This window comes from Streptomyces sp. NPDC012825 (genome assembly GCF_042900925.1).
GTDB lineage: Bacteria > Actinomycetota > Actinomycetes > Streptomycetales > Streptomycetaceae > Streptomyces.
Map to the genome: position 1 here is coordinate 553,586 of NZ_JBIBBZ010000001.1, position 109,622 is coordinate 663,207.

Sequence of the window (109,622 nt, forward strand, 5' to 3'; positions counted from 1 at the left end):
GATGAAGCAGTCCGCCAAGAAGCTCGGCGCCGTCGCCCTCGGTGCCGCCTTCGCCGCCGCCGCCGCCGGTACGGCCTCCGCCGCCCCGGCCCTGCCCGCCGCCCCCGACGCGCTCGGCCTGGTCACCCAGACCGTGCCGCTGGGCGACGGCCTCGGCGAGCTCCCCGCCGACGCCGCCGAGGGACTCGACGTCGGCCAGGGCGTCCTCGGCCAGGGCCTGGACCAGGCCACCACGACCCTTCCGGCCGCCGTCGGCCAGGGCACCCGGAACCTGCCGCTCGACGCCGCCACCGGCAGCCTCGGCGCCACCCCGCTCGGCGGGCTCCTCGGCGGCCTCCCCCTGAACGGCCTGCCGCTCGGCTGACCCGGCCCGCCGGGCCCCGTGCGGACGACCCCGTACGCGCCCACGCCGAAGGGGCGCGCACCCGGAACCTTCCCGGGCGCGCGCCCCTTCGGCGCGCGGGCCGACGCCTACCAGGCGCCCGCCGCCGCCTTCCGCTCCGACGGCAGCAGCAGCCACATCGCCAGGTACAGCAGGAACTGCGGGCCCGGCAGCAGACAGGACACCAGGAAGACCACGCGCATCGTCGTCGCGGAGGTGCCGAAGCGCCGGGCGAGCGCCGCGCACACCCCGCCGATCACGCGTCCGTCACGGGGGCGGATGAGTGCGGCCATGGTGGGCTCCTTCGGGGTCGGTCCGGGAGCCGCTCCGTCGGGCTCCCGATGACTCCATACTGCGGCCGGGGAGGGGGACGGAGCGTCGGTCTACCGGGCGATCGGAACCCTGGGAATCGTCGGGGTCGCACCCTGAGAACCCTCGCTCCGCGGCAGGGCGGAACCCCGGCCGCGACCGGTCCCCCCGGAGCCGCCCGCCCGGCCCGCCCGCGACCTGCGGCGCAGCCAGGCCCGCCCGGCCGGCACGAGCAGGAGGTGCGCAAGCACCACGCCCGCCGTGTTCAGGAACACCGAGTCCACGTCCACGACCTGCCCCGGCACCGCGGTCTGCAACAGCTCCACCGCGAGCGACACGAGGGCCCCGGCGGCGGCCGTCCGGACCAGGGAGGCCCAGCCGGGGACGTCGAGCCGCCCGTCGGCCATCGGGAGCAGCACCCCGAGCGGGGCGAGCAGCAGCAGGCCCTCGCCGATCAGCCGGACCGCCTCGGCGGAACCCAGCGCGAGATCGGCCCGGAGGCCGTCCAGGGGCACCGTGTTCGGCGCGGTCACCCAGGCCACGTCCCGTGGGCGCAGACTGATCCAGGCGACGAGCAGCAGATACGCGACGAGGAGGACGAACCCCGTCACGCGGACGACCACGGCGGCACTGCCGCCCGAACCTTGACGCTGCACGCCCCCCAAGACGCCCCCCGGAGCGGAATCGGTTCCGCCGCCCGGCGACTCAGCCGGTCGTGGCCCCGGGAGACGACCCCGGTACCGGCCCCGAGGCCGAGGCGGTCGGCGGCGGGGCCGTCGGCGGCGCGGACTCCGGACGCTCGCGCAGCTCCGCCGTACACCGGTAGCGCTTCGGCGCGTACGGACCGGGGCCGCCGAGCAGGACCGTGCGGTCGCCCGCCCCCGCCGCGCTCTCCGCGAAGGAGCAGACGAGCTGCGACAGCGCGACCGGCGTCAGGTCCTCCGGCTGCCGGCTCAGCCGCAGCGTGCCCGCCGGGTCGTCCCGGCGCCCGTCACCCACCGTCAGCGGACCGCGCACCGCGGTCGTGAAACCGGCCCGCCGCTCGCCCTCCGGGGGCGCGGCGAGGAGCTGCGCGAGCAGCAGCCGGGCCGTCCGCACCGGATCGGCGCCGGCCTTCCCCTCCGGCGGCGGCGACCGGCGGTCCACCGGCTCCAGCTGCGAGCCGCAGACCAGGAACACCCGGACCGGCACGCCCCCGGCCGAGGTCGCCGCCGTCCCGTCGTCGGCCGTGCTGCACGGCACCCGGGACGGGGCCGCACCCGCGTCCACCGGGACCGACGTCGTCCTGATCCCGCAGCCGGCGACCAGGGCGGCGAGCGCGACCGCGCCCGCCGCGCGCCCGAAGGTACGGCGCCTCACGCTTCCTCCACCTCGCCCCGCCCGCTGCGGGTCCTGACCTCACTGGTGATCCCGGAGGCGTCCAGGGGCAGCCGCAGCACGAACACCGCGCCGTCGGCCTTCCCGTCCTCGCCCACCGAGTTCGAGGCCGTGATCGAACCGCCGTGGATCAGGGCGTTCTCCATGGCGATCGACAGGCCGAGCCCGCTGCCGTCGGACCGCGGCCGGGACGCGCTGGCCTTGTAGAAGCGGTCGAAGACGTGCGGCAGCACCTCCTCGGGGATGCCGGGGCCGTGGTCGCGGACCGCGATGACCAGCTCCCCGTCCTCCGTGCGCACCGACACCCGCACCGGCGAACCGCCGTGCTTGAGCGCGTTCCCGATCAGGTTCGCCAGGATCACGTCGAGCCGGCGCGGATCGAGCGGCACCACGATCCCGCGCTCCGCGTCGAGTTCGACCGCGTCCAGCCACGCGCGCGCGTCGACGCACGCGGTGATCTGGTCGGCGATGTCCACCTCGTCGAGGACGAGCCGGGCGGTGCCCGCGTCGAAACGGGTCACCTCCATCAGGTTCTCCACCAGGTCGTTCAGACGCCGGGTCTCGCTCACCACGAGCGCCACCGCCGGCGCGATCATCGGGTCCAGGGAGTCCTGCTCGTCCTCCAGGACCTCCGTGACGGCCGTCAGGGCGGTCAGCGGGGTCCGCAGCTCGTGCGACATGTCGGCCACGAACCGCCGGCTGGACTCCTCCCGCGCGCTCATGTCCGCGACCTTCTTCTGCAACGACTCGGCCGCGCCGTTGAACGTCCGGGTGAGGTCGGCCAGTTCGTCGGCGCCGGTCACCCGCAGCCGGGTGTCCAGCTTCCCCTCGCCGAGCTGCCGGGCCGCCTCCCCGAGCCGGTGCACCGGACGCAGCACGGTCGTCGCCGCGACCTGCGCGAGCAGCACCGAACCGGCCACCGCGAGCGCGGTGGCGATCCCCAGCGACCAGGCCAGCGAGTTCAGGTCGGCCTTCTCCGCCGCCAGCGACTTGAACATGTAACCGGCGGGCCCGCCGCCGTCGATCCGCACCCCGCCCACCAGGTACGGCGTCCCGCCCCGCTCCGTGCGCTGCCAGAACAGGTGGTACGGGTACGGGTTGGCGTCCGTCACCGGCCGCTCGGTGTCCACGGCCTCCCGCAGCGTGCGCGGCACGTCGGCCAGGGTGAAGTCGTCCGGGTTCGAGGCGCCCACGATCGGCTTGCCCTCGTCCCGCTCGCCGAGCAGCAGCACCTGGTAGCCGGCGCTGCCGCTCGCCATCTGCTCGGCGGTCCGCCGCAGGTCGTCCTGACCGGGCCGCAGCGGCAGCGTCGCCACCCGGTTCTGCATCTCCTGCCGGAAGTCGTTGAGCGCCCCGTCCTGGGTACGGGTGAGGACCGCCTCGCGGTTGAGCCAGTACGCGATGCCGGAGGCGGCGACGGCCGCGGTGAGCGCGACCAGGGCGAAGACGACGACGAGCCGCAGGCGCAGGCTGGAGAGGCGCAGCCGCGCGAGGATCCCTCTGCTCACGCAGGGACGTCCAGCCGGTAGCCGACGCCGCGCACGGTGCGGATCAGGGTCGGCGAGGACGGCACGTCCTCCACCTTGGCGCGCAGCCGCTGCACACAGGCGTCCACGAGCCGCGAGTCGCCCAGGTAGTCGTGCTCCCACACCAGCCGCAGCAACTGCTGCCGGGACAGCGCCTGCCCGGGCCGCCGGCTCAGCTCCAGGAGCAGCCGCAGCTCGGTCGGGGTCAGCTGGAGGTCCGCGCCGTTCTTGGTGACCGTCATCGCCGACCGGTCGATGACGAGCGAGCCGTACGTCGCCGAGTCCGTCGACTCCCGCTCCCCGCGCCGCAGTACGGCCCGGATGCGGGCGTCCAGGACCCGGCCCTGCACGGGCTTGACGACGTAGTCGTCCGCCCCGGACTCCAGGCCCACGACCACGTCGATGTCGTCGCTGCGCGCCGTCAGCAGGATGATCGGCAGCTGATCGGTCCGGCGGATCCGCCGGCAGACCTCGAAGCCGTCGATGCCGGGCAGCATGACGTCGAGCACGACCAGGTCCGGCCGCTGCTCGCGCAACAGCTGGAGGCCGTCCTCGCCCGTGGCGGCGGTGGCCACCCGGTGACCCTGCCGGGACAGGGACAGTTCGAGGGCCGTGCGGATGGCGTCGTCGTCCTCGATCAGCAACAGAAAAGGCACGGCAGCATTCTGTCCCATGCGGCCGTCCGAGTTCGACCGCCAGGGACCACGCTTCCGCGACGGGCCCTGTGACACGCCTGTGACAGTCGGCGGACAACGCCATGAAGTCCCGGCGGCAAGCTTCTTGGCACACGGACCGAAACACACTCCAGCCGACGGGGGGCGCGAGATGAACGCACTGCACAGCACCAGCTCAAGCGCAGTTGTCACGCGTCTCCACGACGTCGTGCGGAGCACGGAGAAGTCCGGCGCGCAGAACGGGGGTGCCTCCCTGCCCGAGCGAAGCCGAGAGCTCGGCGGAGGACGGGGGTGCGTTCGCAGCGTCGGGCGTCAGCGCAAGGCGCCGTACATGGTGGCCGTCGCTGACGGGGGAGCGGTGTACGGGGAGGCCACGGGGGAACGCTCCGGCTGTTCGGAGGCCGAGTTCACGGCCTACGTCCAGGAGCGTCGGGCCTCCCTGTACGCCACCGCCTACCACCTCACCGGTGACCGTTTCGAGGCCGAGGACCTGCTCCAGAGCGCGCTGTTCTCCACGTACCGCGCCTGGGACCGGATCAGCGACAAGGCCGCGGTCGGCGGGTACCTCCGCCGGACCATGACCAATCTGCACATCAGCGCCTGGCGCCGGCGCAAGCTCAACGAGTACCCCACCGAGGAGCTGCCGGAGACGGTCGGCGAGACGGACGCGATGCGGGGCACCGAGCTGCGCGCGGTCCTGTGGCAGGCGCTGGCCCGGCTGCCCGAGCTCCAGCGCACGATGCTGGTGCTGCGGTACTACGAGGGCCGGACCGATCCGGAGATCGCGGAGATCCTGGACATCAGTGTCGGCACGGTGAAGTCGAGCATCTGGCGCTCGCTGCGGCGACTGCGCGAGGACGAGGTGCTGAGCTTCGGCCGTGACGAGGAGGAGTCCTTCGGCGAGCTGGTGGCCTGAAGGCTGGGGGGAACGGGGGAAGCGGGGGAAAGCAGGGGGGAAGGACCCCCGGGGGCCCACGGGGGAAACGGGGCCCGCGGGGGAGTACGGGGGAACACGGGGGGACCGTACGGGGGTACGGGGGAAAAGGAAGAAGCGGATCGTACGGGCCCGGGGGTCTCGTACGGTCCGCTTCTGCCGTGTCGGGGAACGCCTACGGCCGGGTGGCCGGGGTGCGGTGGCGGCCCGCCGCCGCGGCGGCCAGCCGGCCCAGGGCCTCCGGCTTGGCGCAGGGGTGCGCGCCCAGCTCCGCCTGGCGGGCCACGATCACGCGCTCGGCCCGCATCAGGCGCCAGCCGCGGCGCAGCAGGAACGGCACCGACTTGCGGCCCTCCCTGAGGTCGCGGGCGAGCCGGCGGCGGAACGTCGTCGAGGGGCGGCCGCGCAGACAGATCGCGTCGGCCAGCACGCCGAGGTCGCGGCAGCGGGCCACGATCTCGGCCGCGAAGATCCCCTCCGCCACGAACAGCGGGGTCCGCCCGATGTCGAGGCCCTCCCGGCCCGTCCGGGAGCTGGTGGCGATGTCGTACACGGGGACGTCGGTCCGCCCCGTACGGCACAGCTCGACGACGGCGGAGACGGCGGCGTCCGCGTCCCAGGACTGCGGCGAGTCCCAGTCGATGTCCGGACTGCCGTCGACGAGCGGGAGCGACGGGTCGTCGTGCTCCTTGTAGAAGTCGTCGAGGCGCAGGACCGGGAGGCCGGTGACGGCGGCGAGGGACGACTTGCCGGAGCCGGAGGGGCCCGTCAGCAGGACGACCCGGGTCGGGATCGGTTGGGAACTCACGGAACACCAGTGTGAGGCATTCCCCCGTGCAGGGGACCCTCAGGGAGGGGGTTGGTATCGGGCGTCACACCTCCACTACTGTCGGTGTCCGCCCGAACACCCCCTGGAAGGAACGCCATGGCGCGTCACGCAGCCCCCAGCAGCTCCCGTCGCAGCGCCCTGTTCAAGGCCGGACTCACCGTCACGGCGGCGGGCGCCGCGCTGGTCGGCGCGGGGGCCGGGGCCCAGGCCGCCGCCCCGGTGCCGCTGCCGCTCGACGGACTGACCAGGACGGACACGGGCGCGGCCGGCACGGGCGCGCTCGACGGGGTCGGCTACGCCCTGGGCCCGCTGACCCAGCTCAAGCTCAACCCGCTGGCCGGCACCGGAGTCGACCCCCTCGACAACGGACTCGGCACCCAGGTCGCCGACTTCAAGCCGGTCGGCACGAACCTGGTCACCGACCACCTCACGAAGGGCGGGGCCGTGGCGGACCTGCCGGTGGTCGGCCCGCTGTCGCAGGGGCTGCTCCCGTAACGCGGAGGCAGGTGCGCGAAGGGCCCCCGGGAATCGTCCCGGGGGCCCTTCCCGCGTGCCCTAGTACGAGGAGCCCGAGGCGCCCAGGCTGCCCGTCGGGTGCCAGACCGTCTTGGTCTCCAGGAAGGCCGTCATGCGGTCCGTGCCCGGGGACTCCGCGAAGTCCTCGGTGCGGCGGCGCAGGACGCGCTTGAGGTTGTCCGCCGCCGCGACCTCCAGGTCGCGGGCCAGGCCGGCGTCCGCGCCCGTGAGGTCGATCGCGTTGACGTCCTGGTGGGCCGCGAGGTGCGGGCCCATCTCGGAGGCCTTGCCGGAGAGGATGTTGACCACGCCGCCCGGCAGGTCGGAGGTGGCGAGCACCTCGCCCAGGGAGAGCGCGGGCAGCGGGTGCCTCTCGCTCGCGACCACCACGGCCGTGTTGCCCGTCGCGATCACCGGGGCGATCACCGAGACCAGGCCCAGGAAGGACGAGTCCTGCGGGGCCAGGACCGTGACGACACCGGTCGGTTCGGGGGTGGAGAGGTTGAAGTACGGGCCCGCGACCGGGTTGGCGCCGCCCGTGACCTGGGCGATCTTGTCGGTCCAGCCCGCGTACCAGACCCAGCGGTCGATCGCGGCCTCGACGAGCGCGGCCGCCTTGTTCTTGGACAGGCCCTCGGCGTCCGCGACCTCGTGCACGAACTGGCCCTTGCGGCCCTCCAGCATCTCGGCGACGCGGTAGAGGATCTGGCCGCGGTTGTACGCGGTCGCGCCCGCCCAGCCGCCGAAGGCCTTGCGGGCGGCGACGACCGCGTCACGGGCGTCCTTGCGGGAGGAGAGGGGCGCGTTCGCCAGCCACTTGCCCTTGGAGTCCGTCACCTCGTACACCCGGCCGCTCTCGGAACGCGGGAACTTGCCCCCGACGTACAGCTTGTAGGTCTTGAAGACGCTCAGACGGCTCTGATCAGACATCGAGGTAGGCCTCCAGACCGTGACGGCCGCCCTCGCGGCCGAAGCCCGACTCCTTGTAGCCGCCGAAGGGCGAGGTCGGGTCGAACTTGTTGAACGTGTTGGCCCAGACGACGCCGGCCCGGAGCTTGTTCGCCACCGCGAGGATGCGGGAGCCCTTCTCCGTCCAGATGCCCGCCGACAGGCCGTACTGGCTGTTGTTGGCCTTCGCCACGGCCTCGTCGGGCGTACGGAAGGAGAGCACCGACAGGACCGGGCCGAAGATCTCGTCGCGGGCGACGGTGTGCGCCTGCGTGACGTTCGTGAAGAGCGTCGGGGCGAACCAGTAGCCGGCGGACGGGATCTCGCAGGCGGCGGTCCAGCGCTCGGCACCCTCCGCCTCGCCCTGCTCGACCAGGGTGGTGATGCGGGCCAGCTGCTCCGAGGAGTTGATGGCGCCGATGTCGGTGTTCTTGTCCAGCGGGTCGCCGAGGCGGAGCGTGGACAGGCGTCGCTTGAGCGCGTCGAGCACCTCGTCCTGGACCGACTCCTGGACCAGGAGGCGCGAGCCCGCGCAGCAGACCTGGCCCTGGTTGAAGAAGATGCCGTTGACGATGCCCTCGACCGCCTGGTCGATCGGGGCGTCGTCGAAGACGATGTTGGCGCCCTTGCCGCCCAGCTCCAGGGTCAGCTTCTTGTCCGTGCCCGCGACCGAGCGCGCGATGGCCTTGCCGACGGCGGTCGAACCGGTGAAGGCGACCTTGTTCACGTCCGGGTGCTCGACGAGGGCGGCGCCGGCGTCCCCGTACCCGGGGAGGATGTTGACGACGCCCCTCGGCAGTCCGGCCTGGCGGCAGACGTCCGCGAAGAACAGGGCGGAGAGCGGGGTCGTCTCGGCCGGCTTCAGGACGACCGTGTTGCCGGTCGCGAGCGCCGGGGCGATCTTCCACGCCAGCATGAGCAGCGGGAAGTTCCACGGGATGACCTGGCCGGCCACGCCCAGCGGGCGCGGATCGGCTCCGTAGCCGGCGTGGTCGAGCTTGTCGGCCCAGCCCGCGTGGTAGAAGAAGTGCGCGGCGACCAGGGGGAGGTCCGCGTCGCGCGTCTCCCTGATCGGCTTGCCGTTGTCCAGGGTCTCCAGGACGGCCAGCTCGCGGCTGCGCTCCTGGATGATCCGGGCGATCCGGAAGAGGTACTTGGCGCGCTCGGAACCGGGCAGCGCGGACCACTTCTCGAAGGCCCTGCGGGCGGCCTTGACCGCCCGGTCGACGTCCTCGGCGCCCGCGCGGGCGACCTCGGACAGGACCTCCTCGGTGGAGGGGGAGACGGTCTTGAAGACCTTGCCCTCGGCCGCTTCGACGAACTCGCCGTCGATGAACAGGCCGTAGGAGGGGGCGATGTCGACGACGGACCGGGACTCGGGCGCCGGCGCGTACTCGAATGCAGATGCCATGTTGATCAGTCCACCGTCACGTAATCGGGGCCGGAGTAGCGGCCGGTCGCCAGCTTCTGGCGCTGCATCAACAGGTCGTTGAGCAGGCTGGAGGCGCCGAAGCGGAACCAGTGGTCGTCCAGCCAGTCCTCGCCCACGGTCTCGTTGACGAGCACCAGGAACTTGACCGCCTCCTTGGTGTTGCGGATGCCGCCGGCCGGCTTCACGCCCACCTGCACACCGGTCTGGGCGCGGAAGTCGCGCACGGCCTCCAGCATGAGGAGCGTGTTCGCCGGGGTGGCGTTGACCGCGACCTTGCCGGTCGAGGTCTTGATGAAGTCCGCGCCGGCCATCATGCCGAGCCAGGAGGCGCGGCGGATGTTGTCGTACGTGGACAGCTCGCCGGTCTCGAAGATCACCTTGAGGCGGGCGCGGTCGCCGCACTCCGCCCTGATCGCGGCGATCTGCTCGTACACCTCCAGGTAGCGGCCGGCGAGGAAGGCGCCACGGTCGATGACCATGTCGATCTCGTCGGCCCCGGCGGCGATGGCGTCGGCCGTGTCGGCGAGCTTCACGGGGAGCGCGGCGCGGCCGGCCGGGAAGGCGGTGGCGACCGAGGCGACCTTGACGTCCGAGCCCGCGAGGGCGGCCTTGGCGGTGGCCACCATGTCGGGGTAGACGCAGACGGCGGCGGTCGTCGGGGTCGTGCGGTCGGTCGGGTCGGGACGGACGGCCTTGGCGGCGAGCGCCCGGACCTTGCCCGGGGTGTCCGCGCCTTCGAGCGTCGTCAGGTCGATCATGGAAATGGCCAGGTCGATGGCGTACGCCTTGGCCGTGGTCTTGATCGAACGGGTGCCGAGGGACGCGGCGCGCGCCTCCAGGCCGACGGCGTCGACGCCGGGCAGCCCGTGGAGGAAGCGGCGCAGCGCACTGTCGGACGTGGTCACGTCGGCGAATGCGAGTGCTGCGGTGGCAGTGGTGGGCATGGTCACCAGTCGAGCATATCTACGCGCGTAGCGACCTGTACAGGGGAGAGGGCGGGAGAGCCCGAGGTCACAAAGGAGCGAAAGGCGGGGTGACTCCTGTCACGCGCCCGTGACACGGAGGGGACGGCTCCCGAATACATGATCATTAGATTTTTCCTTGCAGCCAGCCGGACCTCACCGGAACAGTCGGACCGAGAAAAAGCGGCATGCGACTCTCCCTACCGCCATCTGCCTGAAAGCAGGAGTCGTTGTGCGCACCGCCCTTCGCACCACCCTCGCCACCGCCCTCGTCGCGGGCGTCGCGATCACCACCCCGGCGTTCGTCGCCGGCGCCGCCTTCGCCGCCGACGGTCCGGCCGGCCCCGCCAAGAGCGCCGTGTCGGCCGCCGGGGCCGCCACCCCGGCCCCCGCCGCCACCCCGGCCCCGGTCACCACCCCGGCCCCGGCCGCCACGACCTCCGCACCGGCCCCGGTCGCGTCCGCCACCACTCCGGCCCCGGCCGCCACGACCTCCGCGCCGGCCGCCGCGCAGGCCGACCCCGCGAAGGGCACCCTCGTCCGCACCGAGACCCTGGTCACCGGCACCGTCGCCAAGATCTACGAGGTCAAGCCGCAGAACTACCGCGCGGAACTCTTCCGCCAGGGCCACCCGGTCGGCGTCCTGGAGGCGATCACCCGCTCCGCCGCCGCTCAGGACAACGGCGAGTTCTTCGTCCTGAACCCGGACGGCACCACGCACAACTGGATCGGGAACACCGCTCCCAACACCCCCGGCCGCTACCGGCTCGTCGACGGCACCGTCCTGGAACTGGGCAAGAAGGACGGCCGCTTCGGCCTCCAGCTGATCGAGAACGGCAAGGGCCGCGGCTACACGTACGTGAACGGCGTCCGCGCCGTCTGGACCTTCGGCAAGGCCGTCGTCGTCCTGGAGCAGGACGGCCAGTTCTCCGCCTACGTCCCCGGAGCGGCGCGGCAGGCGGCCCCGGAGCGCGTCACGGACGCGGCGAGCCCCGCACCCGGCACCGGCGGCGTCATCACCCACGGGAAGTGCACGGTCAGCAAGGTCGTCGGCATCGGCGCCGGCACCGAGGCCGAACTCTTCATGACCCGGCAGGGCCCCGTGGCCGAGTTCAGCGACGCCGGTGACGGCAAGGTCTTCGCCCTCGTCGACCGGGCGCACCCCTCGCTGCCGGCGAGCGTCGGTTTCGTCGGACGGATCATCAACCCGAACAGCGCCACGCCGTCGCTCTACACCAAGGTCGAGGGCGGGGGCGCCAAGGGCGCCACGAACTCCTTCCCGAAGCTGCCGAAGGGCTGCGAGCCGGAGACCGCCCCCGCGCCCTCCGCCACCACGGGCACCGGGGCCGTCCAGCAGGGCGGTCAGACCTCCGTCGTCCCGAAGGGCGGCGTCGCCGCCGGTGCCGAGCTCGGCACCGAGCGCGGCTCCAGCGCCCTGATGGCCACGGGTGCGGGCGCGGCCTCGCTCGCCGCCGCCGGTCTCGGCTTCGTCGTCCTGCGCCGCCGGGCCGCCGCCGCCCGCTTCTGATCCCGTACCGGCCCTCTCCGCCCTTCGACCCGAGCGGGAGCGACACCCCGCACACCGCACCCCACACCTCGCACCCCACTCCCCGCCCCTTGACCCGAGCGGGAGCACCCCACCCCAGGCCGGTCGCCGCGTCCCGCGCGGCGGCCGGCCGCGCCCGTCCGTCCGTCCGGAGCCCGCCGTGAACCGCACCCGCAGCCGTATCCACACCCGCATCCGTCCCCGTACCCCCGCCGTCGTCCTCCTGGCCGCCCTCGCCGCGCTCACCGGCTGTTCGGCCGGGGCCGGGGAAGGGGTCGCCACCCCGCCCGCCCGGGTCACCGAGACCGCCGCGCCGGACGCGGGCGCCGTCCCCGTCCGGCCCCTCGCGCGCTCCCTGCCCGCCCGGGTCGTGCTGCCCTCCGCCGGGGTCGACACCGGGCCCGTCCTGAAGCTGGGCCTCGCCGCCGACGGCACCGTCGAGGTGCCCTCCGTCGCGGACGCCGACCGCATCGGCTGGTACGACAAGGGCGTCACGCCCGGCGAGACCGGCCCCGCCGTCCTCATCGGGCACTTCGACACCGAGCGCGGCCCGGCCGTCCTCAAGGACGTCTCCCGCGTCCGGGCCGGCGACGAGATCACCGTCACCCGCGCCGACGGCAAGGCCGCCGTCTTCCGCGTCAGGGAACTGGAACAGGTCGACAAGGACGCCTTCCCGACCGCCAAGGTGTACGGGGACACCACCCGGCCCGAGCTGCGCCTGATCACCTGCGGCGGCGAGCTGGTCGACGGCCACCGCCCCGACAACATCATCCTGTACGCCGACCTCGTGGCCGTGCGGGCCGCCTGAGCCCCCGCCCGCCCGCTGAGGCAGAATCGGCCGCATGACGCCCCCCGAGCCGCCCTCCGAGCCGACCCCCGGGCCGCCCCCCGAGCCGAGCGCCGGGCCGCCCCCCGAGCAGTCCTACGCCGACCGGGTCTTCCGGTCGCCCCTCGGGATCGCGAGCGGGGTGTTCCTGCTCGTGCTCGCGGTCGTGTTCACCGGTGACGCGATGCTCCGCGGCGAGGGGAGGACCCCCTGGCTCGCGCTCGCGGGCCTCGTCCTCGCCGCGCCGCTGATCGTCGCCTTCACGATCCGGCCCGCCGTGTACGCCGACGACCGGCGGCTGCGGGTCCGCAACCCGTTCCGGTCGATCACGCTGCCCTGGGCCTCCGTCGCCGACGTCCGCGCCGGCTACTCCAGCGAGGTCTTCACCCAGGAGGGCGCCAAGTACCAGCTCTGGGCCGTGCCCGTCTCGCTGCGCCAGCGCAAGCGGGCCGCCCGCCGGGCCGTCCGCGCCTCCCAGGACGACCCGCACGGCCGCACCTCCGTCACCGCCGACGTGCGGCAGAGCGCCGCGCGCACCGCGCCCACCGACCAGACCGTCGCCGACCTGCGCGAACTCGCCGAGCGCCACGGCGGGAGCCCGGAGGCGCAAGGCGAGCCGCAGGTGCGCTGGGCGTACGAGCTCATCGCGCCCGCCGTCGCCGGACTGCTGCTCCTGGTGATCCTGGGCGCGACCGGCTGAGAGCCCGGACACGCGTCGGGGCCGGTACGGAATCCCCCTCCGTACCGGCCCCGACGCGCGTGCCGGTGGGCTACAGCCCCGCCGCCTCCGCCAGGTCCCGCTTGATCGCGGCGAGCAGTCCGGCGGCCGTGGCGCGGGCCTCCGGCAGACCGTCCGCGCCGGGGACCGGGACCACGACCTCCAGGTAGCACTTGAGCTTCGGCTCGGTGCCGCTGGGGCGCACGATCACGCGGGCCCTGTAGTCGCCCTCCAGGTGGTAGCGCAGCCCGTCCGTGGGCGGCAGCGCCTCCGTGCCCTTGGTCAGGTCCTCGGCCGAGACGACGGTCAGACCGGCGAGGGAGACCGGCGGGCGCTCGCGCAGCGCGGCCATCGCGTTCGCGATGATCCCCAGGTCCTCGACCCGCACCGACAGCTGGTCCGTGGCGTGCAGCCCGTGCTCCACGGCCAGGACGTCCAGGAGGTCGGTCAGGGTCCGGCCCTCCTCCTTGAGCACCGAGGCCAGCTCGGTGACGAGCAGCGCGGCCGTGATGCCGTCCTTGTCGCGGACGCCCTCCGGGTCGACGCAGTAGCCGAGCGCCTCCTCGTAGCCGTACCGCAGGCCCTCGACGCGGGCGATCCACTTGAAGCCGGTCAGCGTCTCCTCGTACCCGAGGCCCGCCGCCGCCGCGATCCGGCCGAGCAGCGAGGACGAGACGATCGACTCGGCGAAGACGCCGGTGACGCCCCTGCGCACCAGGTGCGCGGCGAGCAGCGCGCCCACCTCGTCGCCCCGGAGCATCCGCCAGCCGCCCTCGGCGTCCGGGTCCGGCACGGCCACCGCGCAGCGGTCGGCGTCCGGGTCGTTGGCGATCACCAGGTCCGGGGCCACGGCGCGGGCCGCCTCGAAGGCGAGGTCCATCGCCCCCGGCTCCTCCGGGTTCGGGAAGGCGACCGTCGGGAAGTCCGGGTCCGGGTCGGCCTGCTCGGCCACCAGGGCGGGCGGCGGGAAGCCGGCGCGCGCGAACGCGGCCGTCAGGACGTCCTTGCCGACGCCGTGCATGGCCGTGTAGACGGTCCGCGCGGTACGGGGCGAGCCGGGGGTCAGAACGGCGTCCGTGCGCTCCAGGTAGGCGTCGAGCACCTCGTCGCCGAGGACCTCCCAGCCGTCCTCCGGGCGCGGCACGTCGTGCAGCGAGCGGACGGCGGCGATCTCGGCGGCGATCTCCGCGTCGGCGGGCGGCACGATCTGCGAGCCGTCGCCCAGGTAGACCTTGTAGCCGTTGTCGCGCGGCGGGTTGTGGCTCGCGGTCACCTCGACGCCGGCGACGGCCCCCAGGTGCCTTATGGCGTACGCGAGGACGGGCGTCGGCAGCGGGCGGGGGAGCAGGGCGGCGCGCAGCCCGGCGCCGGTCATCACGGCGGCGGTGTCGCGGGCGAAGTCGGCGGACTTGTGGCGGGCGTCGTAGCCGATGACGACGAGCCCGCCCTCCTGCCCCTTGTCCTTCAGGTACGCGGCGAGGCCGGCGGCGGCCCGGATGACCACCGAGCGGTTCATCCGCATGGGCCCGGCGCCCAGCTCGCCCCGGAGCCCGGCCGTGCCGAACTGGAGCGTGCCGGCGAACCGGACGGCGAGCTCGTCCGTCGTACCGGCCGTACCGGCCTCGATGAGCCGCGCGAGCTCCTCGCGGGTCTCCTGGTCGGGGTCCTCGTCGAGCCAGGCCTTGGCCCGGGTGAGGAGGTCGTCCTGCGTCACGGTGTGCCTTTCGGAGGGGACGGGCTCTGTACTGGTGCGGGCGCTTTTCGCGGGTGGCGGCGGTGCGGGTGCGGGTGCCGGTGGGTGCGGGCCGCTGCGCGGAGCCTTTCCCCGCCCCGCCCCTTCCCGTAACCGGGGCTCCGCCCCGGACCCCGCGCCTCGAACGCCGGCGGGGCTGAAAGGTCAGCCCGTCCGGCGTTCGAGGACACGCCCGCAGGGCGTACGGGGGCCCGGGGCCCGCCCCGGTTCCGGGAAGGGGCGGGGTGGGGGACAAGCCCGCCGCAGGCGCCCCGGCCCGCACCCGACCACGCCCCGGAGCCCGTACACCCGTACCGGCCCCGGAGCGCGGAGAAGGGCTAGATCCGGTCGAGGACCCGCGTCAGCAGCTCGCCCATCCGCGCCGCCGAGTCCCGCCCCGCCTGGAGCACCTCCTCGTGGTTCAGAGGCTCGCCCGAGAGCCCCGCCGCCAGGTTGGTGACGAGCGAGATGCCCAGGACCTCGGCGCCGGCCTCGCGGGCCGCGATGGCCTCCAGGACGGTGGACATGCCGACGAGGTCGCCGCCCATGACGCGGACCATGTTGATCTCGGCCGGGGTCTCGTAGTGCGGGCCGGGGAACTGCACGTAGACGCCCTCTTCGAGGGTCTCGTCGACCTCCTTGCACAGCGCGCGCAGCCGCGGCGAGTACAGGTCGGTGAGGTCGACGAAGTTCGCGCCGACGATCGGGGAGGCGGCCGTCAGGTTGATGTGGTCGCTGATCAGGACCGGCTGCCCGGGGCGCATGCCCTCGCGCAGACCGCCGCAGCCGTTGGTCAGGACGACGGTCTTGCAGCCCGCGGCGACGGCGGTGCGGACGCCGTGGGCGACGGAGGCGACGCCCCGGCCCTCGTAGAAGTGGGTGCGGCCCAGGAACACCAGGGCGCGCTTCTCGCCGATCTTGTACGAGCGGACCTTGCCGCCGTGGCCCTCGACGACCGGCGGCGGGAAGCCGGGGAGCTCGGTCACCGGGAACTCGGCCTCGGGGGCTCCGAGGGCGTCGACGGCGGGCGCCCAGCCCGAGCCCATGACCAGGGCGACGTCGTGGCTCTCGGCTCCGGTCAGCTCGCGAAGGCGTGCGGCGGCGGCCTCGGCGGCCTCGTACGGGGTGGCAGTTGCGTTCACTGACTTCTCTCGCCTCGGGGAGGGAGTCCGAGGCGGGCCCCGGACGATTTGATACGCGAAGAAGCGTAGCCGGAGAATCCCTACGCGCGTAGATGACGGTGCTGACGGACATGCGATCGTTGTCTTGTCGTTTCCGACGAAAACCGGAGCGGACTCGTCCGGCGGTGGGCTGCCGACGCCCCCGCGACCGGCTCAGCAGGGCCGTTTGCGCAGCTCCATGACGTAGTCGTGCGGCGCGCCCGCCGACTCGGCCGCGTCCGCGACCTCGCCCAGGTAGCGGGCCGACGGCAGCCCGCCCTCGTATCCGTCGAGCACGTACGCCCAGGCGGGTTCCTCGCCGTCCAGGGTGTGCGCCCGCACCCGCGTGCGCCGGTAGACGCCGAGGCCCACGCCCTCCCAGCGGTCCAGGGAGTCCTCGTCCATCGGCGCGATGTCGTACAGCGCCACGAAGACCTGGGAGCCGGGGGCCTCCACGATGGTGGCGAGGGCTCCCTCCCACCCCATCTGCTCACCGCCGAAGGTGAGCCGCCAGCCGTTCAGCCAGCCCGTCCCGTGCAGCGGGGAGTGCGGTGCGCGGCGGCTCATCAGCCGCGCGTCCAGGTTGCCGGCGAAAGCGGCGTAGAGGGACATGGGACCGAGGGTACGGGAGGGGGCGGAGGGGCGCGCAGGTTCCCCGGAGCGCCGCCGGACCCCTTCGGAGCCCCCGCCGCGTGGCCGCGCCGGGCGTGCGGGACAATGGGGTACGCACTTGAAGCGTGCGGGACAATGGCGTACGCACTGCACCCCAGCGGGGGGACCCCCCGGCAGAACGAGAGCGCGAGGCGTAGATCCCTGTGACCCGGATCGTGATCATCGGCGGCGGACCCGGCGGATACGAGGCGGCCCTGGTGGGCGCCCAACTCGGCGCGGAGGTGACCGTCGTCGACACCGACGGCCTCGGCGGCGCGTCCGTCCTGACCGACTGCGTCCCCTCCAAGACCCTGATCGCCACGGCCGAGGTGATGACCACCTTCGACTCCTCGTACGAGGAGCTGGGCATCATCGTCGCGGACGACACCCCGCACCTCGAGCAGGCCGCCCGGGTCGTGGGCGTCGACCTCGGCAAGGTCAACCGGCGGGTGAAGCGCCTCGCGCTCGCCCAGTCGCACGACATCACCGCCTCCGTCACCCGGGCCGGCGCCCGCGTGCTGCGCGGTCGCGGCCGGCTCTCCGGCCGGCAGGCCGTGGACGGCTCGCGCCAGGTGGTCGTGACCGCCGCCGACGGCACCGAGGAGACGCTGACCGCGGATGCCGTGCTCATCGCGACCGGCGGCCACCCGCGCGAGGTGCCCGACGCCGAGCCGGACGGCGAGCGCATCCTGAACTGGACCCAGGTCTACGACCTCAAGGAGCTTCCCGAGGAGCTCATCGTGGTCGGCTCCGGCGTCACCGGCGCCGAGTTCGCCGGCGCCTACCAGGCGCTCGGCTCCCGGGTCACCCTGGTGTCCTCCCGCGACCGGGTCCTGCCCGGCGAGGACCCGGACGCCGCCGCCGTCCTGGAGGACGTCTTCCGGCGCCGCGGCATGAACGTCATGGCCCGCTCCCGCGCCGCGTCCGCCAAGCGGGTCGGCGACCGGGTCGAGGTCACCCTCGCCGACGGCCGGGTCATCTCCGGCACCCACTGCCTGATGGCGGTCGGTGCGATCCCGAACTCGGCCGGCATGGGCCTGGAGGAGGCGGGCGTCCGCCTCAAGGACTCCGGGCACATCTGGACCGACCGGGTCTCGCGCACCTCCGCCCCCGGCGTCTACGCGGCCGGCGACGTCACGGGCGTCTTCGCGCTCGCCTCGGTCGCCGCCATGCAGGGCCGGATCGCGATTTACCACTTCCTGGGCGACGCGGTGACGCCGCTCGACCTGAAGACGGTCTCGTCGAACGTCTTCACCGACCCCGAGATCGCCACCGTCGGCTACACCCAGGCCGACGTGGACGCGGGCAAGATCGAGGCCAAGGTCGTCAAGCTGCCGCTCCTTCGCAACCCGCGCGCGAAGATGCAGGGCATCCGGGACGGCTTCGTCAAGATCTTCTGCCGCCCGGGCACCGGCATCGTGGTCGGCGGCTGCGTCGTCGCCCCGCGCGCGAGCGAACTGATCCACCCGATCTCGATCGCGGTCGACAACAATCTGACCGTCGAACAGATCGCAAATGCTTTCACCGTGTACCCCTCCCTGTCGGGCTCGATCGCGGAAGTGGCACGGCAGTTGCAGACCCGAAAGTCGGCGGGCGACGCCTAGCCGCCGGGCCCGGCCCGGCTCCCGCCTGCGGGAACGGTTCGCCGACCCGGACAACCCCCGGCAAGCCGGGGCATAGAACGATCGATGACGGGGCCTCCCATACCACTTGGGGGCCCCGTCCGTGCGCAACTTCTGCAATTCGCCGCATACTGCTGAAAAGCATCGCGCGGCCACGTTACTGTCAGTTTCGTGTTCGCTGCAGAACGTCGCCAGTTGATCCTCGAAATGGTGCGCGCCAACGGAGCCGTGTCGCTCCGCGAGCTCGCCCGCGTCGTCCAGACCTCGGAGGTGACCGTACGGAGGGACGTACGGGCCCTGGAGGCAGAAGGACTCCTCGACCGCCGCCACGGCGGTGCGGTGTTGCCGGGCGGATTCACGCGAGAATCCGGCTTCCCGCAGAAATCCCATCTCGCGGCCGCGGAGAAGACGGCCATCGCCGACGTCGCGGCGAGCCTCGTCGAAGAGGGCGAGGCCATCGTCGTCGGCGCCGGGACGACCACGCAGGAGCTGGCCCGCCGGCTCGCCCGCGTGCCCGGCCTGACCGTGGTCACCAACTCCCTGCTCGTCGCCCAGGCCCTCGCCCACGCCAACCGGGTCGAGGTCGTCATGACCGGCGGCACCCTGCGCGGCTCCAACTACGCGCTCGTGGGCAGCGGGGCCGAGCAGTCGCTCCAGGGGCTGCGGGTCTCCCGGGCCTTCCTCTCCGGGAGCGGTCTGACCGCCGACCGCGGCCTGTCCACCTCCAACATGCTCTCCGCGAGCGTGGACCGGGCCCTGGTGCAGGCGGCGGCCGAGGTCGTGGTCCTCGCCGACCACACCAAGCTGGGCTCCGACACCATGTTCCAGACGGTGCCCACGGACGTGATCGCCCGCCTGGTCACCGACGAGCCCCCCGCCCACGACGAGCGGGCCGCCACCGAGCTCCAGGCCCTCGCGGACCAGGGCGTGCAGATCGCCGTCGCGGGCACCGGCGCCGGCTCCGGTCCCGCCGGGGGCGACCAGCTCCCCCCGGGGGGAGCCCGGCCCCGCCGTGACCTGCCGCTCCCGGGCCAGCGCGGCCGGATGGTGGCGGGGCAGTTCCGGGGCCCGGGCGGCGGCTTCCCCGCGGAGGCGCTGGAGCGCACGGCCCGGGTCGCGGACCTGCGCCGCCGCTGAGGGGCGGCGGCCGGACCGTCGCGCGCCGAGGGGCCCTCCCCCAGGGGTCCCGCGCCCCTTCCCCTCACGGACACGTGAGCACGTCCCCGGGCCCTCTCCGTACGTGCGCGTACCGGGCCCTTCTCCGCACGCGCACGCGTGCCTCAGGCCTCGATGCCCCGCAGCGTCAGCGCGAGCAGACGATCCGTCAACTCCGCGTCCTCCGGCGACTGTTCCGCCGCCAGCGCGATCGCGTTGGTGAGCTGCATCAGATCGCCGATCGACACGTCGGCCCGCACCCGGCCCGCCTCCCGGGCCCGCCCGAGCAGCCGCTCGCCCGCCTCGCGCAGCGGGTCGCTGCACCGGGAGAGCGCCGAACTCCGGTCGTACGAGGCGGACATCAGCGCGTGCGCGAGACCCCGGTACTCGCCCGCGTGGACGGCCAGGGCCCGCAGCCACTCCACGAGCGCCCGGCACGGGTCGTCGGCGTCCGCCAACGCCCGCGAGCGGTCCAGGAGTTCCTCCAGGGCATCCTGGAAGACGCCGTTCAACAGGTCGGCGCGGGTGGGGAAGTGGCGGTAGAGGGTGCCGATCCCCACGCCCGCGCGGCGCGCGATCTCCTCCAGGGGCGCGTCGGCACCCCGGTCGGCGAAGGCGGCACGGGCCTCGGCGAGCAGTCGTTCGTGGTTGCGGCGTGCGTCGGCGCGCATGGTGTCGGAAGAGCCCCCCCCGGCGAAGGGCCCGCAGGCGGCTGCCTGCGGGCCCTCCGTACCGTACTGGCCGCGCCGGTCAGTCCTTGATGTCGCAGATGGCGGCGCCGGAGGTGATCGAGGCGCCGACCTCGGCGCTGAGGCCCTTGACGGTGCCGGAGCGGTGCGCGTTGAGCGGCTGCTCCATCTTCATGGCCTCCAGGACGACGATCAGGTCGCCCTCCTGGACCTCCTGGCCCTCCTCGACCGCGATCTTCACGATCGTGCCCTGCATCGGGGAGGCGAGGGTGTCGCCCGAGGCGGCCGGGCCGGACTTCTTCGCCGCGCGGCGCTTCGGCTTGGCGCCCGCCGCCAGACCCGTACGGGCCAGCGACATGCCCAGGGACGAGGGCAGCGAGACCTCCAGGCGCTTGCCGCCGACCTCGACGACGATCGTCTCGCGGCCCGCCTCGTCCTCGTCGGCGTCCGCGCCGGCCGGGGCGAAGGGCTTGATCTCGTTGACGAACTCCGTCTCGATCCACCGGGTGTGGACCCGGAACGGGTCCGCGGTGAAGGCCGGGTCGACCACGACGGCCCGGTGGAACGGGATGGCGGTGGCCATGCCCTCGACCTTGAACTCCGCCAGGGCGCGCGCGGCGCGCTGGAGGGCCTGCTCGCGGGTGGCGCCGGTGATGACCAGCTTCGCGAGGAGCGAGTCCCAGGCCGGGCCGATGACCGAGCCGGACTCCACGCCCGCGTCCAGGCGGACGCCGGGGCCGGTGGGCGGGGAGAAGAGGGTGACGGTGCCGGGGGCGGGCAGGAAGTTGCGGCCCGGGTCCTCGCCGTTGATGCGGAACTCGAAGGAGTGGCCGCGGATCTCCGGGTCGCCGTAGCCGAGCTCCTCGCCGTCGGCGACGCGGAACATCTCGCGGACCAGGTCGATGCCGGTGACCTCCTCGGTCACCGGGTGCTCGACCTGGAGGCGGGTGTTGACCTCCAGGAAGGAGATCGTGCCGTCCACACCGACGAGGAACTCGACCGTGCCGGCGCCGACGTAGCCGGCCTCCTTCAGGATCGCCTTCGACGCGGCGTACAGCTGCTTGTTCTGCTCGTCCGTCAGGAAGGGGGCCGGGGCCTCCTCCACCAGCTTCTGGTGGCGCCGCTGGAGCGAGCAGTCACGGGTGGAGACCACGACCACGTTGCCGTGCCGGTCCGCCAGGCACTGCGTCTCCACGTGCCGCGGCTTGTCGAGGTAGCGCTCCACGAAGCACTCGCCCCGGCCGAAGGCCGCGACGGCCTCGCGGACGGCGGAGTCGTACAGCTCGGGGACCTCTTCGAGGGTGCGGGCGACCTTCAGACCGCGCCCGCCGCCGCCGAAGGCGGCCTTGATCGCGATCGGCAGGCCGTGCTCCTTCGCGAAGGCCACGACCTCCTCCGCGCCCGAGACCGGGTCGGAGGTGCCGGCCACGAGGGGGGCGCCGGCGCGCTGGGCGATGTGACGGGCCGCCACCTTGTCGCCCAGGTCCCGGATCGCCTGCGGCGGCGGGCCGATCCAGATCAGGTCCGCGTCCAGGACCGCCTGCGCGAACTCGGCGTTCTCCGAGAGGAAGCCGTACCCCGGGTGGACCGCGTCCGCGCCCGAGTCCTTCGCGGCCTGGAGGACCTTGGCGATGTCCAGGTAGCTGGTGGCCGGAGTGTCACCGCCCAGGGCGAACGCCTCGTCGGCCGCACGGACGTGCAGCGCGTCCCGGTCCGGCTCGGCGTACACGGCCACGCTGCCGATACCCGCGTCCCGGCACGCCCGGGCCACACGGACAGCGATTTCGCCACGGTTGGCGATGAGCACCTTGCGCACGATGGCTCCCTCCTTGAAACAAGCTGAGTTTAGGGACTGCCGACACGGCCTTTCGACCCGTCCCCAGTGGTGAGCTTTCCCACACGGAGGGTGACCCCGGGCCTGCTCGGATCGTGAATTCCCTTGTCGCACCACGGTACGCAGGGTTCCTTTACGGCACAGTAGCTCCGAGGTGTGGCGCAGGTCTCTGTTCACGGGGCCAGTTGCCGTTCGGGTTTCTTTGTCGGGTCTCTACGAACGGCCCGGCGATTCTTTGCCGCACGCTCCGTCGTGTCCCGGCGTGCGCGACCTCTTGTCCGGGTGTTTACCGGCCAGTAGCCTGCCCGCTGTCGATCGTACTGTCGGTAACAGGCGAATCCAGGGGGTGGCCGAGGTGGCCCGCAGACCGATAGCTCTCGTGACGGGGGCCGTGCTCCTCCTCGAAGCGCCCGGCATCGTCGCCGTCAACACCGTCATGGCGCGCTTCGTGGAGGCGCAGTCGATGTCCCTCGACGGCATGGACCCGGACGGGATGGCCACCGGCACCCGGGTCCTCGGCTACGTCTCCGGCGCCGCCCTCGTCCTCTGCGCCCTCGTCGCCCTCCTCGCGGGCCTCCGCGACCGCCACCCGGGCCGCCTCGGCCGGGGCCTGCTCATCGGCTGCGCGGTCGTGCACGGCGTCCTCGGCGCGGTCGCCGTCGGCCTCCTCGGCTGGGAGGCCTTCGCCTTCCTCATGGTGGTGCTCGGCCTGGTCGTCCTCACCCTGGTGGCGTACGGGAAGGGGGCCGGGCGGCCGGTCACGGAGGAGGCGCCGGCCCCCGCGTAGGACGGGCCCGGGGCTCAGGCCCAGAGGTCCGTGATCTCCACGTCCAGCTTGCGCAGCAGCCGGCGCAGCAGCGGCAGGGACAGGCCGATCACGTTGCCCGGGTCGCCGTCGATGCCGTCGATGAACGGCGCCGAGCGCCCGTCCAGGGTGAACGCGCCCGCCACGTGCAGCGGTTCGCCGCTCGCCACGTACGCCGCCACCTCCTCGTCCGACGGCTCGCCGAAGCGGACCACGGTGGAGGCGGTCGCCGACTCGTGGCGCTCGGCGGCCGTGTCGTACACGCAGTGGCCCGTCTGGAGGATGCCCACCCTGCCCCGCATCGCCTTCCAGCGGGCGACGGCCTCCTCCGCGTCGGCCGGCTTGCCCAGCGCCTTCCCGTCCAGCTCCAGGACCGAGTCGCAGCCGATGACCAGCGCGCCGAACACCTCGGGCCGGGCGGCCACATGGGCGGCCTTCGCCTCCGCGAGGACGAGCGCGAGCTCGGCCGGGGTCGGGGCGTGGACCTTGTCCTCGTCGACGCCGCTCACGATCACCTCGGGGGCGAGTCCGGCCTGCCGGAGCAGACCGAGCCGGGCGGGGGAGGCGGAGGCGAGCACGACACGGCGCGGATCAGCAGTCATGGGGGCAGCGTAGCCAGTACGGAGGACCCGGACCCACCGGACGGCCGGGGTACGCGCGCGTGCCCGGGTCCGACCCGCCGGAAGCACGCGCGCGGGGCTCAGCGCACGCCGGCCGCGAACATCGCCACCACCATCGCGAGCGCGAGGAGCACGCCCGCGCGGCGGAGCATCGCCTGCATCTCGCGCATGAACTCGGGCGGCTGGTTCTTCGGGTCGGACCACAGCATGCCCCCGATCCTGCGGCCGGGGAGGGGCGCGGCGCCTGAGTACGGATACTCAACCGGCCGGTGTCCCCGGACACACGCGCGGAGGGCCGGAGGACGGGGGTACGCGCGCGAAGGGCCGGACCCCCCGCACAAGGGGTCCGGCCCTCCGGCCCCGACGTCTAGACGGGCCAGTACGACCTCGCCCAGGCCCGCGGACCCGGACGCTGCCGTACGGCCCGCGCGATACGGGAGGGGTCCGACCACCCCTCCGGTACCGCCGGGCCGCCGCCCTCGGCGGACGCCGCCGCCGTGGCCGCGGCCCGGGCCTGAACCACCGCCAGTGCGGCGGCCAACTCCTCGGGGGTCGGGTTTCCTCGTACGACCTTGATCATGGCGGCTCCCTGGGGGTCCGGAAGGGCGGCTAGAGCGGGATGTTGCCGTGCTTCTTCGGAGGCAGGGATTCCCGCTTCGTACGGAGCTGACGCAGGCCCTTGACGATCTGCGGGCGCGTGTCGGACGGCAGGATCACGCCGTCGACGTACCCGCGCTCGGCCGCCGTGTACGGGTTGAGCAGGGCGTCCTCGTACTCCTGGATCAGCCGCGCGCGCGTGCCCTCCACGTCCTCGGCCTCCGCGATCGTGCGGCGGTGCAGGATGTTGACCGCGCCCTGCGCGCCCATGACCGCGATCTGCGCCGTCGGCCACGCCAGGTTCAGGTCCGCGCCCAGGTGCTTGGAGCCCATGACGTCGTACGCGCCGCCGAAGGCCTTGCGGGTGATGACCGTGATCAGCGGGACGGTGGCCTCCGCGTACGCGTAGATCAGCTTCGCGCCGCGCCGGATGATGCCGCCGTACTCCTGGTCCACGCCCGGCAGGAAGCCCGGCACGTCCACGAAGGTCAGGACCGGGATGTTGAAGGCGTCGCAGGTGCGCACGAAGCGCGCGGCCTTCTCGGAGGCGTCGATGTCCAGGCAGCCGGCGAACTGCATCGGCTGGTTGGCGACCACGCCGACCGGGAAGCCCTCGACCCGGCCGAAGCCGGTCAGGATGTTCGGTGCGAACAGCGCCTGCGTCTCCAGGAACTCGCCGTCGTCCAGGACGTGCTCGATGACCCTGTGCATGTCGTACGGCTGGTTCGCCGAGTCCGGGATCAGCACGTCCAGCTCGCGGTCCTCGTCCGACACCTCGGTGTCCGCGGGCTCCGGGAAGGACGGCGGCTCCGACAGGTTGTTCGAAGGGAGGTAGGAGAGCAGGGACTTCACGTACTCGACGGCGTCCTTCTCGTCCCCCGCCATGTGGTGCGCCACGCCCGAGGTCGCGTTGTGCGTCCGGGCGCCGCCCAGCTCCTCGAAGCCCACGTCCTCGCCGGTCACCGTCTTGATGACGTCGGGGCCCGTGATGAACATGTGCGAGGTCTGGTCCACCATCACCGTGAAGTCGGTGATCGCCGGCGAGTACACCGCGCCGCCCGCGCACGGGCCGACGACCAGCGAGATCTGCGGGATCACGCCGGAGGCGTGGGTGTTGCGGCGGAAGATCTCGCCGTACATGCCGAGCGCGCTCACGCCCTCCTGGATGCGGGCGCCGCCGGAGTCGTTGATGCCGACGACCGGGCAGCCGGTCTTCAGCGCGAAGTCCATCACCTTGATGATCTTCTGGCCGTACGTCTCGCCGAGCGCCCCGCCGAAGACCGTGAAGTCCTGCGAGAACACGGCCACCGGGCGCCCGTCGACCGTGCCGTAGCCGGTGACGACGCCGTCGCCGTACGGACGGTTCTTCTCCAGGCCGAAGTTGGTGGAGCGGTGCCGGGCGAACTCGTCCAGCTCGACGAAGGACCCCTCGTCGAGGAGGAGGTCGATCCGCTCGCGCGCGGTCAGCTTCCCCTTCGCGTGCTGCTTCTCCACCGCGCGCTCCGAGCCGGCGTGGGTGGCCTCGTCGATACGGCGCCTGAGGTCCGCGATCTTGCCCGCGGTCGTGTGAATGTCGATCTCGTGCTGCTCTGCCGGCTCGGACATCGGGATGCGGCTCCCTGCCTGGTCACGGGGGGTTCGTTGACTGCGAATGGGCTACTGCTGCCCTACTGACCCGTAGCGTATCCACGCCGATACGGTTCGGCACTGCGGTCTTTGCCACACCTACTCTGGCTTGCATGACGTCCTCCCAAGGCTCCGGCGGACGCTGGTCCGACCTCGACCGGCCCCCGCTCAACGAGACGGCCCTGCGCCGCGCGCTCGTCCTCCCCGACGGACTGTGGACCTCGCTCGACGTGGTCCCCACCACGGGATCCACCAACACCGACCTCGCCGCCCGGGTCGGCGACCTGCCCGAGGGCGCGGTGCTCGTCGCCGAGGAGCAGACCTCGGGCCGGGGCCGCCTCGACCGCACCTGGAGCGCGCCCGCCCGCTCGGGGATCTTCGTCTCCGTGCTGCTCAAGCCGGACGTTCCGGCTCACCGCTGGGGCTGGCTCCCGCTGCTCACCGGCGTGGCGGCGGCGACCGGCCTCGCGAAGGCCGCCGGGGTCGACATGTCCCTCAAATGGCCCAACGACCTCCTGGTTTCCGTCCAGGGCGAGGAGCGCAAGACCGGCGGCATCCTCGCCGAGCGCGCGGGCGCGGACGGCGTCGTCGTCGGCCTCGGCCTCAATGTCACCCTCCGCGAGGACGAACTCCCCGTCCCCGGCGCCGGGTCCCTCCTCCTCGCCGACGCGGTCTCCACCGACCGCGACACCCTCCTGCGGGCCGTCCTGCGCTCACTCGAACGGTGGTACGGGGAGTGGACGCGGGCCGACGGCGACCCCGCCGCCTGCGGGCTCCAGGAGGCGTACGCGGCCGGCTGCGCGACCCTCGGCCGCCGGGTCAGGGCCGAGCTGCCCGGCGAGCGGACCCTGGAGGGCGAGGCGATCGCCCTGGACGGCGACGGACGCCTCGTGGTGGCCACGGAGGGCGGCGGCACGGAGGCGGTGGGCGCGGGCGACATCGTCCACGTGCGGACACCGGACGTCTGACGGGCTCCTCGGAGCGAGGGGGCGGTTCCGGGACGGCCCGGGGCCGGTGGAGGAAGGCCCGGGGCCGGTTCCGGTACGGCCCGGGGCCGGTCGAGGAAAGGCCCGGGGCCGGTCGCGGCGCGGCTCCGGTCCCGGTCGCGGTGCGGTTCCGGTCCCGGTCGCGGGACCGTCCCGGCTTCGGCCGGGGGACGGAACGGCTCGCCGTTCGGGCGTGAGCCATTCCACACCTGTCGTATCGTGGAGCGCGATCCAGGCGACAGATCGGCAGGGCAAGTGGGCAGGGAACGGGCAGGAGGCGGCCGGTGACCGTCGACGACGAGAACTCGGGCGGCACGCCCGAGCCGCCCACGTACCCCACCCCCCATCACGAGGTCGACCACACGGTCGAGCCGACCGACGACCCCCTCGCCATCCGCCTCGAACAGCTCATCCTCGGCGCGGACCGCCGCTACACCCCCTTCCAGGCCGCCCGCACGGCAGGCGTCTCCATGGAGCTGGCCTCCCGCTTCTGGCGCGCCATGGGCTTCGCGGACATCGGGCAGGCCAAGGCGCTCACCGAGGCCGACGTGCTCGCCCTGCGGCGGCTCGCGGGCCTCGTCGAGGCCGGGCTGCTCAGCGAGCCGATGGCCGTGCAGGTCGCCCGTTCCACCGGGCAGACCACCGCCCGGCTCGCCGAGTGGCAGATCGACTCCTTCCTGGAGGGCCTCACCGAGCCGCCCGAGCCCGGCATGACCCGCACCGAGGTCACGTACCCCCTGGTCGAGCTGCTCCTGCCCGAGCTGGAGGAGTTCCTGATCTACGTGTGGCGCCGGCAGCTCGCCGCCGCCACCGGCCGGGTCGTGCAGGCCGCCGACGACGAGGAGATGGTGGACCGGCGGCTCGCCGTCGGCTTCGCGGACCTGGTCGGCTTCACCCGGCTCACCCGCCGCCTGGAGGAGGAGGAGCTCGGCGAGCTGGTCGAGGCCTTCGAGACCACCTGCGCCGACCTCGTCGCCGCGCACGGCGGCCGACTCATCAAGACCCTCGGCGACGAGGTGCTCTACGCGGCGGACGACGCCGGGATCGCCGCCGAGATCGCGCTCCGCCTGATCGAGACCCTCGGCCACGACGAGACGATGCCCGCGCTGCGCGTCGGCATCGCCTTCGGCACCGTGACGACCCGGATGGGCGACGTCTTCGGCACCACCGTGAACCTCGCCAGCCGGCTCACCTCGATAGCCCCGAAGGACGCCGTCCTGGTCGACAGCGCCTTCGCGAAGGAGCTGACCAGGACCGGCGAGGCGCCCGTCTCGGAGGCGGAGGCGGCCGAGGAGGCGGCCCGCGCCGAGAAGGAGGGCCGCACGCCCGCCGCGTACCGCTTCGCGCTCCAGCCGATGTGGCAGCGCCCGGTCCGCGGCCTCGGCGTCATCGAGCCCTGGCTCCTGGGCCGCCGTCCGTCCTAGGATCTCCTCCGTGAACGCCGGTTAACAGCCGTTAACGGGCGGAGCCGGCTGGTGGGAGGGTGTGCGGTCATGTCCGAGCAGCGTTTCGGTGAGTTCGTGGTGGTCCGGCGGGAGGGGCACGTCGCGGAGCTGGTCCTCGACCGGCCCAGGGCGATGAACGCCGTCTCCTCCGAGATGGCCCGCTCCCTCGCGGCCGCCTGCGACGCGCTCGCCGCCGACGCCGCCGTCCGCGTCACCGTCCTCACCTCCTCGAACGACCGCGCCTTCTGCGTCGGCGCCGACCTCAAGGAGCGCAACTCCTTCACCGACGCCGAGCTGGTCCGCCAGCGCCCGACCGCCCGCGCCGCCTACACCGGCGTCCTGGAGCTGCCCATGCCGACCGTCGCCGCCGTGCACGGCTTCGCCCTCGGCGGCGGCTTCGAGCTGGCGCTCGCCTGCGACGTGATCGTCGCCGACGCGACCGCCGTCGTGGGCCTGCCCGAGGTCTCCGTGGGCGTCATCCCCGGCGGCGGCGGTACGCAGCTGCTGCCGCGCCGGGTGGGCGCGGCGCGCGCCGCCGAGCTGGTCTTCACGGCCCGCCGGGTGGAGGCGGCCGAGGCCCGCGAGCTCGGTCTGGTGGACCTGCTCGCGGAGGACGCCCGCACGGGCGCCCTGGAGCTCGCCGGGCGGATCGCGGCCAACTCCCCGGTGGGTCTGCGCGCCGCGAAGAGGGCCATGCGGCTCGGCCAGGGCCTGGACCTGCGGGCCGGCCTGGAGGTCGAGGACGCGGCCTGGCGCTCGGTGGCCTTCTCGGGCGACCGGGCCGAGGGCGTGGCGGCCTTCAACGAGAAGCGGAAGCCGGAGTGGCCGGGGGAGTGACCCTCCTCAGATCTTCCGATTTTCTATTAAATATCACTTACGGTGACGTCCTGGAGGGGAAAACAGATCAAACCTCCCTAAGCTGGAGGAATGGGTGAGGACGGGCGGCTGCGGGCCGTAGTGGCGCTGGCGCAGAGGATGGCGGCGGCGCACACTCCACGGGAGTTCTGGCGGGCGGCTGCGCTCGGGGCCCGCGACGGGCTCGACGGGAGCTTCGCCGCCCTCTCCGTCTGGGAGCGGGACCACGGACGGCTCAAGGTCCTGGTGAACGCCGGGGAGCGGGCCGTGGGGGAGGAGGAGTTCCCCGACGCGGAGACGTATCCGGTCCACCAGTTCCCCGAGATCACCGAGTTCCTGCACGAGCGGTGGGCGGGCGGCGGCGAGCCGGACGCCTGGGTGGAGACCGCCGCCGACCCCGCCCCGACCGGCCGGGTCACCGGGCTGCGGCGGCGCGGGCGCGGCTGCTGCGTGGTCGCCCCGATCGTGCTCCACGGGCGGGCCTGGGGCGAGCTGTACGTGGCCCGGCCGCCCGAGGCGAAACCTTTCACCAGTGCGGACGCGAGCTTCGCGACCGTGCTCGCCGCGGTCGTCGCGGCGGGCATCGCCCAGGCCGAGCGCCTGGAGGAGGTCCGCAGGCTCGCCTTCACCGACCCCCTGACCGGCCTGGCCAACCGGCGGGCGGTCGACACCCGGCTGGACGAGGCCATCGAGCGCCACCGGACGGAGGGCTCCGTGGTGAGCCTGGTGGTCTGCGACCTCAACGGCCTCAAGCGGGTCAACGACACCCACGGCCACGCGGTCGGCGACCGTCTCCTCGAACGCTTCGGCTCCGTCCTCTCCCGGTGCGGCGCCCGCCTCCCCGGCGCCCTCGCCGCCCGTCTGGGGGGCGACGAGTTCTGCCTCCTGACGGTCGGCCCGGCGGCGGACGAGGTGGTCGCGGTCGCCGAGGAGCTGTGCGTACGGGCGGCGGAGCTGGAGCTGGGGGAGGGCGTGGCCTGCGGGGTGGCGTCCACGGGCGACCCCATCGGGCCCCTCAAGTCGGCCCGCCGCCTCTTCCGGCTCGCGGACGCCGCCCAGTACCGGGCCAAGGCCGGCCGCTCGGCGAAGCCCGTGGTGGCGGGGCGCGACGGCACGGTCGTCCGGCTCGCGGACGCGCCGCCGGGGGCCCGCGACCGCCGCCGCTTCCGCGACGCGCCGACGGTGGAGCCGCCGGCCCCGGGCGCGGCGGAGCCGGGGCCGCCGGACCCCTGCCCGGCTCCCGCTCCGGCGGACCCGGGTCCCGCGGCGTGGCCCGTGGAGCCCCCGGGCGAGGCGCCCACGGAGACGGCCCTCCGTCCCGAGGAGCCCCCGCCGGCGGACCGGTGAGGCCGGGCCCCGGGTACTCACCGGAGATGAGTACGCGCGCGCTGTCCGGGCCCGCGGGCACGGCGGAAGACTCGGCACATGGAACGGAACACGGAACGGAACGCGGAGCGGGGCTCCGGACGGAACACGCGGCCGACGCAGCGGGCGCTCGTCGTCCTCCTCCTGACGGCCCTCCTCGCCGCCGGGGCCTGGGCCGTCTGGCTGGGCTGGGACCAGCACTACGACCAGCACCCCGACGGATCGGTGAGCGGCCCGTACGAGGCCTGGCAGGTGGTGGGCCTGGTGCTCACCCTCGGCGTGCCCGTGTGCTGGGCGGCGGCCCGGGGGCAGGCCCCGGGCGTGGTGCTCGGCACCACGGCCGGGCTGACCGCGGCGGCCTTTTGGGACTGGTCGGACGACGGCAGCGGCCTCTACGTGATCGGGGTCGGCACGGTCATGGTGGGCAGCCTGGCGGCGACCGCCGTCGTCTCCCTCCTGACCGCCCTCGCGACGGGCTCCCTCGGCAGGGGCGGGCGCGGTGGCGGGAGCGGAGCCGGGCACGGCCCGGTAAGGGACAACCCCCCGTCGGGGCAGTGACGAAATCCCCTAGTGACAGGTCGGTCTTCAATCCGTAGGGTGCTGAATATGGATATGCAGACAGTCGTCCTCGGCACGTCCGGCACGACCCCGCAGGACGTCGTCGACGTCGCCCGCCACGGCGCCCGCGTCGAGCTGTCGACCGAGGCCGTGCGGGCCCTCGCCGCCGCCCGGGAGGTCATCGACGCGCTCGCCGCCAAGCCCGAGCCCGTCTACGGGGTCTCCACCGGCTTCGGCGCCCTCGCCACCCGCCACATCGGCCACGAGCTCCGGGCGCAGCTCCAGCGCAACATCGTGCGCTCGCACGCCGCCGGCATGGGCCCCCGCGTCGAGCGCGAGGTCGTGCGCGCCCTGATGTTCCTGCGCCTGAAGACCGTCGCCTCCGGCCACACCGGCGTCCGCCCCGAGGTCGCGCGGACCATGGCCGACGTCCTCAACGCCGGCATCACCCCGGTCGTGCACGAGTACGGCTCCCTCGGCTGCTCCGGCGACCTCGCCCCGCTCTCCCACTGCGCCCTGGCCCTCATGGGCGAGGGCGACGCCGAGGGCCCCGACGGCCGGGTCCGCCCCGCCGGCGAACTGCTCGCCGAGCACGGCATCGCGCCCGTCGAACTCAAGGAGAAGGAGGGCCTCGCCCTCCTCAACGGCACCGACGGCATGCTCGGCATGCTGATCATGGCCCTCGCCGACCTGGACACCCTCTACAAGTCGGCCGACGTCACCGCCGCGCTCTCCCTCGAAGCCCTCCTCGGCACCGAGAAGGTCCTCGAACCCGAGCTGCACGCCATCCGCCCCCACCCCGGCCAGGCCGCCTCCGCCGCCAACATGCTGGCCGTGCTCAAGGGTTCCGGACTCACCGGCCACTTCCAGGCCGGCGAGGCCCCCCGCGTCCAGGACGCCTACTCGATCCGCTGCGCCCCGCAGGTCGCCGGCGCCGGCCGCGACACCCTGGCCCACGCCCGGCTCGTCGCCGAGCGCGAACTGGCCGCCGCCGTCGACAACCCGGTGGTCCTGGCCAACGGCGAGGTGCGCTCCAACGGCAACTTCCACGGCGCCCCCGTCGCGTACGTCCTCGACTTCCTCGCGATCGCCGCCGCCGACCTCGGCTCCATCGCCGAACGCCGCACCGACCGGCTCCTCGACAAGAACCGCTCGCACGGCCTGCCGCCCTTCCTCGCCGACGACGCCGGCGTCGACTCGGGCCTGATGATCGCCCAGTACACGCAGGCCGCCCTGGTCAGCGAGATGAAGCGGCTCGCCGTCCCGGCCTCCGCCGACTCCATCCCGTCCTCCGCGATGCAGGAGGACCACGTCTCCATGGGCTGGTCCGCCGCCCGCAAGCTGCGCACCGCTATCGGCAACCTCACCCGGATCATCGCCGTCGAGCTGTACGCCGCCACCCGGGGCGTCGAACTCCGCACCGGCCTCACCCCGGCCCCCGCCTCACGGGCGGTCATCACCGCCCTGCGCGGGGCCGGCGTCGAGGGTCCCGGCCCGGACCGCTTCCTCGCCCCCGACCTGGCCGCCGCCGACGCCTTCGTACGGGAGGGCGGGGTGGTCGCCGCCGTGGAGCCGGTCACCGGCCCGCTGGCGTAAGGACGCCGGAACGACGGGCGAGGGCCCGTCCCCGCCGGAGCGCTCCGGCGGGGACGGGCCCTCACCCGTAAGTGCGCGACGGGAGAAGACGGTTCAGGAGGCCCGGCCCCGGCGGCGCATCGCGAGCACCACGAAGCTCGCGCCGACGCCCAGGAACGCCGTCCCGCCGAGCAGGTACGGCACCGTCTCCCGGCCCCCGGTCTCCGCGAGGCGCCCGTCGTTCCCGGCGGTGCCGCCCCCGCTCACCCCGACCCGCACCTCTCCGCCCCACCGGTCGGCGGCGTTCGCGGACGGCACGAACCACAGGGCGCACAGCAGCGTTCCCGCGACGGCGGCGGTCAGCAGGAGGCGTCGGGCGGCGGACACGGAGATTTCGATCCTCCTTGCGGAAACCACGAATTGATCGACGTGCAGATGCTAATGAACTCAGCGGGTCGCGGGAAACCCGAGTCCCTCCGGACCTCTACGCTCCGCACCATGAGTACTTCCGACACCGCGCGCTATGTGCGCCTTCGCGTCGATGTGGTTCTGGAGATCGACGGACCGGCCGAACTGGCCGAGGCCGCCGAGGCCCGGATCGGCGCCGACGAGTTCATGCCCGAGGAGGAGCGGACGCACGCCCGCGCCGCCGCGCGCGAGGACGCCGCCGAGGCCCTCGCGTACCTCGTCGAACCCTTCGACCTGATCCGCGACGTCCCCGGCATCGAGATGGTCCAGGCATCCTGGAGCAGCGAGGAGGTCGATTACGACCCCGATGCGCTGGAATGGGACCTCGGAGAGGAAGATGGGGCGGAGGAAGACGACGACGACCAGCCGTGAGGCCGGTGTCCTCCCTGCTCGCGGGCCCCGGGACACCGTTCCGGGGCCTTTCCGCGCCATCGGGCGCGCGACGGGAACCGAACGCCCCGCCGGCGCGTGTCGATCAGTGGTGTTCCCCACAAAACGTCCGGTTCCCGAACCGGACGCGTTGTGATGGGTAGGGAAGCAAGCGTTCACAGGGAATCGGCGACGATGGAGAAGCGTGTGATGACGGACGGCAAGCGCCGCAGGAGCCTGGCCGCCGCGGCTGCCCTGCTCAGCGGTGTGTTGGTGCTCTCGGCGTGTGACGACGGCGACAAGGGCGGCAGCGGCGCCTCCGGAACCGCGACCCCGCAGTCGCAGGAGCAGGTCGACGAGGCGGCCGCGCAGAAGACCTCGAAGGCGCGGATCACCATCTTTCCGAAGAACGGCGCCCAGAACGCCTCCATCAACAACGACGCCAAGGTCACCGTCGCCGACGGCAAGCTCACCGAGGTCGTCATGACCTCCGCCGAGGGCGACACGGTCAAGGGCGAGATAGCGGCCGACGGCCTGGGCTGGAAGCCGACCGTCGCGCTCAAGCGGGCCACGGTCTACCGGATCACCGCCACCGCCGAGGACGCGGAGGGCCTGGTGGCCCACGAGAACTCCTCCTTCACCACCGTCTCGCAGGCCAACAGCTTCATCGGCAACTTCACGCCCGAGGACGGCTCGACCGTCGGCGTCGGCATGCCGGTCTCCATCAACTTCAACAAGGCGATCACCGACAAGAAGGCCGTCCAGGGCGGCATCACCGTCACCTCCAGCTCCGGCCAGGAGGTCGTCGGGCACTGGTTCGGCACCCAGCGCCTCGACTTCCGCCCCGACGCCTACTGGACCGAGGGCTCGACCGTCACGCTGAAGCTGGACCTCGACGGCGTCGAGGGCGCCGACGGCGTCTACGGCGTCCAGCAGAAGACCGTCACCTTCAAGATCGGCCGCAACCAGGTCTCCACCGTCGACGTCGCCGCCAAGACCATGACGGTCAAGCAGGACGGCAAGACGGTCAAGACCATCCCGATCTCCGCCGGCTCCCCGGAGAACCCGACCTACAACGGTCAGATGGTGATCTCCGAGAAGTTCAAGGAGACCCGGATGAACGGCGCCACCGTCGGCTTCACCGACGACGACGGCAAGGGCGAGTACGACATCAAGGACGTGCCGCACGCCATGCGCCTGTCCAGCTCGGGCACCTTCATCCACGGCAACTACTGGGGCCCGGACTCGATCTTCGGCTCCTCCAACACCAGCCACGGCTGCGTGGGCCTCAACGACGCCAAGGGCGCCGGCGACCCGAACCAGCAGGCCGCCTGGTTCTACGACCACTCGCTCATCGGCGACGTCGTGATCGTCAAGAACTCCAAGGACAAGACGATCGCCCCCGACAACGGCCTCAACGGCTGGAACATGAGCTGGTCGGAGTGGAAGGCCGGCTCGGCGGCCTGACCCCTCCCGCACGCGTCCGAAGGGCCCCCTCCACCGGGAGGGGGCCCTTCGCGCTTCCCGGACCGCGTCCTACCGCACGTCCACGGCCTCGTCCACGCCCCACTGCGCGAGCAGCCGCAGCGCCTCCGCCGAGGGCGTGCCCGGCTCCGCGTGGTACGTCACGAGCACCAGGTCCGGATCGTCGCCCGACACCTTCAGCGTCTCGTACGACAGCGTCATCTCGCCCACCAGCGGATGCCGCATCCGCTTCGTGCCGTGCCCCTTGTCCGCCACCGTGTGCGCCGCCCACAGCGAGCGGAACTCCTCGCTGCGCACCGACAGCTCGCCCACGAGCGCGAGCAGCTGCGGATCGTCCGGATAGCACCCCGCGTACAGCCGCAGCACGCTCACCACCTCGGTCGCCTTGCACTCCCAGTCGAGGTAGAGCGAGCGCGCGTTGGGGTCGAGGAAGACCATCCGGGCCATGTTCCGCTCGTGCGGCTCCCAGGTGGTGAAGTCGCCGAGCAGCGCCCGCGCCATCCGGTTCCAGGCGAGCAGGTCGAGCCGGCGCCCCACGACGACGGCGGGCACCCCGTCCATCGAGTCCAGCAGGTACGAGAGCCCAGGCCGCACCTGCTGCGGACGGGAGATCGCCGCCCGCTGCCGCTTCTTCACCGTCGGCTTCGCCAGGTGCGTCAGATGCGCCCGCTCGGTGTCGCTCAGCCGCAGCGCCCGCGCGATCGAGTCCAGGACCTCCATGGACACGTTGCGGCCGTTGCCCTGTTCGAGCCGGGTGTAGTACGCCACCGAGACCCCGGCCAGCTGCGCCAGCTCCTCGCGGCGCAGTCCCGGCACCCGCCGGTGCCGCCCGAACTCGGGCAGCCCCACGTCCTGCGGCTTCAGCCGGGCCCTGCGGGAGCGCAGGAATTCACTGAGTTCGGCACTGGGGTCCATACGACCCCATTATCGCCGCCGGACCGGACCCGCGGACGTACGATCCTGACCCTGCCAGTGGTAGGCACACCGGTCGTAGGTAGAACAGGTGTCTGGGTGGAACCGGCGTTCCCGGGCAGGCTCGGAGCCATGACCACGAACGTGACCACCGTCCCCGCCTACGCCGCGCCCGCCGCCAACGCCCCGCTGGAGCGCACCACCGTGCCGCGCCGCCCCGTCGGCGAGCACGACGTCCTCATCGAGATCAAGTACGCCGGCATCTGCCACTCCGACATCCACCAGGCGCGCGACGGCTGGGGCGAGGGCATCTACCCGATGGTCCCCGGCCACGAGATCGCCGGCGTCGTCGCCGCGACCGGCCCCGGCGTGACGAAGTTCGAGGTCGGCGACCGCGTCGGCGTCGGCTGCTTCGTCGACTCCTGCCGGGAGTGCGCGTACTGCCGCCAGGGCCTGGAGCAGTACTGCGTCACCGGCGGCACCGGCACGTACAACGCCCTCGACAAGGACGGCGAGCCGACCTACGGCGGCTACTCCACCCACATCGTCGTCGACGAGAACTACACCCTGCGCATCCCCGAGGGCGTCGGCCTCGACGAGGCCGCCCCGCTGCTCTGCGCCGGCATCACCCTCTACTCGCCGCTCGCCCACTGGCAGGCCGGCCCCGGCAAGAAGGTCGCGATCGTCGGCCTCGGCGGCCTCGGCCACATGGGCGTCAAGATCGCCCACGCGCTCGGCGCCGAGGTGACCGTCCTCAGCCAGTCCGAGAAGAAGCGGGAGGACGCCCTGAGGCTGGGCGCCGACCACTACCACGCGACGAGCGACCCGGAGACCTTCACCGCGCTCGCCGGCACCTTCGACCTGGTGATCTCCACCGTCTCCGCGCCGCTGGACTTCGACGCCTACCTGAGCCTGGTGCGCACGGACGGCGCCCTGGTGAACGTGGGCGCGCCCGAGGAGCCGGTCAAGGTCAGCCTGTTCTCCCTGATCGGCGGCCGCAAGACCCTCGCCGGCTCGATGATCGGCTCCATCGCCGAGACGCAGGAGATGCTCGACTTCTGCGCCGCGCACGGCCTGGGCGCGGAGATCGAGGTGATCCCCGCGGACCGGATCAACGAGGCGTACGAGCGCGTGATCGCCAGCGACGTCCGCTACCGCTTCGTGATCGACACGTCGACCATCTGACGGTCACCGGGGCCGGGGCATGACGTCCGGGGTAATCGACCCGTACGGCACGCCCCGGCACGCTGTCCCCATGACCGCGTACGCCCTCGGAAACCTGCACCCGAAGCCCGTCCTCGACGAGGAGGTCTTCACCTACATGGAGCGCGTCCAGGCCACCCTGGACCCCTACGGCGGCCGCTTCCTCGTCCACGGCGCCCCCGCCCGCGAGGTCCCGGAGGGCACCTGGCCCGGCGCCCTCGTGATCATCGCCTTCCCGACCTACGAGCACGCCCGCGCCTGGTACGCCTCCGACCCCTACCAGGCCCTGATCCCCCTCCGCACCCGCCACATGGCCGGCGACGTCCTCCTGATCGACGGGGTCCCGGAGGGCTACGACCCGGCGACGACGGCGGCCGCGCTGAGGGCGGCGGCGACGGGGTGACCGGGGCGGCGGCTACGCGGGGCCCGGGCCCCGCAGGTGCCGTTCCAGAGCCACCTCCAGCAGGACCTCGCGCAACCGCTCGCGGCTCCGGCCGCGCGTCTTCACCGCGTGGCAGTTGGGGCACAGCGCGACCATCCGGCTCGGGTGGTCGCGGCCGCCCGCCGCCAGCTCCACCACGTGGTCGACCTCCAGGAGGGGTTTCCGCCGGTCGGTCACGTCGTCCGGCTGCCCCTGGCACCCGGGGTTCTCGCACCGGCCGTCGCAGCGCGCCAGCACGGCCTGGCGCGCCAGACCCGACCGGACGGGGTCCCGCACGGTCCGCTCGCGATACCGCACCCCGTCCCGCAGGCCCTCCCGGGCCTCCCGCCGCTCGACCGCCGCGCACCACTTCTCGTACCGCGCGGCGGTGACCACCGGGTCCACGGGGCCGTCGTCGGCGTCGAGGGCGGGATCGCCGGTGAGCGGACCGCCGTGGTCCGCGTCGTCGGCTACCGAGTCCTCGTAGAGCCCGACCTCCGTCAGCAGGGGGACCTCGTCGACGCCGTCGAAGAACCGGTCGACGATCGCCTCGATCACGGCGACCCGCGCCTGCCCCGACGCGGCGACCAGCGCGTGCACCGGTTCGGCCAGGCCGCCCGTGGGCCGCTGCTCCGCGAACCACCGAAGCAGGGCCGCGTCGCCGTGCGCGGACGGGACCTCGCCCGTGTGCTCCTCCAGGGACCACAGACCGGCACGATGGAGCGCCAGGACGGGATAGTCCGGGCGCGGCCGCTCGCCGCGCAGTCCGTGGGACGTGAGCAGCTCCCGCAGGGCGGCGGCCGTCTCCTCCCAGGAGAGCAGCCGCGACTCACCGCGCAGGGCGCGCCCGATCGCCCACAGGAGGGTGATCGGCTGGTGGAGCCGGGGGCCGCCGGCCGTCGTGGCGACCCGCAGCTTCGCGATCCGCTCCACGAGCTGCTCGGCGTCGATGCCGGGGCCGACGGCCGACGAGCGCTCCACCCGGAAGCCCAGGTCCGTCAGCACCTTCACCGCGTGGTCGAGGCCGCCGGAGAACTCCGAGGGCTTCAGCGGCCGCAGCCCCGGGAGGAACCCGTGGGCCGCCCCCACGACCGCCTTCGAGTCGTAGGACCGCCCGTCGACCACCAGTCGGTACGTCCGCGACGGCCCGAACCCGTACAGCTCCAGAAACGCCCGTCGCCCGAGGCGGTCGAACTCCTCGATGGCCCGCGTCACCTGCGCGGCACCTATGTCGGCCAGAGTCACGCCCCAGACGGTGGCCGAGGGCGCGTCGCGGCAGGACGGCGGTCCGGCGTCACCGGTCAGGGTGCAATCCTCCGCGGCCGTGCGCGTTCGGCCGGGTCGGGGCGCGGCGTCCTCCTAGCGTGGGCCGGGAACGATCCGGGCGGGCCGCCGCCGGGATACGGATCCTACGGAGGTAGCCGGCCATGACCGTCCCGCTCGCTGAGCTCACCGGGGACTACGTCCTCGACCCGACCCACACCCGGATCGGCTTCGTCGCCCGTCACGCCATGGTCACCAAGGTGCGCGGCGCCTTCCACGAGTTCGAGGGCACCGCGCACCTGGACGGCGCCGACCCGGCCCGGTCCACCGGGCAGGTGGTGATCAAGACGCAGAGCATCGACACCGGTGTCGAGCAGCGCGACCAGCACCTGCGCACCAACGACTTCCTGGACGCGTCGAACTTCCCCGACATCACCTTCCGCACGACCGGGGTCGAGCGGAAGTCCGACACCGACTACCGGGTCACCGGCGACCTCACCATCAAGGACACCAGCAAGCCGGTCTCCATCGACTTCGAGTACACCGGCAACGCCGTCGACCCCTTCGGCAACCTGCGCGTCGGCCTGGAGGGCTCGGTGACCGTCTCCCGCAAGGAGTTCGGCATCACCTGGAACGCCGCCCTGGAGGGCGGCGGCGTGCTCGTCGGCGACAAGATCGTCCTGGAGTTCGACGTCTCCGCGATCAAGCAGGGTTAGGGTCCGGTCGTGCGGTGCGGCCCCCGGTGCCGGGGGCCGCGGCACGGACTCAGCCGTCCGCCTTCGCCACGCCGATCGGGCACGAGACGCCCGTGCCGCCGATGCCGCAGTAGCCCGCCGGGTTCTTGTCCAGGTACTGCTGGTGGTAGGCCTCCGCCGGGTAGAACGGGCGGTCGTCGGCCGGCAGGACGTGGGTGGTGATTTCGCCGTAGCCAGAGCCCGTCAGGACCTTCTGGTAGGCCTCGCGGGAGGCCTCGGCGGTGGCGGCCTGGGCGGGGGAGTGGGTGTAGACCGCCGAGCGGTACTGGGTGCCCACGTCGTTGCCCTGGCGGAAGCCCTGCGTCGGGTCGTGGGACTCCCAGAACAGCTTCAGGAGCGACTCGTACGAGACCTCCGACGGGTCGAAGACCACCCGGACGACCTCCGTGTGGCCGGTCAGGCCCGAGCAGACCTCCTCGTAGGAGGGGTTCCGCGTGAAGCCGCCCTGGTAGCCGACGAGGGTCGTCCAGACGCCCTCGGTCTGCCAGAACTTGCGCTCGGCGCCCCAGAAGCAGCCCAGGGCGAAGTCGGCGACCTCCAGGCCCTCCGGGTACGGGCCGGCGAGCGGGTTGCCGAGGACCGTGTGGCGCGCGGGCACGGAGAACTCCGGCTCGGCGCGGCCGGGCAGGGCCTGCTCGGGGGTGGGGAGGACGGGGGTGCGGGACAGGAACATGCTGCATCTCTCCTCGACGGTCGTCGGCAGTTCGCACAACAAGCCGGGGGACGGCGGGATTCCCCCGTCGGTCCGTCAGCGCGGCAGCGTCAGCGGGCTGCCGCCGTTCGCCTCGTACCCCGCCACCGCCAGGTTCCGGAAGACCGTGTACTCCGCCGCCGGGTCCGCGCTCAGCGTCCACGGCACCGCGCCCACGTGCCCGTCCACCTTCACCAGCTGGTGCATGGCCTCCGCCCAGCGCTCCCCCCGCACCAGGAACCAGATCAGCAGGTGGCGGACGTGCGCGAGCATCGGATCGTCGGCGCGGGCCGAGTGCACCGCGTACAGCGCGCCCTCCACCGCCTTCGACACCACCTGCGTACGGAAGAAGTCCTGCACGAGCACCACGTCCGGCACGTGCTCGTACACCGCGAACAGCGGCAGCGCGGCGAGCAGCGAGCCGCGCGGGGCACGCGCCGCGGCCGTCGTCGCGAAGTGGTCGGCCTCCTCGCGCGAACCGTGCCACTTCTCGCACCAGTAGTGCAGCGCCGCCAGGTGCGCCCCCATGTGCTGCGGCGCCCGGTCGATCACCTTCGCCCACACCTGGTCGAACCGCTCGTGCTCGTAGCCCAGACCGCGCGCCACGGCCAGCTGCGTGATGTACGGGACGGGATCGCCCGGGGCGAGCAGCGCCGCCTCCTCGGTGACCTTCAGCGCCTCCTCCAGGATGATCCGGAAGTCGTCGGTCCCGGCCGCCGAGGAGCGCCACGCCTGCTGCACCAGGAACTCGGCGTGCACCGCCGCCCCGCCCGGGTCCTTCGGCGCGTCCGCCCGCCAGGCCCGCAGCCACGCCCCGCCGGCGCCCGGCCTGTCCCGCAGCTCCAGGGAGGCCGCGCCCGCGAACGCCTGCACGCGCTGCCAGCGCAGCTCGCCGTCCTTGCCGGTGCCGGCGAGGAGCTGCGAGGCCGCCTTCCAGTCCTGGGTGGCCTGCACGACGTTCAGCACGTCGAGCAGGTCCTCGTCCGCCCCCGGCAGCCGCACGTCCTGGTCCTCCTGCGGCACGAACCCGTACGCCTCCGGGTCCGCCGCGTCGGGCGACCCCGGCGCGGCCAGCCGGATGCCGCCGCCCCTGCGGCGCAGCACGTAGGGGCCGAGGACGCCGAACAGCAGCCCGAGCGCGATGAGGAACCAGAGAATCTCCATGTGTCCATTGTCCAGGACACCCCATGAGACGAACGCGGCACCGGAGGTCCCCCGGCACTACGCTCCTGAACCATGAGCGACCAGCACATCCACCAGAGCTTCGAGACCCGCGCGATCCACGCGGGCAACACCGCCGACCCGCTGACCGGCGCGGTCGTCCCGCCCATCTACCAGGTGTCCACGTACAAGCAGGACGGCGTGGGCGGGCTGCGCGGCGGTTACGAGTACAGCCGCAGCGCCAACCCGACCCGCACCGCCCTGGAGGAGAACCTGGCGGCCCTGGAGGGCGGTCGGCGCGGTCTCGCCTTCGCCTCCGGCCTCGCCGCCGAGGACTGCCTGCTGCGCGCCCTGCTGGTCCCCGGCGACCACGTCGTCATCCCGAACGACGCCTACGGCGGCACCTTCCGGCTCTTCGCCAAGGTCGTCGAGCGCTGGGGCGTGGACTTCTCGGTCGCGGACACCTCCGACGTCGCCGCCGTGCGGGACGCGATCAACGACCGTACGAAGCTGGTCTGGGTCGAGACCCCCTCGAACCCGCTCCTCGGCATCACCGACATCGAGGCCGTCGCGGGCGTCGCCCGCCAGGCCGGCGTGAAGCTCGTCGTCGACAACACCTTCGCCTCGCCCTACCTCCAGCAGCCGCTGGCGCTCGGCGCGGACGTCGTCGTGCACTCGCTCACCAAGTACATGGGCGGCCACTCGGACGTCGTCGGCGGCGCCCTGGTGACGGCCGACGCGGCCCTCGGCGAGGAACTGGCGTACCACCAGAACGCGATGGGCGCGGTCGCCGGGCCGTTCGACTCGTGGATCGTGCTGCGCGGCATCAAGACCCTCGCCGTGCGCATGGACCGCCACGGCGAGAACGCCGAGAAGGTCGCCGAGATGCTGACCCAGCACCCGAAGGTCACCCAGGTCCTCTACCCGGGCCTCCCGGAGCACCCGGGCCACGAGATCGCCGCCAAGCAGATGCGGTCCTTCGGCGGCATGATCTCCTTCCGCGTGCAGGGCGGCGAGGAGGCGGCCGTCGAGGTCTGCAACCGCGCGAAGCTCTTCACCCTCGGCGAGTCCCTGGGCGGCGTCGAGTCCCTCATCGAGCACCCGGGCCGGATGACCCACGCGAGCGTCGCGGGCTCCGCCCTGGAGGTCCCGGCCGACCTCGTCCGCCTCTCCGTGGGGATCGAGAACGCCGACGACCTGGTCGCCGACCTGCGCCAGGCGCTGGGCTAGAACGCGAGGGAACGGCCGGGCGGGACCTTTCACGGCCCTGCCCGGCCGTTCCCGTGTCCTCAGGCCGGGACCTTCTCGTCCTCCAGCTCCGCGCGGACCGCCGCCCGCAGCTCGGGGGTGTCCTCGTGGCCGTGGACCGAGACCGCGTGCTCGGCGGCGGCCCGCACCACTTCCTCCTCCTCACCGACGATGGTGAGGGTGCAGTTCATGACGCTCGGCGTCCTGCGGCAGTCGGCGACTTTCCTGGTCATGACAGCCTCCTCGGCACCCGTGTGTGCCGTCTCCCTTCCAGGCCAGGCCCGTCCTCACCAGGCTTCGAGCGGCGGCGTCGTCCCGGCCGGCGGGGGCTCCCACGGGCGGGCCGCCGACGCCCACACCACGCACACGAGCAGGGCGAGCGCGGCCAGGGTCCACAGCAGGCGCCGGGTCCGCCGGGCCCTGCGGAGCCGGCGCGCGCCCAGGGCCGTCGCCCGGGCCACGAGGTCGCGGGGGACCGGCGGGTGCGGGGTGTCGAGGAGCCGCCGGAGCGCCGTCTCCCGGTCCTCCCGGCGCCGCGCGGGGCCGCCCCCCGACGCGGCGACCGCGCGGGCGCAGACGGCCAGGACGTGCGCCCCGGTCGTCCCGAGCAGCGCCGCGACCTGCTCCTCCGCGATCCCCTCGTACAGGCGCAGGACGACGACGAGCCGCTCCTCGGAGCCCAGTCCCGCCAGGACGCCCCCGTGTCCGCCGCGGTGGCGGCGGGCGGTGCGCGCGAAGCGGGCCACGAGCGCGCCGCGCGCGTACGCGTACGGGTCGTCGTCGCGCAGCCGGTCCCCCGCCGCGTACGTGTGCGCGAGGACGTCCGCCAGGAGGGTGCGGGCGTACGGGTTCCGGGCGCGGGTCTCGGCCGTCAGGAGGGTCGCGACGTGCAGCAGCCGCCCCGCCGCCCCGGCCGCGAACGCGTCGAACTCCCGGGCGCGGGGGGCGTGTCGGACGTCCCGGCCGCTCCGCCGCTCTCGCACCCGTCCATCCGACGACGGCGCGGGGACGGGGTCAAGGGGTCGGGAGCGAAAAGCCGGGGCCGGGCCCGGGAGGACCGGTCAGGAGACCGGAGCCGCCCCGCCGTCGGTCCCGCCTTCGCCCCCGCCCGTGGCCCCGGACTCCGCCGGCGCCTGACCCGTCGTGTGTGCCGACTGGCGTACGGACAGGGCGGTGTTGAAGCGGGTGAGCAGGCCGCAGAAGGCCTCGCGCTCCTCCTGCGTCCAGCCCTCCGTGACCTCCACCATGAGCCGTCGGCGCGAGGCGCGGACCTCCTCCAGGCGCGCGAGGCCGCGCTGCGAGAGCTGGAGGACGACCGCCCGCCCGTCCTCCGGGTGCGAGGCGCGCTTCACCAGGCCGGTGTCCACGAGCGGGGCGACCTGGCGGGTGACCGTCGACGAGTCGATCCCCATGCCCGCCGCGAGCGCCTTGACGCCCATCGGGCCCTCCTGGTCGAGCCGGTTGAGGAGGAGGTACGCGGCCCGGTCCATGGAGTTGCGGAGCTGGCCGGTGCCGCCGAGGCGGGTCTGCTCGGCCCGGCGGGCGAAGACGGCCACCTGGTGCTGGAGGGCGTCGAGGAGACCGGGGTCGAGAGCGGTCGTCATGTCCTGGGACGGGGGCATGGCTGTGGGTCTCTCTCGTGCGGGAGCGGTCGGACGGTGGGGGACAGAGTACGCGGACCCGGGGGGGTCCGTACCGGGCCCGTCCAAACCCGTTCCGGTGCCTGCCCGCCGGGCGGTCATCAGGGCCGTGAGCTGCGAGACTTGCTGTCATGAGCTTCCGTACACCACGCCCCTTGCACCGGCTGATGCTCGACGACGTGCGCGGGGCGCAGAAGATGCTGTCCGGGGTGGCCCGCGTGACGGCGATGGAGGGCAGCCGGCACCTGTCCTCCCTGGTGGGGGCGCCGGTCCACCTCAAGTGCGAGAACCTCCAGCGGACCGGGTCCTTCAAGCTGCGCGGGGCGTACGTGCGGATCGCCGGGCTGCGGCCCGAGGAGAAGGCCGCCGGGGTCGTCGCCGCCTCCGCCGGGAACCACGCGCAGGGCGTCGCGCTCGCCTCCCGGCTGCTCGGCGTGCACGCCACCGTCTTCATGCCGGTCGGCGCCCCGCTGCCGAAGGTCGCGGCGACCCGGGACTACGGCGCCGAGGTGCGCCTCCAGGGGCAGGTCGTGGACGAGACGCTCGCGGCGGCGGAGGAGTACGCGCGGGAGACCGGCGCCGTCCTCATCCACCCCTTCGACCACCCCGACGTCATCGTCGGACAGGGCACGGTCGGCCTGGAGATCCTGGAGCAGTGCCCCGAGGTCCGCACGATCGTGGTCGGCGTCGGCGGCGGCGGTCTCGCGGCCGGCATCGGGCTCGCGGTGAAGTCGGTGCGCCCGGACGTGAAGGTGGTCGGCGTGCAGGCGGAGGGCGCCGCCGCCTATCCGCCCTCGCTGGCCGCCGGGCACCCGGTGGTCGTCGATGCGCCGGTGACGATGGCCGACGGCATCAGGGTGGGACGCCCCGGCGACGTGCCGTTCGACCTGGTCAGGGAGTACGTGGACGAGGTCCGCACGGTCTCCGAGGACGCGCTCTCCTCCGCCCTGCTGCTCTGCCTGGAGCGCGCCAAACTGGTCGTGGAACCGGCCGGCGCCAGCCCGGTCGCGGCCCTGCTGACCGACCCGGAGTCCTTCCGGGGCCCGGTGGTCGCGGTCCTCTCCGGCGGGAACGTCGACCCGCTGCTCCTCCAGCGCGTGCTGCGGCACGGCATGGCCGCCGGGGGCCGCTACCTGAGCCTGCGGCTGCGCGTGACGGACCGGCCGGGGGTGCTCGCGTCGCTCCTCGCGGCCCTGACGGTGGTCGACGCCAACGTCCTGGACGTCAGCCACGTACGGACCGACCCGAGGCTCGGCCTGAGCGAGGCGGAGGTCGAGCTGCACCTGGAGACGAAGGGCCCGGAGCACTGCCGGGAGGTGACGGAGACCCTGCGGGAGGCCGGGTACACGGTCCTGGGCTGACCGGTCCTGATCGTCGCCCCCTGCCGGGCCCTCGCGGTCCGCGCGTACCGCCCGGCGGCACCGCGTCACCACGCGCACGCGTGTACGACGGAGGGCCGGACCCCGCGGGGGTCCGGCCCTCCGTGGAAGAGCGGGGGTCTCAGCCGGTGTACGGCTTCGCGCTGAGGATCTTCACCGCGGCCTTCTTGCCGTTCGGCAGCTCGTACTCGGCCTCGTCGCCGGCCTTCTTGCCGTTGACGCCGACGCCCAGCGGGGACTGCGGCGAGTAGGTCTCGATGTCACCGCTCGCGTACTCGCGGGAGGCGAGGAGGAAGGTCAGGGTGTCGTCCTCGTCGCCGTCGAAGGCGATCGTGACGACCATGCCGGGCTCGACGACGCCGTCGTCCGCCGGGGCCTCGCCCACCTTGGCGTGCTGGAGCAGCTGGGTGAGCTGACGGACCCGGAGCTCCTGCTTGCCCTGCTCCTCCTTGGCCGCGTGGTACCCGCCGTTCTCGCGCAGATCGCCCTCTTCGCGCGCGGCGGCGATCTTGGCGGCGATCTCGGTACGCGCGGGACCAGACAGGTACTCAAGCTCGTCCTTGAGCTTGTTGTACGCCTCCTGGGTGAGCCAGGTGACGTTGTCGCTGGTCTGGGTCACAGGTGCTCCTCGTAGGTACTGGGAATACAAAGCATCGCCCTACACGGGAATGCTGTGCTGTCCCGGGTGGGCGAAACCACGAGCCTAACAATGAGTGGCGGAAAGCGGGAGGACATAAACCACCGGAATGGTGTCGCCCCAGGTCACCGCGGCGACCCGCCGGGACTCGTCACCGGCTCCCTACCCACCGCTACCGGGTCGTACACCCGAGCAGTTCGGCGCTCGTCGCGTGCGCGGTGGTGCGGAGGGAGAAGACCTGGTCGACCCGGGCGGCGGGGTCGTCGATCCGCACGTCCTTGCGGGCCACCTCGGTCCCGTCCTCGGAGCGCGAGCGCAGGGTGCAGACGCCCTGGACGCCCTCGTCCTTGCGGATCTCCAGGTGCACCTGGACCTCGGAGGCGCTGACCACGTCGAACTTGATCAGCTCGGCGCTGATCCTGCTGTCGACGACGTAGTACCAGCCGAACCAGCCGAGGACGCCGAGGAAGACCACCCCGAGCACGGACCCGACGATCTTGAGCCTGCGGTCGGCCCGCTCGTCCGCGGAGCGCCCGTAGCGCCCCTCGGGCGGCTGCTCTCGCACCGCGCTCATGATCGTTCCTCTCGAAGTCGGGGGTGGCGGAATTTTCGGCCCCCCGATTCCGTCACTATAGAGACCTCCCTCCACGACCGATCACCGAGGACCGAGTCTTGACTGAGCAGCTCCGACTGATGGCCGTCCACGCCCACCCCGACGACGAGTCGAGCAAGGGTGCGGCCACGATGGCCAAGTACGTGTCCGAGGGGGTGGACGTCCTGGTGGTGACGTGCACGGGCGGCGAGCGCGGCTCGGTCCTCAACCCCAAGCTCCAGGGTGATCCCGAGATCGAGGCGAACATCCACGAGGTGCGCCGCAAGGAGATGGACCGGGCCCGCGAGATCCTCGGCGTCTCCCAGGAGTGGCTGGGCTTCGTCGACTCGGGCCTGCCCGAGGGCGACCCGCTGCCCCCGCTCCCCGAGGGCTGCTTCGCGCTCCAGGACGTCGACGAGGCGGCCGGCGAGCTGGTCCGCAGCATCCGCTCCTTCCGTCCCCAGGTCATCACGACCTACGACGAGAACGGCGGCTACCCGCACCCCGACCACATCATGACCCACAAGATCACGATGGTGGCCTTCGACGGTGCGGGCGACCCCGAGGCGTTCCCCGAGGACGCGTTCGGCCCGGTCTGGCAGCCCCTGAAGCTCTACTACAACCAGGGCTTCAACCGCCCCCGCACCGAGGCCCTGCACCAGGCGCTCCTCGACCAGGGCCTGGAGTCCCCCTACGGGGAGTGGCTGGAGCGCTGGAAGGAGTTCGAGCGCAAGGAGCGGACCCTGACCACCTTCGTGCCCTGCGCCGACTTCTTCGAGACCCGGGACCGGGCGCTGATCGCCCACGCCACCCAGATCGACCCCGACGGCGGCTGGTTCCGCGTCCCCATGGAGATCCAGAAGAAGGTCTGGCCGACGGAGGAGTACGAGCTCAGCAAGTCGCTGGTGCCGACCTCCCTCCCCGAGGAAGATCTCTTCGCGGGCATCCGAGACAATGCCTGACATGAGCGCACACCTGGCACTGACCCAGCTTGTCCCCTTCGCCGCCGAGGAGCTGGACAAGAACAAGGTGACCCCCGGCGTCCTCGGCTTCGTCGTCTTCGCGGTCCTGGCCCTGGCGGTCTGGATGCTGATGAAGTCGATGAACCGCCACATGGGCCGGGTCTCCTTCGAGGAGGCCCCGGACCCGGCGACCGCGCCGGCGACCCCGGCCGAGACCCCGAAGAAGTAGCACCGCCCGGACGACGGGCGTCCCGCCCTCCGGGAGCACGGCCCGGAGGGCGGGGATCACACGTGGCCCGGCGACGGCAGGGCAGGATGGCTCCATGGCGAACCGACTGGCCCATGAGACCTCCCCGTACCTCCTCCAACACGCCGACAACCCCGTCGACTGGTGGCCCTGGTCACCCGAGGCCTTCGAGGAGGCCCGCCGCCGCGGCGTCCCGGTCCTGCTCAGCGTCGGGTATTCGAGCTGTCACTGGTGCCAGTGAACTCGCGCAAGGTGGCAGTCCGGAGCCCGGGCACGGATGCCCGGGCTGAAGATCAACAGGCCGATTCGATCGAGTAGGTACCCGACCAGTACGTCGACATTCAGCCAGAGCCCTGGTCAGCCCGCTGCACGCGGGAGCGTCCGATAGCGGTGTGCGCTTCCTTCACCCTGCGGCCGGGCGGTGTCGTACGCGTGCCCGGTAGGGGGCTGGTGCTACCGCTCCGTACGACGCAGGAACTGCCAGCCCAGTACGGCCAGAGCGAGCGTCTGCCCGAGAGAAGCGAGCACGAGCACGGGCTGAACGACGGCCGAGCACCAGAACGCGGTCGTGCAGACCATGGGCAGCACCAGGTACGTGAACAGGTCCACCGCGGTCTGAAGCCGCTTGCGCATGGTGCGGCCCGCAACGCTGCGGTGGTAGCTCTCCCAGCCGAACACTGCGCCGTGAGCAGAGGTGAGTTCCTCCAGGCGCGGACCCAGCCGGTCGCGGACGTAATAGCCGATCGCCGAGATCTTCTCGTCGTTGACCAGGTAGGTCCAGCCCAGGATCAGACAGATCGCGGGGACGGAGAGCAGCAGCCGGGACTGTCCGCTCTGCGCGGTGATCGCCACGACGGCAGTGGCTGCCGCAAGGGTGAAGTACAGCAGGTTGTCGCGAAACCCTATGCGGGTCTTTTGTTCCTCCTTGAGGCAACCGTACTCGGCCAGCAGGATCTTGCTCTCGGTGACGTCATCCGTGGAGGTCACAGGCACCCCTATGCTTGAGTTCGGGATCAGCCGGCGATCTGAAAGGGAGCCAGGCTGTCGGGGCCGTGCCGTTCGATCCAGTTCTTCCCGTCCGCCGCTATCCCCTCCAGAAGCCGGAAGGTGTGGGTGGAGCTGGCCGCACTGAGGTTGATCTCGGAGATTTCCTGGGAATTCTCGGTCGGCGCCAGTTGGTGGGCGTCGGCGTCCTTGACGCGGATCTTCCTGACCGGTCCGTTGGCGAGGAAGAGTTCCAGGTCGTAGCCGATGTCGGCGTTCTCCGTCACCTGTACAGAGGTCAGCGCGTCGAACCGGTAGTTGCTCCGCTGCTCGTTCTTACGCGTTCCGTCGAAGAAGTCGAACTCAGAGCTGATCTCGCGGATACCGTCCTGGGTGAACAGGAACAGGCGGAACACATAGCGCGAGTACCGCCATGGGCCGCCTCGGACCCGGCCACGCTTGTAGGAGGGACCCGGGGCCATCAGGATGGTGTGGGTGATCAGGTCACGCCAAGTGAGCCGGTGGTGCCGGAGTGCCTCATCGACGAACGAGGTCTTGTCGCAGGTGAGCCAGGTCTCCATCTCCAGTTCGCTGGGGCGTGTAGCGTCCAGGAACGACTTCCAGCGATGGTAGGCAATCTGCCGTTCGGCCAAATGCTCGCTGTATTCCTGGGTCTCCCGGTTCAGCCGGTGCTCTTCACGCCGGACCTCCAGCCATCGGGAAGCGCTCGCGTGCCCGGACCAAGCCGCACCGAGCACGGCCAGGAACGCCCACAGAGGTCGCGGTTGGGCGGCACCGATGGCCGCTGTGCCGAACCCGGCCAGAGCCGCGACACCGAGAACGGCGAGAGCCGCCACGGTCAAGGCCTTTGTCCTGCCCGATGTCCGGTCCTGGCGGTACCGATCGGACAGGGTGCCGTTGTTGTAGCGATCTCGGGTGTTCTCGGCGAGGTACCGGATCAGCCAGTCGACTCGCTCCACACCGATTCGGCTTTCCCGGTAGAGGTCCGCGATCTCGGCGGCGAGGCTGCTGCGGATCTGAACCGTGTGACCGAGCCAGGCATCCGAGGTGAAGCCGTGGGGGCTTCGAATGCTGAAGTAGTGATCGAACGAATGGCGGACGCGCTTGGTGAACCGGTCCTCGGCGATCGGGGGATCGCGCGGATCCGGGGAGTGAACCTCGGCCCCGAAGCCGGGCCTGGGCTTCTGATCCCACCACCGAACGCCGAAGCGCGCCGCGGTCAGGCCCGCGCAGAGTGCCACCGCTAACTCGACGATCGCCTGGGCCGGATTCGCGATCAGAGCTAGGGCCCCGAGGAGAGCACTGCTGATGGCGAACAGGACCACCCGGCCAGGGAGGGCCGTCTTGGCGGCGGCAGCGGTGCTCGGGCGGGGCCGAACGGCCCGCGCCCCGATGGGGTCGGGTGCGAAGTAGGCCCAGACCCGCTGGGCCCGACCGTTACCGAAGCGTTCCGCCCTGGCCCGCCCGAGAGTCTCCGCCCACAGGTCGTCCTTCAGCCCTCCGGTGAGTATCACGTCGAGGTGGCGGAGAATCGCGTCGTGCTGGCGGAACGGCAGTTCCTGCAGTTGCTTCAGCACGGGGCCGGTCTCGCTGCCGGCGGTGCTGAGTACCGCCAACAGGTCAAAAGTGACGCGCAGGGCTTCTTTCCACTTGTCCTCGGCGAAGTCCCGCACAAGCCCGTAGGCATAACGCAGCTGCCCGACCTCTTCAGCGGTCAGGTCGTGGTGGGTGCGTGCGCTGAGCATGGCGAGCACCCAGTGGAAGCGCACCTCCGTACCGTCGTACCCGTGGGCGATCGCATCGGTGATCATTTCGCGGGCCCGGCTGGGAACGCCGTCTTCCAGGAGCTGTACGCCGACCCGGTACTTCTCCTGCGGCGAGGCGTCCGGGTGGACGAAGTAGACGTTGGAGTTGTGTACGGTCTCAGCCTGGATCCCGATGGTCGAGCTGTACGCCGCCGAGCTATACGCCGCCGAGCTGTACGGGGCACTGTCGTCGTGGTTCATGCCAGGTCACCGGCCGCGGCAACCAGCGGAGTCAACGCGGCCACCAGCGCGGGGCACTCCACGACCAGTCCGCGCAGCCTCTTGAGTGTCATGACCGTCCGCTTCGCCGATTCAGGAGTGCGCTCCGCTGCCGACCGGAGGGCGTAGTCCAGATCGGTCAGGGCTTCCCGGTAGCTATCCTCGTCGAGGGCGCCCTCGTTGCGGTGCCACCCCAATTGATCGCGAAAACTGTTCAGTTCCGTGATCAGCTCCGTCGGGCCTGGTGCCTTTGAGACCGTGCTCATGTGGACACTGCTGCCCGTGACGGAGCCCGCCATGATGCCGACGGTGCTGTTGTGGACGGTGTTATTAACGGGCCGGTCGAACTGGTGGGCCGAACGGTTCTTGTCATCCTGGGGCACGGGGGTCTCCTCCTGCTCGCCCACCAGTTCCACTGCCAATCGGATGGCGAACGCCGCCGCGTTCGCCGCGGCCCGCGGCTGCCAGTTGCGGTCCTCCGAACTGTTCTTCGTGCCGTCCGCCCGGTCGCTGATCCCCCGGACGATGGCCACCGGCGCTCCGCTGAGATGGCCGGCCTGGGCCACACCGGCCGCCTCCATCTCGATGGCGAGCGCGTCGTTGTAGTGCTGTCGGATCCACTTCGCCTCGGCCGAGATCCTCGAGTTCTGGACGATCTCGCCGGCGGCGATCGCCCCGAAACGCACCTGTGGTCCGTCCTCGTGACCGGGTGTGGGGTCCGCCCAGTCATTCACACGGGCCAGGTGCGAGGCGAGCTGGCTGATGCCGTGCGGCGCTTCCCATACCCGGGGACGGGCTTTGAGCCCGTCGTCTTCGCTGGTCCCGCCGTGATAGGCGTACACGTGTGAGGCCATCACCACGTCACCCAGCCTGGTGGCGTCCCACAGGGCGCCGGCGACTCCGACGAACAGCACGGCCACCGGCGAGAACTCCTGGATCGCACGTTCGGCGATCACCGCGGCGGAATGGTTCCCTTTGTTTGTCAGGCCGAGTGCGACGCGGCACGATGTGCCCCGTACGGTTCCCACCTCGAACCGGGTACCGTGCTTATGGCGATGCACCTGAGGATCCGCCAGCCTCTGGCGCACGGACTGATATTCGAGGTTGAGAGCGGTGAGAATCACCACTGAGCTCTTCGGCATCTACTCCTCTTCCCCTCTCGTGCTCTCTTCCGTCGTAGACGGCGCGGGTCGGATCAGCGGCGGGAACAGCACGGTGTTCGGACCGGCTCGGTACAGCCGTGCGGGCCGTCCCCCTGTGGCCCTGCGGTCTGTGCCGACGGGAACGATGAACCCCTTTGCGGCCTGGACCTTCCGGTAGAAATTGCGGGTGTCGAGTGTGGTGCCCCAGACAGCCTCGTACACCTGTTGCAGCTCTGCGATGGTGAAGCTCTCCCCGCAGAACGCGGTGGCCAGTGCCGAGAATTCGATCTTGGTGCGCGCGCGTTCGATCCCGTCTGCGGCAATTCGACGGTGGTCGAAGGCGAGAGTCGCCTCGCCGGACAGGACGGCTTCTGCGGGAACCCACGCGGCATCGGTGGCATCCGTCCCCGCGACAGGATCGGGCAGCCCCGGTGCGATCGCCAGGTGGGCTACGGAGACGACTCGGCCCCGGGGGTCGCGGCCCGATCTTCCGTACACGGCCAGCTGTTCGAGGTGCACCCAGCCTGAGGTCAGGGCCGTTTCCTCACTCAGTTCGCGGTGAGCGGCGTCCAGGATCTCCTCGCCATCGTGGCTCAGGAATCCTCCAGGCAGCGCGAGCATGCCCCGGAAGGGATCTTCGCCCCGCTCCACCAGGAGGACGTGCAGACGACTGTCGCGCAGCGTCAGGATCACGAGATCGACCGTCAGCAGGACAGGAGGTGGTGACCAGGCGTCATTTTGCATGTGCTGCAAGGTACTTCAGTTGCTGTCACTTGAACAAGAAGTAGGGATTGGGGTCGATGCGTCGCTTGACCTCATGGCTGTGGCGCGCATGAATGGTCAGCTCGTGGTCGAACATGTCGGCTCGTACCTGCCTGCAGTGTCACGGCTTCCAGCCCGCGACTGGCGCGCTCGTGGCGTCGATGCCGAAGCGAAGTAGCCGTGGTCCGGTCACGTCAATGAACCGCAAACCGGATGCCGGGACCTGGGTCGGTTTCGTAAGTTGCTGCCCCGGGTGGTGCGATCTTCCGTCAACGTGACCTTGATCAGTTCTTGACCGGGTACGGCTAAACGATCACTTGCGAGCCGGCATGGCATTCGCAGGTGGTGCATCCGGCCCGGAGGCGGGGAATGTTCCGATCGGCCCATGAAGAATCGCGATGCGGGCGCTATCGGTCAGCTATCGAAAGCGGGGGGGCTCTCCGTCCTTACATGACCCCAAGATCGACCGTGATGGAGAAAGGCGCGGTGGCCTTCACTGTGCCGGTGAACATCTCGCCGTCCCGGTAAGCCTTAGTGGCGGGATCGAGGACGTAGGTGTAGACAATCGGGACACCGGTGGCGGCCTGTTCGACCCGCCAGTAGAAGGGGATGCCGGCCTTGGCGTACTGGTCCACCTTCACGATCCGGTCAGTGGTCTCCGAACCGGGCGACACGACCTCGACGACCAGGAGCACGTGCTCGGGACGGGTGGGCGTGAGGTCGATAGTGGCCGCGCGGTAGACGATGACGTCTGGTCGGCGGTTGGTGAGCGGAACGTCCTGCAGGCGGACGTCGAAGTCCGTGTCGGCGTTCCAGTCCGGGCCCGCGGCGGCGTCCAGGGCATTGGCCAGGAGCCGAGCCAGCCGGTTGTGCCGCTTGGAGGCGCTCGGGCTCACGACGACCATCCCGTCCACGATCTCGATGCCGGCGCACTGCTCCTCGGACCAGGAGTCGTACTGCTCCGCGCTGATCTGCGTGTGCATCCACGCGGGCGCCACCATCTCGGCGGACATGGTGTGCCTCCTTCGAGGGCCTCGGCAGGTCCGGCACTGCTGCGCCCAGCCTACTGTTCCGAGGCGTCGGGCCGCCCGACTCGGAGAGGGGCGGAGTCGCCCACCACGTGATGGGTCAAAAGTGCAATTCAGCCGAGCGGGACGAGCTCGCGAAGGTTTCGCCGGTCGCGCCGGGCGCTGTGAGAGGCTGGGTCGTATGAACCGGCTGGCTGGTGTGACCTCCCCGTATCTGCTACAGCACGCTGACAACCCGGTCGATTGGTGGCCGTGGGGACCCGAGGCGTTCGAGGAAGCGAAACGGCGCGATGTACCCGTTCTGTTGTCGGTTGGATACTCCGCGTGCCACTGGTGCCACGTCATGGCCCACGAGTCCTTCGAGGACGACGACACCGCCGTCCTGATCAACGACAACTTCGTCGCCGTCAAGGTCGACCGCGAGGAGCGGCCCGACGTCGACGCCGTCTACATGGAGGCCGTCCAGGCCGCCACCGGGCAGGGCGGCTGGCCGATGACCGTCTTCCTGACCCCGGACGCCGCCCCCTTCTACTTCGGTACGTACTTCCCGCCCGAGCCCCGTCACGGCATGCCCTCCTTCCCCGAGGTCCTGGCCGGTGTCCGGGACGCCTGGGCCGGGCGGCGCGGGGAGGTCGACGAGGTCGCGGACCGGATCGTCAAGGAGCTCGCCGGACGCTCCCTCGCGTACGGCGGCGACGGCGTCCCCGGCGAGGAGGACCTCGCGCAGGCCCTGCTCGGCCTCACCCGCGAGTACGACGCCACCCGCGGCGGTTTCGGCGGCGCCCCCAAGTTCCCGCCGTCGATGGTCCTGGAGTTCCTGCTCCGCCACCACGCCCGCACGGGCTCCGAGGGCGCCCTCCAGATGGCCTCCGACACCTGCGAGGCCATGGCCCGCGGCGGCATCTACGACCAGCTCGGCGGCGGCTTCGCCCGCTACGCGGTCGACCGCACCTGGACGGTCCCGCACTTCGAGAAGATGCTGTACGACAACGCCCTGCTCTGCCGGGTGTACGCGCACCTGTGGAAGGCCACCGGCAGCGACCTGGCCCGCCGGGTCGCCCTGGAGACCGCCGACTTCCTGGTACGGGAACTGCGCACCCCCGAGGGCGGTTTCGCCTCCGCGCTCGACGCCGACTCCGACGACGGCACCGGAAGGCACGTCGAGGGCGCCCACTACGTCTGGACCCCCGGGCAACTCGCCGAGGTGCTCGGTCCGGAGGACGCGGCCGTCGCCGCCGCCCACTACGGCGTCACCGAGGACGGCACCTTCGAGGAGGGCAGCTCCGTCCTCCAGCTCCCGCAGGACACGGGCGTGGCCGACGCCGAGCGGATCGCGTCGATCGCGGACCGGCTCCGCGCCGCCCGCGACGCGCGCCCGCGTCCGGGCCGGGACGACAAGGTCGTCGCCGCCTGGAACGGTCTCGCCGTCGCCGCGCTCGCCGAGACCGGCGCCCTCTTCGACCGCCCCGACCTGGTCGAGCGCGCCACCGAGGCCGCCGACCTCCTCGTCCGGGTCCACATGGACGAGGGCGCCCGCCTCACCCGTACGTCCAAGGACGGCCGGGCGGGCGCCAACACGGGCGTCCTGGAGGACTACGCCGACGTCGCCGAGGGCTTCCTCGCCCTCGCCTCCGTCACCGGCGAGGGCGCCTGGCTGGAGTTCGCCGGCTTCCTCCTCGACCTCGTCCTCGACCGCTTCACCGCCGAGGGCGGCGCGCTGTACGACACGGCCCACGACGCCGAGGCCCTCATCCGGCGCCCCCAGGACCCCACCGACAACGCCGCCCCGTCCGGCTGGACCGCCGCCGCCGGAGCCCTGCTCTCGTACGCGGCGCACACCGGATCCGACGCCCACCGGGCCGCCGCCGAAGGGGCCCTCGGCGTCGTCAAGGCCCTCGGCCCGCGCGCGCCCCGCTTCATCGGCTGGGGCCTGGCCGTCGCCGAGGCCCTCCTCGACGGGCCCCGGGAGATCGCCGTCGTGGGCGCCCCCGACGACGAGGCCTTCCGGGAACTGCGCCGTACCGCGCTCCTGGCCACCGCCCCCGGCGCGGTCCTCGCCGCCGGCGTCCCCGGCGGCGAGGAGTTCCCGCTCCTGAAGGACCGGCCGCTGGTGGACGGGCGGTCCGCCGCGTACGTCTGCCGCCGCTTCACCTGCGACGCGCCGGTCACCGACCCGGACGGACTGCGCCGGGCGCTCTGAGCGCGGTCCGGAACGGGGACGGCCCCGCCACCCCTCCGAAGAGGGGCGGCGGGGCCGCGCCGGAACCGGTGCCGGAGGCTCAGCCGTTGCCCGCGCCGTTGCCCGACAGGATCGGGATGTCGCTGAGGAGGTGCGACAGCGCCTCGTCGCCCTTGGCCTGGGTGGAGTTCTCCACGCACTGCTGGTTCTGCGGGGAGGACAGGACGTTGATGTCCTGGACGGTGATCGGGACGAGACCGATCAGCGAACCGGCGTTGACCTTGGCCGGCAGGCCGACGCACGGCTTGTTCAGGGAGCCCTGGACCAGCGCCAGCTGCGGGCTCATGTTGCCGTAGGTGGCGGAGTTGCCGTACACCTGGCTGGCACCGTTGCCGCTGAGCGAGGTGGTGCCGGTGTCGTCGGCGATCGCGAGCGCCTGCCCGGCACCCGTCGCCGTCGCGCCGAGGACCGACGCGGCCACAGCAGCCGTAGCGAACAGCTTCTTCATCAGTTCAGGCCTTTCGAATACTGGCTCGCCGATTGCCGAGCCGTACTGATCAACCGGCCGGGTCCCCGGAAGTTCCGGGAAGTCCACCGGACGGACTACGGGCAGATGAGCGAAACACCCTGAACCGCACCGTATTTCGAGCCGCTCGCACACGGGTGCGCGACGCGGCGCGGAGAGGATGAATCACTCTCCCGAGGCCTTTGTGTAATGATGCGGGAATCGCAGCGGAAGGAGCGAAGATGGCGCCGGATCCCGGGAAATGGGAACGGATGGCCTTCATTCCGAAGAGCCGGTACGTGAGCGACCCGACCCCCGCCGACCGCACCCCCTTCCCGGTCTATTCCGCCCTGGTGACCCAGTGGACACAGGCGGGCCGCGCGGTGCCGGGGATGCCGGACCGGGAGTGGGAGCGCCTGATGGCGGCTCCGGTCTGGCCGCGCTGAACGACGGGCCGGACGGCGGAGGGCAGGACGAAAGGGGCCGCTCCCGAGGGAGCGGCCCCTGACGTGTGGACCGGGAACGTCAGTTGTTGCCGACGCCGTTGCCCGACAGGACCGGGATGTCGTCCAGGATGTGCGACAGCGGCTCGTCGCCCTTGGCCTGGGTGGAGTTCTCGACGCACTGCTGGTTCTGCGGGGAGGAGAGGACGTTGATGTCCTGGACGGTGATCGGGACGACACCGATCAGCGAACCTGCGTTGAGCTTGGCCGGCAGACCGATGCAGGGCTTGTTCAGGGAACCCTGGATGAGCGCCATCTGGGGGCTCATGTTGCCGTAGGTCGCGGAGTTGCCGAACGCCTGGCTGGCACCGTTGCCGCTGAACGACGTGGTACCGGTGTCGTTACTGGTGGCGAGCGCCGGGGAGGCCACGGCGGCGGTGGCGCCGACGATGGAGACGGCCGCGGCCGCGGTGGCCATAACCTTCTTGATCACGGGAGTTCCCTTCTAGAACCGGCTCCGTGCAGGGAGCGACCTGATCAACAGGGTTCCGGCCGCGGGGGTTCCGCCGTGTCACTCTCATGGCGGAGCGCGCGCGGCAGCGCGAAGAGAGGCTCCCTTCGAACGGGTGAAGCGCCGGAACCTAACCCTCCGACGGCAGTTGAGCCGGTCGCATCAATCAGGTCGATTGGTGGGAACAGGAACGGATTCACCGTGATCAAGAAGATTGTGGCGGCTGCGGCTGTTGCGGCCTCCGTCGTCGGCGCTTCTGCCGCGGCGGCCTCCCCGGCGCTGGCCATCGCCGACGACACCGGCACCACCTCGCTCAGCGGCAACGGTGCCACCTCGGCGTTCGGCAACTCGGAGACCGCGGGCAACCAGAGCCCCCAGCTGACCCTGGTCCAGGGCTCCCTGAACAAGCTCTGCCTCGGCGTTCCGGTCAAGGGCAACCTCGGCTCGCTCGTCGGTCTCGTCCCGATCACCGTCCAGGACGTCAACGTGCTGTCCTCCCCGCAGAACCAGCAGTGCGCGGAGAACTCCACCCAGGCCAAGGGCGACGAGGCGCTCTCCCACCTGGTGGACGACATCCCGGTCCTCTCCGGGAACGGCATCGGCAACAGCTGATCGTCGGCGTGTACGACAGGGCCGGCGGAGAACGGTGACGTTCTCCGCCGGCCCTGTTCCGTGCGGGCGATTCCGTGCGGGCAATGGGGTGAAAAGATCCCCGCCCGTGTTATTCGGGTTTCCTTTGTGCGGGATGTTCGTTGTGTTGTGTACAGCGGAGGCCGGAGAACTCGCTTCCCCGGGCATCACGAGATCCGTGAGAATTCTTCCGCCGAGGAAAGGATCCAGACGAAATGAACTGTAAGAAGGCTGCGGCCGTCGTCGCCGGTATCGTCCTGGCCATGGGTGTGGCGTCGCCCGCCTTCGCGGACGCCGACGCGGAGGGTGCGGCCGTCGGCTCGCCCGGCGTCCTGTCCGGCAACGTCATCCAGGTCCCGATCCACATCCCCGTCAACGTCTGCGGCAACAGCGTGAACGTCATCGCGCTGCTGAACCCGGCCTTCGGCAACGTCTGCGTCAACGACTGACCAGGCGCGGTACGCGGACAGGCACGGGGCCGGTCCCCGGGAGCGGCAGCTCCCCGGGGACCGGCCCTCCGTCGTGTCCGGCCCCGGTCAGCGGGGAGCGGTCCGGTCGGGGGTCGCGCCCGAGGCGGTGCGGGACGCCCACCGCCGGCGCGGCGCCGCCAGGGCCCTGCGCAGCAGGTGGACGAGCCAGGCGCGGCCCATGGCGAGCGCGGGCAGCGGGTCGTCGGCCGCGCACCACGCCCACTCGGTCCGCCGCCGCACCCCGCCGGTCTCGGCCGCGTACCGCCGGCGCGGGACGGCGAGCAGTGAGAGCAGCGCGTAGTTCTCGGCCACGAACCGGCGCCCGTACGCGGGGGAGGGTGACGGCACGGGGCGCCCGGTGAGGTCCAGGTGGAGCGCCCGGACCGCGTCCAGACCGTCCTGGTCGGTGAAGAGCCGGAACTGCGCGCCGGGCCGGGGGTTGAAGTCGAGCAGGTGGTACGCGCCGGTCCTGCGGTCGAGGCGGAAGTCCAGGTCGCACACGCCCCGGTAGCCGAGCGCGTCGAGCAGGGTCCGGGCCGTCCGGTCCACGGCCGGGTTCACGGTCCAGCGGCCCGCGGCGGTCAGCCCGGCCCCGGTGGGCCAGGCGCGCTCCTTGCGCCCGGTCGCCCCGGTCGGGCAGCGGCCCGCGGAGTCCACGTACCCCTGGAAGAACCAGTCCAGGTCGCGGCCCGGCGGGAGGAGTTCCTGGAGCAGGAGCCGGCTGCCGGCCTCGGGGGAGCGGGCGTACAGCTCCCGGACCTCGGCGAGGGAGCGCACGATCGACGTGCTGCGCAGCCCGGCGCCGGGTGGCAGCAGCCAGGGCCGGCTCCACTTGGCGACCACCGGCAGGCCGAGCCCCCGGGCCATGGCGGCCGCCTCGTCGGCGTCGGCGGGGAGCGCGGTGCGGGGGTGGGGCAGGCCCAGGGCCGCGCAGGTCTCGGCGAGCGCCGCCTTGTCGGCGACCCGCAGCAGCTGCGCCTCGGTCTGCTCGGGCAGCAGGAAGCGCGGGGCGAGCGCGGCGCGGCGGCGGGCCAGGGCGAGGGCGGTGACGTCGTCCAGCGGGACGGCGACCAGGGGGGTCGACGGACCCTCGGCGACCTCGTCCCCGACCCGCAGGAGGAAGTCGGCCAGCTCCGCCGGGGAGGCGGGGCCGGGGCGGACCGTTTTGAGGTGGCGGGAGCGGGCCACCGGGCTGGTCCGCGATTCGACGACGGCGTGGACCGGGATTCCCGCCCGGCCCAGGGAGCGGACCGCCCCGAGGGTGCCGTGGTGAAAGGGATTCCTGTCGAGCCGTACGAGGACGGCCGGGACGCGGGTGTCGAAACTCGGCACGGCATGCCCTTTCTCGGTCCACCAACCGGGCGATCAAATCCTCCAATGGGCCAACGAGCGAAGGAAAGCCGAGTTCACGGACGGTGCATTAGGAATACTTTCAGAACATCGGATTGACGACCCCTCACCTGACGTGCGACGCGGAGGAGCGGCCATGAGAGCTGCGTACCGGAGAACTTCGAGAGCGTGGCTGGGGGTGTTCACCGCCGGCCTCCTCGCCTCGGGTTCCCTCGCGCTGTCGCTCCCCGCCCACGCCGAGGAGTCCACGACGGCGCGAGAGGCGCGGAAGGAGGAGGCGCGGGACCCCGAACCGTCGGTCGCCGGCGCCATGGGGGCCTTCCTCTCCTCGGGCGCGTACGGGGTCGCCCGCATCGGCGAGCTCGAACGCTGGCTCGGCGGCCGCGAGCTCCGCGTCGGCCACACCTACCTGCCCGGCGACCTCTGGCGGAACATCGAGGGGCCCCCCGGCTTCCTCGACGCCTGGGCGGGCTGGCGCAACGAGAAGGCCGACCGCCTCTTCGTCCTCAACGTCCCCATGATGGAGCGCAACGAGGGCCGCGTCCCCGACGCCGAGGTCCGCCGCCTGCTCCGGCTCGGCGCGTCCGGGCACTACGACCACCACTTCAGGACCCTCGCCCGGCGCCTCGTCGAGCTGAAGGCGAACGACACCGTCCTCGTCCTCGGCTGGGAGATGAACGGCACCACCTACACCCACCGGTGCGGCCCCGACCCCGAGGCCTGGAAGGCGTACTGGAACCGCATCGTCGCCGCCATGCGCTCCGTCCCCGGCCAGAAGTTCCGCTTCGACTTCAACCCGAGCCGCGGCCGCGACGCCGTCCCGTGGACCGAGTGCTACCCGGGCGACGACGTCGTCGACATCATCGGCATGGACTCGTACGACCAGCCGCCGGGGAGCAGTTTCGACGAACACGTCAACGAGCCGTACGGGCTGCGGAAGCAGGTCGATTTCGCGGCCGAGCACGGAAAGCTGATCTCCTATCCCGAATGGGGCCTCTTCCGGAACGGCGACAACCCGGAATACATGCGGCGCATGCTGGAATGGATGAATCTGCACAAGCCGCTGTACCACACGATCACCGATTACTGCCCGCACGGCATCTGGCAGTGCGACGACAACCCGCGGTCGTCGCTGGTGTTCCGTCAGATGCTGTACGGGAAGGAGCCGGAGGTCCCGACGCAGCCGGTTCCGGAGCCCGTACCGACGCCGACGCCTGTGCCGACGCCTGTGCCGACTCCCACGTCGAAGCCGGATCCCACGCCGGCTCCGACTCCGACGCCCACGCAGCCGAAGCCGGACCCCACGCCGGCTCCGACCCCCACGCCGACGCAGCCGGAGCCGAAGCCCGCGCCGACGACGCCGGTGCCGGTGCCCACGCCCACTCCGACGCCCACGCCCCCGCAACCCACTCCCACGCCCCCGCAGCCCGAGCCCAAGCCCGCGCCGACGACGCCGGTACCCGCACCGACGCCCACGCCCGTGCCCCTGCCCACGCCCCAGCCGAACTGCCGGCCCATCGACCTCGGGTCCTGGATCGAGAGCTGGCTCGGCGGGCGCGTCTGCGTCCCGGAGTCCTGGAAGGAGGAGTCCGGCCTCGACTGGAAGGCGGCGCTCAAGGGCGTCTGGCCCTTCTGACCGGGGCGGACCTCATCCGCCGCCGCGGGGCGGGCGGCCTCTCACCCGGTCGAGCGCCCGCCCCGCCCAGGCCCGTTCCCGCGCCTGACGGGCCGCCCAGCTCCGCGCACCGGCCGCGCCCGCGCGGAGCCAGAGCAGCGGGGCCGTACCGGGCCCGGCGAGGAGCAGGCGCCGGTTGCGCACGGGCTCCGGGCGCCAGTGGTGCTTGTACGACTCGCTGCCCCGCAGCATGCTCAGCGTGGCCCGCCCGCCCGTGCTGGTCTCGCGGGCCCCGTGCCGCAGCAGCATCGTCGCCACGTCGACCTTGCGGGCCCGCAGCGCCGGGTCGGCCCCGTACAGATAGCCGCCGGCCAGGCGCGGCGACATCAGCGTCAGATCGGCGGCGACCACGTCCCCGGCGAGCCGGAACTCGGTGACCATCGCGTCCCCCCGCTCCACCATGGGCCGCACGGCCCGGGACAGGTGCTGGGCGAAGCGCTCGCTGGTGTGCTCGGCGGTGACGCCCCGGTCCTGCCACTGGAGCCGGTGCAGCGCCAGGAGCCGGTCCAGGGCGGCCGGGACCTCCTCGCCGGTCACCACGCGCGCGTCGATGCCGAGCGCGTCCATCTTGCGCAGCTTGGCGCGCACCCGCTGCGCCTTCCCGGAGGGGATCCGTTCGAGCAGGCCCTCCATCGGGACGGCCGGCAGCTCCAGGCACAGCGAGTCGGGCAGCCGCCGGCGCGGCCCCCGCCAGTGGGCGAAGACCCGCTCGCCGGCCGCGCCCGGCCGGACCTCCCGCAGGTCGACCACCGCGCCCCGGGCGGTCCGCGCGACCGCCCGGGCCAGGGCGGGCGCCGCCTCCGGGCAGCCGTCGTCCAGGAGCACGTCCGTGAAGTCGGTGATCGAGCCGCCGAGCAGGGTGAGGACGGGCAGCGGGCCCCGGGCCCGCATCAGGGGCGCGGCGGCGACCAGTGCGCCGTCCCCGCCCCGTACGAGCACCACCCGCAGCGCACCGGGCCGCCCGTACGAGAGCCACCAGGAGTGCAGCCAGGAGTGGGACTGGAAGGGGGTGGCGGAGGAGCAGCGGCCGTACAGCGCCGTCCACTCGGCCGCGAGCCGCCCGAACCCCTCCTCGTCACGGCAGACCTCCGTCCGCAGGGCGCCCGCGGTCACACCGTCTCCGGCCGGTGCGCGCCGGACACGGCCGGGGCGGGCACCGGGGCCCCGGCCCGGCGGGAGTGGCGGGACTCGCCGCGCGCGGCGGCGCGCTTCGGACGGACCAGGAGGGCCAGGCCGCCGAGCAGGCCGCCCGCGCAGCCGCCGACGAGCGCGGAGAGCGGCGCGGACGGGGAGACCGGGTCGACGGGCTTCGTGGCGCGGGAGAACTGCACGACCTTCACCCCCGTGCCGGCGGCCATGTGCGAGCTGTCCAGGACGAGCGCCCGGGCCACCCCGTCGGCCATGGACACGGCCTGCGCGGGCCGCTCGGCCCGCGCGGTGATCGAGATCATCGGGGCGTCCGGGGAGGTCTCCGCCGTCACCCGCCTCCGCAGCGCCGCGGCGCTCACCCCGGCCCACACCTGGGCGTCGCCGGTCACCGCGATGTCGGTGGCGACCCGCCCGTACGCCTGGGCGAAGCCGAGCGCCCCCGCCGGGTCGGACTTCCCGGCCGGTACGACGATGACGTGGCTGGTCGCCGCGTACTCCGGCGTCTTCAGGGCCCCGTAGCCGCCGCCGAGCACGGCCCCCGCGAGGACGGCGGCGGGCAGCACGGCCCAGCGGCCGGGGCGGGGGAGCCCGGCGGGCGGGAAGGCGCGGGACGGTGTGGTGGTCTTCATGGATCGGACTTCTCTCACTTCACGGGTGCGTGGTGACGCCGCACGGGCGACGGCGTGCCGTGGACGGCCTGGTCGTAGAGGGACATCAACTGCCGGGCGCTGCGCGCGATGTCGTAGTGGCGGGCGGCCTCCGGGACGGGGAGGCGATCGGGCCGGGCGTCCCCCATCCCCCGCAGTGCGGCGGCCAGCTCGGGGACGGAACCGCCGGTCCGGCGCGCACCCGGGGCCGCGTCCGCCGACAGGTCCTCGATCGCCGGGCAGGCCGCGTACAGGACGGGCAGGCCCGCCGCGAGCGCCTCGACGATCGCGAGCCCGAAGGCCTCGTCGGGGGAGGCGGAGACGAAGACGTCCATCGCGGCGAGGAGTCCGGGCAGCGAGGGCCCGGTCGCGCCGGCGGGCGGCGGGTCCGCGCAGGCCCCGGTGAGCAGCACCCGGTCGGCCGCCCCCAGCCCGCGGGCGAGCCGCAGCAGCTCCTCCCGCTCGCCGCCCTCGCCGACGAGCAGCAGCCGGGCCTCCGGGACCGCCGCCACCGCCCGTACGAGCAGGTCGAACCGCTTCCCGGGGGCCAGCCGCCCCACCCCGCCGACGACGTACGCGTCCTCGGGGAGCCCGAGCGCAGCCCGGGTCCGGCGGCGGGCCGCCGGGTCGAAGGCGAACCGGCCGGTCTCGATGCCGTTCGGCACCACCCGGATGCGCTCCTCGGGCACTCCCCAGTCCGCGAGCCGGCGGGCCACGCTGGGCGAGACGGCGACCGTGGAGGTGCCGAGCCGCTCGGACGCCAGGTACAGGGCGCGGGTCCCCGCCGACAGCGGCCGGCCCTCGATCTGGTGCTCGCCGAGCGAGTGCTCGGTGGCGACGATCCGGCGCACCCCGGCGATCCGGGCCGCCGTCCTGCCGTACACGCAGGCCCGGTACAGGTGCGTGTGCACGAGGTCGTAGCGGCCCTGCCGGACGACCCGGGCCAGGCGGGGGAGCGCGCCGAGGTCGCGGTTGCCGGTCATGCCGAGGTGGGTGACGGGGGTGCCGTCCGCCTCGATGCCCGCGGCGACCGCGCCCGGGTCGGTGAGCGTCACCACCCCGCTCTGTACGGGCAGGTGGCGCAGCAGGAGCCGCAGTTGCTGCTCGGCGCCGCCGATGCCGAGGCCGGTGATGACGTGCAGCACCCTCATCGCGCACCCACCACGGCCGGGCCGTACGGGGCGGGGACCGCCAGGTCGTCGGGGCGGCGCCGGCGCAGCGGGTGCAGCACGCGCTTGGCGGCGAGCCGCCAGGAGGTGTCGTTCTCGCCGATGTGGACGCGGGGCAGGGCGTACGCGCCGGTGTGCGGCCCCGGGTCGATCGCGCAGGCGTAGCGGTAGCCGGCCCGGCGCACGGCACGCATCGCGCGCGGGTCGACCCGCCCGTACGGATAGCAGAAGCCCTCCACCGGACGGCCCGTCATCTCCTCCAGGAGCTCGCGGCTGCGCCGGGTCTCGGCGGCGAGCGTCCGGTCGTCGGCCTCGGGAAGCGCCACGTGCGTCAGGCCGTGCGAGCCGACCTCCATCCCGGCGTCGGAGATCCGCCGGATCTCCTCCCCGGAGAGCAGCCGCTTGCGCGGACCGGCCGTGTCCCAGCCGTTCTCGCCGCCGAGCCGGCCCGGCAGGACGTACACCGTGGCCGTGAAGCCGTGCCGGCGGAGCAGCGGCAGCGCCGAGTCGGCGAAGTCCGCGTAGCCGTCGTCGAAGGTCAGGCCCACCAGGCCCCTGGCGCGCCCCTCGGCCGTGGCGGCGAGCAGCTCCCGCACCGACACCCCGCGCAGCCCCCGGTCGCCCAGCCAGCGCAGCTGCCGGTCGAAGCGCGCCGGGGAGACGGTCACCCGGTACGGATCATCGGCGGTGTCCGCGATCGAGTGGTACATCGCCACCCACAGGGGAGGCCTTCCCCGCAGGGGCGACCTCTCCCGCAGGGGTGACCTCTCCCGCGGGGGAAGGCTCCCCCGCGGGGGCGGCTTCGGCAGCAGACGGCTCAGCGCGGTGACGGCGGGCATGGGGGGTCCTCCGGTAGGCGGAGCGGGGCAGGGACGGAAGGCCGGACGCCTCGGGGGCGCAGACCAGGAAGAGCGCGAAGACGCCGGTGACGGCGAGGGCGGCGACGGCGACGGCCGGGACGGCGGGGCCGATCGCGACCGAGGAGACCCAGCCTGCCCCGGTGGCGCCCGCGCCGGCGGCGGCGAGCCGGAGCAGCCCCGCGCCGAGCCGGCCGGCCCGGACCGGGACGGCCTGGCGGTGCGCGCCCCGCAGCAGCAGGACGGCGGTCAGGGTGATGCCCAGCGCGTTGGCGGCGGCGATGCCGACCGCGCCCCAGTACTGGGCGCCGGGCACGCCCGCGGCACCGGTCACGACGAGCCCCGCGCCCATGGCGGCGGCCGGGTACCAGAGCGGGCGGGCGGCGGAGAAGTAGCAGCGGACCAGGGCGCCGACCATCGTCTGGCCCAGCAGGCCGAGCGCGTACACCCGCATGACGGCGGCGGTCGCACGGGTGTCGGAGCCGCCGAACTCCCCCCGTTCGAAGAGGAGTTCCACGATCCTGGGGGCGACGGCGATGACCGTCGAGGCGCCGGCGAGCACGACGACGGCGGCGAGCAGCAGGTCCCGCTCGACCCGGTGGCGGGCCGTCTCCTCGTCGCCCGCCGCGAGGGCGCGGGCGACCACCGGGAAGCTGACCGTGCACAGCATCAGGGAGAGGATCATCGGCAGCTGCGCGACCTTCTGCGCGTAGTTCAGGTGCGAGATGGCCCCGGCGGGCAGCGGCGAGGCGAGGAACCGCTCGATCAGCGTCTGGGACTGGCGGCACAGCGAGAACGCGACGACCGGCGCGATGAGCCCGAGCACCAGGATCCGGCCGTCCTGCCCGCCCCGGGACGGGGACGGCCCCGGCGGCGGTACGGGGCCGGAGCGCAGCTCCCGTACGAGGGAGGGCGCCTGGACGAGGACCATCAGGACCCCGCCGACCGCGACCCCGGCGGCGGCCGACCGCACCCCCCACGGTTCGCGGAGCACCAGGATCGTGCCGATGATCCCCACGTTGTACGCCGTGTAGATCGCGGCCGGCGGCAGGAAGCGGCCGTGCGCGCGCAGCGCAGCCGAGCAGTAGCCGACCAGGGCGAACGAGAGCACGCAGGTCGCGGTGAGGCGCGTGCAGTCGACCGCGAGCGCCGGGTCGGGCAGGCCGGGGGCGAGGGCCGCGACGAGCAGCGGGGCGGCGACGACGAGGACGGCGGCGGCGAGCCCGGCGGTGAGGGCGAGCCGGGGGAGCGTCCCGCGCACGAGCGCGCGCACCGGGTCGTCGAGCACGCCGTCGCCGCGCCGGGCCAGGGCACGGGAGAACGCGGGCACCAGGATCAGGGCCATCGCGTCCTCGATGAGCAGCGTCGAGGCGAACTCGGGCACCGTCCACGCCACCAGGAACGCGTCGGTCGCGGCCCCGGCCCCGAAGTACCCGGCCAGGATCTGGTCCCGTACGAGCCCGAGCACCGCCCCGACGGCGGTGAGCCCCGCCGTCACGGCCGCCGCCTTCGCCAGGAACCCCCGGCCCTGCGTCCGGTCGGCCCCGGAGACACGCCCGCGCCCGCGCCCGTGCGCGTGGGCGCGGCGGCCGGTGCGGGGGGCGGGGGGCGGGGTGGTCGTCGGCGGGGCGGTCGCGGCGGTCGGTGCGGCGGTCGGGGCCGTCGGAGCCGTACCTCCGTCCCGGCCGCGCACGGTGACGCGGCGGGCCCCGGCCGGGCCGCCCGTGGGCGCGGCGCCGCCGGGACGGCCGGGTCCGGTGGGCCACGGGGGCTCCGTACCCCTCCCTCCGGAGGTCTCCGCCCCCGGCAGCACGACGGCCCCCGGGACCCATGGGGAGTCCGTGGGGCTCAGGGGCGGGGTCGACCAGGGATCGGCCGGCGGGACGCCGTGCGAGGACCGGGGCGGGTCCGTGGCCCACCGCGCGTCCACGGACCCGGCTCCCCCCGGCCACGCCGCGTCCGTGGGCTCCGGTTCCCCGGCCCACGGGTCACGCACGTCTCGCTCCCACGAGCGACCACCAGGCCGCCAGGCCGAACACGACCGCCATCAGCACCGTCGAGGGACCGCCGATGTCCGCGTAGAAGAAGTCCACGAGCTGCCAGACGAGCAGCCCCGCCGCGACGAGCGCGCAGTCCGCGCCGGGACCGGAACCGGGCCCGAAGCCGGTACCGGTGCCGGTGCCGGTACCGGTACCGCCGCGCCGCCGCAGCGCCCCCACGAGCAGCGCCGTCCAGCTGCCGACCAGGGCGAGCAGCCCCACCAGGCCCTGCTCGCTCAGGACGAGCAGGTACATGTTGTGCGGGGAGAGCAGCGGCTGCCGCCGGAAGCCGGCGCCCGCGCCCGCCGTGTCGCTGCCCGAGGACAGCGCGACCGAGGCGTGCGCGTCCCGGTACCGGGGGAAGCCCTTCAGGCCGACGCCCGTGAGCGGTTCCGCGCGCCACATCTCCCCGGCCGCCGCCCACATCGTGTACCGGTCCGTCACCGACTGGTCCGGGGCCGCCGTCACCCGCGTGATGCTGGTGACCCGTTCCTCCACCAGGTCCGAGCCGATCCCGAGGCCGCCCACGAGGACCACCCCGAGCGCGCCCGCCGCGAGCGCGACCCGCGCCGCCCGGCGCGGCCCCGCCAGGAGCAGCTGGAGCGCGCAGGCGAACACGGTCGCGATCCACGCGCCCCGGCTGAAGGAGAGGACCAGCGGGAGGAACAGCAGCCCGGCGCAGACCAGGGCCGCCGTCCGCGCCCGCCCCGGGCCGCTGCCGAGCGCGATCCCGGTGACGACGACGAGCCCGTACGAGACGACGGTCGCCATGCCCATCACGTCGGTCGCCCCGAACGTGCCGACCGCCCGGATGTCCTCGCCCTGGTACGACGCGCCCGTGCCGGTCAGGTACTGGGCGACGCCCACCGCGCCCTGGAGCAGCGCGAGCCCGACCAGGGCCCAGGCGACAACGGCGAAGTCCCGCCGGTCGCGCACCGTCAGGAGCACGGCCGCCGGGACCAGGACGAAGACCTGCACGTACCGGGCGACGCCCGGCAGACTCGACGCCGGGTCGTTCGAGGTGATCGCGGCCAGGCAGATCCCGAGGACCGGGAGGCCGAGGACGACGGCGGCGGTACGGGTCAGCGGCCGGGCCCCGCCGCGCGCCACCCGCACCAGGCAGACCAGGACGAGGAGCCCGGAGGCCGCGTCGGCGACCGTGCCCGTACCGCCGGTGCCGCCCTCCGCGCCGCCGCCACCGCCCGGGACGAGCAGCAGCGCGAGCACGGCGAGGACCGGGGAGAGCGCCCCGGCCCTGCGGAGCAGGTCCCGCGCCCCCGGGCCGACCACGGGGAGCGTCGCGGCCGTGGCCATCCTCAGCTCCCCGTGGGCCGGACGAGCTCGGCGGCCGTCCGCAGCAGGATGCAGACGTCCTGCCAGAGCGACCAGTGGTCGATGTAGTGGTTGTCGAAGCGGCAGCGGTCCTCGATCGAGGTGTCGCCGCGCAGGCCGTGCACCTGCGCGAGCCCGGTGAGCCCCACCGGCATCCGGTGGCGGGCCGCGTACCCGGCGTGGGTCTTGCTGAACTGGGCGACGAAGTACGGGCGTTCCGGACGGGGCCCGACCAGGCTCATGTCCCCGCGCAGCACGTTCCACAGCTGCGGCAGCTCGTCGAGCGAGGTCTTGCGCAGGAAGCTCCCGGCCGCGCTCATCCGCCGGTCGCCCGCCACGTTCCAGCGGGTCGCCGACTCGTTCTCGTTCGAGGGGCGGAGCGTGCGGAACTTGAGCAGCGTGAAGGGGTGCCCGTGCCGGCCGACCCGCTCCTGCCGGAACAGGACGCCGGGGCCGTCGGAGAGGCGCACGGCCAGCGCGCAGAGCAGCAGCACGGGCAGCGCGAGCACGAGCGCGGGGGCGGCGAGGGCGATGTCGAGGGCCCGCTTGGCGGTCAGGCCGCGCCGCTCGTCCAGCGGGACGATCCGGTGCCAGGCGTACCCCCACATGTGCTCGCCCATCGGGCCGTTCCGGTGTCGGCCGCCGACCCGCCAGGTGGTGCAGCCGTACTGCTGGAAGAGCGTCAGCAGGTCCGGGTCGTCGTCCAGGAACACGGCGTCGCGCACGGTGTTCTGGATGACGGCCCGGTGGATCTCCTCGGTCGTGGTGAGCACCGGGAGTCCGGCCTCCCCGGGCGTCCGGGCGGCGCCGCCCCGCTCGGGCAGGCCGACGACGCCGACCGGCCGCACCCCGTACTCGGGGTGCTGGGCGGCCGCCGCGGCGAAGCGGCGCGCGGCCCCCGTCCCGCCGACGACGAGCGCCGACCGGGGGTGGGCCCGCGCGACCCGGCGCCGCCGGCCGACGACGAGGGCGCGGACCGCGCAGGCGAGGACGACGTGGACGGCGTACGCGGCGCACAGCCGCAGCGGTCCGATCGCCAGGTGCGGGGAGTACGCGGCGACCCCCGCCGCCGCCAGGCACCAGGCGAACCCGGCGCGGGAGGCGAGCGCGGGCAGCTCGTCCAGGGCCCGGACGTGCGCGGCCGGGCGGTGGAGCCCGGCGTGGCCGTCGAGGACCAGGACGAGCGCCAGGACCGGCAGGACGAGCCGGAGGTCGTGGTGGGCCGCGCTCAGCACCGAGGCGGCCGCGACGACCGCCAGGGCGTCGACCGCCACGAACGGTGCCGCGCCGGACCGGGGCCGGGAGCGGCGCCGGCGCGGCGGCGCGAGCCGGCCGGGGGCGCCGCGGGGCGGCGCGAGGGAGGCGAGGCCGAGGGCCTGGCCCCGGCCCGCCGTGGGCCAGGGGCCCGGGGAGGAGGGGATGCCGGTGCTTTCCGTGGTCACTGTGCGATCGGCTCTCTGTGCTCGGCCCCCCGCACTCCGGCCAGCTCGCGGTAGACGTCCGCGACGGCCGCGCCGGTGCGCCGGACATCGAAATGGCTGAGGACGTGCTCGTGGGCCTCCCGGCCCAGGCGGTGCCGCAGCTCCGGCCTGCCGAGGAGGCGGCCGAGAGCGGCGGCGAGCGCGGCCGGGTCCTCGGGCGGGACCAGGCACAGGGGTTCGTGGGCGGGCGGCAGGCTCTCCCGTGCTCCGTCCACGTCGCTGACGACGACGGGCCGGCCACTGGCCATGGCCTCCAGGGGCGCGAGCGCCATGCCCTCCCAGCGGGACGGCAGGACGACCACGTCGGCGGCCCGGTACCAGGGGGCGGTGTCCCCGACGGCCCCGGCGAACCGGACCGAGGGGCCGGCGGCGGCCCGCAGCCCCTCCGCGTCCGGGCCGTCGCCGACCAGGACGAGCCGGGCCGCGGGCACCTCCGCGAGGACGGCGGGCCAGGCGGTGAGCAGGACGTCCTGCCCCTTCTGGCGGCAGAGCCGGCCCACGCAGACGACCGTGGGGGCCGGGTTGCGGGGCGGGCCGTCGTTCGCGAACCGGGCCGTGTCCACGCCGTTGTGGACGACCGACCAGTCCGCCTCGACCCCGGCCGCCTCGCCGGTGCGCCGCTCGGCCTCGCTCACGCAGAGGATCCGGTCCGTCCAGCGGGCGCCGAACCGCTCCCAGCTCCGGGCGAGCGCGGCGGTCGTACCCCGCACCGCATCGAAGGACCAGGCGTGCGGCTGGTACACCGTGGGGATCCGCCCCCGCAGGACGAGCCGGGCGCACAGCCCCGCCTTGGCGCTGTGCGCGTGGACGAGGTCGGGTTCGACCGCGCGGACGAGGCGTGCCAGGGACGCCGTCTCGCGGACGAGGGCGGGGCCGGGGTCGCGGCCGGCCCGCCAGTCGTGGACCTCCGCCCCCTCGGCACGGGCGGCGGCGGACAGGTCGGTGCCGGGCGGGCAGGCGACCGCGACCCGCAGGCCGGCGGCGCGCTGGGCGCGGACGAGGTCGACGACGACGCGGGCGACCCCGCCGTCGCCGGGCTGGACCGCGTGCAGGACGGTGACGGACCCCGGGTCCGTGTCGTGTGGTGACAGCACGTCAGCGCCGCACGTCCGCCCGGGCGGCCGACGTGCCGCGGGGCACGGCAGGAACCGCTGAATTCCGCATACAGGTTCTCCGCTTTGATGAGAGAAGGAAGGGAAGACCCGCGAAGGCCGGGAAGGGGGAGGATGTGGTCCGCACGAAATGAGTGAACGCGCGGCCGGCCAGGAAGCAACGTTCGGGAAAGTTATAACCCCGAAGCGGGCCGATAGTAAGCATCAGATGACCGGTATCGCTAACTCCCGTATCTCCGTGGCCCGTTCCTCGTTGTGCGTGTCGCGCCATTTTCCGTCCGGACGCTCCAATGCCCCTCCCGAGGAACGGAGAACGGTCGGGCGTCACCCGTTCGGAAGAGCAACCGATGGAAATCGGGGACGTTGTTGAGGGAGTCGGACCGATCAGTCCGCGCAGTCCGAGCCGTATGAATTCGATCGAGGAGCACTTCTCCATGTCCCGTATCGCCAAGGCCGTTGTCCTGACCGCGAGCGCCGCCGCCGCCGTCGCCGGTACCGCAGGTGCCGCCGTCGCCGACGCCGGCGCCGAGGCCGCGGCCGTGCACTCCCCCGGTGTCCTCTCGGGCAACGTCGCCCAGATCCCGATCCACATCCCGGTCAACGTCTGCGGCAACACCGTCGACGTCATCGGTCTCCTGAACCCGGCCTTCGGCAACGTCTGCGCCAACGACTGATCCGGCACGTCCGATCGGTCCTCTCGAGGCCGGTGCGCCCGCTCCCACCAGGGACGGGCGCACCGGCCTTTCTCTCGTCGTCATGGGGTCGGCACTCGCTCCGGCGCACTTCCGCGCGCCGCCCGGTGCAACGGCGCACGCCCCTCTCCGGGGCAGGGTGGGAGGGCGGATTCACCCGAACGGATGCGTGGCGCTCAGTAGTTCCCCGGTCGCGGAGGGCTATGACCGCAGGCCTCCCGGGGTGGCGGACCGCCGACCCGCACGGAGGGGGAACGCCCGTGCGGTCGGCGCGCGGAACCGGTCTCATCGATCGGGTGCAGTGTCGAGAAATCCCTCCTCCCGGAGTTTCCGGGAAGCGGACTTCTCGTTACAGAGGAAGAACGGCGTGCGGGATTCGCCAAGAACCCTGTGCGAGAAGTGTTGTGAAAGCCAGAGGAAGGATTCACCCCATGAAGCCCACCAAGGTCGCCGCGGTCGTCGCCGGTTCGCTGATGGCCCTGGGTGCCGCCGCGCCCGCCATGGCCACGGAGGCGCTCACCCCCACCAGCCTGAACGGCGGCCTGGAGGCGATCGCCGCCAACGGCCTGAAGACGGACGTGCTGAGCAGCACCACCGAGGGCTCTCCGGTGAAGTCCGTCACGGACGCGGCGGGCCAGCTGAACGACGTCACCAAGGGCGCCCCGCTGCTCGGCGGTCTCCCGGTCGTCGGCGGCCTTCCGCTGGGCGGCTGACGCCCCTTCAGCACGGCTGTCCCCAGGGGCATTCCCGGAGGCCAGCGCGCCCCGTTCCCCACGGTCGGCTGATCGAATGATTTTCAGATCATCTGCCGTGTGGCCCATGCTCCGCGCCCCGCTCCGACTCCTACTCTCTCGCCAGTCCCACGCGCACGTCGGTGGGTACCAGGCCGGTCGGAGCGAGGGGGAGCCTCGCCGGCCTCTCCTTTTCTCAGAGGAAGAGCGGTATGCGGTCCATCATCAGCAGGAAAGTACTCACCGCGGCGGCAGCGACCGGAATCCTGTCGCTGAGCGGCGGATTCGCCCTTGCCGCGAGCTCCCACGCCGGCACGGGCGACGGACCGGGCCCGAGCACGGCCGGCCACTCCCGGACCCCCCTGACGGCCGACTTCTGCGCCGGACTCGCGGAGAAGGGCGGCGCCGCCGCGGCGGCCGTCGGACACCTCTGCGGGGACGCGGAAGGCCGGGCCGGTGCCGGCCACGGCCAGGCCGACGGCTACGGCGAGGACGACGGCGGTTACGGCGGGGACGACGAGGGCGGTTACGGCGACGACGACGGCGGTTACGGCGAGGAGCCCTCGCACCCGCCGACGAAGCCGCCGACGACGCCCCCCACCACACCTCCGACCACCCCGCCGACGACACCCCCCACCACACCTCCGACCACCCCGCCGACGACACCCCCCACCACGCCGCCGACGACGCCGCCCACCACACCCCCCACGACCACGCCGCCCACCACCCCGCCGACGTACCCGCCGAAGCCGGGGGACTGCGAGCACCCCGAGCCCGGCCGGCCGAAGCCGAGCTGCGGCCCCACCACGCCGCCCGCGACGCCGCCGACCACCCCGCCGACGAAGCCGCCGACGACGCCTCCCACCACGCCGCCCACGACTCCGCCGACGACCACTCCGCCCGCGACCACACCGCCCGTGACGCCGCCCACGAAGCCCCCCACCGTCCCGCCGCAGCTCCCCGAGACCGGTAGCGAGCCCGCGCTCATGGGGGCGGCCGCGATCAGTGCCGCGCTCGTCGTCGGCGGTGCCGTGGTCTACCTCCGGGGCGGACGGATCGCCCGCCGCCACTGACCTCCGTACGGACTCCGCGTCGACCGAGGCCCTCGTCGTTCACCGGCGGGGGCCCCGTCGGTGAAGGGACGGTTCTTTTCGATCACCCGCCACTCCGGGGGCCGTCGATCGTTGCAAGAGAAGGCTCGTCGCATGGCCGCGGCCCGTGGACCGGAGCCGTTCCGTCGTATCCGGCGGCGGACGGAATTCCGGTCCCCGGGCCATTTTTTCCTCTTTCCCTCCTCCCGTTCGGCCCAATGGCCGTGTCCCGTGACGCCACACGGCGTTGAACGGGCATGACGGCCGCGATTCCTGCGGTCGCTTTCCACGTCCAAGGAGTTCTTGATGTCTCGCATCGCGAAGGCTGCCGCTGTTCTCGCCGGCACGGGTGCCGTGGCCCTCAGCGGAGCCGGCCTGGCCGTCGCCGACGCCGGCGCCGAGGCCGCGGCCGTCGGCTCGCCCGGTGTCGTCTCCGGCAACGTCCTGCAGGTCCCGGTCCACGTCCCGGTCAACCTCTGCGGCAACACCATCAACGTCATCGGCCTGCTGAACCCTGCGTTCGGCAACACCTGCGCCAACGTCAGTGACGGCGAGGACGACCGTGACGAGGACGGCGGCTACGGCGGCTGATCCACCCGTCTCCCCGCGTGTCCCCCCGATCCGACCGGACCGGGGGGACACGCGCGTACGGGCCCGTGCGCGACGGCTCAGGCGTACCGGTAGATCCGGCTGTGGTCGAACATCGAGGCCGGGGTCACCCCCCACGGCGCCATCGCCTGGTGCCGGGCGACCACCTTGCGGTACTGCCCGTCGCCCAGCGGCGGCGGCTCCGCCGGAAGGTAGGCGGCCCCGGGGTTCCGCTGCTGCCAGCGCGACCAGACCAGGTCCACGAAGGCGTGGTGCAGCCAGAAGACCGGGTCGTTCACCGAGCCGCCGCCGAGCATCAGGCCGCCGACCCAGCGGTGCACCCGGTTGTGGATCCGGAACCGGTCGTTGCCCTGCCCCGACGCCCAGCCCTCCAGGCGGTTGCGGAAGCCGGACGGACTCGTCGAGTTCCAGGGCGTCACGTCGTACGCCCGCTCCCGCATCACCTCCTCCAGCTGGGCCGGGGTGGGGAGCGTGATCGGATCGCGGGGGCGCCCGAAGTCCCTGGTCAGGAAACGCCCTTCGGTCATCGACTGGGTGATGTTCCAGCGGCCGGAGGAGTGCGCGAAGGGGCCGGTCATCACCTGGAGGTCCGACCGGCGCCCGTTGCCGCCCATGAAGTCCTCGCCCCAGATCGACGAGGCCGGGCTGTCGTCCCGGGTCCAGTCCCAGTACGGGACGGTCACCGCGGGATCGATCCGGCGCAGCGCCGTCTCGAACTCCAGCAGGAACTTCCGGTGCCACGGCAGGAAGCTCGGCGTCATGTGCGCGACCCGCAGTCTGCCCTCCCCGTCGGCCACGTAGTAGTCGATGTGGGTACGGACGAAGCGGTCGTACGCCCCGGTGCGCTTGAGCTCCAGGACGGCGGCGACGAACCGGCGGCGCTCGGCGCCGGTCAGGTCGCGCTGGTTCTTACGCGTGTACACCACGCGGACTCCCTCCCGTCGGATCCGTGGACGCGCCGTGGGCGCCCGCGAGGGGGGAGAGCGGAACGGCGCCCAGCTCGTCCACGGCCGCGCGGACCGCGGCCAGCGGCGTCGGGCAGGACTCGTAGTGGTCGATCGGGGTGACGTAACCGCCGTCGGCGCAGCGCATCAGGTGCAGCGGCCGGCCGTCGACGAAGGCCACCGGTTCACCGCCGGGGCCGGAGAGGCCCAGGATCCGGCGGCCCCCGTACATCTCGTCGAAGGCGTGGGGGTCGTCCGCTCCTCCGGCGGGGCCGCGGAGCGCGACACGGCCGAGGGCGCCGCCCGTGAAGGCGGTGACGGCCAGGGCGAAGAGGGACCGCAGGGCGACCCGGCGCGGGACGGTCATCGGTGGTCTCCAGATGGTCGGCTGGGGGTCCCCTCCCGCCGCAGCCTGGGGGGAGCCCTCAGGGCACAACGACGAAACCCCGGGTTCGTTGCGGCGGAGAAGCCGACGGTGTGAATGTCGGCCGTTCGGGTGAACGGCGGGCGGGAGAAGGAGGGTTGGAGCACTAGCATCCGATTCATGACCACTTCCAACGTCGTTTCCTCGGCGCGCAGCGCCTCTCCGCTGGGAACCCTCACGGTGATCCCGTGGTCCAGCGAGCCCTCCGCCGAGTCGGCCGGCACGCCGTTCCTCATGGCGTACTCGCTCGGCGACGGCCGGGACGGACCGGAGGCCGGTCAGCAGGCGATGCGGACCGCCCTGGAGACCATGGGCCTCTCGGTCGGCGACCGGCTCTTCGACCTGGAGAAGGACGCCGGGATCAACGCCTCGCTGCTCGTCGAGGGCGGTTCGGCCGTCCTCAGCCTGCCCTTCCTGAAGGTGCAGTGCCCGGTGCCGGACGAGTGGCAGGCGGCGGCCCGCGAGAGCGGCAAGGTCTATCTGATCTGCTCGGTGCGGCCCTGGCCCGAGGCGGTCCCCGGCCGGCCCGTCGACGAGGCGCGGCTGCGGGCCTTCGTCTCGGACGAGGAGATGCTCGCGGAGAGCGCCCACGTCCTGATGCCGGCCCGCCGCATCCAGGGCTGAGCGGGAAGAACCGGGAGAGGGGTCGCGGCATGACGACGGTGGACGTACGGGGCGGGGTGCCGGGACAGCGGCGGGAGGAGACCTCCCGGGAGCCCGGCGGCCCCGCCGGGGCGGGCCGGGTCCTGGCCTGGCTCCTGGTGGTCACCGGCGCGGCGGGCGTCCTGGCCGGCTGGGTGATCACGCTCGACAAGTTCAGGCTCCTGGAGGACCCCGGCTTCACCCCCGGGTGCAGCCTGAACCCGGTCGTCTCCTGCGGCAGCGTCATGGAGAGCGAGCAGGCCGAGGTGTTCGGGTTCCCCAACCCGATGCTCGGGCTCGTCGCGTACGGCATGGTGATCGCGATCGGCGCCGGCCTGCTCGCCGGGGCCCGCTACCGGAGCTGGTTCTGGCTCGGGCTGAACGCCGGGACGCTCTTCGGGGTCGGCTTCTGCACCTGGCTGATGCACCAGTCGCTGTACGAGATCAACGCGCTCTGCCTGTGGTGCTGCCTGGCCTGGGTCGCGACGATCCTGATGTTCTGGTCCGTCACCGCGCACAACGTGCGGACCGGGGCGCTGCCCGCCCCGGCGGGGATGCGGACCTTCTTCGGCGAGTTCGCCTTCGCCCCGCCCCTGCTGCACATCGGGATCATCGGGATGCTGATCCTGACCCGGTGGTGGGACTTCTGGACGAGCTGACGTGAGCCGTCCCCCCCTCGACGCCCTTCCGGCCGCGAGCCGCACCGACCGTGCTGCTCGCGGCCGTTCTCGTCCTCCTCCTGCCGTACGACCGGCTCGCGCCCGACGGGCGGCACGTCGGCGAGCGGCCGCCGCCGGGGGTGGCCTCGGGGTTCTTCACCGGCTCCGACGAGGCCGGGGTGCGCCGGATCGCCCGGGTGCAGGCCTGGCTCGGCGGGGAGCTGACCGTCGGGCACACGTATCTGCCGGGGGACCGCTGGTCCAACATCGAGGGGCACCCGGCGCTCTTCGGGCCGTGGGCGCGCTGGAAGGAGGAGCGGCCCGGGCGGCTCTTCGTGCTCAACGTGCCGCTGCTCGACCGCAGCGAGGCGGGCCTGTCCGACGACGAGGTGCGCGACGGGCTGCGGCGGGGCGCGGAGGGCGCGTTCGACGGGCACTTCCGGACCCTGGGGGAGCGGCTGGTGGAGCACCGGCTCGGGGACGCGGTCCTGGTCCCGGGCTGGGAGATGAACGGCACCACGTACAGCCACCGCTGCGGCCCGGACCCGGAGGCCTGGAAGGCGTACTGGCGGCGGACGGTGGAGGTGCTGCGGGCGGTGCCGGGGCAGCGGTTCCGCTTCGACTTCACGCCGAGCCGGGGGCGCGACGCCGTGCCGTGGCCGCTGTGCTACCCCGGGGACGACGTCGTGGACGTCATCGGCATGGACGCCTACGACCAGCCCGAGGGGCTCTCCTTCGAGGGCCAGGTGAACGAGGAGTACGGCCTCGCCCACCACGTCCGGTTCGCGGCCGAGCACGGCAAGCCCGTCTCGTACCCGGAGTGGGGCCTCTTCCGCAACGGCGACAACCCGGCGTACGTGCGCGGGATGCTCGACTGGTTCGCCGTCCACCGGCCGGTCTACCAGACGGTGACGGACTACTGCCCGCACGGGGTGTGGGAGTGCGCGGACAATCCGGAGTCGGCGCGGGTGGTCAGGGACGCCCTGGGGGGACGGGACGGGTCCTGACGGACGGTGACGAGGTGGCGGCGGGGACGGAGCGGGCGGCGGCGGAGTACGAGGCCGAGCCGGCGCGTTTCGCGCGGCTCCGCGCCCGGCACGGCGACGCCGTTCCCGGCGGTGCCGGGGTCGCGGGGCCCGTGCCGGCCCGTCGTCTCGAACGGCTGCGTACGGAGGAGCGGCCCACCTGGGCCCGGCCGCTGCCCGGCGGGCGGGACGGGTGGAGTCGTGTCGCCCGTGAGGTGGCGGGGAGCGGCCCGCCGGCGTGACCGGGGTCAGGGCAGTGCCGGGCCGGCCCTGAGGGTGTCGAGCGTGTGGTCGAGGAGGGCCACGAGGTCGTCGGTGCGGCCGTGTTCGGCCCAGTGGACCGTGGCCTCGCGGAAGGCGCCGAGGACGGCGGCGGTGAAGACGCGGACCTCCAGGGCGTCGGGGGCGCGGCCGGTGCGGTCGGCGAGGACACGGGTGAGGCGGCGGCCGGTCTCGGCGGTGGTCTCGGTGAGGCGGGCGCGCACGGCGGGGATCTCCACCATGAGCCGGGCGCGCAGCCGGGTCTCCTCCGGCTCCTCGGCGAGGGCGGTGCGGACCGCTTCGAGGAGGACCGCGCGCAGGGACTCCAGGGGGTCCTCGCCGGCGGGGCGGGCGCGCAGCCGGGCTTCGAGGAGGGCGTCGTCCTCGTCGGTGAGGAGGATGTCCTCGCGGACCGGGAAGTAGCGGACGACGGTCGAGGGGGAGACCTCGGCCGCCGCCGCGATCCGCTCGGTGGTGGCGGCCTCCCAGCCGTGCTCGGCGGCGATCCGGTAGGCGGCCCTCCGGATCGCCGCGCGGGTCTTCGCCTTCTTGCGTTCGCGGAGGCTGGGGCGGGCGGGGACGTCGGCGGCCATGCCGCCATTCTCCCGGGTCAGGCGTGCTGGTACGCCACCAGCGAGATGCCGACGTAGTGGACGATGAAGGCCGCCAGGGTCAGCGTGTGGAAGACCTCGTGAAAGCCGAACCAGCGCGGGGAGGGGTTCGGGCGCTTGATGCCGTAGATGATCCCGCCCGCGCTGTAGAGCAGGCCGCCGACGACGACCAGGACGAGGACGGCGATGCCGCCCGTGCGCAGGAAGTCGGGCAGGAAGAAGACGGCGGCCCAGCCCATCGCGATGTAGCAGGGGGTGTAGAGCCAGCGGGGCGCGCCGACCCAGAAGACGCGGAAGGCGATGCCGGCGAGGGCCGCCGCCCAGACCGCCCACAGGAGCGGTTTCGCCGTGGAGTCGGGGAGCAGGAGCAGGGTGAGCGGAGTGTAGGTGCCCGCGATGATCAGGAAGATGTTGGCGTGGTCGAGGCGCCGGAGCACGGCCTCGCCGCGCGGGCCCCAGGTGCCGCGGTGGTAGAGCGCGCTGACGCCGAAGAGCAGACACGCGGTCAGGACGTAGATCCCGCAGGCGATCCGGGCGCGGGGCGAGTCGGAGAGGGCGACCAGGACGAGGCCCGCGACGATCACGGCGGGGAACATGCCCGCGTGCAGCCAGCCTCGCAACAGGGGCTTCAGCGGGAGCGCCGGGGAGGGGTCGACCGGGGTCACTTCCGGAGGAGCTGCAGTCATACGGGAATCGTACCTACGGGCCCGTAGGTCCCGGGTGTGAGTGGCGATGCTCACATGTGCGGCCCTCTGGACATATGGGCAGTTCCATCGGATGATCAAATGAGTGCGGTCGGCACCGGATGAGCAAGCTACGAAGCATCCGGGTCGCGGCCCCCACGGGGCAGACATCTAAAAAACCCCTCAAAAGGAGCAATCGTGGCGCGCGACAACGCGGCTCCCACCACCGTCCCCACCCAGCACCAGGAGCTCGTCTCCTGGGTGAACGAGATCGCCGAGATCACCCAGCCGGACACCATCGTCTGGTGCGACGGCTCCGAGGCCGAGTACGAGCGCCTGTGCGAGGAGCTCGTCGCCAAGGGGACGTTCAAGAAGCTCGACCCGGTCAAGCGCCCGAACTCCTACTACGCCGCCTCCGACCCCTCCGACGTCGCGCGCGTCGAGGACCGCACCTTCATCTGCTCCGAGAAGGAGGAGGACGCGGGCCCGACCAACCACTGGAAGGCCCCCGCGGAGATGAAGGACGTCTTCGCCGGCCGGGACGGCATCTTCCGCGGGTCGATGCGCGGCCGCACCATGTACGTCGTGCCCTTCTGCATGGGCCCCGTCGGCTCCCCGCTCTCCGCCATCGGCGTCGAGATCACCGACTCCGCGTACGTCGCCGTCTCCATGCGCACCATGACCCGCATGGGACAGGCCGTCCTCGACGAGCTCGGCACCGACGGCTTCTTCGTCAAGGCCGTCCACACCCTCGGCGCCCCCCTCGCGGAGGGCGAGCAGGACGTGCCGTGGCCCTGCAACTCCACCAAGTACATCTCGCACTTCCCCGAGACCCGCGAGATCTGGTCGTACGGCTCGGGCTACGGCGGCAACGCCCTGCTCGGCAAGAAGTGCTACGCGCTCCGCATCGCCTCCGTCATGGCCCGTGACGAGGGCTGGCTCGCCGAGCACATGCTGATCCTCAAGCTCACCCCGCCGCAGGGCGAGTCGAAGTACGTCGCCGCCGCCTTCCCGTCGGCCTGCGGCAAGACCAACCTGGCCATGCTGGAGCCCACGATCCCCGGCTGGACCGTCGAGACCATCGGCGACGACATCGCCTGGATGCGCTTCGGCGAGGACGGGCGGCTCCACGCCATCAACCCCGAGGCCGGCTTCTTCGGCGTCGCGCCCGGCACCGGCGAGCACACCAACGCCAACGCCATGAAGACCCTCTGGGGCAACTCCGTCTTCACCAACGTCGCCCTCACCGACGACGGCGACGTGTGGTGGGAGGGCATGACCGAGGAGGCCCCGGCCCACCTCACGGACTGGAAGGGCAACGACTGGACGCCCGCGTCCGGGACGCCCGCCGCCCACCCCAACGCCCGCTTCACCGTCCCCGCCGGACAGTGCCCGACCATCGCGCCGGAGTGGGAGGACCCGAAGGGCGTGCCGATCTCGGCCATCCTCTTCGGCGGCCGCCGCGCCTCCGCCGTCCCGCTGGTCACCGAGTCCTTCGACTGGAACCACGGCGTCTTCCTCGGGGCCAACGTCGCCTCCGAGAAGACCGCCGCCGCCGAGGGCAAGGTCGGCGAACTGCGCCGCGACCCCTTCGCCATGCTGCCCTTCTGCGGCTACAACATGGGCGACTACATGGCCCACTGGGTCAAGGTCGGCGCCAACGCCGACGCGGCGAAGCTGCCGAAGATCTACTACGTGAACTGGTTCCGCAAGAACGACGCCGGCAAGTTCGTCTGGCCCGGCTTCGGCGAGAACAGCCGCGTCCTCAAGTGGATCGTCGAGCGCCTCGACGGCAGGGCGGAGGGCGTCGAGACCCCCATCGGCATCCTGCCGACCGTGGAGTCCCTCGACACCGACGGCCTGGACCTGCCGGCCGAGGACCTGGAGTTCCTCCTCGAGGTCGACCGCGACGTGTGGCGCGAGGAGGCCGCCCTCGTCCCCGACCACCTGAACACCTTCGGCGACCACACGCCGAAGGAGCTGTGGGACGAGCACCGCGCGCTGGTCGAGCGCCTGGGCTGATCCCGCACCCCGAACTCGTGGTGGGTTGCCCCGAAATTCCGCCCTGACCAGTGGGGTCACGACGGCCCACCACGATCCGCCCGGCCCCCGGAGCCCCCTCAGGCTCCGGGGGCCGGCGCATGCGCGGGCGGACACGCGAACGCGGCGCCGGAGGGGGGTCCCTCCGGCGCCGGTGGTGGTTGGCACCCGGTCCGCGCGGTTCGTGCCGCGCGGACCGGGGCCGTCAGGGGGCGGCGGTCGCGGCCAGGGTGGATTCCCCGGCCAGCGCCGCGGTGTGCGCGTCCATCCGCTCGGCGGCGAGGATCGCGGCGGCCGTGTCGGCCCGGGAGGCGGCGACGACCAGGGCGCGGCCCGCGAGGGCGTGCGCCTTCCCGTGCAGCTCCCGCGCGGACGCGCCGCTGAGGGCCGCGTGCCGTGCGGGCGGCGCGCCGCGCAGTCGCGCCACCTGCCGGGCGATGAGCTCGCCGGCCTCCGTGTCGCCCAGCTCGTCGGTGACGGCGAGCAGGGCCGCGAGGTGTCCGGCGAGCTGGATGTCCAGCTCCTCCTCGCGGGAGCGGTGCGGATACGTGTGGTGGGCGTCGTCGGCCATCCGGTGGACCGACTTGGTGCGGATCGGTTCGTACATGGGACGGCCTCCTGAGTGCTCGGGAGCCATCCTAGCTTAGATTCAGTCTAAAGTTGAGTCGTGTCCGGCTGGGGGGCTACGGCTGGCTGTAGCCGTCCAGGAACCGTCCGATCCGCGTCACCGCGTCCGCCAGGTCCGCCGCCGCCGGCAGCGTCACGATCCGGAAGTGGTCCGGCTCGTGCCAGTTGAAGCCGGTCCCGTGCACCACCATGATCTTCTCGGCCCGCAGCAGGTCCAGGACCATCTGCCGGTCGTCCTTGATCTTGTAGACGTTCGGGTCGAGCCGCGGGAAGAGGTACAGCGCCCCCTTCGGCTTCACGCACGTCACGCCCGGGATCCGCGTGAGCAGCTCGTACGCCGTGTCCCGCTGCTCCAGGAGCCGCCCGCCCGGCAGCACCAGGTCCTCGATCGACTGCCGGCCCTGGAGGGCGGCGGCCACCGCGTGCTGCGCCGGCATGTTCGCGCACAGGCGCATGTTGGCGAGGATCGTGAGGCCCTCGATGTACGAGGACGCGTGGTGCTTCGGGCCGCAGACCGCGAGCCAGCCGGAGCGGAAGCCGGCCACCCGGTAGTTCTTGCTCATCCCGTTGAAGGTGAGGCAGAGCAGGTCGGGGGCGATGGCGGCGGTCGGGGTGTGCGTGGTGCCGTCGTAGAGGATCTTGTCGTAGATCTCGTCCGAGCAGACGACCAGGCCGTGCCGCCGGGCGATCTCCGTCAGGGAGCGGAGCATCTCGTCGTCGTAGACGGCGCCCGTCGGGTTGTTCGGGTTGATGATCACGATCGCCTTGGTGCGGTCGGTGATCTTCCGCTCGATGTCCGCGAGGTCCGGCATCCAGTCGGCCTGCTCGTCGCAGCGGTAGTGCACGGCCGTGCCGCCCGCGAGCGACACCGAGGCCGTCCACAGCGGGTAGTCCGGGGCCGGGACGAGGACCTCGTCGCCGTCGTCGAGGAGCGCCTGCATCGCCATCTGGATCAGCTCGGAGACGCCGTTGCCGAGGTAGATGTCCTCGACGGAGAGCGGGATGCCCTTGGTCTCGTAGTGGCTCATTACCGCCCGGCGGGCCGAGAGCAGCCCCTTCGCGTCGCCGTAGCCGTGCGCGTCGGACAGGTTGCGCAGCACGTCTTCCAGGATGGCGGGCGGGCACTCGAAGCCGAAGGCGGCCGGGTTGCCCGTGTTGAGCTTGAGGATGCGATGACCCGCGGCTTCGAGCCGCATCGCCTCTTCGAGCACCGGACCCCGGATTTCGTAACAGACGTTCGCGAGCTTCGTGGACTGGATCACCTGCATGACGAGAGCTTACGGCGGGGGCGGCCGGGACGCTCCGTGTTTTGGGCCACGTCGGGGGGGTGGGGCGGGCCGGGGCCGGGGGCGGTCCACTGCGACGGGGCCGGATAGGTTGGCACGTCATGTGGGTCTTCAGTGCCTCCGGATGCCGGTGGCTGGGTGCGGGCGGGTCGCTCGCCGTCGCCGTGGGCGGATGGTTCGCCGGGACGCTGCCGGCGCGCGGCGGCTGGGGGCTGTGGGAGCGGCACGGACCGGCACCCGCGGCCGCCGGGGCCCTCCTCGCGTACCTCGGCCTGACCCTGCTCGTCGCCGCGTGGGGGCGGTACGGGGTGCTGCTCGTCCGGGGCGCCGGGGCCGCGCGGGACGGGATCCTCGCGACCCTCGTCTGCTGGACCGTGCCGCTGCTCCTCGCCCCGCCGCTGCACAGCGCCGACGTGTACAGCTACATCGCCCAGGGCGCGATGGTCCTCGAAGGGCACGACGTGTACGGGGCCGGGCCCTCCGTCCTCGGCCCCGGCGACCTCGGCGCCGAGGCGGCGGCGAGCGTCGGCGGGCACTGGACCGACACCCCCGCCCCGTACGGACCCGCCTTCCTGCTCCTCGCGGCGGCCGTCGTGAAGCTCACCGGCGGGGCGGTCGTGCCCGCCGTCCTCGGCATGCGCCTGATCGCCCTCGGCGCGCTCGCGCTCACCGCCCGGGCGGTACGGGGGCTCGGCGGCGGGCCCGGCGGCCGGGCGGGCGCGCTCTGGCTGGCCGTCCTCAACCCCCTCTTCCTGATCCACGTCGTCGGCGGCACGCACAACGACGGCCTGATGATCGGGCTCGTCCTCGCCGGCGTCCTGCTCGCGACGCGGGGCCGGTGGGTGCCCGGCTGCGTCCTCGTCGGCCTCGCCCTGACGGTGAAGTCCCCGGCGGCGGTCGCCCTGCTCTTCATCGGCGTCATGGTCGCCCGCCGGGCCGGGGGCGGCGTACGCGGCGCGGTGAAGGGCCTCGTGCTGCCCGGGGCCGTCGCGGGGGCCGTGGCGGCGGGGGCGACGGTCCTCGCCGGGACCGGGTTCGGATGGCTGCGGACCCAGAGCGTCGCCGGGACCATCCACACCGCCCTGTCCGTCACCAGCGACCTCGGGCTCGGGCTCGGGCTGCTCCTCGCGGACGACCCCGACCCGGTCAAGGACCTCGTGCAGAAGCTGGGCCTCGCCGCCGCGCTCGTCCTGATCGCGGTCCTCGCGTGGCGCTCGTGGCGGGGCCTCCTCGACCCGGTCCTCGGCCTCGGCCTCTCCCTGGTGGCCCTCGTCGCGCTCTCGCCGATGGTCCAGCCCTGGTACCTGCTGTGGGGGACGGCCGTCGTCGCGTCGGTGGCCTGGTACGGCCGGGCCGGGCAGGTCCTCGCGGTCCTCTCGGCGGCGCTCGTGTACGAGACGGCGCCGTCGGGACGGACGCCGTGGTACGGGTTCGTGCTGGCGGGCGCCGTGGCCGTGCTCGGGCTGCTGTGGGCGCGGCGGGACCCGTGGCGGGCCGGCGCCGAGGAGGGCGCCGGCCCCGTGGGCGCGGCTACCGGGCGACCGGCGTCCTCCTGATCGCGCGCCCCGCCAGCACGTCCGTCCGCCGGCCGTCCTCGATCACGAACCGCCCCCCGATCAGGACGTGCGGGATGCCCGTCGGCAGGGTCCTCGGGTGCTCGTACGTCGCGCCCGCCGCGACCGTCGCCGGGTCGAAGAGGACCAGGTCGGCCACGTACCCCTCGCGGACCAGGCCCCGGTCGGGGAGGCGGAGGCGGGCGGCGGGCCGGGAGGTCAGGTGGGCGACGCACTCCTCCAGGGAGAGGACGCCGAGCTCGCGCACGTACCGTCCCAGGTACTCGGGGAACGTGCCGTACGCGCGCGGGTGCGGCTTGAGGCCCTGGAGGATGCCGTCCGAGCCGCCGGTGTGCACCCGGTGGCGCATGATCGTCCGGACGTTCTCCTCGTGGCCCACGTGCTGGAGGATCGTGGTGCCGAGCCGGTCCTCCAGGAGGAGCCGGCGGGCCGTGGCCCAGCCGTCGACGCGGCGGCCGACGAATTCCGCGAGCGCGGGCCCGTTCACTCCGGAGACCTCGATCGTGTCCCAGTCGACGGGGACGCCGTGGCAGCCGTCCGAGCCGGTCTCCTCCAGGTGGTGCCTGATCCGCTCGGCCGTCGCGTCGTCCTCCAGCCGCGCGAGCACCGCCTCCGGGCCGCCCTCGCCCGCCCAGCTCGGCAGCAGGGCCGCCAGGGTCGTACAGCCGGGGGTGTACGGGTACGTGTCGAGGCTGATGTCCGCGCCGGCGTCCAGGGCCCCGTCCAGGAGGGCGAGCAGCTCGGGGGCCCTGCCCGCGTTCACGCCGAAGTTCATGCCGGCGTGGGCCAGGTGCAGGGCGCACCCGGCCTCGCGGGCGAGGTCGATCATCTCCGCGTACGCGTCGAGCGCCCCGGCCCCGTACGAGCGGTGATGCGGGCAGTAGTAACCGCCGTACTCCGCGACGACCCGGCACAGCCCGGTCAGTTCGGCGTCCGACGCGTACATCCCGGGGGTGTAGGTCAGGCCGGAGGACATGCCGACCGCGCCCTGCTCCAGGCCCTCGGCGACCAGCCGCCGCATCCGGTCCAGCTCGGCCTCCGTCGCCGGGCGGTTCTCCCAGCCGACCACCTGCGCCCGGACCGTCCCCTGGGGGACGAGGTAGGCGGCGTTGACGGCGGTGCCCCGGCCGCCGTGCGCGCCGTCGAGCCGGTCCAGGTACTCGCCGACCGTGCGCCAGTCCAGGTCCAGGTCGGAGCCGTCGCCGTTCCAGCCGGTGATCGCCCGCCGCACCTCCGCGAGCGTGCGGTCGTCGACCGGGGCGTACGACAGGCCGTCCTGGCCCAGGACCTCCAGGGTCACGCCCTGCGCGGCCTTCGCGGAGTGGTCCGGGTCGCGGAGCAGCGCCAGGTCGCTGTGGGCGTGCATGTCGACGAAGCCGGGGGAGAGGACGAGGCCCTCGGCGTCCAGGATCCGGCGGCCGGTGGGCCGCCGGCAGCCGGCGGCGGCGGCCTCCCGGACGATCGTGGTGATCCGGCCGTCCTCGACGCCGACGTCGGCCCGGTAGGAGGGGCCGCCGCCGCCGTCGACGACCTCGGCGTCGCGGATGACGAGTTCCATCACTGTCCCGGCTTCCCGTCTGCTAGAAGAACGTGCGGATGTGGTCGACCACCGTGCCGTCGGCCTCGACGAGCGGGATGAGCTGCCACTTGTCGAACGACGTGCACGGGTGGGAGAGGCCCATCCCCACCCAGTCCCCGACCTCCAGGTCCGCCCCCGGCTCCGTGCGCAGCCAGGCGTGCTGGTCGGAGAGGCCCGTCACGCGGATGCCCTCGGCGGCCCGGACCTCGCCCGTGCGGGCGTCGCGGACCACCTGGGCCTCCGGGAGGTCCAGGTCGTGGGCGGCGTCCCGCTTGCCGGCGTTGGTGAAGGCCTGCTCGCCGGTGGGCCGGGAGACGACCTGCGACCACAGCCGGAACGCGGGCCGGAGCGCGCCCTCGTCCGGGACCCGGTTGAAGGGGGTGACCTCCCGGTAGCGGCCGTCGTCGTGCGAGACGTACGCGCCGGAGCGCAGCAGCTTCAGGACCGGGAGGGAGAGGGCGGGCAGCTCCGCGAAGACCTCGGCGACCGTGTCGAACCAGGCGCTGCCGCCCGCGCTCACCACGATCTCGCCGATGCCGGGGTCGAAGCGGCCCTCCGCGTCGAAGGCGGCGGCGAGGCCGGTGAGCCGCAGCAGCCAGGCGCGGACCCGCCCGGGGTCCGCCTGCGGCACCTCGCCCTCGTACCCGGCGACGCCGACCAGCCGCAGGGTGGCGGTGGCGGCGACCGCGTCCGCGACGGCGGCGCACTCGGCCTCCGTACGGGCGCCGGTGCGGGCCCCCTCGCCCGCGCCCAGCTCGACGACGACGTCCACCGGGCGGCCGGCCCCGGCGGCGCGCAGGGCCTCGTCCATCAGCTCGACGCCGCGCACGGAGTCGACGTAGCAGACGAAGCGGAGGTCCGGGTCGGCGTCGAGCTCGGCGGCGAGCCAGCGCAGGGCGACGGGGTCGACCAGCTCGTTCGCGAGGAAGATCCGGGCGATGCCGTGGGCGCGGTAGACGCGGGCCTGGTGGGGCACGGCGGCGGTGATGCCCCAGGCGCCGTGCGCCAGCTGCCGGTCGAAGAGCCGGGGAGCCATGGAGGTCTTGCCGTGCGGGGCGAAGGCGAGGCCGTGGCGCTCGGCGTACGTCTCCAGGAGGCGCAGGTTGTGCTCGACGGACTCGGCGGAGAGGGCGAGGACGGGGGTGGTGTAGCCGCCGGTGAAGAGGTTGCGGCGCTGGGCGGAGAGCTCGCCGACGGTCAGGCCCTCGGCGTCCGGGGGGAGGGCCTTGAAACGGTGGTCGACGCGCTCGGCGGAGAGGTCGGGGACCTCGCGCCCCTTCCGGGCGTCCTCCTGCGCGGGCGTCTCGTTCGCCGGGCCTGCCATGGGCTCCTCCTCGCGGTGTTGCATTCAGTGCAACGCTCATTGCGCATCTTGCTCACGGCTGTCTAACATCCGGGCCAAGGCCGGGTCAATGGATCCGTGGGAGTCACAGGGAGCACGAGAGTGAGCGGACACGCGATCCCGGACGTCGCCCGCGCCGTGGACCCCGTGGACCCCGTGGACCCCGCAGACGTCGTCTGTCTCGGCGAGTCCATGGTCACCTTCCTCCCCTCCCGGCCGGGCCGCCTCGCGGACGTCCCCTCCTTCACGCGGGCGATCGGCGGCGCCGAGTCCAACGTCGCCTGCGCCCTGGCCGCCGCCGGACACCGCGTCCAGTGGGTCGGCCGCGTCGGCGCCGACGGCTTCGGCGACCACCTGGTCGACACCGTCGGAGGCCACGGCGTCGACGTCACGGCCGTCGGCCGCGACCCGCACCGGCCGACCGGGATCTACTTCCGTACGGACGAGGACCGGGCCACCGACGCCCACGAGGTCGTCTACTACCGGGCCGGGTCCGCCGCCTCGGCCATGTCGCCGGCCACCGTCCCGTACGAGAGCGTCGCCGGCGCCCGGATCCTGCACCTCACCGGCATCACCGCCGCCCTCTCCGGGGACTGCCTGGCCCTGGTGCGGGAGCTCACCGCCCCGCGCCCCGGCCGGCCGCTGGTCTCCTTCGACGTCAACCACCGGCCGGCCCTGTGGCGCGACGGCGACGCCCCCGGCGTACTCCTCGAACTGGCCCGCCGCGCCGACCTCGTCTTCGTCGGAGCGGACGAGGCGGAGCGGCTGTGGGGGCTGGGGGACGCGCGGGCGGTCTTCGAGGCCCTGCCCGAACCGGGGACCGTCGTGGTCAAGCGGGGCGGGACGGGGGCCGTCGCCGTCGACGGGGAGACCCGGGGAGGCGGCGGCGTCCTCGTCCCGGCCCCCCGCGTCGACGTCGTCTCCCCGATCGGCGCCGGGGACGCCTTCGCCGCCGGTTTCCTCTCCGCGACCCTCCGCGGCCTCGGTCTCCGGAGCCGGCTCCGCCACGGGCACCTGACGGCCGCCGCCGCCCTCACGGTCCCCGGTGACCTGGCCGTCCCGCCCCGCCGCGAGCTGGCCGACCGGCTGGCCGCGCTCGACGACGCGGCCTGGGGGACACTTCACCTCGGCCCCGGCTGGACGGAGGCCGACGAGAGGGACCCCGGGCGGACGGGCCCCGGCCGGACGGGCGACGGCCCGGAGGGCACCGGCCGCGCGGGGGACGACCAGGAGGTACGCACGCCATGAGCCAGACCGTCGACCGGGCGCTCAGCATCCTGCCGCTGCTCGCGCGGGGCCCCGCCGACCTCGGACAGGTCGCCGAGAGCCTCGGCGTCCACAAGTCCACGGCCCTGCGGCTGCTGCGCACGCTCCACGAGCACGGGCTCGTCCACCGCCAGCAGGACCAGCGCTACCGCCTGGGCGCCCGGCTCTTCGCGCTCGCGCAGGAGGCCGTCGAGAACCTCGACGTCCGGGAGATCGCCCACCCCTACCTCACCGCGCTCAACGAGCGGATCGGGCACACGGTCCACCTCGCGGTGTACGAGGAGGGCGAGGTGCTCTACATCGACAAGGTCGAGAGCCGCTACCCGGTCCGCATGTACTCGCGGATCGGCAGGCCCGTCGCGATCACCGTCGCCGCCGTCGCCAAGCTGCTCCTGGCCGACCTGCCGGAGGCGGAGCGGCGCGCGGTCGCCGCGAAGCTCGACTACCCCCCGTACACGCCCCGTTCGACGCCGAACGCCGCCGCCTTCCTCAAGGAGCTGGCGACCGTGCGCGAGCAGGGGTGGGCCACCGACCTCGGCGGCCACGAGGAGTCCATCAACTGCGTCGGCGCGCCCGTCCGCGGCGCCGACGGGCGGGTCGTCGCCGCCATGTCGGTCTCGGCGCCCAACGTGGTCGTCACGGCCGAGGAACTCCTCACCCTCCTCCCGCAGGTGCGCCGCACCGCGGACGCCATCAGCCGGGAGTACTCCGGCACCGCCCCGACCAAGGACACCGCATGAGCGACCAGCCGACCGCGCAGACGTCTTCGCACCCCGTCGAGAAGACCGCCCTGACGCCGGCGACCCACACCGCCCCGCCCGCGAAGTTCTCGCACGGCGTGCGGAAGGGCAACATCCTCCAGGTCGCCGGCCAGGTCGGCTTCCTGCCCGCCGTCGAGGGGCAGGCGCCCACGGTCGCGGGCCCGACCCTGCGCGAGCAGACCCTCCAGACCTTCGCCAACGTCAAGGCGATCCTGGAGGAGGGCGGCGCGACCTGGGACGACGTCATGATGACGCGCGTCTACCTGACCGACGTGGACCACTTCGCCGAGATGAACGAGATCTACAACCAGTACTTCGAGGAGCAGGGCCTCAAGGCCCCCGCCTCCGCCCGCACCACCGTCTACGTCGGCCTCCCGCCCGGCCTCCTGATCGAGATCGACGCGCTGGCGGTCCTGGGCTGAGTCCCGGCACCCGGGAACGAGAGCCGTTCCCGGGTGCCTGCGCGTCACGTCTCCGGGCGAGGCGGACACGTCACCTCCGCCTTGACGGCCTCCGCCCCGTGCCCGTCCCCCGGCGCGCGTCAGGCCGGGGAGGGTTCGGTGTGCCCCACGGTGGAGCCATGGATGTCCTCGTCCACGACGCGGCGTGCCGGGTTCGCCAACTCCAGGCCGGAGAGGTGCTTCTTGAGTCTTTTCGCCATGGGGCGGGAGGTCGCGAGGGTGAGCCCGCCGGAGACGACGGCCCCGACGACGGGGATGGCCTTGGAAACGCTCTTCGCGAAGGTCTGCTTCGTCATCTCGACACCGAGATAGGCGGCGACCTTCTTCACGACCGGGTAGACGACGCCCTGGGTGAGGGCCTTCTGGGGCAGTTTCCTGGCGACCTGTTCCGCCATCAGCGCCGAGACCTGCCCCACCGCCTTGTTCGCCGACTGGGTGCCGAACATCACGCCGACGAAGAGCGTGAGGACCCCCTTGGTGGCGTCGTCGAGGTCCTCACCGCTGGTGGAGAGCAGATCGGGCCAGCTGTAGAGGTAGGCGAGCTTCTGCGCGATGCGCAGCATGTGGCCCATGTACTGGGCCATGTCGCCGGGGACGGTGAGGGGAAGGGCGAAGATGCCGGGCACTCCGGCGGCCGCGGAGAGGGCTCCGGCCTTGCTGGTCTCGTAGGTGATGGCCGCGTCGGCCGCCTTGTCCAGGACGTCGAGGGGGATGCCCGCCGCCGCGGGTGTCTCTTCGATCGCCACGCGGACCTCGTCCTCCGAGCAGTAACGGGTCAGCGCGCTTCGGAGGTACGTCTCCCTGTCGATACGTACGCCCGGAAGGCTCGCCACGCTCACCAGCACTGCGGAGAAACGCGACTCCGGGTTCTCACTCGCTCTGCTCTTGGCCATGGCAGGAATCTACAGTCCCCCGGTATCGCCGTTCCGTGGCCAAGAGATTTGCGGAAAAGGTGAGTTGGCATCCGTATTGCGCGGTGATCGTCAGGGCCTTCGGGTTCTCTCGTGGCACGCCGCACCGGTCGGCCGGGGGCGGCGGAGTGAGTCCTCCGTCGCCCCCGGCCCGTTCACGGGATCAGGCCGCGCAGTACTGTCCCTGCTTCCCGATCGAGCGGTACATGCAGTCCGCGTTCTCCAGGAGCTGGAGCACCGCGTCCCGGTTGCGGGCGGTCTCGCGCTCGATGACCTCGTCGGGCGGGTAGAAGCCGCCGCCGGAGGACGAGGACGGGTACATCTCGAAGGTGTACGCGAAGATCTTCTGCGCGCCCCACAGGTAGTCGTCGATCGAGCCGTCCGTGACGTACAGGTCGCTGGACTGCTCCGGGGTGTAGCCGTTGCTCGCGGCCATCTTCTTCCCGACGGCCGCGAAGGCGTTGCGGTCGTCGGCGGTCATGCCGGTGGCGGTGTCGGCGGTGGTCCAGCCGAACGGCCAGAGGACCAGTTCGCTGTACGTGTGGAAGTCGATGGACGCCTTGATCTGCTGCTTCCCGCCGACCACCCGGGAGCGGACGAAGTCGGCGACGACCTTCACCTCGGGGGCCGACTCGGGGGCCGCGCCCCGGTAGGTCTCGGAACTCTTGGAGCCCGAAGAGCCGCCGCAGCAGCCCCACTTGTAGTTCCAGTTCCGGTTCTGGTCCGTACCGACGTACGAGGAGCCGGAGTTGGGCTGCCGGTTCTTGCGCCAGCTGCGGTAGGAGCCGGACGCGATGTCGTACTCGCCGCCGTCCGGGTTGAGGTCCGGGACGATCCAGATCTCGCGCCCGTTCACGGCGTTGGTGATCCTGCTGTCCGTGCCGTAGCCCGCGCCGAGTTCGCGCAGCAGGTAGAGCGCCATCTCGACGGTGAGGTGCTCGCGGGCGTGCTGGTGGTGGGTGAAGAGGACCTCGGGCTCGTCCTCGTCGACGGCCACGTTGTCGCTGACCTTGATCGCGACGATGTCCCGGCCCTCGTACGACTTGCCGACGACCCGCTTGCTCATGATCGAGGGGTACTGGGCGAGCCGCTGGGCGATCTCCGCGTTCGCCTCGGCGTAGTTGTGGTAGCGGGAGTCCGCCGACGGGAAGTCCAGCGGGCCGAGCGCCGACCGGGCCGCCTCGCCCCGGTCCGGCGGGGCCGGCAGGGCCACGGGCTCGTAACCCGCCGCCCTGAGGCGCCCGAGCTGTTCGGCGTTCGCGCTGACCACGACCGCGCGGGCGTCGACCTCGTCGATCGAGACCCCGGTGGCGGCGAGCGCGGTGCGGGCGGCCGGGGTGGACGGTCCGGCCACCTCGTACTGCCGGATCACCTCCTCGGCCGCGGAGGAACGGGTGGCGGCGGTCGGCGCCGGGCCGGCCCCGGCGGGTGTCGCGAGCGCGGAGAGGGGCGCCGCGAGGGCGAGCGTCACGAGGGCCGCGAGGGTGGCGGACTTCCTGCCGGGCCTCCCGGTGCGGAGGGAACGTCGCATGCTGTCTCCTGGGTGGGGAGTGTGGGGGGTGCGACAACGGTGAAGTGAGGCTGGGTGGTGCGGGGTTGAGCGGGGTGGTGCGGGGTTGAGCCGGGTGGTGCGGGGTCGAGCGGGGGTGGAGTCGGGCGGTACGGGGGTGGAGCCGGGCGGTGCCCGGTCGTGCGGGGTGTTCCGGACATGGTGGGGGAGTGTCATGAACCGGTCAAGGTGTGGACTTCGGCCATACTGTCCCGCGTGGGGACCCTCATCGGCAGATACGTCATCGAGCACAAACTGGGCGAAGGCGGCATGGGCACCGTCTACCTTGCCCGATCGCGCGGCGGACGGGCCGTCGCCGTCAAAGTGGCGCGGCCGGAACTCGCCTCCGATCCCTCGTTCCGCGCACGCTTCCGCGCCGAGGTCGCCGCGGCCCGGCGGGTCGGCGGCTTCCACACCGCGCAGGTCGTCGACGCCGACCCCGACGCCGAGGCGCCCTGGCTCGCCACCGCCTACGTCCCCGGTCCCACCCTCGCCGGACTCGTCACCGCCGAGGGCCCGATGGACGAGGCGCGGCTGCGCGCCCTCGGGGCCGCGCTCGCGGAGGCCCTGGAGGCCATCCACGCCTGCGGGCTCGTCCACCGCGACCTCAAGCCCGGCAACATCGTCATGGCGCCCGACGGGCCGCGCGTCCTCGACTTCGGCATCGCCCGCGCCCTGGAGTCGACCCGGCTCACCGCCACCGGCTCCGCCTTCGGCACCCCCGGCTACCTCGCCCCCGAACAGGCCCTCGGCGAGGAGGTGACGGGCGCCGCCGACGTCTTCGCCCTCGGGGCCGTCCTCGTCGCCGCCGCCGGTGGCCGTCCCTTCGGGGACGGCACGCCGATGGGCCTCATGTACCGCTCGGTCCACGAGGCCCCGGACCTGGGCTCCGTCCCGGAGGCGCTGCGCGGCCTGGTGGCCCGCTGCCTCGCCAAGGACCCGGCCGGGCGGCCCGCGCCGGACGAGATCCTGGACGCGCTGGGCGAGGGGGCGCCGGGGACGGGGGAGCGGCCTCCCGCCACGGTGGTCGTGTCCACGCCCGCCCGTCCGTACGGCTCCGTACCGCCCGCCGGTCCCCGTGACTCCGTACCGCCTGCCGACCCCCGTGACTCCGTACCGCCTGCCGGTTCCGCCCCCGGTCCCGCCGCCCTGGCCGGTTTCGCGACGGTGCCCGCCCACGTACCGCCGGGACACGTACCGCCGCCCCCCGGCTTCGGGCCCCCGGGGGCCTTCGCCGTGCCGCCGCCGCCCTCCGTGCCGCCCGGGGCCGCGCCGGCGGGATTCGTGGCCGCCGACCGGGTGTCCGGGATCGTCGTCGACGGCTCCGGCGTGCACCTCCAGCTCTACGGCGAGGAGGCCGACTTCGGCTGGGAGGAGATCTCGGGCGTGGACCTCGTGCGGACCCGCCGCGGCCGGGGGCTGCGCGTCGTGGTCTCGCTCCACGAGGGCGGCGCGTACACGTGCGAGCTCGACGGCCGCCGCGCCGCCCGGGTCGAGGAGTGGGTGGCCCGGCTCGACCCGGTCCTGGCCGGATTCCTGCCCCGCCGCTGAGCACGCGGCCCGGTTCCTGGCCCGGGAACGACGCAGCGCCGCCGGGGGAGCGGCGGCGCTGCGGAGCCCGTACGGAGACGGGGAAGGACCCGTTACGGGAGGCCGTGCACGTGCGGGCCGACCACGTTCGACCAGGCGTTGCCGGCCGTCGCGTCCCAGTTGGTGGACCAGGTCATGGCGCCGCGCAGGGACGGCCAGGCCTGGGCCGGCTTGAAGGTGCCGCAGCTGGTGAGCTTGGTGAGGCAGTCCAGCGCGTTGTTCACGATCTGCGGGGAGACGTAGCCGCTGCCCGCGCCCCGGGTGGAGGCGGGGACGCCCAGGCCGACCTGGGACGGGTCGAGACCGCCCTGGATCTGGATGCAGGCGAGCGCGGTGAGGAAGTCCACCGAGCCCTGGCTGTAGACCTTGCCGTCGCAGCCCAGCATCGAACCGCTGTTGTAGTACTGGGTGTTGACCACCGTGAGGATGTCCTTCACGGCGAGCGCGGTCTTGAAGTACTCCGTGCCCGTGGACTGCATGTCGATGGTCTGCGGGGCCATCGTGATCACCAGGCTCGAACCCGCCTTCGCGGAGAGCTGGCGCAGCGCCTTGGTGAGGTACGTGGAGTTGATGCCGTGCTCGAGGTCGATGTCGACGCCGTTGAAGCCGTACTCCTGCATCAGGGCGTACGTGCTGTTCGCGAAGGCGGTCGCGCTCGCGTCACTGTTGATCGTGACGTTGCCCTTCTCGCCGCCGACGGAGATGATCACGGACTTGCCGGCCGCCTTCTTGGCCGCGACGTCGGCCTTGAAGTCGGCGACCGAGGCGTAGCCGACGGCCGGGTCGAGGTTGAAGGTGATCTGGCCGGGCGTGGTGGTCGAGTCGGCGAAGGAGACGGCGATGATGTCGTACGCCGCCTGCACGTCCCGCAGCTTCTGCTTGGCCGCGCCGTTGTCGAAGTTCTGCCAGTAGCCGGTCACGGCGTGCTTGGGCACGGCCGGGCCGGGGCCGGTCTGGTTCTTGGCGGTGCGCGCCGAGACGGCGGCGGACTTCGCGGACTCGCCCGCGGAGTTCGTCGCGGAGACCTGGAACTGGTAGGCGGTGTCGGCGGTGAGCCCGGTGACCGTGGCGGAGGTGCCGCTCACGGTCTGCGGGGCGGTGCCGTCCCGGTACACCTTGTAGCCCGTCGCGCCGGAGACCGCGCCCCAGCTCAGGCTCACGGAGGAGGAGGTGACGGTGCCCGCCGCGAGGCCGGCCGGGGTGGACGGGACGACCGGGTCGGGGTCCGGGACGCCGCCGCCGTCGGGCCCGAAGACGCTCACGTCGTCGACGAGGTAGGGGGAGGTGCCGTACCAGCCGTGGGTGTAGATCTCGACCGAGGTGGTGGAGGCGCCCGTGGTGAAGGTGGTGGTCAGCTGCTTCCAGGACGGGGAGTCCGGCGTCCAGGTGGAGACCGAGCCGGTGCCGGTCCCGGTGCCGCTCGCGCCGAGGTAGGCGTAGCCGCCCTGGACCCAGGCGCTCAGCGTGTACGTCGAGTTGGGCTTCACGGTCACGGTCTGCACGCACTTGGCGTTGTCGAGACCGGCCGGGCTCGCCTTCAGGGCGCCGGTCCCGGTGCGGACCGGCGAGGAGACGGCGGCGCCGGTCCCGGCGGAACAGGCCCAGTTGGCCAGGCCGCTCTCGAAGCCCGCGTTCCTGGCGACGTTGACGTCCGCCGCCTGGGCGGTGCCGGCTCCGCCGACGAGGACGAGCCCGGAGCCGACGGCGAGCGCGAGGGCTCCACCGAGCCATCTGCGTCCGCTCGGGCGGGTGGTGGTGCGGTCCACGTGCATCCTCCGTGGGGGAGTTGGGGTTCTGGAGGCGCCGTACGTCGTCGTACGGAGGGGGTTCGTACGGGGGGTACGAGGCGATACGGGTCGGGACGGTGGCCACCGCTGAAGCTACAAGTTGGTCCAGACCAATTGAGTTGTCAAGACCTCTGACGCGCAAGGCCGTTGCGGGACCTCCCCGGGCCCACGGTCGGGGTTTGGGTCCGGCGGTGGGTCCACGGGCCCACGATCCCCGGCCGCGCCCGCCCCTAAGGTGCCCTGGCGGACACCGGGCGGGCGGCGGGGAGGGGCGGGCGGATGCGCGGGACGGACGGGCCCCCGTGGGCCGGCGCGACACGGACAGGCGCGATACGGGGGGACGCGACACGGTGGGACGCGACACGGGGGGACGCGACACGGGGGGACGCGGCGCGCGAGGGCGGGTTGCGTGAGGGCGGGGGGACCGCCGCTCTCGTCCGCGTGTGGGCCGCCGGCCTGATCGTCCTGCTCTTCTCCGAGTACCTCCAGGTCACGTACTTCTACGGCACGTTCGCCGACGCGCAGCGCCTGGAGGGCTTCGGCGGCCGACTGCTCCTGGTCCACGTGCCGAACGCGCTCTGCGTCGCCCTGACGGTCTGGGCGTCCGGCCGGCTCCACCGGGAGCCGTTCCGCTCCTCGCGCGCCCGCCACGCCGCCGCGCTCTTCGCCGTCCCGGCGTTCGCCCAGGTCGTCAGCCTCGCGGTCCAGTGGGAACGCGCCTCGGCCGAGGGCCTGTCCATGTCGTGCGCCGTCGTCGTGGTCGGCGCCTTCTGCGGCCGTGCCGCGGACCGGCTCCAGGAGGGGGACCGATGAGGGGCGGCCGACGGTGGAGAACGGACCGCGGCGCGGGCGCGCTCGAGTACGTGGGGGCCGTGGTCATCGCCGTGGCCCTCCTGCTCGCCCTCGCCGCGACGGGCGTGGCGGGCACCCTCGGCGAGAGGTTCGCCTGCGCGGTCGCCTCGCTCTGGAGCGGCGGCTGCGCCCCCGGCGGGGGCCCGCGGGACACGGCCGCGCGCGACGCCGACTACGAGCCGCCGCTGTGCACGCTGTCCACCGTCACGGACAAGGCCGGCGGCAAGGTCAAGGTCGGCTGGTTCGAATGGGGCAACGAATACGGCTTCCAGGACCAGGTGCACCGGGCCAACTACGACGTCGACGGCGACGGCGAGGTCGATGGCGACGACCGGCTGATCCACACCACCTTCACGGACGCGGCGTCGATCGGCGCCACCGGCGGCTTCGGCGGGAGGATCGGCAAGCTGGGCAGGGGGTCGGTGGACCTCGGCGGCGGCATCAGGGTCAACAACGGCGACACCTGGGTCTTCGAGAGCAGGGAGGAGGCCGACGCCTTCCGAGAGGACCTGGAGAAGCTCAGGATGTACGAGATCCGGCGCACGTCCCCGGGCGGCGCCGAGGCGAGCATGGGCGACGGCATCCTCGCGATCTTCGGCAAGGGACCGCTGGTGGAGGAGGAGAGGCTCCGCGAGCGGATCGAGGGCCGACTCGGGGACCGCCACATCAGCTACGGCTCCGTCGGCGTCTACGGCAGCGTGGACGGCGGTCTCTCGGTGGACCCGGGCGACGACCGGATCATCGCCGCCGGGATCGAGGGGAGCGCCAGGATCAACGCCGACGTGATCCTCACCAAGGACGACTACCGCGGCACCAAGGCGTACACCTACTCCGTCAGGGCCGACGGCCAGTGGGGCAGCAGACTCGGCGCCGGCGGCTTCGACACCGGCGACCACGCGCAGGCCGCCCGCTCCGCCACCGTCACCGTCACCCGCGACCAGAGGACCGGCGAGCTCGTCCGGATCGACTTCACCCGGACCACGGAGACCGACGACGTCGGCACCTCCGACGGCGCGGGCGGCCACAACGGCAAGGAGGGCAAGGACAACAAGGGCGGCCGCGTCGGCACCGTCGACAACTCCGGGAAGAGCCGGACCGAGGTCCTCACCACCACCGTGGCCTTCCCCAAGGGCCCGGACGGCGACGCCGACCGCGCCGTGGCGCAGAAGTGGCTGGACGGGAACGGCGACGGCGGCGCGGTCTTCTCGTACCTGCTGAACAACGACGCGCCCACCACCCGTCCGGGCGCCGACGACCCCTTCGGACGACTCCTCTTCGACCGGGGGAAGTCCAGCAGGACCGAGTACGACGTGATGGCCGACGCGCACGAGTACGGCTTCGAACTGAACCTGGGCCTCTCCCTCGGCGCCTCCGTGGAACTGTCGAACAAGGCCCAGACGCTCGACGACGCCCGGTTCCTCGGGGCGCCCCGGGACGGGAAGCGGGAGTACGTCCCCTACAGCTACTGCGCCCGATGACGCACAGTACGTACAGGCGCGGACGCGTACCGGCGCACAGGACGTACATGCGCGCGGACGCGTACGGGTAGACGAACGGCGGCGGAAGCGCCGCCCGGAACGAGCGAGGGGAGTCGGGATGACCGGGAAGCCGGGGCACGGCCTTCGCGCCGCGCTGGCGGCCGGGGCCGCCGGACTGCTGCTCACCGCCTGCGGGGGCGGCGGGACGGCGGGCACCGTCCCCGAGGGCTGGGGCACCCTGAGGACCGAGCGGCTCACCGTCGCCCACCCGGCGGCCTTCGAGGAGGTCGCCCCCGACGAGGGCAACCCCCACGAGGTGGCCCGGGCGACCCTCACCGAGGGCGGCGTCACGGTCGGGGTCATGAGCGTCGAGTTCGACCACGGCAGCCTGAACACCGTCGAGATGGCGGCCGTCGGGGCGGAGGCCCGGATCCAGCTGGGCGCCACCCCGGCGAAGACCACGGAGGTCCGGGTGGCCGGTCCCGGCGGGCGCGAGGAGGCCCGGAGGATCACCTACACCTTCACCTCCCGGGGCAGGGCCGGCACGCCGCCCGAGGGCACCCGGCTGGAAGGCGTGATGGTGACCGGCGTGGACGCGCGGTCGCGCCCGTACCTGATCACGGTGAACTCCCGGGAGGGCACGCTCTCCGACCGGGACGTCACGGAGATCGTCGAAAGCGTCACGCTCACGGTGACGGAGAAGTAGGCTCCGGCCTGGACTCTTCGGCATCCCTCCGGAGCCCCCTTCCTCCCACGCCCTTTCCGAATTCAACGATTTCAGGAGTTCGGACACGGGGTCCGCCCGTGAAGGGAATCCGTGGACAGTCGTATGTCACGGAAGGGTGTTCTCTGCCGTGTAGGGCGCGGATAAGCTGCCGATGTGGTCAGATGACGGGGGAAGGGCCTGCGGTCGCCGGGGAACCGGGGCCGGAGTGAAACGGGGATCTGGGTGTCGACAGCAATCGCGGTCACGAGCACCGACTTGGTGCTCCCACTGTTCGACCAGCACACGCCCACCGCGGCCGTACTGCGGGCGCCCGAGGCGCAGTCCCTGGAAGCCGCGCTCCTCGACATGCGCGTGACGCTCGATCAGCACGGCTACGTCGTCGTCCTCTATCCCGCGACCCTCTCCCGGCCCTTCGAACAGCGGCTCCACGCCGTCCGCGCCCTCCTGGAGAGCGACCGGGTCGCGTTCCTCAGGTCGGACCTCCCCCCGCTCGGCCTGGCCGTGCTCGTCCGTCAGCTCCGCCAGCTCTCCGTCTGCGACTTCAGCGCGGGAGTCGTCGCGTCGGCGGCGCGCCTGCTCTCGTACTACATCCACTGCGGCGCGCTGCTCGGCTCGGTCGCGAAGCTCGACCGGGTCCCGGTGAGCCTCACGTCGCACGCCAGGTCCTGGATACCGGGCTCCCGGTTCGGCGTCGTGGCCGGCCCGGAGCCGCAGCTGATCAAGGTGGGTGACGGCACGCTCACCGGACCCGAGTACGACACCCGACTCCTGGTGGCGAGGGGCCAGTTGCAGTCGGACTGGGTGACCGGCACGCTCGCCCCCGGGTGGAAGGTGCAGGGGGTCGAGGAGACCGCCCTCCCCGCCGAGTCCCCGCGCTGGTGGGGCACCGGCAGGCTGATCGAGTTCGCCGCCCACATCCCCGACCTCTCCGTGCTGTACCAACTGGTCGCGAGCGTGCGGCGCGAACGGTGCCACTGGTGCGGCATGGAACTGATCGGCGACCGGTGCGGCTTCTGCGCGGCGCCGCTCCCCACGGGCGAGAGCCTGGCCCTGCCCCCCGGCGTCACGACCGGGGGTTGACCGCCCGCCCGCCGCCCGCCGCCGACTCCGCGTCCCGTCCCGTCCCGTCCGTTCGCCCCACGTCCCCTAACGAGGTTGTCCGGTCCATGAATTCCCGTCAACGCCGTGGTGTCATACTCCTGCTCCTCTCCGTGCTGTGTGCCTTCGGCGCCTTCGCCGGGGTGCTCTCCGTGATCGGCGACGTGAATTCGAAAGTCGGTCCCGAGGTCTCGGCGTATCGGACGAAGGTCGACGTCGCCCCCTACACCAGCCTCAAAGAGAGCCAGTTCGAGAAGATTTCCCTCCCCAAACGCTGGCTTTCGGCCAACGCGATCACGGATCTTTCCGAGATCGACGGAAAAATCGCTGTCACTCAGCTCCACAAGGGCTCACTCCTGCAGAGCGACATGATCGTCAGGCGCCCCGCCCTGCAACCCGGCGAGCAGGAGATCGCGATCATGATCGACGCCGCCACGGGCGTGGCCGGAAAGATCACTCCCGGTTCCAAGGTGAACATCTTCGCCACGTTCTCCGGCGAGAACGACAAGACCGCGCCGATCTCGAAGATCATCGTGTCGAACGCCAAGGTCCTCGACGTCGGCAAACTCACCTCCCTGGAGCCGGCCCGGGGCGAGAGGTCCCGCTCCAACGAGGCCGTTCCGATCACCTTCGGCCTGAACACCCTGGACGCCCAGCGCGTCGCCTACGCGGAGTCCTTCGCCGAGCACGTCCGCCTCGCCCTCATCGCCCCGGGCAGCGACACCTCCCTCCGTCCCGGCGAACGCACCTACGAAATCGGCAAGGACAAGTGAGGTCCGGATGACGACCAGGATCCTTCCGGCCGTCGGAGACGCCGACGCCGCCCGGTCCATCACCACCCTGCTCAGCCAGCTCCCGGAAGCGGAGCCCGCGACGCCGGTCGGTGACTCCACGCAGCTCGTCGACACCCTCGCCCAGCTCGCCGGCGAGTCCCTCGACGAACTGCCCGAGGTCGTGCTCGTGCACGAACGGATCGGTCCGGTGCCCGCCCTGGAACTGATCCGCGAGGTCGCCCTCCGCTTCCCCGCGGTCGGCGTCGTCCTCGTCACCGCCGACGCGAGCCCCGTCCTGTTCGCCGCGGCCATGGACTCCGGGGCCCGCGGCCTGGTCGCCCTCCCGCTCAGCTACGAGGAACTGGCCGGCCGCGTGCAGGCCGCCGCCGTCTGGGCCACCGGCGTGCGCCGGCACCTCGGCAACGGCGGCGAGGTCATGCGCGGGGTCGGCGGCAAGGTCGTCACGGTCAGCGGCGCGAAGGGCGGCGTCGGCACCACGCTGATCGCCGTCCAGCTCGCCCTGGCGGCCCGCGCCTCCGGCATGAGCACCGTCCTCGCCGACCTGGACCTCCAGGCCGGTGACGTGGCCTCGTACGTCGACGTCCAGCACCGCCGTTCCGTGGTCGACCTGGCGGGCATCCAGGACGTCACGCCCCGCGTGCTCCAGGACGTCGTCTACTCCGGCGACCAGAGCAAGGTCGGCGGCCTCTCCCTGCTGCTCGCGCCCGCCGAGGGCGAACGGGCCGAGGAGGTCGACGACCGCGCCGTACGGCAGACGATCAGCGCGCTCCGGCACAGGTACGAGGTCGTCGTCGTCGACTGCGGCACCGTGATGAACGCCGCGAACGCCGCCGCGATCGAGATGGCGGACACCGGCGTCCTCGTGGCCACGCCCGACGTGATCGCCGTACGGGCCGCCAAGCGCATGGTCCGGCTCTGGGAACGGCTCCAGATCCGCAAGGCGGAGGACACGATCACGGTGATCAACCGCCACACCCGGAGCACCGAGATCCAGTCGCCGCTCGTCGAGCGGATCACCGGGACCCGGGTCGCGCGGACCACGGTCCCGTCCCACTTCAAGGAGCTGCAGGCGGCCGTGGACGCGGGCCGGATACAGGACCTGGACGCCAAGTCCCTGGTGAAGCAGGCGATATGGGCGCTGGCCGGCGAACTGGGCCTGGTGAAGCCCGCGACGGAGGGCGGACGCGGGGGACGGGGGCGCGGCGACCGGGACCGGGGCTCGTTCGGCCTGCGCAGGTCGCGGGCGTGACGACGGAGACGTGAGCGGGCGGGGACGTGGGCGGGTGCCCGAGCGGGCAGGGATGTCGGTGGACGGAGACGTGGGCAACGGAACCGAGGGGGAACGGCGAACCATGGAAGTGGCGGAGATACGACGGCGGGACCGCGTCCACGACGACCGGGGCCAGCTCAGCGTCGAGTTCACGGGCACCTTCCCGCTGATCCTGCTGACGCTGGCCGTCCTCTGGCAGTGCACCCTCGTCGGCTACACCTTCATCCTGGCGGGGAACGCGGCGGACCGGGGGGTACGTGCGGCCGCGGCCTCCAACGACATGGGGGACTGCCAGTACGTCGGCCAGGAGGACCTGCCCCAGAAGTGGCGGGAAGCCACGATCTCCTGCGTGCCGGAGGGGGAGCTCGTGAAGGCCACGGTTTCCGTCGAGGTACCGATCTTGTTCCCCGGTGGCCCGAGCCTCCCGATCCCCGTCCGGGGCCACGCCGCCGCGGCGAAGGAGGGGAGGGAGCCGTGAACGCCCGTACGCATCTCCCCGTGACGCGCCCCCGTACCGACCGGGCCGGTTCACGGAAGGACGACCGGGGCCAGGCGGCCCTGGAGTTCCTCGGCTGGCTGCCCGTCCTCCTCCTCGTCGGCCTGCTCGCGGTCCAGCTCGGCCTCGGCGCCTTCGCCGCCCAGCAGGCCGGTACGGCGGCCCGCGCCGCGGCCCGCGTGGCGTCCGACCCCGACGCCGACATGAGTGCCGAGCAGGCTGCCAGGGAGGCCGTGTCCGACTGGCTCGCCGACGGCACCGACGCCCCGCCGCCGAACGACTGGGGCGACGGGGTCACCGTCACCGTCACCGTCAGGGTCCCGTCGGTGATTCCCGGCTTCGACGACTTCGGCACCGCCGAGAAGAGCGCCACGATGCCCGCCGACTGACCCCGCCGCCGCACCGCCGGTCCCGGAACCCGTGACGGACCGCCCGTACGCGGGCGTTGGAAGCCCAGAGAAGCCGAGGAGTCGACGACATGAGCTTGAGGGCACGCCTCAACAGCCCCGAGCCGAGCAGCGGCCACGACGAGGGAGACGTCCTCGTCGGCGTCTACCGCGCCAAGCTCCTGGAGGAGATCGACCTCGCGGAGATGTCCGCGCTGGCCGCCGCGGACCGCCGGGTCCGCCTGGAGCGCGTCCTCGGCCACATCATCAGCCGCGAGGGCCCGGTCCTCTCCACGGTCGAACGCGCCCAGCTCATCCGCCGCGTCGTCGACGAGGCCCTCGGCCTCGGCATCCTGGAGCCCCTCCTGGAGGACGCCTCCGTCAGCGAGATCATGGTCAACGGCGCCGACCAGGTCTTCGTCGAGCGGGGCGGCCGCCTCGAACAGCTCCCCCTGCGCTTCTCGTCCAACGAGCAGCTCATGCAGACCATCGAGCGCATCGTCTCCACCGTCAACCGGCGGGTGGACGAGGCGAACCCGATGGTCGACGCCCGCCTCCCCTCCGGCGAGCGCGTCAACGTCATCATCCCGCCGCTCTCGCTGACCGGCCCCATCCTCACCATCCGCCGCTTCCCCCGCGCCTTCACCCTGGCGGAGATGATCGGGCTGGGCTCGCTCGACGAGCAGATGATGCTGCTGCTCGCCGGCCTGGTCCGGGCCAAGTTCAACGTCATCGTGTCCGGCGCCACCGGCACGGGGAAGACCACCCTGCTCAACGCCCTCTCCGGCCTCATCCCCGAGGGCGAGCGCATCGTCACGATCGAGGACTCCGCCGAGCTGCGGCTCCAGCAGTCCCACGTCATCACCCTGGAGAGCCGGCCGGCGAACGTCGAGGGCAAGGGCCGCATCGGCATCCGCGACCTGGTCCGCAACTCCCTGCGCATGCGACCCGATCGCATCATCGTCGGCGAGGTCCGCGGCGGCGAGACGCTCGACATGCTCCAGGCCATGTCGACCGGCCACGACGGCTCCCTCGCCACCGTCCACGCGAACAGCGCCGAGGACGCCCTGATGCGGCTCCAGACCCTGGCGTCCATGTCCGAGGTGGAGATCCCCTTCGTTGCGATCAAGGACCAGATCAACAGCGCCGTGGACGTCATCGTCCAGCTCACCCGGCACGCCGACGGCTCCCGGCGCGTCACCGAGATCGCCATCGTCGACTCCCACGGCCGCGAGGACTACCGGATCGTCTCGGTCTGCCGCTTCAACGCCCAGCCCCTGGCCCCCGACGGCCGGGTGTACGGCGCCTTCGAGTACTACCCGCTGCCGCTCCGCATCGCCGAGCGCCTGTACATGAGGAGCGAGCCCATCCCCGCCGCGTTCGGCGTCGCCCGGTCGGAGGACCAGCTCGCCGTACGCAGGTCCCCGTGACCGGATCCGTCGCGGCCGTTCCCGTGACCGGTCCGCGATCGCCGTCGCCGTAACCGGTCCGTCCCCGCCCACCGCCCACCCAGAAGGTTCCCGCCCGACATGGACAATCTCCCGCTCCTGACGATCGGAGTCACACTGCTCGCCTGTGTGCTCACCGTCATCGGCGTGCACACCCTCTCGTCGGGCAGGGCCCACCAGGAGGAGCTCTACCGGCGGATGTCCCAGACGGGGCCGGCGGGGGGCCGGGGCCGGCACCGGCGGTTCACCGCCGTCGACCGGCGGCTGCGCAGGACCACGCTCGGCAGGAACATCGAACGCAAACTGGCCGCGACGGGCCTCGACCTCACCCCCGGCGAGTACGCCGTCTACGTGGTGGGCGTGCTCCTCGCCGTGTACTTCGTCACCACGGCGGTCTTCGCCCCCTTCTTCGGCCTCCTCGCCGTCGTCATCGGCCTCTGGGGAGGCAACGCGTTCCTCAACGCGCAGATCCAGAAGAGGACCGAGGCCTTCATCAACCAGCTTCCCGAACTCACCCGGCTCCTCGCCAACGCCACCCAGGCCGGCCTGGCGCTGCGCACCGCCCTCGCGATGGCCTGCGAGGAGCTGGAGGACCCCGCGCGGGAGGAACTCCGCCGCGTCGCCGACCAGCTCGCCGTCGGCCACTCCCTGGAGGACGCGCTCAACGAACTCGGCGAACGCCTGCCGTCGCGCGAACTCACCGTGCTGCTCACCACCCTCATCCTGTCCAGCCGGGCGGGCGGCACGATCGTCACCTCCCTGCGCAACCTCACCGACACCCTGGAGGAGCGCAAGGAGACCCGGCGCGAGGTCAGGACGATCCTCTCGCAGGTCAGGATGACGGCGATCATGGTCCCCGTCCTCGGCGTGGGCTTCCTCCTCGTCATCAACGGCATGCGGGCGGGAGCGCTGGACGACATGACGGCCGCGACCGGAGGGAAGATCGCCGTCGTCGTCTCGGCCGGCCTCTACGGGCTCGGCTTCTTCCTCATCACCCGACTCACCAAGATCCGTACCTGAAGGGCGGGGACACACCGTGGATCTGCTGCTCTCCCTGCTCTTCGGCCTCGGGGTCTGGGGCGTCTTCCAGGGCGTACGGATGTACCGGGCCGACGCCAAGCTCCCCTCCGACCTCGCGGTGGCCCTGGAGTCCGGCGCCTCGCGCACCACCGCCACCGGCTCCGCCATCGACCGGATGGGCATGCGGCACGCGCCGCGCGTGCTGAGGATGATGGGCCCCAAGCGGGTCGACGCCATGCGGCGCAAACTCGACCTCGCCGGAAACCCGAACGGCATGACCGTCGACCGCTACGCCGCCCGTAAGGCCGTCTACACGGTCTTCGGCGCGGCGGCCGCCTTCTCCATGCTGGCCAACGGCCAGGTCGTGCTCGCCGCCGTGTTCGCCGTCTACGGCTTCTTCTGGACGGACGCCCTCATCCGCTTCGCCCTGCGGAAGCGGAAGGAGGACATCGAGCGCACGCTCCCCGACTTCCTCGACGTCCTCGCCGTCGTCGTCTCCGCCGGGCTCGGCTTCCGCCAGGCGATGGAACGCGTCTCGGAGAAGTACCAGGGCCCCTGGGCGGACGAACTCAAGATCACCCTGCGCCAGATGGACATGGGCATGAGCCGGCGCCAGGCGTTCGACGAGCTGCGCAGGCGGAACGACTCCGAGCAGGTGTCGATGTTCGTCTCCGCCCTCCAGCAGGGGGAGGAGCTCGGCGCCCCCATCGTCGACACCCTCATCCAGATCGCGACCGACATGCGCCGCACCGACGCGCAGGCCGCCCGCCAGAAGGCGTCCAAGGCCGTACCGAAGGCCACGCTCCTCGTCACGAGCTTCATGCTCCCCGCGACCATGATCCTCATCGGGGTGGGCTTCTACTACGCCTCCGAGGTCGACTTCGGCACCTTGTTCGGGGGTTGAGGAGGGTGCCGGGAGGAGGGCGAGGACGAGACCGGGGCCGGGAGCGAGGGCGGCGGGGAGGCGACGGGCGCATGACGCTCCACCTCGGCACCATCGGCGCCTCCGCACCCATGCCCGCTTCCGCTTCCGCGCCCACGTCCGCGTCCATGCCCGCGTCCACGTCCGCGTCTGCGGTCACGGATACGCCCACGGACCCGCCGCCCGGCATCCAGATCCAGATCAACGCCCTCCAGGCGCTGTGCCGGCAGCTCTTCGGCTTCCGGCTCGCCATGACCGCCCTCGCCACCCCGTTCGCCCTCGCCCGGGCCGCGGAAGGCCCCGCGGGCTGGATCATCGGCGCCGCCGTCCTCGTCACCGTCATGGTGTCGTACGCACTGCTGCGGGACTGGGAGCGGTTCGGGCCCTTCCTGCTCAGACACCCGTGGCTGCTCGCGCTCGACATGCTCTTCGGCGCACTGCTGCTCTTCGCGGCCTCGCCGAACTCCACGCTCGCGTACGTCACGATCTGCACGCCGCTCCTCGCCGGCCTCGTCTACAGCTGGCGGGGCGGGGCCGTGTTCGCCGGCTGCCAGGTCGCGCTCCTCGGCGCGGCCTATGCCGTGAGCACCGCCGAGGCCGACGCGTCGGCGCTGCTGCTCGTCGGCCTGTGCCTGATGGCCGGCGCGGTCGGCGCCAGCCTGCGCGGGCTGCTCCTGCGCTTCGGCGCCGCGTCCACCGCCCTGACTGAGACCCGGGCCCGCCTCGCCGTCCACGAGGCGGTGGAGGAGGAGCGGGCCCGGCTCGCCCGCGAGATGCACGACTCCGTCGCCAAGACGCTGCACGGGCTCGCGATGGCCGCCGACGGACTGGCCGGCACGGTCGAGCGGACGGACCCGGCCACGGTCAGGCACCGGGCCGAACTGGTCGCCCGCTCGGCCCGCCGCGCGGCGGCCGAGTCCCGGGAGCTGCTCTCGGACCTGCGCCGCGAGTCGGGCCTCGACGGCGGAGTGGACGTACTGTCCGAACTGGAGGCGCGGACCGCCGAGTTCTCGCTCCGGTGCGGCGGCGTCCCCGTGACCTTCCACCGCCTCGACGCCACCGTCGTCCCGCCGGTGCCGCAGGCCGTCGCCCGCCACGCGCTGACCATCGCGGACGAGGCCGTGGAGAACGCCCACCGGCACGCCCGCCCGACCCGGGTGGAGGTCTCGGCCGGCGTCGTCGGCGACGTCCTGAGGATCAGCGTGTACGACGACGGGGCCGGCCTGCCCGCCGGGACCACCCTCGACGGCCTCAGGCGCACCGGCCACTTCGGCCTGGTCGGCATGGTCGAGCGGGCCGCGTCCATCGGCGCCCGCATCCGGATCGGCCGGGGCCGCGCCTCGCGGGGCACCGAGGTACGGCTCGAACTCCCCGTCTCCGCCCTGGGCCCCGCGGGGGGCGGCCCGCCCGCCCCGTTCCCGACGTCCCCCACCCCCTGAGAGAGGAGCCCGCGACCATGCCCGACGACGTGACCGGCTCAGGCTCCGGTGCCGCGCCCGTGCCCGAGCCCGGAGGGTTCCCCGCCCTGCCGGACCGCCCGCCCCCCGCCGCCACGCCACCGTTACGGGTGGTCGTGGCCGACGACAACCCCGTCGTACGGGCCGGTCTGAGCGTCCTGCTCTCCGGACGGGACGACATCGAGGTCGTCGCGGAGAGCGAGGACGGCCGCCGGGCCTACGAGGCCACGGTCCGGCACCGGCCCGACGTCGTGCTCCTGGACGTCCGCATGCCCGGCGTGGACGGCATCTCGGCCCTGCCGCACCTCGTGCGGATCGCTCCGGTGCTGATGATGACGTACAGCCGGGAGAGCGAGATCGTCCACGAGGCCCTGCGCCTGGGCGCGGGGGGCTACCTCGTCCACGGCGAGTTCACCGCCGACCAGCTGGTGGAGGCGGTCCGCGACGTCAGACGGGGCCGGGCCCACTTCACGCACTCCGCCTCCACCGCGCTCCTGGAGTCGCTGCGGGGAGCGGCGGCGTCCCGGGCGCCGGGCCGGCCTCTGCCCGACGGCCTGGGAAGGGCGTTCACGGGACCGGACCAGTCGTCTGCATCCGCATACGCCCAGGAGCAGCGAGAACGACCACCCGCCTCCCCAATGCGCGTGGAATACGGGAAAGTTGCCCCGATCCAACCCGAGCCGCAATCTCCTCAAAACCATTCGCTTCTGCAAGCTAATGTGGGACAGTCTTCGCTGGGCCCTCGGATCGACAGGGCCGTCCTGTCCGAACTGAGCCGGAGGGAGGTGGAGGTGATGGACCTGATCGCGTCGGGCATGACCAACCAGCAGGTCGCCGCCACCTGCTTCATCAGCCAGAAGACCGTCAAGAACCACATCAACCGCATCTTCGCCAAACTCGACGCCGGCAGCCGGGGCGAGGCCATCGCCCTCTGGAACGGCATCGCCCGGCGAGGGGGGCCGCGCCATGACTGAGCACCCCACGGGCCCGCGGGCCCAGGCGGGCACTTGGGACCGGACTTGGGCCCTGGGGCCCATGCCCGGGAACACCGCCCCGGCGTACGTTCCCCGTGTCGAAAGCGGGCCCGGCCGGGAGGAGGCCGGAAGCGCGGACGACCCGAGGACTTACGCAGAGTCGGCCGGCCACGGGTCGGCCGAACCCGGAGGGGAACATCATGAGCGACACCGCGCTGAAGGCCGCCGCCACCGCCAAGGTCTACGTCGGCTCCTGGGTGAACACCCGCGTCGACGTCCTGCGGAAGCGCCGGGACCGGGGACAGGGCGCGATGGAGTACGTCGGCATCACGATCCTCGTGGTCGCGATCCTCGCGGC

112 protein-coding genes and 1 pseudogene (1 of these 113 cut by a window edge) are annotated in these 109,622 nt (G+C 72.9%); 58 read left to right on the top strand and 55 right to left on the bottom strand.

All coding sequences use genetic code 11. The features are described from left to right. The first annotated feature begins 1 nt into the window (after nt 1). Nucleotides 2–364 (top strand): hypothetical protein, encoded by a 363-nt coding sequence (locus tag ACFY7E_RS02755; protein WP_389479938.1) that lies wholly within the window; start codon nt 2–4, stop codon nt 362–364. 107 nt (nt 365–471) lie between these two features. Here ACFY7E_RS02755 and ACFY7E_RS02760 read toward each other — a convergent pair whose 3' ends face one another. The 5 genes from ACFY7E_RS02760 to afsQ1 form a co-directional block, all read right to left on the bottom strand. Then, nucleotides 472–675, bottom strand: a complete 204-nt coding sequence (locus ACFY7E_RS02760; RefSeq protein WP_389479940.1) for a PspC domain-containing protein — start codon at nt 673–675, stop codon at nt 472–474. Nucleotides 676–765: 90 nt separating this feature from the next. Continuing rightward, nucleotides 766–1,347 (bottom strand): VanZ family protein, encoded by a 582-nt coding sequence (locus tag ACFY7E_RS02765; RefSeq protein ID WP_389479943.1) that lies wholly within the window; start codon nt 1,345–1,347, stop codon nt 766–768. Nucleotides 1,348–1,396: 49 nt separating this feature from the next. After that, nucleotides 1,397–2,050, bottom strand: coding sequence for a hypothetical protein (locus tag ACFY7E_RS02770; protein ID WP_389479946.1), 654 nt, complete (start codon nt 2,048–2,050; stop codon nt 1,397–1,399). After that, nucleotides 2,047–3,576, bottom strand: coding sequence for an ATP-binding protein (locus ACFY7E_RS02775; RefSeq protein WP_389479949.1), 1,530 nt, complete (start codon nt 3,574–3,576; stop codon nt 2,047–2,049). The genes ACFY7E_RS02770 and ACFY7E_RS02775 overlap by 4 nt, the downstream gene beginning before the upstream one ends. Continuing rightward, a complete protein-coding gene (gene afsQ1 / locus ACFY7E_RS02780; RefSeq protein WP_185893284.1) occupies nt 3,573–4,250 on the bottom strand; it encodes a two-component system response regulator AfsQ1 in 678 nt (225 codons plus the stop codon). The genes ACFY7E_RS02775 and afsQ1 overlap by 4 nt, the downstream gene beginning before the upstream one ends. A gap of 169 nt (nt 4,251–4,419) precedes the next feature. Here afsQ1 and ACFY7E_RS02785 point away from each other — a divergent pair, with 169 nt between their 5' ends. Beyond that, a complete protein-coding gene (locus ACFY7E_RS02785; RefSeq protein WP_389479952.1) occupies nt 4,420–5,184 on the top strand; it encodes a SigE family RNA polymerase sigma factor in 765 nt (254 codons plus the stop codon). 193 nt (nt 5,185–5,377) lie between these two features. On the opposite strand, the gene ACFY7E_RS02790 is transcribed toward ACFY7E_RS02785, so the two are convergent. Then, a complete protein-coding gene (locus ACFY7E_RS02790) occupies nt 5,378–6,010 on the bottom strand; it encodes a uridine kinase (RefSeq protein ID WP_389479955.1) in 633 nt (210 codons plus the stop codon). Nucleotides 6,011–6,127: 117 nt separating this feature from the next. On the opposite strand from ACFY7E_RS02790, the gene ACFY7E_RS02795 reads away from it, so the two are divergent. After that, nucleotides 6,128–6,526: a hypothetical protein gene (locus ACFY7E_RS02795; protein ID WP_389479958.1), complete on the top strand. Its 399-nt coding sequence runs from the start codon at nt 6,128–6,130 to the stop codon at nt 6,524–6,526. Nucleotides 6,527–6,586: 60 nt separating this feature from the next. Here ACFY7E_RS02795 and ACFY7E_RS02800 read toward each other — a convergent pair whose 3' ends face one another. From ACFY7E_RS02800 to deoC, 3 genes are read right to left on the bottom strand one after another with little or no spacing between them, the layout of a single operon-like run. Beyond that, nucleotides 6,587–7,477: an aldehyde dehydrogenase family protein gene (locus ACFY7E_RS02800; RefSeq protein ID WP_389479960.1), complete on the bottom strand. Its 891-nt coding sequence runs from the start codon at nt 7,475–7,477 to the stop codon at nt 6,587–6,589. Next, a complete protein-coding gene (locus ACFY7E_RS02805; protein WP_383445434.1) occupies nt 7,470–8,906 on the bottom strand; it encodes an aldehyde dehydrogenase family protein in 1,437 nt (478 codons plus the stop codon). Before ACFY7E_RS02805 ends, ACFY7E_RS02800 begins: the two co-directional genes overlap by 8 nt. A 5-nt stretch (nt 8,907–8,911) precedes the next feature. Continuing rightward, nucleotides 8,912–9,871, bottom strand: a complete 960-nt coding sequence (gene deoC / locus ACFY7E_RS02810; RefSeq protein ID WP_389481013.1) for a deoxyribose-phosphate aldolase — start codon at nt 9,869–9,871, stop codon at nt 8,912–8,914. A 250-nt stretch (nt 9,872–10,121) separates the two neighbouring features. Between deoC and ACFY7E_RS02815 the strand changes: the two genes are divergently transcribed. The 3 genes from ACFY7E_RS02815 (at nt 10,122) to ACFY7E_RS02825 (ending at nt 12,961) form a co-directional block, all read left to right on the top strand. Continuing rightward, nucleotides 10,122–11,417 (top strand): hypothetical protein, encoded by a 1,296-nt coding sequence (locus tag ACFY7E_RS02815; protein ID WP_389479965.1) that lies wholly within the window; start codon nt 10,122–10,124, stop codon nt 11,415–11,417. Nucleotides 11,418–11,595: 178 nt separating this feature from the next. Next, nucleotides 11,596–12,243 carry a class F sortase gene (locus ACFY7E_RS02820; RefSeq protein ID WP_389479967.1) on the top strand — a complete coding sequence of 216 codons (648 nt, stop codon included), beginning with the start codon at nt 11,596–11,598 and terminating at the stop codon, nt 12,241–12,243. A 34-nt stretch (nt 12,244–12,277) separates the two neighbouring features. Further along, complete coding sequence (locus ACFY7E_RS02825; protein WP_389479969.1) at nt 12,278–12,961, top strand: PH domain-containing protein; 684 nt, start codon at nt 12,278–12,280, stop codon at nt 12,959–12,961. 70 nt (nt 12,962–13,031) lie between these two features. Here ACFY7E_RS02825 and ACFY7E_RS02830 read toward each other — a convergent pair whose 3' ends face one another. From ACFY7E_RS02830 to ACFY7E_RS02840, 3 genes are all read right to left on the bottom strand, one after another. Beyond that, nucleotides 13,032–14,693, bottom strand: a complete 1,662-nt coding sequence (locus ACFY7E_RS02830) for a phospho-sugar mutase (protein ID WP_389479972.1) — start codon at nt 14,691–14,693, stop codon at nt 13,032–13,034. Nucleotides 14,694–15,049: 356 nt separating this feature from the next. Then, nucleotides 15,050–15,853: a purine-nucleoside phosphorylase gene (locus ACFY7E_RS02835; protein WP_389479975.1), complete on the bottom strand. Its 804-nt coding sequence runs from the start codon at nt 15,851–15,853 to the stop codon at nt 15,050–15,052. Between the two features lie 192 nt (nt 15,854–16,045). Next, nucleotides 16,046–16,483: a gamma-glutamylcyclotransferase gene (locus ACFY7E_RS02840; protein ID WP_389479978.1), complete on the bottom strand. Its 438-nt coding sequence runs from the start codon at nt 16,481–16,483 to the stop codon at nt 16,046–16,048. A gap of 203 nt (nt 16,484–16,686) precedes the next feature. Between ACFY7E_RS02840 and ACFY7E_RS02845 the strand changes: the two genes are divergently transcribed. Next, nucleotides 16,687–18,126, top strand: a complete 1,440-nt coding sequence (locus tag ACFY7E_RS02845) for an NAD(P)H-quinone dehydrogenase (protein ID WP_389479981.1) — start codon at nt 16,687–16,689, stop codon at nt 18,124–18,126. A 225-nt stretch (nt 18,127–18,351) separates the two neighbouring features. After that, nucleotides 18,352–19,281: a DeoR/GlpR family DNA-binding transcription regulator gene (locus ACFY7E_RS02850; protein WP_389481015.1), complete on the top strand. Its 930-nt coding sequence runs from the start codon at nt 18,352–18,354 to the stop codon at nt 19,279–19,281. A 143-nt stretch (nt 19,282–19,424) separates the two neighbouring features. On the opposite strand, the gene ACFY7E_RS02855 is transcribed toward ACFY7E_RS02850, so the two are convergent. After that, on the bottom strand, nt 19,425–19,970 hold the full coding sequence (locus ACFY7E_RS02855; RefSeq protein ID WP_389479983.1) for a TetR/AcrR family transcriptional regulator: 546 nt from the start codon (nt 19,968–19,970) through the stop codon (nt 19,425–19,427). A gap of 79 nt (nt 19,971–20,049) precedes the next feature. Next, the gene (locus ACFY7E_RS02860) at nt 20,050–21,804 is read right to left on the bottom strand and encodes an acetyl/propionyl/methylcrotonyl-CoA carboxylase subunit alpha (protein ID WP_389479985.1); all 1,755 of its coding nucleotides are present in this window, start codon (nt 21,802–21,804) and stop codon (nt 20,050–20,052) included. 397 nt (nt 21,805–22,201) lie between these two features. On the opposite strand from ACFY7E_RS02860, the gene ACFY7E_RS02865 reads away from it, so the two are divergent. Further along, the gene (locus ACFY7E_RS02865; RefSeq protein ID WP_389479988.1) at nt 22,202–22,609 is read left to right on the top strand and encodes a hypothetical protein; all 408 of its coding nucleotides are present in this window, start codon (nt 22,202–22,204) and stop codon (nt 22,607–22,609) included. A 14-nt stretch (nt 22,610–22,623) separates the two neighbouring features. On the opposite strand, the gene ACFY7E_RS02870 is transcribed toward ACFY7E_RS02865, so the two are convergent. The 4 genes from ACFY7E_RS02870 to ACFY7E_RS02885 all read right to left on the bottom strand — a co-directional run bounded on the left by ACFY7E_RS02870 (nt 22,624) and on the right by ACFY7E_RS02885 (nt 25,449). Then, on the bottom strand, nt 22,624–23,229 hold the full coding sequence (locus tag ACFY7E_RS02870; RefSeq protein WP_389479991.1) for a nucleoside triphosphate pyrophosphatase: 606 nt from the start codon (nt 23,227–23,229) through the stop codon (nt 22,624–22,626). A gap of 98 nt (nt 23,230–23,327) precedes the next feature. After that, nucleotides 23,328–23,456 (bottom strand): morphogenic membrane protein MmpB, encoded by a 129-nt coding sequence (gene mmpB, locus ACFY7E_RS02875; protein WP_389479994.1) that lies wholly within the window; start codon nt 23,454–23,456, stop codon nt 23,328–23,330. Between the two features lie 158 nt (nt 23,457–23,614). Then, a complete protein-coding gene (locus ACFY7E_RS02880; RefSeq protein WP_125665853.1) occupies nt 23,615–23,827 on the bottom strand; it encodes an acyl-CoA carboxylase subunit epsilon in 213 nt (70 codons plus the stop codon). Between the two features lie 29 nt (nt 23,828–23,856). Next, entirely contained in the window at nt 23,857–25,449 is a 1,593-nt protein-coding gene (locus ACFY7E_RS02885) for an acyl-CoA carboxylase subunit beta (RefSeq protein WP_389479997.1), read from the bottom strand. Between the two features lie 134 nt (nt 25,450–25,583). Here ACFY7E_RS02885 and ACFY7E_RS02890 point away from each other — a divergent pair, with 134 nt between their 5' ends. The 6 genes from ACFY7E_RS02890 (at nt 25,584) to hutH (ending at nt 32,275) form a co-directional block, all read left to right on the top strand. Beyond that, entirely contained in the window at nt 25,584–26,438 is an 855-nt protein-coding gene (locus ACFY7E_RS02890; RefSeq protein ID WP_389480000.1) for a biotin--[acetyl-CoA-carboxylase] ligase, read from the top strand. A gap of 302 nt (nt 26,439–26,740) precedes the next feature. Beyond that, on the top strand, nt 26,741–27,880 hold the full coding sequence (locus tag ACFY7E_RS02895) for an adenylate/guanylate cyclase domain-containing protein (RefSeq protein ID WP_389480003.1): 1,140 nt from the start codon (nt 26,741–26,743) through the stop codon (nt 27,878–27,880). Nucleotides 27,881–27,949: 69 nt separating this feature from the next. Continuing rightward, nucleotides 27,950–28,738, top strand: a complete 789-nt coding sequence (locus ACFY7E_RS02900) for an enoyl-CoA hydratase/isomerase family protein (RefSeq protein WP_389480006.1) — start codon at nt 27,950–27,952, stop codon at nt 28,736–28,738. Nucleotides 28,739–28,828: 90 nt separating this feature from the next. Then, nucleotides 28,829–30,103 carry a diguanylate cyclase domain-containing protein gene (locus tag ACFY7E_RS02905; RefSeq protein ID WP_389480008.1) on the top strand — a complete coding sequence of 425 codons (1,275 nt, stop codon included), beginning with the start codon at nt 28,829–28,831 and terminating at the stop codon, nt 30,101–30,103. Between the two features lie 78 nt (nt 30,104–30,181). Then, nucleotides 30,182–30,679 carry a hypothetical protein gene (locus ACFY7E_RS02910; protein ID WP_389480010.1) on the top strand — a complete coding sequence of 166 codons (498 nt, stop codon included), beginning with the start codon at nt 30,182–30,184 and terminating at the stop codon, nt 30,677–30,679. A 54-nt stretch (nt 30,680–30,733) separates the two neighbouring features. Then, complete coding sequence (gene hutH, locus ACFY7E_RS02915; protein WP_389481017.1) at nt 30,734–32,275, top strand: histidine ammonia-lyase; 1,542 nt, start codon at nt 30,734–30,736, stop codon at nt 32,273–32,275. Between the two features lie 93 nt (nt 32,276–32,368). Here hutH and ACFY7E_RS02920 read toward each other — a convergent pair whose 3' ends face one another. After that, nucleotides 32,369–32,641, bottom strand: coding sequence for a hypothetical protein (locus ACFY7E_RS02920; RefSeq protein WP_389480014.1), 273 nt, complete (start codon nt 32,639–32,641; stop codon nt 32,369–32,371). Nucleotides 32,642–32,752: 111 nt separating this feature from the next. Here ACFY7E_RS02920 and ACFY7E_RS02925 point away from each other — a divergent pair, with 111 nt between their 5' ends. Further along, the gene (locus tag ACFY7E_RS02925; protein WP_389480017.1) at nt 32,753–33,094 is read left to right on the top strand and encodes a hypothetical protein; all 342 of its coding nucleotides are present in this window, start codon (nt 32,753–32,755) and stop codon (nt 33,092–33,094) included. Between the two features lie 192 nt (nt 33,095–33,286). Beyond that, nucleotides 33,287–34,558 (top strand): Ig-like domain-containing protein, encoded by a 1,272-nt coding sequence (locus ACFY7E_RS02930; protein WP_389480020.1) that lies wholly within the window; start codon nt 33,287–33,289, stop codon nt 34,556–34,558. Nucleotides 34,559–34,627: 69 nt separating this feature from the next. Here ACFY7E_RS02930 and ACFY7E_RS02935 read toward each other — a convergent pair whose 3' ends face one another. After that, entirely contained in the window at nt 34,628–35,491 is an 864-nt protein-coding gene (locus tag ACFY7E_RS02935; RefSeq protein ID WP_383446206.1) for a helix-turn-helix domain-containing protein, read from the bottom strand. 129 nt (nt 35,492–35,620) lie between these two features. Between ACFY7E_RS02935 and ACFY7E_RS02940 the strand changes: the two genes are divergently transcribed. Both ACFY7E_RS02940 and ACFY7E_RS02945 read left to right on the top strand, forming a co-directional pair. Continuing rightward, entirely contained in the window at nt 35,621–36,673 is a 1,053-nt protein-coding gene (locus ACFY7E_RS02940; protein WP_383446204.1) for an NAD(P)-dependent alcohol dehydrogenase, read from the top strand. 70 nt (nt 36,674–36,743) lie between these two features. Beyond that, a complete protein-coding gene (locus ACFY7E_RS02945; RefSeq protein ID WP_383446202.1) occupies nt 36,744–37,094 on the top strand; it encodes a DUF1330 domain-containing protein in 351 nt (116 codons plus the stop codon). 12 nt (nt 37,095–37,106) lie between these two features. On the opposite strand, the gene ACFY7E_RS02950 is transcribed toward ACFY7E_RS02945, so the two are convergent. Continuing rightward, nucleotides 37,107–38,357 (bottom strand): HNH endonuclease signature motif containing protein, encoded by a 1,251-nt coding sequence (locus tag ACFY7E_RS02950; protein WP_389480023.1) that lies wholly within the window; start codon nt 38,355–38,357, stop codon nt 37,107–37,109. Between the two features lie 182 nt (nt 38,358–38,539). Between ACFY7E_RS02950 and ACFY7E_RS02955 the strand changes: the two genes are divergently transcribed. Then, nucleotides 38,540–39,091, top strand: coding sequence for a YceI family protein (locus ACFY7E_RS02955; protein ID WP_389480025.1), 552 nt, complete (start codon nt 38,540–38,542; stop codon nt 39,089–39,091). 49 nt (nt 39,092–39,140) lie between these two features. Here the strand turns inward: ACFY7E_RS02955 and msrA are convergent, their stop codons facing one another. Further along, complete coding sequence (gene msrA / locus ACFY7E_RS02960; protein WP_389480027.1) at nt 39,141–39,803, bottom strand: peptide-methionine (S)-S-oxide reductase MsrA; 663 nt, start codon at nt 39,801–39,803, stop codon at nt 39,141–39,143. Nucleotides 39,804–39,878: 75 nt separating this feature from the next. Further along, on the bottom strand, nt 39,879–40,985 hold the full coding sequence (locus ACFY7E_RS02965) for a hypothetical protein (protein WP_389480030.1): 1,107 nt from the start codon (nt 40,983–40,985) through the stop codon (nt 39,879–39,881). A 72-nt stretch (nt 40,986–41,057) separates the two neighbouring features. Between ACFY7E_RS02965 and ACFY7E_RS02970 the strand changes: the two genes are divergently transcribed. Further along, nucleotides 41,058–42,212 carry a cystathionine gamma-synthase gene (locus tag ACFY7E_RS02970; protein WP_389480033.1) on the top strand — a complete coding sequence of 385 codons (1,155 nt, stop codon included), beginning with the start codon at nt 41,058–41,060 and terminating at the stop codon, nt 42,210–42,212. Nucleotides 42,213–42,271: 59 nt separating this feature from the next. Here the strand turns inward: ACFY7E_RS02970 and ACFY7E_RS02975 are convergent, their stop codons facing one another. The 3 genes from ACFY7E_RS02975 to ACFY7E_RS02985 form a co-directional block, all read right to left on the bottom strand. Continuing rightward, nucleotides 42,272–42,463 (bottom strand): DUF1059 domain-containing protein, encoded by a 192-nt coding sequence (locus ACFY7E_RS02975; RefSeq protein WP_389480036.1) that lies wholly within the window; start codon nt 42,461–42,463, stop codon nt 42,272–42,274. 54 nt (nt 42,464–42,517) lie between these two features. Then, nucleotides 42,518–43,213 (bottom strand): hypothetical protein, encoded by a 696-nt coding sequence (locus ACFY7E_RS02980; RefSeq protein WP_389480039.1) that lies wholly within the window; start codon nt 43,211–43,213, stop codon nt 42,518–42,520. A gap of 78 nt (nt 43,214–43,291) precedes the next feature. After that, complete coding sequence (locus ACFY7E_RS02985) at nt 43,292–43,852, bottom strand: MarR family winged helix-turn-helix transcriptional regulator (RefSeq protein ID WP_389480042.1); 561 nt, start codon at nt 43,850–43,852, stop codon at nt 43,292–43,294. Between the two features lie 149 nt (nt 43,853–44,001). On the opposite strand from ACFY7E_RS02985, the gene ilvA reads away from it, so the two are divergent. Then, nucleotides 44,002–45,231, top strand: coding sequence for a threonine ammonia-lyase (ilvA, locus tag ACFY7E_RS02990; protein WP_383440947.1), 1,230 nt, complete (start codon nt 44,002–44,004; stop codon nt 45,229–45,231). Nucleotides 45,232–45,370: 139 nt separating this feature from the next. Here ilvA and greA read toward each other — a convergent pair whose 3' ends face one another. Further along, on the bottom strand, nt 45,371–45,868 hold the full coding sequence (greA, locus tag ACFY7E_RS02995) for a transcription elongation factor GreA (RefSeq protein WP_389480046.1): 498 nt from the start codon (nt 45,866–45,868) through the stop codon (nt 45,371–45,373). A 190-nt stretch (nt 45,869–46,058) separates the two neighbouring features. Continuing rightward, on the bottom strand, nt 46,059–46,460 hold the full coding sequence (locus tag ACFY7E_RS03000) for a DUF4307 domain-containing protein (protein ID WP_383440951.1): 402 nt from the start codon (nt 46,458–46,460) through the stop codon (nt 46,059–46,061). Nucleotides 46,461–46,558: 98 nt separating this feature from the next. Here ACFY7E_RS03000 and mca point away from each other — a divergent pair, with 98 nt between their 5' ends. The 3 genes and pseudogenes from mca to ACFY7E_RS03015 all read left to right on the top strand — a co-directional run. After that, nucleotides 46,559–47,440, top strand: a complete 882-nt coding sequence (mca, locus tag ACFY7E_RS03005) for a mycothiol conjugate amidase Mca (protein WP_389480049.1) — start codon at nt 46,559–46,561, stop codon at nt 47,438–47,440. After that, the gene (locus ACFY7E_RS03010) at nt 47,433–47,669 is read left to right on the top strand and encodes a hypothetical protein (protein ID WP_383440955.1); all 237 of its coding nucleotides are present in this window, start codon (nt 47,433–47,435) and stop codon (nt 47,667–47,669) included. The genes mca and ACFY7E_RS03010 overlap by 8 nt, the downstream gene beginning before the upstream one ends. Nucleotides 47,670–47,763: 94 nt before the next feature. Continuing rightward, nucleotides 47,764–47,922 (top strand): annotated as a pseudogene (locus ACFY7E_RS03015) (DUF255 domain-containing protein); the annotation flags it as partial. 218 nt (nt 47,923–48,140) lie between these two features. Here the strand turns inward: ACFY7E_RS03015 and ACFY7E_RS03020 are convergent. The 5 genes from ACFY7E_RS03020 to ACFY7E_RS03040 all read right to left on the bottom strand — a co-directional run bounded on the left by ACFY7E_RS03020 (nt 48,141) and on the right by ACFY7E_RS03040 (nt 53,633). Further along, on the bottom strand, nt 48,141–48,674 hold the full coding sequence (locus ACFY7E_RS03020) for a hypothetical protein (protein ID WP_389480053.1): 534 nt from the start codon (nt 48,672–48,674) through the stop codon (nt 48,141–48,143). A 26-nt stretch (nt 48,675–48,700) separates the two neighbouring features. After that, nucleotides 48,701–50,698, bottom strand: a complete 1,998-nt coding sequence (locus ACFY7E_RS03025) for a hypothetical protein (RefSeq protein ID WP_389480056.1) — start codon at nt 50,696–50,698, stop codon at nt 48,701–48,703. Beyond that, a complete protein-coding gene (locus tag ACFY7E_RS03030) occupies nt 50,695–51,858 on the bottom strand; it encodes a purine phosphorylase (RefSeq protein WP_389480058.1) in 1,164 nt (387 codons plus the stop codon). Before ACFY7E_RS03030 ends, ACFY7E_RS03025 begins: the two co-directional genes overlap by 4 nt. Continuing rightward, entirely contained in the window at nt 51,859–52,602 is a 744-nt protein-coding gene (locus ACFY7E_RS03035; protein WP_389480061.1) for an NUDIX domain-containing protein, read from the bottom strand. It lies immediately after the preceding gene. A gap of 464 nt (nt 52,603–53,066) precedes the next feature. After that, the gene (locus tag ACFY7E_RS03040; protein WP_389480063.1) at nt 53,067–53,633 is read right to left on the bottom strand and encodes a Uma2 family endonuclease; all 567 of its coding nucleotides are present in this window, start codon (nt 53,631–53,633) and stop codon (nt 53,067–53,069) included. A gap of 196 nt (nt 53,634–53,829) precedes the next feature. On the opposite strand from ACFY7E_RS03040, the gene ACFY7E_RS03045 reads away from it, so the two are divergent. Then, nucleotides 53,830–55,848 carry a thioredoxin domain-containing protein gene (locus ACFY7E_RS03045; protein WP_389480066.1) on the top strand — a complete coding sequence of 673 codons (2,019 nt, stop codon included), beginning with the start codon at nt 53,830–53,832 and terminating at the stop codon, nt 55,846–55,848. A 79-nt stretch (nt 55,849–55,927) separates the two neighbouring features. Here ACFY7E_RS03045 and ACFY7E_RS03050 read toward each other — a convergent pair whose 3' ends face one another. Then, nucleotides 55,928–56,335, bottom strand: a complete 408-nt coding sequence (locus ACFY7E_RS03050) for a rodlin (RefSeq protein ID WP_383440981.1) — start codon at nt 56,333–56,335, stop codon at nt 55,928–55,930. A gap of 296 nt (nt 56,336–56,631) precedes the next feature. Here ACFY7E_RS03050 and ACFY7E_RS03055 point away from each other — a divergent pair, with 296 nt between their 5' ends. Beyond that, complete coding sequence (locus ACFY7E_RS03055; protein ID WP_163013977.1) at nt 56,632–56,778, top strand: hypothetical protein; 147 nt, start codon at nt 56,632–56,634, stop codon at nt 56,776–56,778. A gap of 79 nt (nt 56,779–56,857) precedes the next feature. Here ACFY7E_RS03055 and ACFY7E_RS03060 read toward each other — a convergent pair whose 3' ends face one another. After that, nucleotides 56,858–57,268 carry a rodlin gene (locus ACFY7E_RS03060; RefSeq protein ID WP_389480069.1) on the bottom strand — a complete coding sequence of 137 codons (411 nt, stop codon included), beginning with the start codon at nt 57,266–57,268 and terminating at the stop codon, nt 56,858–56,860. A 219-nt stretch (nt 57,269–57,487) separates the two neighbouring features. On the opposite strand from ACFY7E_RS03060, the gene ACFY7E_RS03065 reads away from it, so the two are divergent. Both ACFY7E_RS03065 and ACFY7E_RS03070 read left to right on the top strand, forming a co-directional pair. Continuing rightward, nucleotides 57,488–57,898 carry a rodlin gene (locus ACFY7E_RS03065; RefSeq protein ID WP_389480072.1) on the top strand — a complete coding sequence of 137 codons (411 nt, stop codon included), beginning with the start codon at nt 57,488–57,490 and terminating at the stop codon, nt 57,896–57,898. Nucleotides 57,899–58,131: 233 nt separating this feature from the next. After that, the gene (locus ACFY7E_RS03070; protein ID WP_351972214.1) at nt 58,132–58,365 is read left to right on the top strand and encodes a chaplin; all 234 of its coding nucleotides are present in this window, start codon (nt 58,132–58,134) and stop codon (nt 58,363–58,365) included. Between the two features lie 87 nt (nt 58,366–58,452). On the opposite strand, the gene ACFY7E_RS03075 is transcribed toward ACFY7E_RS03070, so the two are convergent. Beyond that, entirely contained in the window at nt 58,453–59,718 is a 1,266-nt protein-coding gene (locus ACFY7E_RS03075; protein WP_389480075.1) for an ATP-grasp domain-containing protein, read from the bottom strand. A gap of 154 nt (nt 59,719–59,872) precedes the next feature. Between ACFY7E_RS03075 and ACFY7E_RS03080 the strand changes: the two genes are divergently transcribed. Then, entirely contained in the window at nt 59,873–61,372 is a 1,500-nt protein-coding gene (locus tag ACFY7E_RS03080; protein WP_389480077.1) for a glycoside hydrolase family 26 protein, read from the top strand. A 12-nt stretch (nt 61,373–61,384) separates the two neighbouring features. On the opposite strand, the gene ACFY7E_RS03085 is transcribed toward ACFY7E_RS03080, so the two are convergent. The 8 genes from ACFY7E_RS03085 to ACFY7E_RS03120 are packed head-to-tail and all read right to left on the bottom strand — an operon-like array spanning nt 61,385 to nt 71,179. Beyond that, entirely contained in the window at nt 61,385–62,524 is a 1,140-nt protein-coding gene (locus tag ACFY7E_RS03085) for a GNAT family N-acetyltransferase (RefSeq protein WP_389480080.1), read from the bottom strand. Next, complete coding sequence (locus ACFY7E_RS03090; RefSeq protein ID WP_389480082.1) at nt 62,521–63,189, bottom strand: lipopolysaccharide biosynthesis protein; 669 nt, start codon at nt 63,187–63,189, stop codon at nt 62,521–62,523. The genes ACFY7E_RS03085 and ACFY7E_RS03090 overlap by 4 nt, the downstream gene beginning before the upstream one ends. A gap of 14 nt (nt 63,190–63,203) precedes the next feature. Continuing rightward, the gene (locus tag ACFY7E_RS03095; protein ID WP_389480084.1) at nt 63,204–64,358 is read right to left on the bottom strand and encodes a glycosyltransferase; all 1,155 of its coding nucleotides are present in this window, start codon (nt 64,356–64,358) and stop codon (nt 63,204–63,206) included. Next, nucleotides 64,355–65,086, bottom strand: a complete 732-nt coding sequence (locus ACFY7E_RS03100) for a polysaccharide deacetylase family protein (protein ID WP_389481019.1) — start codon at nt 65,084–65,086, stop codon at nt 64,355–64,357. The genes ACFY7E_RS03095 and ACFY7E_RS03100 overlap by 4 nt, the downstream gene beginning before the upstream one ends. Beyond that, nucleotides 65,055–67,163 carry a murein biosynthesis integral membrane protein MurJ gene (gene murJ, locus ACFY7E_RS03105; RefSeq protein WP_389480086.1) on the bottom strand — a complete coding sequence of 703 codons (2,109 nt, stop codon included), beginning with the start codon at nt 67,161–67,163 and terminating at the stop codon, nt 65,055–65,057. The genes ACFY7E_RS03100 and murJ overlap by 32 nt, the downstream gene beginning before the upstream one ends. A 58-nt stretch (nt 67,164–67,221) precedes the next feature. After that, the gene (locus ACFY7E_RS03110) at nt 67,222–68,586 is read right to left on the bottom strand and encodes an O-antigen ligase family protein (protein WP_389480088.1); all 1,365 of its coding nucleotides are present in this window, start codon (nt 68,584–68,586) and stop codon (nt 67,222–67,224) included. Nucleotides 68,587–68,588: 2 nt separating this feature from the next. After that, nucleotides 68,589–70,046 carry an exopolysaccharide biosynthesis polyprenyl glycosylphosphotransferase gene (locus ACFY7E_RS03115; RefSeq protein ID WP_389480090.1) on the bottom strand — a complete coding sequence of 486 codons (1,458 nt, stop codon included), beginning with the start codon at nt 70,044–70,046 and terminating at the stop codon, nt 68,589–68,591. Further along, entirely contained in the window at nt 70,043–71,179 is a 1,137-nt protein-coding gene (locus ACFY7E_RS03120; protein ID WP_389480092.1) for a glycosyltransferase, read from the bottom strand. Before ACFY7E_RS03120 ends, ACFY7E_RS03115 begins: the two co-directional genes overlap by 4 nt. Before the next feature lie 452 nt (nt 71,180–71,631). Here ACFY7E_RS03120 and ACFY7E_RS03125 point away from each other — a divergent pair, with 452 nt between their 5' ends. The 4 genes from ACFY7E_RS03125 to ACFY7E_RS03140 all read left to right on the top strand — a co-directional run bounded on the left by ACFY7E_RS03125 (nt 71,632) and on the right by ACFY7E_RS03140 (nt 74,302). After that, nucleotides 71,632–71,871, top strand: coding sequence for a chaplin (locus tag ACFY7E_RS03125; RefSeq protein WP_389480095.1), 240 nt, complete (start codon nt 71,632–71,634; stop codon nt 71,869–71,871). 449 nt (nt 71,872–72,320) lie between these two features. Next, entirely contained in the window at nt 72,321–72,602 is a 282-nt protein-coding gene (locus ACFY7E_RS03130; RefSeq protein ID WP_389480098.1) for a hypothetical protein, read from the top strand. 230 nt (nt 72,603–72,832) lie between these two features. Continuing rightward, entirely contained in the window at nt 72,833–73,693 is an 861-nt protein-coding gene (locus ACFY7E_RS03135; RefSeq protein WP_389480101.1) for a hypothetical protein, read from the top strand. A gap of 324 nt (nt 73,694–74,017) precedes the next feature. Beyond that, nucleotides 74,018–74,302 (top strand): chaplin, encoded by a 285-nt coding sequence (locus tag ACFY7E_RS03140; RefSeq protein WP_356541635.1) that lies wholly within the window; start codon nt 74,018–74,020, stop codon nt 74,300–74,302. 77 nt (nt 74,303–74,379) lie between these two features. Here ACFY7E_RS03140 and ACFY7E_RS03145 read toward each other — a convergent pair whose 3' ends face one another. Next, complete coding sequence (locus ACFY7E_RS03145; RefSeq protein WP_389480103.1) at nt 74,380–75,246, bottom strand: tyrosinase family protein; 867 nt, start codon at nt 75,244–75,246, stop codon at nt 74,380–74,382. Then, nucleotides 75,230–75,631 carry a tyrosinase family oxidase copper chaperone gene (locus ACFY7E_RS03150; protein ID WP_389480106.1) on the bottom strand — a complete coding sequence of 134 codons (402 nt, stop codon included), beginning with the start codon at nt 75,629–75,631 and terminating at the stop codon, nt 75,230–75,232. The genes ACFY7E_RS03145 and ACFY7E_RS03150 overlap by 17 nt, the downstream gene beginning before the upstream one ends. Before the next feature lie 177 nt (nt 75,632–75,808). Between ACFY7E_RS03150 and ACFY7E_RS03155 the strand changes: the two genes are divergently transcribed. The 4 genes from ACFY7E_RS03155 to ACFY7E_RS03170 are packed head-to-tail and all read left to right on the top strand — an operon-like array spanning nt 75,809 to nt 78,256. Beyond that, nucleotides 75,809–76,312: a DUF5949 family protein gene (locus ACFY7E_RS03155; RefSeq protein WP_383447857.1), complete on the top strand. Its 504-nt coding sequence runs from the start codon at nt 75,809–75,811 to the stop codon at nt 76,310–76,312. Between the two features lie 29 nt (nt 76,313–76,341). Beyond that, nucleotides 76,342–76,989 carry a vitamin K epoxide reductase family protein gene (locus ACFY7E_RS03160; protein ID WP_389480109.1) on the top strand — a complete coding sequence of 216 codons (648 nt, stop codon included), beginning with the start codon at nt 76,342–76,344 and terminating at the stop codon, nt 76,987–76,989. A gap of 50 nt (nt 76,990–77,039) precedes the next feature. Beyond that, entirely contained in the window at nt 77,040–77,996 is a 957-nt protein-coding gene (locus tag ACFY7E_RS03165) for a glycoside hydrolase family 26 protein (protein ID WP_389480112.1), read from the top strand. Between the two features lie 14 nt (nt 77,997–78,010). Then, on the top strand, nt 78,011–78,256 hold the full coding sequence (locus tag ACFY7E_RS03170; RefSeq protein WP_389480114.1) for a hypothetical protein: 246 nt from the start codon (nt 78,011–78,013) through the stop codon (nt 78,254–78,256). Nucleotides 78,257–78,262: 6 nt separating this feature from the next. On the opposite strand, the gene ACFY7E_RS03175 is transcribed toward ACFY7E_RS03170, so the two are convergent. Together ACFY7E_RS03175 and ACFY7E_RS03180 are read right to left on the bottom strand one after the other, a co-directional pair. Continuing rightward, nucleotides 78,263–78,868 (bottom strand): TetR family transcriptional regulator, encoded by a 606-nt coding sequence (locus tag ACFY7E_RS03175; RefSeq protein ID WP_389480117.1) that lies wholly within the window; start codon nt 78,866–78,868, stop codon nt 78,263–78,265. 17 nt (nt 78,869–78,885) lie between these two features. Continuing rightward, nucleotides 78,886–79,572: a hemolysin III family protein gene (locus tag ACFY7E_RS03180; RefSeq protein WP_389480120.1), complete on the bottom strand. Its 687-nt coding sequence runs from the start codon at nt 79,570–79,572 to the stop codon at nt 78,886–78,888. A 195-nt stretch (nt 79,573–79,767) separates the two neighbouring features. On the opposite strand from ACFY7E_RS03180, the gene ACFY7E_RS03185 reads away from it, so the two are divergent. Beyond that, complete coding sequence (locus ACFY7E_RS03185) at nt 79,768–81,591, top strand: phosphoenolpyruvate carboxykinase (GTP) (protein WP_389480123.1); 1,824 nt, start codon at nt 79,768–79,770, stop codon at nt 81,589–81,591. A 223-nt stretch (nt 81,592–81,814) separates the two neighbouring features. Here the strand turns inward: ACFY7E_RS03185 and ACFY7E_RS03190 are convergent, their stop codons facing one another. Next, on the bottom strand, nt 81,815–82,216 hold the full coding sequence (locus ACFY7E_RS03190) for a hypothetical protein (protein WP_389480126.1): 402 nt from the start codon (nt 82,214–82,216) through the stop codon (nt 81,815–81,817). Between the two features lie 76 nt (nt 82,217–82,292). Next, complete coding sequence (locus ACFY7E_RS03195) at nt 82,293–83,504, bottom strand: pyridoxal phosphate-dependent aminotransferase (protein ID WP_388662344.1); 1,212 nt, start codon at nt 83,502–83,504, stop codon at nt 82,293–82,295. 119 nt (nt 83,505–83,623) lie between these two features. On the opposite strand from ACFY7E_RS03195, the gene mptB reads away from it, so the two are divergent. Continuing rightward, a complete protein-coding gene (gene mptB / locus ACFY7E_RS03200) occupies nt 83,624–85,078 on the top strand; it encodes a polyprenol phosphomannose-dependent alpha 1,6 mannosyltransferase MptB (RefSeq protein WP_389480128.1) in 1,455 nt (484 codons plus the stop codon). Here the strand turns inward: mptB and ACFY7E_RS03205 are convergent. Next, a complete protein-coding gene (locus tag ACFY7E_RS03205; RefSeq protein ID WP_389480131.1) occupies nt 85,053–86,654 on the bottom strand; it encodes an amidohydrolase family protein in 1,602 nt (533 codons plus the stop codon). The two genes, mptB and ACFY7E_RS03205, sit on opposite strands and share 26 nt — an antisense overlap. A gap of 22 nt (nt 86,655–86,676) precedes the next feature. Further along, nucleotides 86,677–87,999, bottom strand: a complete 1,323-nt coding sequence (locus ACFY7E_RS03210; RefSeq protein WP_389480133.1) for an alanine racemase — start codon at nt 87,997–87,999, stop codon at nt 86,677–86,679. 210 nt (nt 88,000–88,209) lie between these two features. Between ACFY7E_RS03210 and ACFY7E_RS03215 the strand changes: the two genes are divergently transcribed. The 3 genes from ACFY7E_RS03215 to ACFY7E_RS03225 are packed head-to-tail and all read left to right on the top strand — an operon-like array spanning nt 88,210 to nt 90,466. Further along, on the top strand, nt 88,210–89,265 hold the full coding sequence (locus ACFY7E_RS03215; protein ID WP_389481022.1) for a sugar kinase: 1,056 nt from the start codon (nt 88,210–88,212) through the stop codon (nt 89,263–89,265). Next, the gene (locus ACFY7E_RS03220; protein WP_366371451.1) at nt 89,262–90,023 is read left to right on the top strand and encodes an IclR family transcriptional regulator; all 762 of its coding nucleotides are present in this window, start codon (nt 89,262–89,264) and stop codon (nt 90,021–90,023) included. Before ACFY7E_RS03215 ends, ACFY7E_RS03220 begins: the two co-directional genes overlap by 4 nt. Then, nucleotides 90,020–90,466 carry a RidA family protein gene (locus ACFY7E_RS03225; protein WP_389480137.1) on the top strand — a complete coding sequence of 149 codons (447 nt, stop codon included), beginning with the start codon at nt 90,020–90,022 and terminating at the stop codon, nt 90,464–90,466. Before ACFY7E_RS03220 ends, ACFY7E_RS03225 begins: the two co-directional genes overlap by 4 nt. Nucleotides 90,467–90,585: 119 nt before the next feature. Here the strand turns inward: ACFY7E_RS03225 and ACFY7E_RS03230 are convergent, their stop codons facing one another. After that, a complete protein-coding gene (locus ACFY7E_RS03230) occupies nt 90,586–91,398 on the bottom strand; it encodes a hypothetical protein (RefSeq protein ID WP_389480139.1) in 813 nt (270 codons plus the stop codon). 181 nt (nt 91,399–91,579) lie between these two features. After that, complete coding sequence (locus tag ACFY7E_RS03235; protein ID WP_389480141.1) at nt 91,580–92,947, bottom strand: M14 family metallopeptidase; 1,368 nt, start codon at nt 92,945–92,947, stop codon at nt 91,580–91,582. A gap of 288 nt (nt 92,948–93,235) precedes the next feature. Here ACFY7E_RS03235 and ACFY7E_RS03240 point away from each other — a divergent pair, with 288 nt between their 5' ends. After that, nucleotides 93,236–94,516: a protein kinase gene (locus ACFY7E_RS03240; protein ID WP_389481024.1), complete on the top strand. Its 1,281-nt coding sequence runs from the start codon at nt 93,236–93,238 to the stop codon at nt 94,514–94,516. 92 nt (nt 94,517–94,608) lie between these two features. Here the strand turns inward: ACFY7E_RS03240 and ACFY7E_RS03245 are convergent, their stop codons facing one another. Continuing rightward, entirely contained in the window at nt 94,609–96,327 is a 1,719-nt protein-coding gene (locus ACFY7E_RS03245; protein ID WP_389480144.1) for a chitinase, read from the bottom strand. A 420-nt stretch (nt 96,328–96,747) separates the two neighbouring features. Here ACFY7E_RS03245 and ACFY7E_RS03250 point away from each other — a divergent pair, with 420 nt between their 5' ends. From ACFY7E_RS03250 to ACFY7E_RS03315, 14 genes are all read left to right on the top strand, one after another. Further along, nucleotides 96,748–97,155 (top strand): hypothetical protein, encoded by a 408-nt coding sequence (locus ACFY7E_RS03250; RefSeq protein WP_389480146.1) that lies wholly within the window; start codon nt 96,748–96,750, stop codon nt 97,153–97,155. Next, complete coding sequence (locus ACFY7E_RS03255; protein WP_389480149.1) at nt 97,152–98,672, top strand: hypothetical protein; 1,521 nt, start codon at nt 97,152–97,154, stop codon at nt 98,670–98,672. The genes ACFY7E_RS03250 and ACFY7E_RS03255 overlap by 4 nt, the downstream gene beginning before the upstream one ends. Nucleotides 98,673–98,790: 118 nt before the next feature. Further along, nucleotides 98,791–99,378, top strand: coding sequence for a hypothetical protein (locus ACFY7E_RS03260; protein ID WP_389480151.1), 588 nt, complete (start codon nt 98,791–98,793; stop codon nt 99,376–99,378). A 243-nt stretch (nt 99,379–99,621) separates the two neighbouring features. Beyond that, a complete protein-coding gene (locus ACFY7E_RS03265) occupies nt 99,622–100,479 on the top strand; it encodes a hypothetical protein (RefSeq protein ID WP_389480154.1) in 858 nt (285 codons plus the stop codon). Nucleotides 100,480–100,565: 86 nt separating this feature from the next. Next, entirely contained in the window at nt 100,566–101,270 is a 705-nt protein-coding gene (gene cpaB / locus ACFY7E_RS03270; protein ID WP_389480157.1) for a Flp pilus assembly protein CpaB, read from the top strand. Between the two features lie 7 nt (nt 101,271–101,277). Then, a complete protein-coding gene (locus tag ACFY7E_RS03275; RefSeq protein ID WP_389480160.1) occupies nt 101,278–102,540 on the top strand; it encodes a CpaE family protein in 1,263 nt (420 codons plus the stop codon). Nucleotides 102,541–102,643: 103 nt separating this feature from the next. Beyond that, nucleotides 102,644–103,039 (top strand): TadE family protein, encoded by a 396-nt coding sequence (locus tag ACFY7E_RS03280; RefSeq protein ID WP_389480163.1) that lies wholly within the window; start codon nt 102,644–102,646, stop codon nt 103,037–103,039. 20 nt (nt 103,040–103,059) lie between these two features. Further along, nucleotides 103,060–103,446: a TadE/TadG family type IV pilus assembly protein gene (locus ACFY7E_RS03285; protein ID WP_389480165.1), complete on the top strand. Its 387-nt coding sequence runs from the start codon at nt 103,060–103,062 to the stop codon at nt 103,444–103,446. A gap of 89 nt (nt 103,447–103,535) precedes the next feature. Then, nucleotides 103,536–104,873, top strand: a complete 1,338-nt coding sequence (locus tag ACFY7E_RS03290; RefSeq protein ID WP_383438489.1) for a CpaF family protein — start codon at nt 103,536–103,538, stop codon at nt 104,871–104,873. A 99-nt stretch (nt 104,874–104,972) separates the two neighbouring features. After that, nucleotides 104,973–105,911 carry a type II secretion system F family protein gene (locus ACFY7E_RS03295; protein ID WP_389480169.1) on the top strand — a complete coding sequence of 313 codons (939 nt, stop codon included), beginning with the start codon at nt 104,973–104,975 and terminating at the stop codon, nt 105,909–105,911. A 16-nt stretch (nt 105,912–105,927) separates the two neighbouring features. Continuing rightward, nucleotides 105,928–106,815, top strand: a complete 888-nt coding sequence (locus ACFY7E_RS03300) for a DUF5936 domain-containing protein (RefSeq protein ID WP_389480172.1) — start codon at nt 105,928–105,930, stop codon at nt 106,813–106,815. 146 nt (nt 106,816–106,961) lie between these two features. Then, complete coding sequence (locus ACFY7E_RS03305) at nt 106,962–108,272, top strand: sensor histidine kinase (protein WP_389481026.1); 1,311 nt, start codon at nt 106,962–106,964, stop codon at nt 108,270–108,272. Between the two features lie 17 nt (nt 108,273–108,289). Further along, nucleotides 108,290–109,264 (top strand): response regulator, encoded by a 975-nt coding sequence (locus ACFY7E_RS03310; protein ID WP_389480175.1) that lies wholly within the window; start codon nt 108,290–108,292, stop codon nt 109,262–109,264. Between the two features lie 200 nt (nt 109,265–109,464). After that, nucleotides 109,465–109,622, top strand: partial view of a hypothetical protein gene (locus tag ACFY7E_RS03315; protein WP_389480178.1) — the 5' portion only. Its footprint extends 73 nt past the window's final position; 158 of the gene's 231 nt are visible here — the first part of the coding sequence; the start codon lies at nt 109,465–109,467; its stop codon lies beyond the right edge, outside the window.

What these genes read in the sequence shown, in the direction of transcription:
- ACFY7E_RS02755 (WP_389479938.1), top strand. Translation starts at nt 2, where the DNA reads ATGAAGCAGTCCGCCAAGAAGCTCGGCGCCGTCGCCCTCGGTGCCGCC.
- ACFY7E_RS02760 (WP_389479940.1), bottom strand. Translation starts at nt 675, where the DNA reads ATGGCCGCACTCATCCGCCCCCGTGACGGACGCGTGATCGGCGGGGTG.
- ACFY7E_RS02785 (WP_389479952.1), top strand. Translation starts at nt 4,420, where the DNA reads ATGAACGCACTGCACAGCACCAGCTCAAGCGCAGTTGTCACGCGTCTC.
- ACFY7E_RS02795 (WP_389479958.1), top strand. Translation starts at nt 6,128, where the DNA reads ATGGCGCGTCACGCAGCCCCCAGCAGCTCCCGTCGCAGCGCCCTGTTC.
- ACFY7E_RS02800 (WP_389479960.1), bottom strand. Translation starts at nt 7,477, where the DNA reads ATGTCTGATCAGAGCCGTCTGAGCGTCTTCAAGACCTACAAGCTGTAC.
- ACFY7E_RS02805 (WP_383445434.1), bottom strand. Translation starts at nt 8,906, where the DNA reads ATGGCATCTGCATTCGAGTACGCGCCGGCGCCCGAGTCCCGGTCCGTC.
- deoC (WP_389481013.1), bottom strand. Translation starts at nt 9,871, where the DNA reads ATGCCCACCACTGCCACCGCAGCACTCGCATTCGCCGACGTGACCACG.
- ACFY7E_RS02825 (WP_389479969.1), top strand. Translation starts at nt 12,278, where the DNA reads ATGACGCCCCCCGAGCCGCCCTCCGAGCCGACCCCCGGGCCGCCCCCC.
- ACFY7E_RS02840 (WP_389479978.1), bottom strand. Translation starts at nt 16,483, where the DNA reads ATGTCCCTCTACGCCGCTTTCGCCGGCAACCTGGACGCGCGGCTGATG.
- ACFY7E_RS02850 (WP_389481015.1), top strand. Translation starts at nt 18,352, where the DNA reads ATGGTGCGCGCCAACGGAGCCGTGTCGCTCCGCGAGCTCGCCCGCGTC.
- ACFY7E_RS02855 (WP_389479983.1), bottom strand. Translation starts at nt 19,970, where the DNA reads ATGCGCGCCGACGCACGCCGCAACCACGAACGACTGCTCGCCGAGGCC.
- ACFY7E_RS02870 (WP_389479991.1), bottom strand. Translation starts at nt 23,229, where the DNA reads ATGACTGCTGATCCGCGCCGTGTCGTGCTCGCCTCCGCCTCCCCCGCC.
- mmpB (WP_389479994.1), bottom strand. Translation starts at nt 23,456, where the DNA reads ATGCTGTGGTCCGACCCGAAGAACCAGCCGCCCGAGTTCATGCGCGAG.
- ACFY7E_RS02880 (WP_125665853.1), bottom strand. Translation starts at nt 23,827, where the DNA reads ATGATCAAGGTCGTACGAGGAAACCCGACCCCCGAGGAGTTGGCCGCC.
- ACFY7E_RS02885 (WP_389479997.1), bottom strand. Translation starts at nt 25,449, where the DNA reads ATGTCCGAGCCGGCAGAGCAGCACGAGATCGACATTCACACGACCGCG.
- ACFY7E_RS02890 (WP_389480000.1), top strand. Translation starts at nt 25,584, where the DNA reads ATGACGTCCTCCCAAGGCTCCGGCGGACGCTGGTCCGACCTCGACCGG.
- ACFY7E_RS02900 (WP_389480006.1), top strand. Translation starts at nt 27,950, where the DNA reads ATGTCCGAGCAGCGTTTCGGTGAGTTCGTGGTGGTCCGGCGGGAGGGG.
- ACFY7E_RS02905 (WP_389480008.1), top strand. Translation starts at nt 28,829, where the DNA reads ATGGGTGAGGACGGGCGGCTGCGGGCCGTAGTGGCGCTGGCGCAGAGG.
- ACFY7E_RS02910 (WP_389480010.1), top strand. Translation starts at nt 30,182, where the DNA reads ATGGAACGGAACACGGAACGGAACGCGGAGCGGGGCTCCGGACGGAAC.
- hutH (WP_389481017.1), top strand. Translation starts at nt 30,734, where the DNA reads ATGCAGACAGTCGTCCTCGGCACGTCCGGCACGACCCCGCAGGACGTC.
- ACFY7E_RS02925 (WP_389480017.1), top strand. Translation starts at nt 32,753, where the DNA reads ATGAGTACTTCCGACACCGCGCGCTATGTGCGCCTTCGCGTCGATGTG.
- ACFY7E_RS02930 (WP_389480020.1), top strand. Translation starts at nt 33,287, where the DNA reads ATGGAGAAGCGTGTGATGACGGACGGCAAGCGCCGCAGGAGCCTGGCC.
- ACFY7E_RS02935 (WP_383446206.1), bottom strand. Translation starts at nt 35,491, where the DNA reads ATGGACCCCAGTGCCGAACTCAGTGAATTCCTGCGCTCCCGCAGGGCC.
- ACFY7E_RS02940 (WP_383446204.1), top strand. Translation starts at nt 35,621, where the DNA reads ATGACCACGAACGTGACCACCGTCCCCGCCTACGCCGCGCCCGCCGCC.
- ACFY7E_RS02945 (WP_383446202.1), top strand. Translation starts at nt 36,744, where the DNA reads ATGACCGCGTACGCCCTCGGAAACCTGCACCCGAAGCCCGTCCTCGAC.
- ACFY7E_RS02955 (WP_389480025.1), top strand. Translation starts at nt 38,540, where the DNA reads ATGACCGTCCCGCTCGCTGAGCTCACCGGGGACTACGTCCTCGACCCG.
- msrA (WP_389480027.1), bottom strand. Translation starts at nt 39,803, where the DNA reads ATGTTCCTGTCCCGCACCCCCGTCCTCCCCACCCCCGAGCAGGCCCTG.
- ACFY7E_RS02965 (WP_389480030.1), bottom strand. Translation starts at nt 40,985, where the DNA reads ATGGAGATTCTCTGGTTCCTCATCGCGCTCGGGCTGCTGTTCGGCGTC.
- ACFY7E_RS02970 (WP_389480033.1), top strand. Translation starts at nt 41,058, where the DNA reads ATGAGCGACCAGCACATCCACCAGAGCTTCGAGACCCGCGCGATCCAC.
- ACFY7E_RS02975 (WP_389480036.1), bottom strand. Translation starts at nt 42,463, where the DNA reads ATGACCAGGAAAGTCGCCGACTGCCGCAGGACGCCGAGCGTCATGAAC.
- ACFY7E_RS02985 (WP_389480042.1), bottom strand. Translation starts at nt 43,852, where the DNA reads ATGCCCCCGTCCCAGGACATGACGACCGCTCTCGACCCCGGTCTCCTC.
- ilvA (WP_383440947.1), top strand. Translation starts at nt 44,002, where the DNA reads ATGAGCTTCCGTACACCACGCCCCTTGCACCGGCTGATGCTCGACGAC.
- ACFY7E_RS03000 (WP_383440951.1), bottom strand. Translation starts at nt 46,460, where the DNA reads ATGAGCGCGGTGCGAGAGCAGCCGCCCGAGGGGCGCTACGGGCGCTCC.
- ACFY7E_RS03010 (WP_383440955.1), top strand. Translation starts at nt 47,433, where the DNA reads ATGCCTGACATGAGCGCACACCTGGCACTGACCCAGCTTGTCCCCTTC.
- ACFY7E_RS03025 (WP_389480056.1), bottom strand. Translation starts at nt 50,698, where the DNA reads ATGAACCACGACGACAGTGCCCCGTACAGCTCGGCGGCGTATAGCTCG.
- ACFY7E_RS03030 (WP_389480058.1), bottom strand. Translation starts at nt 51,858, where the DNA reads ATGCCGAAGAGCTCAGTGGTGATTCTCACCGCTCTCAACCTCGAATAT.
- ACFY7E_RS03035 (WP_389480061.1), bottom strand. Translation starts at nt 52,602, where the DNA reads ATGCAAAATGACGCCTGGTCACCACCTCCTGTCCTGCTGACGGTCGAT.
- ACFY7E_RS03040 (WP_389480063.1), bottom strand. Translation starts at nt 53,633, where the DNA reads ATGTCCGCCGAGATGGTGGCGCCCGCGTGGATGCACACGCAGATCAGC.
- ACFY7E_RS03045 (WP_389480066.1), top strand. Translation starts at nt 53,830, where the DNA reads ATGAACCGGCTGGCTGGTGTGACCTCCCCGTATCTGCTACAGCACGCT.
- ACFY7E_RS03050 (WP_383440981.1), bottom strand. Translation starts at nt 56,335, where the DNA reads ATGAAGAAGCTGTTCGCTACGGCTGCTGTGGCCGCGTCGGTCCTCGGC.
- ACFY7E_RS03070 (WP_351972214.1), top strand. Translation starts at nt 58,132, where the DNA reads ATGAACTGTAAGAAGGCTGCGGCCGTCGTCGCCGGTATCGTCCTGGCC.
- ACFY7E_RS03080 (WP_389480077.1), top strand. Translation starts at nt 59,873, where the DNA reads ATGAGAGCTGCGTACCGGAGAACTTCGAGAGCGTGGCTGGGGGTGTTC.
- ACFY7E_RS03090 (WP_389480082.1), bottom strand. Translation starts at nt 63,189, where the DNA reads ATGAAGACCACCACACCGTCCCGCGCCTTCCCGCCCGCCGGGCTCCCC.
- ACFY7E_RS03095 (WP_389480084.1), bottom strand. Translation starts at nt 64,358, where the DNA reads ATGAGGGTGCTGCACGTCATCACCGGCCTCGGCATCGGCGGCGCCGAG.
- ACFY7E_RS03100 (WP_389481019.1), bottom strand. Translation starts at nt 65,086, where the DNA reads ATGTACCACTCGATCGCGGACACCGCCGATGATCCGTACCGGGTGACC.
- ACFY7E_RS03110 (WP_389480088.1), bottom strand. Translation starts at nt 68,586, where the DNA reads ATGGCCACGGCCGCGACGCTCCCCGTGGTCGGCCCGGGGGCGCGGGAC.
- ACFY7E_RS03125 (WP_389480095.1), top strand. Translation starts at nt 71,632, where the DNA reads ATGTCCCGTATCGCCAAGGCCGTTGTCCTGACCGCGAGCGCCGCCGCC.
- ACFY7E_RS03130 (WP_389480098.1), top strand. Translation starts at nt 72,321, where the DNA reads ATGAAGCCCACCAAGGTCGCCGCGGTCGTCGCCGGTTCGCTGATGGCC.
- ACFY7E_RS03135 (WP_389480101.1), top strand. Translation starts at nt 72,833, where the DNA reads ATGCGGTCCATCATCAGCAGGAAAGTACTCACCGCGGCGGCAGCGACC.
- ACFY7E_RS03140 (WP_356541635.1), top strand. Translation starts at nt 74,018, where the DNA reads ATGTCTCGCATCGCGAAGGCTGCCGCTGTTCTCGCCGGCACGGGTGCC.
- ACFY7E_RS03150 (WP_389480106.1), bottom strand. Translation starts at nt 75,631, where the DNA reads ATGACCGTCCCGCGCCGGGTCGCCCTGCGGTCCCTCTTCGCCCTGGCC.
- ACFY7E_RS03155 (WP_383447857.1), top strand. Translation starts at nt 75,809, where the DNA reads ATGACCACTTCCAACGTCGTTTCCTCGGCGCGCAGCGCCTCTCCGCTG.
- ACFY7E_RS03160 (WP_389480109.1), top strand. Translation starts at nt 76,342, where the DNA reads ATGACGACGGTGGACGTACGGGGCGGGGTGCCGGGACAGCGGCGGGAG.
- ACFY7E_RS03175 (WP_389480117.1), bottom strand. Translation starts at nt 78,868, where the DNA reads ATGGCCGCCGACGTCCCCGCCCGCCCCAGCCTCCGCGAACGCAAGAAG.
- ACFY7E_RS03180 (WP_389480120.1), bottom strand. Translation starts at nt 79,572, where the DNA reads ATGACTGCAGCTCCTCCGGAAGTGACCCCGGTCGACCCCTCCCCGGCG.
- ACFY7E_RS03190 (WP_389480126.1), bottom strand. Translation starts at nt 82,216, where the DNA reads ATGTACGAACCGATCCGCACCAAGTCGGTCCACCGGATGGCCGACGAC.
- ACFY7E_RS03195 (WP_388662344.1), bottom strand. Translation starts at nt 83,504, where the DNA reads ATGCAGGTGATCCAGTCCACGAAGCTCGCGAACGTCTGTTACGAAATC.
- mptB (WP_389480128.1), top strand. Translation starts at nt 83,624, where the DNA reads ATGTGGGTCTTCAGTGCCTCCGGATGCCGGTGGCTGGGTGCGGGCGGG.
- ACFY7E_RS03205 (WP_389480131.1), bottom strand. Translation starts at nt 86,654, where the DNA reads ATGGAACTCGTCATCCGCGACGCCGAGGTCGTCGACGGCGGCGGCGGC.
- ACFY7E_RS03210 (WP_389480133.1), bottom strand. Translation starts at nt 87,999, where the DNA reads ATGGCAGGCCCGGCGAACGAGACGCCCGCGCAGGAGGACGCCCGGAAG.
- ACFY7E_RS03215 (WP_389481022.1), top strand. Translation starts at nt 88,210, where the DNA reads ATGGTCACCTTCCTCCCCTCCCGGCCGGGCCGCCTCGCGGACGTCCCC.
- ACFY7E_RS03220 (WP_366371451.1), top strand. Translation starts at nt 89,262, where the DNA reads ATGAGCCAGACCGTCGACCGGGCGCTCAGCATCCTGCCGCTGCTCGCG.
- ACFY7E_RS03225 (WP_389480137.1), top strand. Translation starts at nt 90,020, where the DNA reads ATGAGCGACCAGCCGACCGCGCAGACGTCTTCGCACCCCGTCGAGAAG.
- ACFY7E_RS03230 (WP_389480139.1), bottom strand. Translation starts at nt 91,398, where the DNA reads ATGGCCAAGAGCAGAGCGAGTGAGAACCCGGAGTCGCGTTTCTCCGCA.
- ACFY7E_RS03235 (WP_389480141.1), bottom strand. Translation starts at nt 92,947, where the DNA reads ATGCGACGTTCCCTCCGCACCGGGAGGCCCGGCAGGAAGTCCGCCACC.
- ACFY7E_RS03240 (WP_389481024.1), top strand. Translation starts at nt 93,236, where the DNA reads ATGGGCACCGTCTACCTTGCCCGATCGCGCGGCGGACGGGCCGTCGCC.
- ACFY7E_RS03245 (WP_389480144.1), bottom strand. Translation starts at nt 96,327, where the DNA reads ATGCACGTGGACCGCACCACCACCCGCCCGAGCGGACGCAGATGGCTC.
- ACFY7E_RS03255 (WP_389480149.1), top strand. Translation starts at nt 97,152, where the DNA reads ATGAGGGGCGGCCGACGGTGGAGAACGGACCGCGGCGCGGGCGCGCTC.
- ACFY7E_RS03260 (WP_389480151.1), top strand. Translation starts at nt 98,791, where the DNA reads ATGACCGGGAAGCCGGGGCACGGCCTTCGCGCCGCGCTGGCGGCCGGG.
- cpaB (WP_389480157.1), top strand. Translation starts at nt 100,566, where the DNA reads ATGAATTCCCGTCAACGCCGTGGTGTCATACTCCTGCTCCTCTCCGTG.
- ACFY7E_RS03275 (WP_389480160.1), top strand. Translation starts at nt 101,278, where the DNA reads ATGACGACCAGGATCCTTCCGGCCGTCGGAGACGCCGACGCCGCCCGG.
- ACFY7E_RS03280 (WP_389480163.1), top strand. Translation starts at nt 102,644, where the DNA reads ATGGAAGTGGCGGAGATACGACGGCGGGACCGCGTCCACGACGACCGG.
- ACFY7E_RS03290 (WP_383438489.1), top strand. Translation starts at nt 103,536, where the DNA reads ATGAGCTTGAGGGCACGCCTCAACAGCCCCGAGCCGAGCAGCGGCCAC.
- ACFY7E_RS03295 (WP_389480169.1), top strand. Translation starts at nt 104,973, where the DNA reads ATGGACAATCTCCCGCTCCTGACGATCGGAGTCACACTGCTCGCCTGT.
- ACFY7E_RS03305 (WP_389481026.1), top strand. Translation starts at nt 106,962, where the DNA reads ATGCCCGCGTCCACGTCCGCGTCTGCGGTCACGGATACGCCCACGGAC.
- ACFY7E_RS03310 (WP_389480175.1), top strand. Translation starts at nt 108,290, where the DNA reads ATGCCCGACGACGTGACCGGCTCAGGCTCCGGTGCCGCGCCCGTGCCC.